The sequence below is a fragment of the Ramlibacter sp. GCM10027632 genome, from assembly GCF_042675325.1.
Classification (GTDB): Bacteria; Pseudomonadota; Gammaproteobacteria; order Burkholderiales; family Burkholderiaceae_C; genus Ramlibacter.
The window spans coordinates 1-108,219 of the sequence record NZ_JBHTGW010000011.1 but is presented as its reverse complement, the minus strand read 5'-3'; the positions used below and the strand labels follow the sequence as shown (position 1 = coordinate 108,219).

The window sequence follows — 108,219 nt, the reverse complement described above, 5'->3', positions numbered from 1 at the left end:
CGGCGGCCTGCAGGTGCGCAGCGCGGACGGCGAGCGCACGGTGCGCGCGCGCGCCGCCACCAGCGCCGCCGGGCTGGGCCCGCAGGACCTGGTGATCGTGCTGGTCAAGTCCTTCCACACGCGCGAGGCCATGGCGGCGGCGCGCGAGCTGGTCGGCGCGGACACGGTGGTGATGTCGCTGCAGAACGGCCTGGGCCACGAGGACATCCTGTCCGAGGTGGTGGGCCGCGACCACGTGGTGGCCGGCAAGACCTATGTGGGCGGCGTGATGCGCGGCCCCGGCTCCATCATCGCCGGCGTCCAGGGCAAGAGAACCCTGATCGGCGAGCTCGACGGCCGCCTCACGCCCCGCGTGCGGGCCATCGGCGAGGCCTTCAACGCTGCCGGCCTGGCCACCACGGTGAGCGACAACATCGTGGGCGTGATCTGGGACAAGCTGCTGGTCAACGTGGCCACCGGCGCGCTCTCGGGCATCACCCGCCTGACCTATGGCCCCCTCTACCAGCTGCCCGGCATCGAGGCCACCGCCATCGCCGCGGTGCAGGAGGCGATCGACGTCGCCCGCGCCTGCGGCGTGGGCCTGTCCACCGCCGACGCCCGGGCCCCGTGGATCCAGGCCGCCGAGGGCCTGCCCGCCGACTTCAAGACCTCGATGCTGCAAAGCCTCGAGAAGGGCTCGGTCACCGAGATCGACTTCATCAACGGCGCCGTCGTCCGCTGGGGCGAACGCTGCGGCGTCCCCACCCCCGTCAACCGCACGCTGGTGGCCTGCATCCAGGGCATCGAGCGCGCGATGGCACTGACCCAGGAGAACCGTCCATGACTTCCGTGAACCGCGCCTTCGTCGAGCATGTGGCGATCCGCGTGCGCGACATCCACTGGCACATCCGCTTCTTCCGCGAGGCGCTGGGCATGGAGATGCGCGAGGTCGACGGCCCCGCCGACAACCCCCGCCAGTACTGGACCCTGGGCGGGCTGCAGTTCATCGCGACGCCCGATTTCCAGGCGCCCCCCTGCAATGACGGCGGCTGGCTCGGCCACCTGGGCGTGATGGTGGACGACCTCGAAGCCGCCATCGCGGCGGTGAAGGCCGCCGGCGCCACCGAGATGCCCCAGGGTTTCAACTGGCTGCAGCTGCCCGACGGCCTCGCCCTGGAGTTGATCCAGGCCGTCCCCGGCAGCGTGGACCTGGCCCTGGCCGTGAAGATGCGCCCCTGATTTCCTGATCCCCGCGGAGCCCCCATGCTGAAGATCCCGAAGATCGAATTCCAGACCCCCGAACGCTACTGGGACGACGCCGCCGAAGGCGACGAGTGCACGAGCCCCACCTACACGGTGACCGAGGCGCGCATCAACGCCTATGCCGAACTCACCGGCGACTTCACCCCGGTCCACATCGACGAGGCCTACGCGAAGACCACGCCCTTCGGCACCCGCGTCGCCCACGGCCTGTTCGGCCTGTCGATCGCCGACGGCCTGAAGACGCAGAGCGAGTACCGCTTCCTGCCCGGCATGTCCCTGGGCTGGACCTGGGACTTCCTGCTGCCGATCAAGATCAATGACACGCTGCACGTGAAGTTCCGCGTGACCGGCCTGCGCGCCAGCAAGAGCCGCCCGGGCTGGGGCATCGTGATCCTGCCCTCGGAGTTGATCAACCAGCACGGCGAGGTGGTCCAGAAGGGCGAGCACCGCCTGATGATCCCGCGCCGCCCCGGAGCCTACTGATGCTGCCCCTGCAACAGCGCCCCCTGGAGGGCATCCGCGTCATCGACTACAGCCACTTCCTGGCCGGCCCCTACGTGGGCCGCTGCCTGGCCGCCCTGGGCGCCGAGGTGATCAAGGTGGAGCGCCCCGGCACCGGCGACGCCGGCCGCCAGCATGCCTGGTTCGTGGGCGACCACAGCGGCTACTTCCTGCAGTTGAACATGGGCAAGAAGGGCCTGTGCGTCAACACCAAGGACCCGCGCGGCCGGGACCTGATGCGCAAGTTGTGCGACAGCGCCGATGTCTTCGTCGAGAACTACCGCCCCGGCGCCCTGGACAAGCTGGGCCTGGGCTACGCCGAGCTGGCCGCGCGCAACCCCGGCCTGGTGTACTGCTCCATCTCGGCCTACGGCCACACCGGGCCCGACTCGCACCGCGCCGGCTTCGGCCTGATCGCCGAGGCCAAGAGCGGCATCATGCAGATGGTGGGCAACCCGGGCGAGACCCCGCCCCTGCTGCGGATCTCGCTGGGCGACATGTACACCGGCATCCATGCGGTGGCCGCGATCAACGCCGCCCTGCTCGGGCGCGTCAAGTCCGGCCGCGGCCAGCACATCGACATGGCGCTGTACGACACCCTGGTGTCCATGCACGAATACGCGATCCAGTGCTACACGCTCTCGGGCGGCAAGGAGGTGCCGGTGCAGACCGGGCACGACATGCCGACCTCCACCCTCTACGGCGTGTTCCGCGCCGCCGACGGCGACCTGGTGATCGCCGCCCAGGTGGACGACGCCTGGAAGCGCTTCGCGCAGCTGGTGGAGTCGCGCGGCGGCCCGGCCGGCTTCGCCGCCGACGCCCGCCTGCACACCACTGCCGGCCGCAACGCGAACCGGCTGGACATCCTGGCGGTGGTCAAGCCCTGGGTCGCTGCCCACCGGGTGGCCGACCTGCTCGCCTGGCTGGACGCGATCGACGTGCCCTGCGCCAAGGTGCAGCGCATCGACGAGGTGGTGGCCGACCCGCAGATCCGCGCGCGCGGCATGATCATCGAGCAGGACCACCCGGCCCTGGGCCGCATCGAGCTGCCGAACCTGCCGTTCCGCTTCTCCGGCTGCGACACCGGCATCGCCCAGGTCGCGCCCGACCTCGGCCAGCACAACGCCGAGATCGCCGCCAGCCTGGGCATCCCGGCCGAGGAGATCGAGGCCATGCAGCGCGATGGCGTGCTGTACTCGAAGGACCTGAAGGAAGCGGCATGACCGACCGCTACGCCGTGATCGGCAACCCGATCGACTTCAGCAAGTCCCCCTTCATCCACGGCGAGTTCGCCCGCTCGCTGGGGCATGACATCGAGTACACCAAGATCCTGGGCCCCCTGGGCGGCTTCAGGGAAACGGTGGACGCCTTCCGCGCCGCCGGCGGGCGCGGCATCAACATCACCGCGCCCTTCAAGCTCGACGCCTTCGCCTACGCCGACGAGCGCTCGCCCAGCGCCGAGCTGGCCGGCGCGGTCAACTGCCTCAAGCTCGACGGCCCGCGTATCCTGGGCGAGAACTTCGACGGCGTGGGCCTGGTGCGCGACGCGGTCCGCAACCTGGGCCAGCCCCTGGCCGGCCGCCGCGTGCTGCTGCTCGGGGCCGGCGGCGCCGCGCGCGGCGCGCTGCTGCCGTTCCTGGCCGAGGCGCCGGCCGCGCTCGTGATCGCCAACCGCGACACGGCCAAGGCCCAGGCCCTGGCCGCCATCGCCGCCCGGCACGCCCCGGCCGGCACCGAGGTGGCCGCCAGCGACTACCCCGGCCTGGAAGGCCAGCGTTTCGACCTGGTGTTCAACGCCACCTCCGCCAGCCTGCGCGCCGAGCTGCCGCCGGTGCCGGCCGGCGTGTTCGAGGGCTGCGCCCTCGCCTACGAGCTGGCCTATGCCAAGGGCCTGACCCCGTTCCTGCGCCTGGCGGCCAATGCCGGCGTGGCGCACTGCGCCGACGGCGTGGGCATGCTCGCCGAGCAGGCGGCCGAGGCCTTCGCCTGGTGGCGCGGCGTGCGGCCGGACACGGCCGCCGTCATCGAGCAACTGCGTGTACCCTTGGCGTGAGCGTCGCTGACGCCGCCGACCTGGCATCCCCACCAACAACCGGAGACATGACATGAAACGCATCTTCCTCAAGACCCTGGTCGCCGCCGCCGCACTAGCCGCCGCCGGCCTGGCCAGCGCCCAGGAGCGCACCCTCAAGATGGGCCTGAACGGCCCCGAGAACCACCCGGCCGCGGCGGGCATGAAGAAGTTCGCCGAGACCGTGGCGGCCAAGACCAACGGCCGCATCAAGGTGAACCTGTTCTTCAACGGCTCCCTGGGCAGCGACCAGGCGGTGGTCTCCTCCGTCAAGGGCGGCACCGTCGAACTGGCGGTGATGAACTCCGGCATCCTGGCCAGCGAGGCCAAGGAACTGGCGATCTTCGACTTCCCCTTCCTGTTCGCCAACGAGAAGGAATCCGACGCCATCGTCGACGGCCCGGTCGGCCGCAAGATGCACGCGCTGCTCGAGCCCAAGGGCATCGTCGGCCTGTCGTACTGGGAGCTGGGCTACCGCCAGATCACCAACAGTAAGCGGCCGATCAACAAGGTGGAGGACATCGAGGGCCTGAAGCTGCGCGTGATCCCCAACCCCATCAACCTCGACTGGGTCAAGGCCCTGGGCGCCAACCCCACGCCGCTGGCCTTCCCCGAGGTCTACGGCGCGCTGGAGCAGAGGGCCATCGACGGCCAGGAGAACCCGATCTCGGTGATCGCCGCCAACAAGTTCTGGGAGGTGCAGAAGCACGTGGCGCTGACCAACCACCAGTACAACCCGCAGTCGGTCATCATGAGCAAGAAGGTGTGGGACAGCCTGAGCCCCGCCGACCGCAAGATCATCGACGACGCGGCCGACGAGGCCACCAAGCTGCAGCGCGAGCAGGCCCGCGCCGCCGTCGCCGCCAACCTGGAGCTGCTGAAGAAAAACGGCATGACCGTGACCCAGCTGCCGCCGGCCGAAGTGGCCAAGCTGCGCGAGAAGCTCAAGCCCGTGATCGCCAAGTACAGCGCCAGCGTGGGCGAGGCCACGGTCAACGAGGTGCAGGCTGAACTGGCCAAGATGCGCCGTTGATCCAGGTGTGAAGCGCAGGCCGCCGAGGCGGCCGCTTCCAGAAGGCGTCCAGCGGGCTTCAGGCCCGCCTCAGCGCCCGCTCCATCGGGGCGGGCGTTTTTCCGCGAAGGCCCTCGGGCCTTCCACCGCATCCTCGCTCGCCAGCATGCGCTCGGCGGCCTCGTAGGTCGCCGCCATCGCGCTGGCCAGGTCCGGCTGGTCGAGGCTTTGCAGCATCACCTGCTTGGAGGCCTGCACCGCCAGCGGCGCGCAGGCCAGGATCTCGTCGGCCAGGGCGAAGGCCGCCTCCATCAGCTGCTCGTGCGGCACCACCTCGTTGACCAGGCTGATGCGCAGCGCCTCCTGGGCGGAGATGTTCGAACCGGTGAGGATCAGGCGCATCGCATCCTTCAGCGGCAGGTCGCGCGCCAGGCGCTGGAGCGCGCCGCCGCCCAGCGCCGCCAGGCCCACCCGCGGCTCGGGGAGGCCGAAGACCGCGCGGTCCGAGGCCACGGCCAGGTCACAGGCCGCGACGATCTCGGCGCCGCCGCCCAGGCACAGGCCGTTGACCGCGGCGATCACCGGCTTGTACAGGTCGGTGCGGGTGGTGATGCCGGCGAAGCCCCCGGGCGGCTTGCGGTGGTCGCCGGTGCGGGCGAGCTCCTTCAGGTCGGTGCCGACGCAGAAGGCGCGGTCGCCGCGCCCGGTGATGATGGCCACGTGCAGGCCGGGGTCGGCCGCATAGAGGTCGAACGCCCGCTGCAGCTCGAAGTGCGCCGCCGGGTGGAGCGCGTTGAGGACCTCGGGGCGGTCCAGCGTGACCGTGAGGACCGCCCCGCGCCGCGCCAGCGTGCAGTGCTCGAAGCCGTCCACGCTCAGCGCGCCGGCTTGAGGATCTCCACCACCTGCGGCTTGCCGTTCACCACCTTGACGATGAAGCTCTCGCGGTCCAGGTCGCCCTTCTGGTCGAACTTCACGTCGAACAGCACGCCGGGGTAGTCCTTCACCGAGATGCTGGCGCCGCGCAGGGCGGCGGCAAAGGCCTTCGGGTCGATCTTGCCGACCTTGTCGAAGACCGCCTTGGCCACGTGCATGCTGGTGTAGCCCTTCATCGCGTTGTGGTCGGCCTTGGCCTTGTACTCGGCGAGGTAGCGCTTGGCGAAGGCCTGCACCGGCGGGTTGGGCGCGTCGGGCGTGAGGCCGACGTGGGCCACCACGCCGTTGGCGGCGTCGCCGGCCAGCTCGATCACCTTGTCGTTGGCCAGTGTGGTCTCGCCAATCACCGGCTTGTTGTAGCCCTGCTTGCGCAGCTCCCGCAGGATGCGCGCCGACTCCTCCTCGTTGCTGTAGACGAACAGCGCATCGGCGTTGGACTGCTTGGCCCGGAGCACCGCCGCCGAGAAGTCGACCTGGGCCACCTCGGTGGAGATGTCGGCGACGACCTGGATGCCGGCGGCCTGCAGGCCCTTGAGGACCATGTCGCGGCCGCCCTTGCCGAAGTCGTTGTTCACGTAGATCACGGCGATGGTCTTGGCCTTCACGATCTCGTGGATGTAGCGCACCACCTTGGGCATGGCCGAGGCCTGGGTGAAGGAGGCGCGGAAGACGTAGGGGTTGCCCTGCTCGGTGATGGCGGCGGCCTCGCCCCCGATCATGTTGGGGATCTCGGCGCGGCGCGTCTCGGCCATGCTCACGAGGATGGAGCCGGAGTAGACCGGGCCCATCAGCAGCGGCACGCCTTCGTCGACGGCCTTGGCGGCGAGGGACTTGGCGACGCCGGGGTTGGTCTGCGTGTCCAGCGCGGTGTAGTTGACGCGCCGGCCCAGGATGCCGCCGGCCGCATTGATCTCGGCCACCGCCAGCTTGATGCCGTTGTTGTAGTTGGTGCCCGCCGTCGCGCCCGAGCCGGAAAGCTCCACGATGCCGGTGATGTTGAGGGCCTGCTGGGCGTGGGCCAGGCCCAGGGCGCCGGCCAGGGTGGCCGTGAGGGCGAACGTGCGCAGTGCGCTTTTCATGGGTTGTCTCCGTGGGATGTTCTCGTGGAGCCCCCCGCCTGGCAGGCGGAGGCGCAAGGAAGATGCTAGGAACACACAGCTACTCAGTAAATCAAGCCCTCGCAATAGCGGCTATTGCGAGGGCTGATAGTGGCCGGATCCGGCCTCAGCAGGGCCGGCCCTGGCGCGCCGCCAGCCAGGCCGGCGCGTCCTGCAGCGCCACGGGGCGCAGGAAGCGGTCCAGCGCGGCCCAGCCCACCGAGGTGGTGAAGGGCTCGGTGGACGAGGGGAAGGGACCGCCATGCTGCTGGCCCGCCGTGACCGCGACGCCGGTGGGGTAGCCCGCGAACAGCACCCGGCCGGCCACCTGCGCGGCGGCGCGCACCAGGGCCTGGTTGTCGGCGGTGGCCTCGTCGGCGCCCCAGATCGTCACGGTGAGCGAGCCGCCCACGGCCTCGAGCACCTCGATGGCCTGGGCCGTGCCGGACACGCGCACCACCAGGGCGGCGGGGCCGAAGACTTCCTCGTGCAGGTGCTCGTCGGCGATGAAGCCGGCGGCGTCGATTTGCGCCAGGAACGGGCGCGGCGGCTGGTCGGCGGCGTCCACTTCGGCCAGGAGCTTCTGCAGCTTGGCGTTGTTGGCCCAGGCGGCGCGGCCGGCCTCGAAGCCATCGCGCATCTGCGCGGTGAGCATGGCGTGGGTCTTGGCGGCCTTGAGCGATTCGACCAGGGCCTGAACGAAGGCGTCGCCGTCGGCGCCCGTGGGCACCACGATGACGCCCGGGCTGGTGCAGAACTGGCCGCAGCCCATGGTGATGGAGCCGGCGAGACCCGCGGCGAGCTCGGCGCCCTTGGCGGCCAGGGCCGAGGGCAGCGCGATCACCGGGTTGATCGAGCCCAGCTCGCCGTAGAACGGGATCGGGCGCTTGCGGGCGCGGGCCGCCTCCTGCAGCGCCAGGCCGCCGCGCACCGAGCCGGTGAAGGCGCCGGCGGCAATCGCCGGGTGCTGGATCAGGCTCACGCCGACTTCGGCGCCGCGGCCGTCGACCATGTCGAAGACGCCGGCGGGCAGGCCCTGGGCCTGGACCACCCCGCGGGCCAGGTCGGCCACGGCATGCGAGAGGCCGCGGTGGCCGCGGTGGGCCTTGACCACCACCGGGCAGCCGGCGGCCAGGGCCGCGGCGGTGTCACCACCCAGCACCGAGAAGGCGAAGGGGAAATTCGAGGCCGCGAACATGGCCACCGGGCCGACCGGCACGCGCACGCGGGCCAGGGCGGGGTGGCCCACCGGCGGGGCGCCGGCGACGGCGGGATCGTCAGTGAAGGCGAAGGCGGCGCCCTGCTCCACCTGCGTGGCGAAGCCGCGCAGCTGGAAGGCGGTGCGATCGAGCTCGCCGTTGAGGCGGCCGGGGCCCAGGTTCGTCTCGGCATCGGCGAGGGCGACGAGGCGCTCGCGGTTCGCTTCCAGCGCCTCGGCCAGGCCGCGCAGCAGCGCGGCGCGGGTGGCGGCGTCGGAGGCGCCGAAGGCGGCGAAGGCCGCTTGCGCGGCGCGGGCGGCGGCGTCGACGTCGGCCGCGGTGCTGTCAATGAAAGTGGTCATCTTGAATGGGGTGGGTGTTCAGCGCACGAGGCACGGGCGCTTGTTGTCGAATTTCCAGCCGGGGATCAGGTACTGCATGGCGATGGCGTCGTCGCGCGCGCCCAGGCCGTGCTGCAGGTAGAGGGCGTGGGCCTTCTCGACCTCGGCCAGGTCGATCTCGATGCCCAGGCCCGGCTTCTTCGGAACCTGCACGTAGCCGCCCTCGATCTTCAGCGGGTCCTTGGTGAGGCGCTGGCCGTCCTGCCAGATCCAGTGCGTGTCGATGGCAGTGACCTTGCCGGGGGCGGCGGCGCCCACGTGCGTGAACATGGCCAGCGAGATGTCGAAGTGGTTGTTGGAGTGCGAGCCCCAGGTCAGGCCCCAGTCGCGGCAGGTCTGGGCCACGCGCACCGAGCCGGCTAGGGTCCAGAAGTGCGGGTCGGCCAGCGGGATGTCGACCGACTGCAGCGCCAGCGAGTGCGCCAGCTGGCGCCAGTCGGTGGCGACCATGTTGGTCGCGGTGGGCAGGCCGGTGGCGCGGCGGAATTCGGCCATGACCTCGCGGCCGGAGAAGCCTTCTTCCGCGCCGCAGGGGTCCTCGGCGTAGGCGACGATGCCGCGCATCCTCTCGCCCAGGCGGATCGCGTCCTTCAGCAGCCAGCCGCCATTGGGATCGAGCGTCACGCGGGCCTGCGGGAATCGCTCGTGCAGCGCGGTCACCGCCTCGACTTCCTCGTCGCCGCGCAGCACGCCGCCCTTGAGCTTGAAGTCCTGGAAGCCGTAGCGGGCCTGGGCCGCCTCGGCCAGGCGCACCACCGCCTCGGGGGTCATGGCGGCCTCGTGGCGCAGGCGGAACCAGTCGTTGTCGGCGCCCGGCTCGCTGTGGTACGGCAGGTCGGTCCTGGTGCGGTCGCCGACGAAGAACAGGTAGCCGAGCATCTGCACGGCCTCGCGCTGCTGGCCCTCGCCGAGCAGCGCCGCCACCGGCACGCCCAGGTGCTGGCCCTGCAGGTCCAGCAGCGCCGATTCGACGGCGGTGACGGCATGGATGGTGGTGCGCAGGTCGAAGGTCTGCAGGCCGCGGCCGCCGGCGTCGCGGTCGGCGAAGCGGGCGCGCATCTCGTTCAGGATGGCCTGCAGGTCGCCGATGGGGCGGCCCTCGACGAGGGGACGCGCGTCCTCCAGCGTCTGGCGGATCTTCTCGCCGCCGGGCACCTCGCCCAGGCCGGTGTGGCCCGCGCTGTCGGTGACGATGACGATGTTGCGAGTGAAAAAGGGCGCATGCGCGCCCGAGAGGTTCAGCAGCATGCCGTCCCGTCCCGCGACGGGGACGACACGCATCTGCTTGACGATGGGAGAGGTCATGGGAATCTCGGCCGGGTTCAGTCGGCGGTGATCTTGCGGGCGGTGATCAGCTTCTGCCAGCGGGCGTATTCGGCGGCCTGGAAGGCGGCGAACTGCTCGGGCGTGTTCAGCACCATCTCGAAGCCCAGGTCCAGCAGGCGCTGGCGCAGGGCCGGCTCGCTGAAGGTAGCGACGATGGCGGCATGCACCCTGGCCTTGACGTCCGCAGGCAGGCCCCTGGGGCCGGCCACGGCCTGCCAGGACTGGACGTTGGCGTCCTTGACGCCCTGCTCCTCGAGCGTGGGCACGTTCGGCAGCAGGGGCGAGCGCTTGGCGCTGGTGATCACCAGCGGGCGCAGCTTGCCGGCCTGGATCTGCGGCATGGCGGTATTGATGTTCATGAACGAGGAATCGACCTGGTTGCCCAGGAGGTCGTTCATCACCGGCCCGCCGCCCTTGTACGGCACGTGGACGCCGGTGGTGCCGGTCTGCTGCCAGAACAGTTCGGCCGTGAGGTGGTCGCTGCTGCCGTTGCCGGAGGACGCGAACGTCATCTTGCCCGGGTTGGCCTTCAGGTGGGCCATCACGTCGGCCATGGACTTCAGCGGCGAGGCCGCGGGCACCACGAGCACGTTGGGCGCCTGGACGACGACCGAGATCGGGTCCAGGTCCTTCAGCGCGTCATAGGGCGCCTTGATCAGGTGCGGGGCGATCACGTAGGGCCCGAGCGAGGCGACCAGCAGGGTGTGGCCGTCGGCGGGCGAGCGGGCCACCTGCGCGGTGCCGATGGTGCCGGTGGCGCCGGCCTTGTTGTCCACGACGACGGTGCCGCCCAGGCGCTCCTGCAGCTTGGGCTGCAGGGTGCGGGCGATCATGTCGGTGGAGCCGCCGGGCGGGAACGGCACCACCAGGGTCACCGTCTTCGAGGGGAAGGCCTGCGCGAAGGCGCTGGCCGCCACACCCAGGCCGAGGGCCAGGGCGGTGAGGCGTTTCGTCAAGGTCATGGCATGTCTCCTGGGGGTGCTTGAGACGGCAGCCCGGTTACTGCGGGCCCAGCTTGGCGATCAGGGCGGCCAGCTGCTCGACTTCGGCGGGCTTGAGGTCCGACAGCGGCGCGCGCACCGGGCCGGCGCTCTTGCCGACGATGGTGGCGCCGGCCTTCACGATGGAGACGGCATAGCCCTCGCCCTTGTTGCGGATCTCCAGGTACGGCAGGAAAAAGTCGTCGATCAGGCGGCTCACGGTGGCCTGGTCGTTGTTCCAGTAGGCGTTGTAGAACGCCATCGCGGTCTTGGGGATGAAGTTGAAGACGGCCGAGGAGTAGGTGGGCACGCCCAGGGCCTTGTAGGCGTTGGCGTAGACCTCGTGCGTGGGCATGCCGCCGATGTAGACGAAGCGGTCGCCCAGGCGCTGGCGGATCTGGACGATGCGCTCGATGTCGCCCAGGCCGTCCTTGAAGCCGATCAGGTTGGGGCAGCGCTCGGCCAGCTTCTCCAGCGAGGAGGCGGTCAGCTTGCAGGCGGCGCGGTTGTAGACGATGACGCCAATGCTCACGCTCTTGCACACCGCTTCGATGTGGGCGACCAGGCCGTCCTGGGTGGCTTCGGTCAGGTAGTGCGGCAGCAGCAGGATGCCGGCCGCGCCATTGCGCTGGGCTTCCTGGGCGTACTTGATCGCCAGGGTGGTGCCGCCGCCGGCGCCGCCGACGATGGGGGTGTGCTGGCCGCAGGTCTCGGCCGCGACCTTGATCACCTGGGAGTACTCGCCCGGCTCCAGGGAGAAGAACTCGCCGGTGCCGCCGGCGGCGAACAGCACGGAGGCGCCATAGGGCATCAGCCACTCCAGGCGCTCCTGGTAGCCGCGGGGGTTGAACTGCAGCTGGGCGTCGAAGTCCGTCAGCGGGAAGGACAGCAGGCCGGAGGACAGGGCTTTCTTGAGTTCGATCGGGATCATGGTCGGGTTACACCGTTGGAAAGAGATAGGACATCGTATCTCTTGATCGCCAACAAGAAATGCGGGTAAACCCTTGATGAGGTTGGGATCAGCCGCCGGCGGCAGCGCGGCGACGGCGCTCGCGGCTGTTGGCCAGGTGCGTGCGCATGGCGGCGCGGGCGGCCTCGGCGTCCTGGCGGGCGATGGCCTCGTAGATGCTCTCGTGCTCGCCGTTGACGCGGCGCAGGTAGTCGCGGCGCTCGGGGGTGAGGGGCTGCTCGGACTCCAGCCGGGCGCGCGGGATCATGGTGCCGCCCAGGGTGGCCATGAGCTCCGCGAAGCGCGGGTTCTGGGTGGCGCGGGCGATCTCCAGGTGGAACTGGAAGTCGGGGCCGACGGCATCGCGCCCCTCCTCCACCGCGGCGGCGAAGGCATCCAGCGCGGAGCGCATGGCGGCCAGCTCGGCCTCGCTGCGGCGCTGCGCCGCCAGGCCGGCGCTCTCGCTCTCGACCGCGATGCGCAGCTCCAGCACCGCGATCACGTCATGCAGGGTGCCGACCTGCTCCGGCAAGATGCGGAAGGTGCTGGCGTCGCCCAGGCCCATGACGAAGGTGCCGATGCCGTGGCGGGTCTCCACCATGCCGGCGGCCTGCAGCCGGGACATGGCCTCGCGCACCACGGTGCGGCTCACGTTGAACTCGGCCATCAGGTCGGCCTCGCGCGGCAGCTTGGCGCCGGAGGCCAGGCGGCCATCGCGGATGCGGTCGCCGAGGGCCTGCACCAGGTCGGCGGTGAGGGAGCGGGGACGGCGGGCGGCGCTCGCGGCGGGGGCGGTCATGCGGCCATTATGTCGCAGGGGTCGTACGATGTCCGTCACGCTGGCGCCAGCCCGGGGCGCCCGCCTCAGTGCCCGGCCAGGTGCGCCCGCGCCATCTCGCGGAACTCGGTGGGCCGGCGCGCGGTGTGCTTCTTGAAGAAGCGGCCGAAGTAGGCCTCGTCGTCGAAGCCCAGTTCGGCGGCGACCTGCTTGATGCTCAGGGTGGAGTACACCAGCTCGCGCTCGGCCTCGTGCACCAGCCGCGCGTTGATCACGTCCAGCGGCGAGAGCCCCAGCGCGTCGCGGCACAGGCGGCCCAGGTGGCCTGCCGTCAACCCCATCTGCCGCGCGTAGTGGTCGACCGAGCGCTGCTGCCGGAACTGCTCGTTCACCAGCTGGCGGAACTGCTCGATCTGCGCCGCCTTGCGTGAGCGCGGGTCGCTGGGCGCGGCCGCCGCGCTCTCGCCGATGCGGGCCACCTGCACGAACAGCGCCGCGAGCAGCGACATGCTGGCCGCCACCTGCCCCGCCGCCGGGTAGCGCGCCTCGCGCTCCAGCGCGTCGAACAGCGGCATCAGCGCCTGCGTCCACGGGCTCTCCGGGTCCACCGGCAGCACGCGCGGCGCGCGCACATGCGCCAGCAACTGCGGCGCGATGGCGGTGGCCAGCGATTCCAGCGGGCGCTGCGGCGCGGTGATCACCGGGCCGTCGATGTCGTTGCGGAAGTGGAAGCCATGCACCGCCCCCGAGGGCACGACGATCAGGCACGGCGGCACGATGGGCCAGCGGCGCCCGTCGATCAGCGCCTCGCCGCCGGCGCTGCCGGTGACGATGTACAGCACCTGCAGCAGGCCCTCGTGCACATGCGGCTGGATCTCCCAGTTGTGCGCGCCGGAGCGCTCCGGGATGCGCTCCAGGTTGACCATCTCGGCCCAGGCCGGAGAGGCCTCGTCAGTGCCGTAGAGGGCGAATCGGGGGACTTTCGTCATGCACGAATTGTCCGGTCCTTCGCCGCGTTTGTCGATTGGCGCGCGGCGGCCCAGCGACGAACATTCGCCCCCACCACAGAGGAGACAGCAGGCATGCAAGCAGGCATCCGCCCCGGGAGCCCCGTCCCCGGCCTGGCCACCAACCACCCGGGTAAACCCGAAGCATCCGGTTCCTGGAGGCCGCAGTGAGCGCCGCCCACTCGCACTGGCTGGGCCTGGCCGGCCGCGCCATCGCGGTGACCGGTGCGGCCTCGGGCATCGGCCTGGCCGTGGCCGGCTCGCTGGCCGATGCCGGCGCCCGGGTGGCCCTGCTCGATCGCGACGCCGAGGGTGCGGAGCGCGCCGCGGCGGCCCTGCGGGCCCGCGGCGCCCAGGCCATCGCGGCGGCCTGCGACGTCGCCAGCGAAGCCGCGGTGGCCGCGGCCGCCGCCCGCGTGCGCCGCGAGTTCGGGCCGGTCACCGGCCTCGTGAACAACGCCGGCATGCTGCTGCCCGGCCCGCTGGAGTCGGTCTCGCTGGAAGACTGGAACCAGGTGCTGGCCGTCAACCTCACCGGCTACCTCCTGTGCAGCCGCGCGTTCGGCCAGGACATGCTGGCCGCCGGCCGCGGCAGCATCGTCCACATCGCCTCCATCTCGGCGCTGCACCCGCAGGCGCGCAGCGGCGCCTACAGCGCCAGCAAGGCCGGCGTGCTCCTGATGAACAAGCAGCTGGCTGCCGAGTGGGGCCCGCGCGGCGTGCGCAGCAACGCGCTCTGCCCCGGAATGATCCGCACCGCACTGTCGGCCGCCTTCTACGAGGTGCCGGGCTTCGAGGCGGCCCGCGCCGCCGTCACCGCCAGCCGCCGCGTGGGCGAGCCGGTGGACATCGCCGAACCCGCCGCCTTCCTCCTCAGCGACCGCGCCGCCTATGTGAACGGCACCGAGCTGGTGGTCGATGGCGGCCTCGACTGCATGTTGATGGACATGGTGCCGCGCCCGGGCTTCAACCAGACCACCCGCGCCGGCCAGCAACCCCAGGAGAAGACGAATGAAGCGACTCGAGTGTGATGTGCTGGTCGCCGGCTCCGGCGCCGGCGGCCTGTCGACGGCCGTGACCGCGCGCAAGGGCGGGCTGGACGTGATCGTGGTGGAGAAGGAGCCGGTCTTCGGCGGCTCCACCGCCTTCAGCGGCGGCGTGCTGTGGATCCCCGGCAACCCGCATTGCGAGGGCGCGAAGAAGGACTCCACCGCCGCCGCGCGCGAGTACCTGCTGAACGAGACCGGCGCCGGCTTCGACGCCCCCGCGGTCGACGCCTTCCTGGCGGCCGCGCCGAAGATGGTGGAATGGTTCGAGCGCGAGACCAGCGTGCAGTTCGTCCCCACCCTCTACCCCGACTACCACCCGAAGGTGCCGGGCGGCGTGGACGTGGGCCGCTCGATCCTGGCCAAGCCCTTCGACATCCGCGCGCTGGGCGAGGACATGAAGCGCCTGCGCCCGCCGCTCAAGACCATCACCTTCATCGGGATGATGTTCAACTCCTCGAACGCGGACCTGAAGCACTTCTTCAACGCCACCAAGTCGCTGACCTCGTTCGTCTACGTGGCCAAGCGCCTGGCGACCCACCTCAAGGAGCTGGCGCTCTATCGGCGCGGCGTCAACGTCACCAGCGGCAACGCGCTGGCAGCGCGCCTGGCCAAGTCGGCCCTGGAGCTGGGCGTCCCGATCTGGACCGACTCGCCGGTCCGCCGCCTCATCGTCGAGCAGGGCGTGGTGCGCGGCGCCGTGGTGCACAGGGACGGCGAGGATGTCCAGGTCTTCGCCCGCCAGGGCGTGGTGCTGGCCTGCGGCGGCTTCCCGCACGACGTGGCGCGCATCGGCCAGGCCTACCCGCACCTGCGGCGCGGCGGCGAGCACCTCTCGCCCGTGCCCACCGGCAACACCGGCGACGGCATCCGCATCGCCGAGGACGCCGGCGCGAAGTTCGAGCTGAAGTACCCCTCCACCTCGGCCTGGATGCCGGTTTCGCGCGTGCCCTACGGCGACGGAAAGTACGGCGTGTTCCCGCACCTGCTGGATCGCTACAAGCCCGGCATCATCGGCGTGACCCGCAAGGGCGTGCGCTTCTGCAACGAGTCCGAGTCGTACCACGACGTGGGCGCGGCCATGATCCAGGCCTGCGCCGCCGAGCGCGAGACCGCGATGTGGCTGGTGTGCGACGCGAAGGCGCTGGCCAAGTACGGGCTGGGCTTCGTCAAGCCCGCGCCGATGCCGGTGGGCCGGTTCCTGCGCAACGGCTACCTGGCCAAGGGCCGCACCCTCGGCGAGCTGGCGAGGAACTGCGGCATCGATGCCGCGGCGCTGGAGCGCACGGTGGCCGAGTACAACGAGGGCGCGGCGCAGGGCGAGGACCGCCAGTTCGGTCGCGGCACCACCGCCTTCAACCGCTACCTGGCCGACCCGGCCAACCAGCCCAATCCCTGCGTGGCGCCGATCACCCAGGGCCCGTTCTACGCGGTCAAGGTGATCATGGGCGACCTGGGCACCTTCGACGGGCTGCGCACCACGCCGCAGGGCGAGGTGCTGTCCACCCGCGGCACGGTGATCGACGGCCTCTACGCGGTGGGCAACGACCGCGCCAGCGTGATGGGGGGCAACTACCCCGCCGCCGGCATCACGCTGGGCCCCAACATGACCTTCGGCTGGATCACCGGCAACCACCTGGTGGCCCGGGCCCGGGGTGAACAGGGGGAGCAACGCCGTGCGGCCTGAACTCCTCCTGGCTGCCGGCGCCAAGCCGCTGGTGGACCACCGCGTCTACACCATCAAGCTGCGCAAGATGGGCGAGTTCATCGAGGTCTTCGACCGGCTCGCCATGCCGATCCTGCTGGAGACCCTGGGCACGCCCCTGGGCTTCTGGACCAGCCTGGTCGGTCCGCAGAATCAGTTCACCCACCTGTGGGGCTATGACAGCCTGGCCGACTACGAGGAGCGCTCGCGGCGCCGTGACGCGCACCCCGACTTCCCGAAATACCTCGCCGCCTCGGCCGACCTGATCCTCGCGCAGGAGACCCGCCTGATCCGCCGCGCCAGCCTGCCCAGCGTGGAGGCGCCGCGATGAGCGTCGCCCTGGTCACCGGCGCCGCCGACGGCATCGGCTGGGCCACCGCGCGCCGGCTGGCGCAGGACTTCGAGCGCGTGGCGCTGCTGGACCTGCGCGCCGACGCCGCGCAGGCCCGCGCCGCCGAGCTCGGCGCCCGGCACCTGGGCCTGGGCTGCGACGTGGCCGACGCCGCCAGCGTGCGGCAGGCCGTCGAGGCCGTGCTCGCGCAGTGCGGGCGCATCGACGCGGTCGTGAACAACGCCGGCATCGGCGAGCAGTCGGCCCCGACCGTGGACCAGGACGTGGCCGCGTTCGACCGCGTGCTCGACGTGCACCTGCGCGGCGCCTTCCTCGTGAGCCAGGCCGCCGCCCGCGTGATGCTGGCGCAGGGCCGCGGCGCCATCGTCAACATCGCCTCCATCGCCGGGCTGGCCGGCATCCCCGGGCGCAACGCCTACGGCGCGGCCAAGGCCGGCGTGGCCGCGATGACGCGCGCCATGGCCTGCGAATGGGCCCGCCGCGGCATCCGCGTCAACGCGGTCGCCCCGGGCTACGTGCGCACCGCGCTGGTGGACCGGCTGGTGAGCGAGGGCCTGCTCGACGCGGCGCGCATCGAGGCGCGCACGCCCCTGGGCCGCATGGCCCGGCCCGAGGAGATCGCCGAGGTGATCGGCTTCCTGGCCTCGGACAAGGCCAGCTTCGTCACCGGCGCCACCTTCACCGCCGACGGCGGCTGGCTGGCACTGGGCGCGGCCGAGGCGGGACCGGGCTGACCGGCCCGGCGACATGAGACAACGAAGGAGACAACCCCCATGTTCATCCACATCTTCAACGGCGTCGTCTACGGCGCGCTGCTGATCATCATGTGCTCGGGCCTGGCCCTGATCTACGGCCTGCGCCGCGTGGTGAATTTCGCCCACGGCTCGCTGTACATGATGGGTGCCTACATCGGCTACTCGGTGGCGATGAAGACCAACTTCTGGGGCGCCCTGGTCATCGCCCCGCTCGTGATGGCCGCCTTCGGCGTGGCCCTGGACCGCTGGGGCTTCCGCCTGCTGCAGGACCGCGACCCGCTGACCGTGGTCCTCGTGACCTTCGGCCTGCTCCTGATCCTGGAGGACTTCGTCCAGAGCTTCTGGGGCAAGGCCAACCTCTCGCTGCCCGCGCCGGCCGCCCTGTCCTCCTCGATCGAGCTGTTCGGCCACCCGGTGCCGGCCTACCGCGTCGCGGTGATCGTGGTGGGCGCGGCGGTGGCCCTGGGCCTGACGCTGTGGCTGCGCCACTCCCGCGCCGGCCTGTTCGTGCGGGCCGCGTCCACCGACCCCACCACCACCGCCATGCAGGGGGTGAACACCGACGCCCTCAGCGCCTTCGTGGTCGGCCTGGGCACCGCGCTGGCGGGCCTGGCCGGCGTGGTGGCCGCGCCCTTCCTGTCGCTGTCGCCCTCGATGAGCGCGGACGTGATCATCGACTCCTTCGTGGTGGTGGTGATCGGCGGCCTGGGCTCGCTGGCCGGCGCGTTCATCGCCGCCATGGTGCTGGGCCTGGTGCAGGCCCTGGGCGCGGTGTGGCTGCCCGACACCTCGGTGCTGCTGCCCTTCGTGCTGATGGTGGCCATCCTGCTGTGGAAGCCCAACGGCTTCGCCGGCAGCCGCACCTGACGACACGCAACGCCTTTCCCGGAGACATTTCCCATGACGACCCGCAACCTGCTCGCCTGCACGGTGGGCGCGCTGGCCATCGGCGCGGCCGCCGCCTTCGGCATCGGCTCCAACACGGTGCTGTCGCTGCTCACGCAGGCGACGATCTTCGCCATCTTCGCCCTCGGCGTCGGCCTGCTGCTCAAACAGAACGGCATGGTCAGCTTCGGCCATGCGCTGTACTACGGCTCGTCCGGCTACATCGTCTCGATCCTGCTGCAGGCCAAGGCGGTGCCCGCCGAGGCCGCCGTGCCGCTGGCCATCCTCGGGCTGACGGCGCTGGCCTTCGTGATCGGCCTGGTGATCGTGCGCGTGCCGGGCGTGGCCTTCGGCATGCTCACCCTCGCGGTGGGCCAGATGGCCTACCTCACCGCCTCGCGCGCCCGGGGCGTGACCGGCGGCGCCGACGGCATGAACGTGGAGTGGCCCGCCACGCTGTTCGGCCTGTCCCTGAACACGCTCACCCAACCCGGCCCGATGCTGATGGTCTGCTGGACGACCCTGGTGCTGCTGACGCTGGGCCTGGCGGTGCTGCTGCGCGCGCGCTTCGGCAGCATCACCGAGGCCGTGCGTGACAACGAGGAGCGCGCCCGCTTCATCAACATCAAGACCCTGGTGCCGCGCGCCGCGGTGTACGCGCTGTCCGCCGGCGTGACCTCGGTGGCCGGCGTGCTCGCCGCCCTGAACACCAGCTTCGTCTCGCCGGAGGCCCTGCACTGGAGCCTGTCGGGCGTGGCGCTGATGATGGTCGTGGTCGGCGGCACGAAGGTGCTGTGGGGCCCGGCCCTCGGCGCCGCCGTCTACTTCCTGGCCAAGGACGTCCTGGGCGACCACGCCCAGCACTGGATGGCCATCTTCGGCACCGCGCTGATCGTGGTGATCGTGTTCGCGCCGCACGGCCTGTCGGGGATCCTGGTGCGCCTGGTCTCCGGCCGCGGCAGCGCCGCCACCCGCCCCGCCGGCCCGCCCAAGGCCCGCGCCGCCCACTGACGCCCCAGGGAGACATCCGCATGACCGACTACGTGTTGCAGACCGAGGACGTGGCCATCCACTACGGTGGCGTGAAGGCCGTCGACGGCGTCGCCCTCACCCTCGCCAAGGGCCAGATCCGCGGCCTCATCGGCCCCAACGGCGCGGGCAAGTCCACCGTCATCGACGCCATCACCGGCCGGCGTCCGCTCACCCGAGGCAAGGTCACCCTGATGGGGGAGGACGTCAGCGCCCTGGGCGTGGTGGACCGCCGCCGCCGCGGGCTCTCGCGCTCCTTCCAGCGCACCTCGATCTTCGGCCAGATGAAGGTGCGCCAGCAGGTCGAGCTCGCCTCCTGGAAGATGGGGACGAAGGACTCCGGCGCCGACGCCGACGACGTGCTCCGGGAGCTCGCGCTCGACACCCTCGGCGACGTGGTCGCCGACGACCTGGGCTACGGCGAGCAGCGCCGCCTGGACCTGGCCCTGGCCCTGGTCGGGCGCCCCGGCGTGCTGCTGCTGGACGAGCCCATGGCCGGCCTCTCGGTCAAGGAGTCGCTGGACCTGGCCCAGCACCTGAAGGCCCTGACCACCCGGCGCAACGTCTCGGTGCTGCTGGTGGAACACGACATGGACGTGGTCTTCGGCATCTCCGACGCCGTCACCGTCTTCGAGCTCGGGCGCGTGATCGCCCAGGGCTCGCCCGCCGAGGTGCGCGCCGACCCGCGCGTGCGCGAGGCCTACCTGGGGAGCGCCGCATGAACACCCTGCTGGAACTGACGAAGGTCGATGCCTTCTATGGCAACGCCCACATCCTCCACGGCCTGGACCTGCGGGTCGACGAGGGCGAGAAGGTGGCCCTGATCGGCCGCAACGGCGTGGGCAAGACCACCGTGGTCAACACCATCCTGGGCATCGCCAGCCTGCGCGGCGGCTCGGTGCGCCTGGGCGGCGACCTGCTGCCCCGCCCGCGCCCCTACATGGCCGCCCAGCACGGCATCGCGGTGGTGCCGCAGGGCCGGCGCATCGTGGCCAACCTGAGCGTGGAGGAGAACCTGCTCCTGGGCGCCGCCGTCGGCCGCAAGGGACCATGGACCGTGCCCGCCATCTACAAGCTGTTCCCGATCCTGCAGGAGCGCGCCCACACCCCGGGCACCGCCCTGTCCGGCGGGCAGCAGCAGATGCTGGCGGTGGGCCGCGCCCTCATGGCCAACCCCGCCCTGATCCTGCTGGACGAACCCACCGAGGGCCTGGCCCCGGTGATCGTCGACCAGCTGGGCGTGATCTTCAACGAGGTGGCGGCGCAGGGCACGGCGCTGCTGCTGATCGAACAGAACATGACCCTGGTCGCGCGCGTCGCGCAGCGCTATTGCGCGATGGCCAAGGGCAGCGTGGTGGCCGAAGGCCGCGTCGCCGAGGACAGCCTCGACGAGCTGCACCAGCACGTGATGGTTTGACCCGGCCGGGTCGCATGCAGTGCCCGGCGCCGCCGGGCTTCCATTGACTGGAGAAGGAGACTGAAGATGTTGAAAGCCAAACTGACCCGCCGCGCCGTGGCCCTCGCCGCCGTGGTCGCCGCCGTTCCCGCCATCGCCCTCGCGCAGGCCCGCGAGCCCGTGCGCGTCGGCCTCATGAGCTCGAAGTCGGGCGTGTTCGCCCAGCAGGGCGAGGAGGTCATTCGCGGCATCCAGTTCGCGATCGACGAGGCGAACGCCAAGGGCGGCGTGGACGGCCGCAGGGTCGAGGTGCAGGTGGCCGACGACGAGGGCACGCCCGAGGCCGGCCGCCGCGTCGCCGAGAAGCTCGCCCGCGACGGCTACAACCTCCTGATCGGGGGCATCCCGTCGACCATCGCCCTGGCCCTGGGCCCGAACCTGGAGCGCTGGGACGCCGCCTATTTCGTGGTGGCCTCCAAGAGCGACAAGATCACCGGGGACAGCTGCCGCGCCCGCATGATCCGCACCAACCACTCCGATGCGATGGACATCGCCATGATCGGCGAGTGGGCCAAGGGCTTCAAGGAGAAGAGCTTCGCCACCCTGGCCGCCGACTATGTCTGGGGCCGCGACTCCGCCGAGTCCTTCGCCAAGGCGGTGAAGGCCCAGGGCAAGGACGTGAAGCTGCAGCTGTACGCGCCGTTGGGCACCAAGGACTTCTCGCCCTACATCGCCCAGCTCAAGGACGCCAAGGTCGAGGCGATCTGGGTGGCCGAGACCGGCCGCGACGCCATCGCCTTCGTCAAGCAGGCCCAGGAATTCGGCCTGATCCCGCAGACCAAGCTGATCGGCCACTCGCTGCTGCAGAACTTCATGATGGACGCCACCGGCCGCTCCCTCGAGGGCACGCCCGGCAACGTGACCTACTCGCCGGACATCGACAACGCCCGCAACAAGGCCTTCGTCGCCGCCTTCCGCGCGAAATTCAACCGCCTGCCCACCGACAACGAAGGCCTGGGCTACAACGGCACGCAGGTGATCTTCGAGGGCGTGAAGCTGGCCAAGAGCGCCAAGCCCGGCGACGTGACCAAGGCCCTCTCGGGCAAGACGGTGGAGACCGTGTTCGGCCCCAGCCAGGTGCGCGCAGCCGACAACCAGATGGTGCTGGCCAACTACGTGGGCCGCGCGAAGATGGTCGACGGCCAGCTGCGCGCGCCGGTGGAGCAGGTCTTCCCGGCCTCGCTGACGCCGGCCGCCTCGCCCGCCTGCAAGCTCTGAGCGGGCCACGCCATGAGAAAGGGCCGCTCGCGCGGCCCTTTGTCTTTGGGGAGGTCGCCTGCCTCAGCGGCGCACCGGCGGCCGGGCGCCACCGGCCGGACCCGGCCCGCGGGGGGGCAGGTGGCGGAACATGATGCGACCCTTGTTCAGGTCGTAGGGGGAGAGTTCGAGCGTCACGTCGTCGCCCGCGATGATGCGGATGCGGTGCTTGCGCATCTTGCCGCCGCTGTAGGCGACGAGCTCGTGCCCGTTCTCGAGGGTCACGCGGTAGCGGGAGTCGGGCAGGACTTCGGCCACGCGGCCGCGCATTTCAATGAGTTCTTCTTTGGCCAAGGGAGCCTTTCTAGCGCGGCGACCAGGCCGCAATGGCGATCCGCCCGCGCGGACCGGCGCAAGCGTGGATCAGGGATGGAAGCGGGGCCGACGCTGCCGGCCGGAGGGTGGCAACCTGCGGGAGTGCCTTGCGAGAAGGCGGCGGGTTGCGGGGAGGTTGCGCTTCGGGTGAAGCTGGCAGTGCTCTCGATTGTACGTGACGGGCCGTCCTCACGGGCGCGTGGGGGCTTGCGGGTATGCTGCGGCCCCATGGACGACTCGCACCAGATCGAGGTACCGCCCTCGTTCACCCAGCTCTACGCCGCGCCCGGCGGCTACAAGCTCACCGAACCCATGGCCGCGGTGCGCGAACGCTACGAACTGTGCGAGGACCTCACCCAGATGCTCACCGAGCAGGCCTCGAACACGCTGCATGCGCTGGGCATCACCGAAATCGACGTGCTGGAGAAGATGGGCCAGGCGCTGGCCGCGCCCGGCTCACCGGTGCAGCCGGCCGAGGCGCGCTGGGTGGTGCGCCGCCTGGCCGAACTCCTGCACTGGGAAGACCCGGGGCCCGGCGCGGCCTGAGCCGCAGGACCGGGACCGGGGCCGCGGGCCGCTTACTTCTTCGCCGCGCGGATCTTGGCCAGTTCGGCCTGGGTCTCGTTCCACAGGTCCATGCCCACGCTGGCGCCGATGGAGGCGTAGACGCGGGTCAGGCCGTTGCGCATGCGGGCCGACTCGGCGGGCGACAGCTCGTTGACCTGCATGCCCTTGGCCTTGAGTTGCGCGGTGGCGGCGGCGGCCTCTTCACGGGTGTCCTTGCGCTCGAAGTCGCGGCTGGCGACGGCGGCGTCCATCAGCACCTTCTTCTCGGCGGCGGAGAGCTGGTCCCACCACTTCTTGGAGACCAGCACGATCCACGGGCTGTAGACGTGGTTGGTCATGGTCAGGTACTTCTGCACCTCGTAGAACTTGGACGACAGGATGGTGTTGACCGGGTTCTCCTGGCCGTCCACCGTGCCCGTCTCCAGCGCGGAGAACAGCTCGGAGAAGGCCATCGGCACGGCGTTCGTGCCCAGGCTCTTGAACGACTCCAGGAACACGTTGTTCTGCATCACGCGCAGCTTGATGCCGTTGAGGTCTTCCAGCTTGTTGATCGGGCGCTTGCTGTTGGTCAGGTTGCGGAAGCCGTTCTCCCAGTACACGAGGCCCACGAGGCCCTTTTCCTGGAGCTTGTCGATCACCTTCTTGCCGATGGGGCCGTCCAGCAGGATGTCGGCTTCCTTGGCGTTGTTCACGAGGAACGGGGTGTCCCACAGGGCCATTTCCTTGGTGATACCCACCAGGGTGGCGGTGGAGCCCACCATCATTTCCTGCGCGCCGCCGATGAGGGCCTGCTGCATCTGGTTGTCGGAGCCGAGGGCGGCGGCGCCGATGGCGCGCACCTTCATCTTGCCGCCCGAGGCCTTCTCGACCTGCTCGGCGAACAGCTTGACGGCGCGGCCCTGGTTGGACTGCTCGTTCAGGCCGTAGCCGAAGCGGATCAGGCGGGGCTTGATGTCCTGGGCCTGGGCCAGGGCGGCGAAGGGAGTGGCCAGCGCCAGGGCGGCGGCCGAGGCGACGAGGGCGCGGCGGAACAGGTTCATGGAAGTCTCCAGGGAGGGAAGTTGACGGGGGAAAGGGTCACCGCATCCACGCCACCGGCGCGGTCACGATCTGGGGGAACAGCACGAAAAGCAGGAGGATCAGCGTGTAGGTGACCAGGAAGGGGTTCACCCCCTTGATCACCTGGTGCATGGACAGCCGGCCGACGCCGGCCACCACGTTCAGCACCGTGCCCACCGGCGGCGTGATCAGGCCGATGGCGCCATTGAGCACGAACATCAGGCCGAAGTAGACCGGGTCGATGCCGGCCTTCACCGCGATGGGCAGCATCACGGGCGCGAAGATCAGGATGGTGGGGGTCAGGTCCAGCGCGGTGCCAATCAGCACCAGCGCCAGCATCATCACCAGCATCAGCAGGCGCGGGCTCTCGATCAGCGGGCCGAGCCAGGCGGTGAGAACGCCGGGCAGGTCGGCCAGCGTGATCATGTAGCTGGCCACCTGTGCGCCGGCGCACAGGAACATGACGATGGCGGTGGTCTTGGCCGCGCGCACCAGCACGTGGCCCAGTTCGGCGACCTTCATCTCGCGGTGGATGAACAGGGCCACGACCAGGGCGTAGAACGCGGCGACCACGGCGGCCTCGGTGGGCGTGAACACGCCGGTCTTCATGCCGCCGATGATGATCAGGGGCATCACCAGGGCCCAGAAGGCCTTGGCCGTCACGCGCAGGCGCTGGGCCATGGGCACCGGCACGCCCTCGGGCAGGTCGATGCGGCGCAGCGTGAGCTTCCAGGCCACGATCAGGCCCGCGCCCATGATCAGCCCCGGCACCACGCCCGAGAGGAACAGCGAGGAGATCGAGGTGTTGGTGGTCACGCCGTAGATCACGAAGGGCATGGACGGCGGGATGATGGGCGCGATGATGCCGCCCGAGGCCACCAGGCCCGCGGAGGTGGCCATGGGATACCCCTGCTGGCGCATCATGGGCAGCAGGATGGTGGCCAGCGCCGCGGTGTCGGCCAGCGCCGAGCCGCTCATGGAGGCCATGAGCACCGCCGCGCCGATGGCGACGAAGCCCAGGCCGCCCTTGATGTGGCCGACCCAGGCCTGGGCCATGTCGATGATGCGGCGGCTGATGCCGCCGGCGTTCATCAGTTCGCCCGCGAGGATGAAGAAGGGCACGGCCAGCAGCGGAAAGCTGTCGACGCCGGCCACCAGGTTCTGGGCGAGCAGCTGGGTGTCCCAGAAGTCCAGTACCCAGGCCATGCCGGCGCCGGTGAGCACCAGCGCCAGGGCCATGTTCAGGCCGATGCCCATGAGGCCGAGCATGCCGGCCACGAAGACGATGAAAGCGAGTCCTTCTGCGCTCATCACGTCACTCCACGTCCATGCCGTGGCCCAGGTCCAGCGGCTCATTCCTGATCAATTCGACCAGCGCCATGACGCCGATGGCGGCGGCGCTGAGGAAGGCCGGCAGCGGCAGCAGCGCCGCGGGGTACTGCAGCACGACCGAGCGGCTGTCCAGGCCCACCACCACCTGCTGCCAGGCGCCCCAGGCGACCAGGCCGGCCGCCAGGATCACCAGCAGGCGGATCACCACGGTGATGCCGGCCATGGCGACGCGGCGCCGACGCAGCAGGCCCACCAGGCTGGTGAAGGCCATGTGCTCGCCGGCCGGGTAGGCGGCGGTCGCGCCGATGAACACCATCCACACGAACAGCAGGCGCGAGAGCTCCTCGCTGGCGGCCACGCCGCTGCCGAAGCCGTAGCGCAGCACCACGTTGACGAAGACGGCCAGGGCCATCACGCCCAGGCAGGCGCCCATGGCGAGGTTCGCCACGCGCTGGACCGGGTGGGCCGGCTTGTTGCCCGCATCGCTCATTGCGTCTCTCCTTGCAGCCAGGCCTTCACGCCGGCCTTGAGTTCGGGCAGCGGCAGCCGCGCGTCCACGCGCAGCACGCCGGGCTCGCCCACGGGGGATTCCAGCGTGGCGAACTGGCTGTCGACCAGGCTGCTGGAGAAGAAGTGCGAACCGGCGCGGGCAGCCACCCGGCGGGCGGCCTCCTCGCGGTCGATGTCGAGGAAGACGAAGCGCAGGCCCGGCGAGGCGAAACGCAGCAGGTCGCGGTACGAGCGCTTGAGGGCGGAACAGGTCAGCACCGTGCCGCCCTCGCCCACCTGCAGCTCGCGGCCCAGGCGCTCCAGCCAGCCGGCGCGGTCGGCGTCGGTCAGGGGGACGCCGCGGGCCATCTTGTCCCGGCTGTCGGCGCTGTGGTGGTCGTCGCCCTCCACCAGGCGCAGGCCCAGGTCGGCCGCCACCGCGGCGCCCAGGCTGGACTTGCCGCAGCCGGCCACGCCCATGAACACGATCGAGGAATCCATCTGGTTATCTTGGATAGCGCTATCCCATCAGGGAAAAAAAGCAGCGAACGCCTTGGCGGTGGACTGTCCACTCCGTCTCCAGGTTCGCTGCCTGCGGTGAAACCCTGTACCCGAGCTTCACGGATAGCGCTATCCTATGCGGTGACGCGCCACCACCAATAAGTAGAAACCCGGATTTCCCCATGCCTCCTGCGCCTTCCCGTTCCCGCGCCACCGGCCGCGTCACCCTGGCCGATGTGGCGACGCTGGCCGGGGTGAGCCCGATGACGGTGTCGCGCGCCCTGAGCGGGGCGCGGGCGGTGGACCCGGCCCTGGTGCAGCGGGTGCGGGAGGCGGCGGCCAAGCTCGGCTACGTGCCGGACCCGGCGGCGCGCGCCCTGGCCTCGCGCCGCAGCAGCCACGTGGCGGTGCTGATCCCGCTGCTGACGAACGCGCTGTTCGTGGACCTGCTGGAGGCGGTGCAGCGCACGCTGCGCCCGGCGGGCTTCCAGACCCTGATCGGCATCACCCACTACGACCCAGCGGAAGAGGAGCAGTTGCTGCGCGAGCAGCTGCTGCACCGGCCGGCGGGCATCCTGGTCACCGGCACGGAACAGGGCGAGGCCTCGCGTGCGCTGCTGGCGAGCAGCGGCGTGCCCTGCGTGCACGTGATGGAGGCGGTGGCGGGGCCCGGCGAGTACACGGTGGGCCTGTCGCAGGAGGCGGCGGGCGCGGCGATGACGCGGCACCTGATCGACCGCGGGCGCCGGCGCATCGCCTTCGGCGGCGCCCAGCTGGACGCGCGGGTGATGCAGCGCATGGCCGGCTGGCGCCGCGAGCTGCAGGCCGCCGGGCTCTACGACCCGACGCTGGAGTGGATGCGGCCGGACCCCTCGTCCATCGACCTGGGCGGGCGCATGTTCGAGCAGATCGTGGCGCAGCGGCCGGCGGTGGACGCGGTCTTCTTCTGCAACGACGACCTGGCCCAGGGCGCGCTGCTGGCGGCGGTGCGCCTGGGGATCGAGGTGCCGCGGCAGGTGGCGGTGGCCGGCTTCAACGACCTCACCGGCAGCGACCAGATGCCGCCGCCGCTGACCACCGTGCGCACGCCCCGCGCCGAGATCGGCGAGGTGGCGGCGAAGATGCTGCTGGCGCTGATGGCGGGGCGGCCGGTGGAGACGCCCTGCGTGGACCTGGGGTTCGAGCTGGTGGTGCGGGCCAGCACCTGAGGCCGGCGCCGGCGTCCTTCCGCCCTTTTTCGCGTCGCCCCTTTCCGGGGCCTCAGGCCACCTCGTGGCCGTTGGCGAGCTCGTACAGCTCGAACCAGGTCTGGCGGTCCATCGGCACCCGCAGCGCCTGCGAGAGGGCGGCGATGCGATGCGGCTGGTTCGACCCCAGGACCGGCAGCACCTGCGCCGGGTGGTGCAGCAGCCAGGCGACGGCCACCGCGGTGGCGTCGGTGCCGGCGGCGCGGGCCAGCGCCTCCAGGCGCGGCGCGAGGCGGGCCGCCGCGGTGCCCGGCGTGGCGGCCTCGGCATGCAGGCGGCCGCCGCCCAGGGGCGACCAGGCCATCACCGGCATGCGGTGCTGCTGCGCGTGCGCCACCTGGCCGTTGGTGAAGGGGGCGGTGTGCAGCAGGCCCAGCTCGATCTGGTTCACCTGCAGGCGGTGCTTCATGCGCGATTGCAGCAGGTCGATGTCCCAGGGCATGAAGTTGGACACGCCCGCGCCGCGCAGCTTGCCCGCGTCGATCAGGCCGTCCAGGCAGGCGCCCAGCTCGGTGGCGTCCATCAGCGGGTCGGGGCGGTGGATCAGGAGCAGGTCGATCACGTCCACGCCGAGGCGGGACAGCGAGCGGTCCACGCTGGCGCGCACGTGCGCCGCGCTGGTGTCGTAGTGCTTCACCCGCGTGCCGGGGCACTGGGCGCTGCGCAGCATGATGTCCGTCTTGGTGACCACCTCGATGCGGTCCTTCAGCGAAGGCCGCAGGCGCAGGGCATCACCGAACAGGCCTTCGCAGGCGTAGTCGCCATAGATGTCGGCATGGTCGAAGGTGGTGATGCCCTGCTCCAGGCAGGCCTCGATGACGCCGGCGACGGCACGCGCCGAGGTGTCGGGTGCCTCGGACAGCCGCCACAGGCCGTAGGCGAGGCGGGAGAGGGACTTGCCGTTGGGGAGGGTGATGCGGCTGGACCTCACAGGGCTTCGGCGATCGCCTTGCCCAGGTCGCTGGTGGTGTCCTTGCCGCCGATGTCCGGCGTGCGCGGCGCGCCGCTCTTGGGATCGAGCACGGTCTCGATGGCCTTGAGCACGGCGTCGTGGGCGTCCTTGTGGCCCAGGAACTCCAGCATCATCGCGCCGCACCAGATCTGGCCGATCGGGTTGGCAATGCCCTTGCCCGCGATGTCGGGCGCGGAGCCGTGCACCGGCTCGAACAGCGACGGGTACTTGCGGTCCGGGTTCAGGTTGGCGCTGGGCGCGATGCCGATGGTGCCGGTGCAGGCCGGGCCCAGGTCGCTCAGGATGTCGCCGAACAGGTTGCTGGCCACCACCACGTCGAAGAAGTCCGGGCGCTGCACGAAGTGCGCGGTGAGGATGTCGATGTGGAACTTGTCGAGGGTGAGGCCGGGGTACGCCTTGGCCATCTCGGCGACGCGCTCGTCCCAGTACGGCATGGTGATGGCAATGCCGTTGCTCTTGGTGGCGCTGGTCAGGTGCTTCTTGGGACGCGACTGCGCCAGCTCGAAGGCGAACTTGAGCACGCGGTCCACGCCGATGCGGGACATCACGGTCTCCTGCATCACGATCTCGCGCTCGGTGCCCTGGAACATGCGCCCGCCGATGGACGAATACTCGCCCTCGGTGTTCTCGCGCACGATGTACATGTCGATCTCGCCGGGCTCGCGGCGGCTGCCGTCCTTGCGCACCACCGGGGCGACGATGCCGGGCATCAGGCGCGCCGGGCGCAGGTTCACGTACTGGTCGAACTCGCGGCGGAACAGCAGCAGCGAGCCCCACAGCGAGACGTGGTCGGCAATCTTCTCGGGCCAGCCCACCGCGCCGAAGTAGATGGCGTCATGGCCGCCGATCTGGTCCTTCCAGTCGTCGGGCAGCATCTTGCCGTGCTTCTCGCAGTAGTCCCAGCTGGAAAAGCCGAAGTGGTCGAACTGCAGGTCGATGCCGAACTTGCTCGCGGCCGCCTCCATCACGCGCACGCCCTCGGGCATCACTTCCTTGCCGATGCCGTCTCCGGCGATCACGGCGATGCGTTTCTTGCTCATCTCCCTAGCTCCTTGAAAATCAGTCGGGGTTGTCAATCGGTTCGAATCACGACCGGGCGATGCGCCCGGTCAGCGGGTATTGCGGGTCGTTGTAGCCGTAGGTCGAGGCATAGCCGGGCGGCACCAGGGCATCGACCACGGCCTCGTCCTCGGCGGTCAGGCGCACGTCGAGCGCCTGCAGGTAGTCGGTCCACTGCGCCAGGGTGCGCGGACCGCCGATCACGCCGTTGATGCGGCGGTTGTTCAACACCCAGGCGATGGCGAAGTGGGTCGGGCTCAGCCCGCGCGCGCTGGCGTGGTCCTTGAGCTTCTGGGCGACCACCATCGACTCGGGGCGGAACTCGGTCTGCAGGATGCGGCGGTCGCCGCGCGCGGCGCGCGAGCCCTCGGGCGGCGGCGCGTCGGGCAGGTACTTGCCGGAAAGCACGCCGCGCGCCAGCGGGCTGTAGGCCACCACGCCCAGGCCGTAGTGGTCGCACGCGGGCAGCAGCTCGGCCTCGATGCCGCGGGTGACCGCGCTGTACGGCGGCTGGCACACGATCGGCTGCGGGATGCCCATGCGCCGCGCGGTCTCCACCACGCGGGCGATGCGCCAGCCGCGGAAGTTGGACAGGCCGTAGTAGCGGATCTTGCCCAGCTCGATCAGGCGCGCGAAGGCCGAGAGGGTCTCCTCCAGCGGCGTCTCCTCGTCGTCGCGGTGCATGTAGTAGACATCGATCCAGTCGGTGCCCAGGCGGCGCAGGCTGTTGTCCGCCTCCTGCATCAGCCAGCGCCGCGACAGGCCGCGGTCGTTCGGTTCGGCGCTCATGGGGTTGGCGACCTTGGTGGCCAGCACCCAGCGGTGGCGGTCCTGCGCGATCAGCCGGCCCGTGATGCGCTCGGACTCGCCGCCGGCGTAGTTGTCGGAGGTGTCGATGGCGTTCAGGCCGGCGGCGCGCGTGGCCGCGACGATCTCGCGGGCCTGCGCCTCGTCGGTCTGGTCGCCGAACATCATCGCCCCCAGCCAGAGCCGGGGCACGCGCAGGCCGCTGTGGCCCAGGGTGTGGAAATCAGGCATCCGGTCGATCACTCCACGGTGAGCTTGATCTGCTTGACCAGGGACTCGAAGGCGTCGAGCTCGGACTTGATCTGGGCCGCCATCTGGGCCGGCGTGTTGCCCACCGGCTCGGAGCCCATGTCCAGCAGCTGCTTGCGCACTTCGGGGTTGTTGATGATCTTCACGATCTCGGCATTGAGCTTGTCGACGATGGGTTGCGGCGTTCCCGCGGGCGCGAGGATACCGAACCAGGTGCCCACGTCGAAGCCGGGCAGCACGGTCTCGGACAGCGCGGGCACGTCGGGCAGGGCCGAGGAGCGCTTGGCGGTGGTCACGGCCAGGGCGCGGGTCTTGCCGCCCTTGACCTGGGGCAGCGCCGAGGTGACGGTGTCGAACATGACCTGCACCTGGCCGCCGACGAGGTCGGCCACCGCGGGGCCGCTGCCCTTGTACGGCACGTGGACGATGTCGGTGCCCGAGCGCAGCTTGAACATCTCGCCAATCAGGTGGTGCGCGGTGCCGGCGCCGGCGGAGCCGTAATTGAGCTTGCCGGGCTGGGCCTTGGCCAGGGCCACCAGCTCCTGGATGGTCTTGGCCGGCACGTTGGCGTTGACCACCACCGCGTTGGGCACCATGGCCACCACGGTGACCGGCGCGAAGTCGCGGCCGAAGTGGTAACTGAGCTTGGAATAGACGTTCTGCGCGATGGTGTGGTGGGCCGCGCCCATGAGGAGCGTGTAGCCGTCGGCCGGGGCCTTGGCCACCATCTCGGCGCCCAGCGTGGCGCCGGCGCCGGCGCGGTTCTCCACCACCACGGGCTGGCCCCAGGCGGTGGTCAGGCGCTGGCCCACCAGGCGGGCGAGCACGTCGGTGGTGCCGCCGGGGGCGAAGGGCACGATCAGGCGGATCGGCTTGCTCGGGTAGGCCTGCGCCTGCGCGAAGGCCGGCACGCTGGCGAGGGCCGCGAGGCCCAGGGCGAAGGAACGTACGAAAGCTTTCATCTCGGTCTCCTCGTGTCGTGCGGGTGCGGCCCGCCTGCTGGTTGCGTATTGTGGGTGCGTTCGATCCGGGCGAAGCCCCTGCCCGTGTCGCCTGCGCGATCCGCGCCGGGCCTCAGAGGATGCGCTCGCCGTACTTGCGGATCGCCGCCTCGGACAGCGTGAGCCCCAGGCCCGGCTGCTCCTTGAGCTTCATCTTGCCGTTGGCGATCTTCGGCGCGTCCTCGAACAGCTCGGCCTGCAGCGGGTCGCGCTCGGGGTCGGTGAAGGCCTCGACGATCAGCCCCGCGGGGCTGGAGGCCACCAGGTGGGCGTGGATGAAGCAGTCGTGGTGCGGCGCCACCTGCACGTGATTGAGCTCGCACAGGCCGGTGAGCTTGCGGCCCTCGGTGAAGCCGCCCATCATCGTGCAGTCGAACTGCAGGATCTGGATCGCCTGCTCCTCCAGCATGGCGCGGCAGCCGTAGCTGGTGATCTCGCTCTCGCCGCCCGACAGGGGGATGCGGGTCTTCTGCGCCAGCAGCTTGAGGCCTCGGCGGTCGTCCTCCCAGCGAATCGGCTCCTCCAGCCAGCGCGGGTTCAGCGCCTCCAGGCGCTGCGCCGCGTCGATCGCGGTGCGCAGGTCCCAGGCGCGGTTGGGGTCCACCATGAAGTCGGCGTCGGGCCCGATCACCTCGCGCATGACGGCCATGCGCTCCACGTCCTGCGGCACGGGGATGCCGCCGGCCTTGGCCTTGAAGCCGGTGTGGCCCTGTTCCACCAGCATCTGCATCTCGTCGCGCAGCTCGGCGTTGTCCTTGCCCTCGCGGTAGTAGCCGCAGGTGACATAGGCCGGCACCTCGTCGCGGTAGCCGCCGAACAGGCGGAACAGCGGCAGGCCGGCGGCCTTGCCCACGATGTCCCAGCAGGCGATGTCGACCGCGGCGCTGATGCGGACCAGGGCCTCGCGGGACCAGCCCTTCTCATTGGCCACCTTGCTCGTGGTCAGGCCGAACAGCTTCTGGTACAGGCGCTCGGGCGCGAGCGCGTCCTCGCCCACGATCTGCTCGGCGAGGCCGCCCTTCCAGGCCTTGATCGCGAAATCGATCGGGGTGTAGCTGGTGGCCAGGCCGAAGCCCTCGATCCCCTCGTCGGTGTGGAGGCGCACCAGGATCTCGTTGGCCGTGGGCACGATGAAATGGCTGGTCCAGTGGGGGCGGGCCTGCGGCGGGGCGCGCAGGGCGAACACTTCGAGGCGGGTGATCTTCATGGGAATGCCTGTCTCCTGTCTCCTTCGGCGGCGACCACTGTAGGCAGTGCCGCGCCCCGGCACCATTCGCCTGTGGCGAAGGCTGCATTCGCGCGGGACGAACCCCCGGGCCGGTTAGAGTCTGCGGCTTCGACATACGGCAATCGAACCGACCGGAGACAACCCCCATGAAGACCTATCGCATCGCCACCATCCCCGGAGACGGCATCGGCAAGGAAGTGATCCCCGCAGGCGTGGAGGTCATGCGCGCGCTGGCCACGGCCTCGGGCAGCTTCGCCTTCGAGTTCGAGGATTTCGACTGGGGCGGCGACTACTACCGCGCGCACGGCCGCATGATGCCGGACGACGGCCTGGAGGCCCTCAAGGGCAAGGACGCCATCCTGTTCGGCTCCGCCGGCGACCCGCACATTCCGGACCACATCACGCTGTGGGGCCTGCGCCTGAAGATCTGCCAGGGCTTCGACCAGTACGCCAACGTGCGGCCCACCCGCATCCTCCCCGGCATCGACGCGCCCCTCAAGCGCTGCGGCCCGAAGGACCTGGACTGGGTCATCGTGCGCGAGAACTCCGAGGGCGAGTACGCCGGCGTCGGCGGCCGCGTGCACCAGGGCCACCCGATCGAGGCGGCGACCGATGTCTCCATCATGACCCGCGCCGGCGTGGAACGGATCATGCGCTTCGCCTTCAGGCTGGCGCAGTCGCGCCCGCGCAAGCTGCTGACGGTGGTCACCAAGAGCAACGCCCAGCGCCACGCCATGGTGATGTGGGACGAGATCGCGGTGCAGGTGGCGAAGGAGTTCCCCGACGTCAAGTGGGACAAGGAGCTGGTCGACGCCGCCACCGCGCGCATGGTGAACCGCCCCGCCACGCTGGACACCATCGTCGCCACCAACCTGCACGCCGACATCCTGAGCGACCTGGCCGCGGCGCTGGCGGGCAGCCTGGGCATCGCGCCCACCGGCAACATCGACCCCGAGCGCCGCTACCCCTCGATGTTCGAGCCGATCCACGGCTCGGCCTTCGACATCATGGGCCAGGGCCTGGCCAACCCGGTGGGCACCTTCTGGTCGGTGGTGATGCTGCTGGAGCACCTGGGCGAGAACGCCGCGGCCCGGCGCCTGATGCAGGCCATCGAGGCCATCACCGCCAACCCGGCGCTGCACACAGGCGACCTGGGCGGCAAGGCGAAGACGGTGGATGTGACCCGCGCGGTGTGCGCGGCGCTGGCGGGCTGAAGGGCCTGGCCTGCCCTGGCCGCCACGCCTTGGCGTGGCGCCCGGGCCGCATCGCTCAGGCCGGCTGCGCGCAGACGTCGCGCAGGGTCTTCACCACCAGGTCCTGCACCTCGATCACGCCGGCGACGAGGCGGCGCTCGCGCTCGCCGGCGAACTCGCTGACCTTCGCGCGGAACTTGCCGACATCGCCGAACAGTCCCGGATCCAGCACCCGCATGAGATAGCCGCGAACCTCCAGCGGCACGCGCGAGTCGACCTGGCCCGCCAGCATGCCAGGCAGCTGGATCGACGACCCCGAGCCCCGGTGGCCGCCTACAAGGTGCCGCGCCGGGTGAAGTTCGTGCGCATGGACGACGTGCCGCAGACCGCCACGCGCAAGGTGCACCGGCTGAAGCTGCACACCCTGTTCGAGGCGTGACCGCCGCCCCTCACTCCAGCGCCTGGTCGAACAGCGCCTTCTGCCGCGCCTCGATCGCGCGGACCTGGTCCTCGGTGCGCTGGAGGCGGTGTCGCGCGAACAGCGGCGCGCGATAAAACCAGGACCAGAACCATGGCTACCTAAATCGCCAGACAGTGCGATTGATAAACCGAAAGATCCAACCCCCAAGGCAATGCCGCGCCAAGGAAAGCCCAAGCCAATTTACATTTCGATACAAATCTCGCAGCGTACGCTTGACTTTCCCTGTTTGACATCATTCCGCGTTCGAGGAGACCGTTTGTGCGCAGCACAAGTTTGATTTCGATAGTCCTTTCGTTGATGCTGTCGGCTTGCGGGGGCGGCGGTGGCGGCAGCACCACCAACGTCACTGCGTCGACCGCGGCTGGCAGCACGAGCGGAAGCGGTGATACGCCTGCCGCACCGGCACCGGCACCGGCACCGACACCGACACCGACAGTTCAACCGACCAAAGCTGCGAGCCTCAGTCTGAGTTCATACGAGAACAAGATGGCGGCGATTAATTCAATCGGCCCCCTATCGCTCACCGACACATTCGGATCCGCCCTTGGGAATAGTTTTCTCCATTCAAATTCACTGGCCTACGGGGATTTTTTTGGCGACGGAAACTATGCACTGGTCGCCCACTCGTTCGAGTACGACTGGACAGCCGCAACCGCCGACAAAAAAGGTCATATCTATTTCTACAGGCAGGCAAATGGAAAATGGATTGACAACACCAGCGCCTTGATCGACGACACGTCAGGCTGTCTGCATCCGAGAAAGGCAGTGGTCGCCGACTTCAACCAGGACGGGCGCCCCGACGTATTTTTCGCATGTACCGGGATTGATCAACCGCCCTTCAGTGGCGAGCCCAGCCTGCTGCTCCTGAGCAACAAGGCGGGGAAATTCACCAAACACTTTTATCAATCGAAGAGCCCGAATTACACCCATGGAGCGTCTGCCGCCGACATCAACGGCGATGGCTACCCTGACCTCGTCATCACGGACCATGGCACTTACGACGGGCGGGGCGGCATTGGCTTCTACATCAACAACCGGGATGGCACATTCACCTTCACCAATTCGCTGATTCCGGGCATCGACCTCAGGAAAACAGCCTACACCGCGGAACTCATCAAATTCCCCGGGAGGAATGCCTACGATCTTTTCCTATCTGGCCACAGCAGCGATCCTCAATACAATCAAAACCCCCAGATCGTCATCAATGATGGAACGGGCAAATTTTCCAGTTCCGTATCCTTCCCGAGTGTTCCGGGCTACGGCCTTGCCCTGGACGTGATTCATCACAACGGCCATGCCTATTTGCTCAGGACGATTGACACGAATCCCGACTTCTACAGGGCAGTCGTGATACAGAAGGTCAAGTATCCGGAAATGACCAGCAGCGAAGTCATCTACACGCATACGGGCTCCTTCCCCAAGGCAAACTCGACCTGGGTCAACTGGATTGGCGTGTGGAACGGGAAGATCGTGGCACCTGATGCGGACTACGGACTGAGCATCAGCCCGTGAATATCGCTTCGAGGATGCTGCGGGCCAATGACTTCGCCACTCAAACACGAAGTCATTTGCCCGATTTCCGATGGCGGGCATTGAAAGCAACGGCAGTCAGCGCGGGATCGAGCTCTGATGCTTTTGTCGCCGTGTTCGGCAACTCCAGCACCCTCGCCCCGTAACGGGCAGACAGGTTGAACTTCCCGTCACTTTGGGTCGACCGCCACGGCTTGACCCGGCTCGGGACCTCCACGCTGCGGCGTTGCCCGGATTCGTCAGTGACAGCCTGGCATCAAGCAAGCTGTTGATTTGCGAGATTTTCCTGGTAGGGCGTACAGGACTTGAACCTGTGACCAAGGGATTATGAGTCCCCTGCTCTGACCAACTGAGCTAACGCCCCCCGCCCGCGATTCTAGGTGGCCGGCGTGCCCGTGATGACCTTCGCCAGCGATGCCGCCTTCACCCTGGCCTTGTGCGCGTACATCTCGTGGTCGGCATGCACCAGCAGGGCGTCGGCGTCGGCGCCGTGGTCGGGGTAGACCGCCAGCCCGATGCTGGCACCGATGCGGATGGACAGCTCGCCCACCGCCATCGGCGCCTCGAGCGCCTGGTGGATGCGCCCGGCCAGGTGCGCCAGCGACGCATCGTCGGCGAGGTCCTCCATCACCACGACGAACTCGTCGCCGCCGATGCGCGCCGGGAAGTCGCTGCCACGCACGCAGCCCTTGAGCCGGCCGGCCACGGCCTGCAGCACCTGGTCGCCGACGGCATGGCCGTGGCGGTCGTTCACCGGCTTGAAGCCGTCCAGGTCCATGTACAGGATGCCCACCCGCCCGCCCCGCGCCGCCGCGGCAGCCAGCACGGTGGCCATGTGCGCCATCAGCGCGTGGCGGCTGTGGAGCCCGGTGAGCGAGTCGTGCATGGCGATGAATTCGGCCTCCTCCCGCCGGCGCGCCTGCGTCCGCATGCGGCGCACCAGCCCGACGACAGCGAGCGTGACCAGCCACAGCAGCCCCGTACTGACCAGCGCGTTGAAACGCGTTTCCTCGACGACCCGGTCCACCGGCCCGATCACCGCCGCGCGGCTCAGGCCCACCTGCACCACGATCGGGTAGGCCGCCAGCCGCTGCCAGTGGAAGATCCGCTCCGCGCCATCGATCCGCGACACCCCGTTGAAGGAGCCTTGGGCCGCCGCCCCCGGCCGCAGGCTGGGCCACGACGGGTCGGCCTTCTGGCCCAGCGCGGCCTCCTGGGCGACGTTGCGCGCCAGGTACTCGCCGGATGTGCGAAGCACCGTCAGCGTGTCGGCCGACTCCAGCGTCACCCGCGCCAGGGCGTCGTGCACGTAGGCCGGGGAGATCGACAGGACCAGCACTCCCTCGAACCGGCCGTTGCGCCGGATCGCGCGGCTGAACTGGACGCTCCACTGGCGGGACACCCGCCCCAGCACCGGCCGGCTGATGAACAGGGCATCGCCTTCGCCCTCGGCATGCACGCGGAAATGCTCTCGGTCACCAAGGAAGGTGCGCTCGCCCGACCCGAGGTTCGAATAGGCGAGGTAGCCGTCGGCGCCGATCACCGCCACCTGCAGCACGGACGACGGCGGCAGGTGCTCGATCGCCTGGCGCATGCAGGCCTCCATGTCCTTGAGAGGGCGCGGCAGGCAGAGGTCCACCACCTCGCGGGATGTCGCGTCGGCCCCGAGCAGCAGGATGTTGACCATCTCCGCGACGGCGCTGGCCACCTGCGCCGCCCGCCGCTGCGCCTGCGAGAGCGTTTCCTCGCGCAGCCGCGAGGTGGCGCTGGAGGCCTGCCACCACAGCAGGCCGGTCACCATGATCAGAATGACCAGGATGGCCAGGATCACGGTCCTGGACTCGCTCCAATGCGTTCCTGGTCGGGCGCGGTTCACTTGTTGTGGCTCAGTGCATTGCTCACGAGCTTGGAGGTGATGTCCACGATCTGGATCATGCGGTCGTAGGGCATGCGCGTGGGGCCGATGACGCCCAGCGTGCCCACCACCTGGCCGTCCACCTCGTAGGGCGCGCTCACCACCGAGAGTTCCTCGAACGGCACCACCTGGCTCTCGCCGCCGATGAAGATGCGCACGCCCTCGGCCTGGCTGGAGATGTCCAGCAGGCGCATCAGCTGCGTCTTCTGCTCGAACAGCTCGAAGGCGCGGCGCAGGTGCGTCATGTCGCTGGAGAAGTCGCTCACGGACAGCAGGTTGCGCTCGCCCGAGATCACCACCTCCTCGCGCGCCTCGTTCAGCGCCTCGGAGCTGGCCTCCACCGCAGTCTGCATCAGCTGCGCGATCTCGCCGCGCAGGGTGTCGACCTCGCCCTTGAGGCGCTCGCGCACCTGCTCGATGGCCAGGCCGGCGTAGTTGGCGTTGAGGAAGTTGGCCGCCTCCACCAGCTGCTGCTGGGTGTAGTCGGACTCGGTGAAGACCACCCGGTTCTGCACGTCGCCGTCGGGCGAGACGATGATGACCAGGTAGCGGCGCTCGGACAGGCGCAGGAATTCGATGTGGCGGAACACCGAGGTGCGCCGCGGCGCCATGACCACGCCCACGAAGTGCGAGAGGTTGGACAGCAGGTGCGCCGCGTTGGCGATCACGCGTTGCGGCTGGTCCGGCGCCAGGCTCGGAGTGGCCGCGGGCGACAGCTGGTCACGCTGCACCGTGAGCATGGTGTCGACGAAGAGGCGGTAGCCGCGCGCGGTGGGGATGCGGCCCGCCGAGGTGTGCGGGCTGGCAATGAGCCCGAGCCCCTCGAGGTCGGACATCACGTTGCGGATGGTGGCGGGAGACAGCTCCAGCCCCGAGGCCCGCGACAGGGTGCGCGAGCCCACGGGTTGCCCGTCGGCGATGTATCGCTCGACCAGGGCTTTCAACAACAACTTGGCGCGGTCATCGAGCATCATCGGCGTATGGGCACAGATTTTAATGATGTAATTTGTGAATGAGTTCCCAATTCCGCCATGTCGGACTGATCGGTAAATACCCTGCTGCGGTCACCGGCAGCGGGGCCGGCCCCATCCGCGCCGCCCTGGAGGATATCGCCCACTACCTGGCGGCCCAGGGCTGCGAGGTGGCGATCGAGCGGGACACCGCGTTGCACGCCGGCATCACCAGCTACCCGTCGCTCGACGTGGACGCCATCGGCCGCCAGTGCGACCTGGCCCTGGTGGTGGGCGGCGACGGCACGATGCTGGGCATCGGCCGGCAGCTCGCCGAGTACAACCTGCCCCTGATCGGCATCAACCAGGGCCGTCTGGGCTTCATCACCGACATCGCCCTCGACGGCTACCGCAAGGTGCTCGCGCCGATGCTGCGCGGCGAGTACGAGGAGGACCGCCGCAGCCTGATGCACGCGCGCGTGATCCGGGAGGGCAGCTGCGTGTTCGACGCGCGCGCGCTGAACGACGTGGTGGTCAATCGCGGCGGCACCTCCGGCATGGTGGAACTGCGCGTGGAGGTGGATGGCCATTTCGTGGCCAACCAGCGCGCCGACGGCCTGATCGTGGCCTCGCCCACCGGCTCCACCGCCTACGCGCTGTCCGCCGGCGGGCCGCTGCTGCACCCGGCCAACCCAGGCTGGGTGCTGGTGCCGATCGCCCCGCACACGCTGTCGAACCGGCCGATCGTGCTGGCCGACGCCGGCGAGATCGCCATCGAGGTGGTCGCCGGCCGCGACGCCAGCGCCAATTTCGACATGCAGTCACTCGCCACCCTGATGCACGGCGACCGCATCACCGTGCGCCGCTCGCAGTACCAGGCCCGCTTCCTGCACCCGCGCGGCTGGAGCTACTTCGACACGCTGCGCCGGAAACTGCACTGGAACGAAGGCGGTTCATGAGCCTGAGACGCATCGCGCTGCGCGACTTCGTCATCGTCCGGGAGCTGGAGCTCGACCTGTCGTCGGGCTTCTCGGTGCTCACGGGCGAGACCGGCGCCGGCAAGTCCATCCTGGTCGACGCCCTCCAGCTGGCGCTGGGCGCCCGCGCCGACGCCGGCGTGGTGCGCGAGGGCGCAGCCCGCGCCGACATCAGCGCCGAGTTCGACTCGCCCGCGGCCCTCGCCGCCTGGCTGGAAGAAGCCGGCTTCGAGAACGGCGAGGCCCTGCTGCTTCGCCGCAGCATCGACGCCCAGGGCAAGAGCCGCGCCTGGATCAACGGCAGCCCCGCCACCGCCACGCAGCTGCGCGAGGCCGGCGAGCGCCTGGTCGACATCCATGGCCAGCATGCCTGGCAAAGCCTGACCCGGCCCGAGGCCGTGCGCGGCCTGCTCGATGGCTATGCCGGCCTCGACACCGGCCGCATGGCCGCCCTGTGGCAGGCCTGGCGCGCCGCGCAGAAGACGCTGGCCGAGGCCCGCGCCGCGCAGGAGTCGCTGCAGCGTGAGCGCGAGCGCCTGTCCTGGCAGATCGCCGAGGTGGACAAGCTCGCTCCCGGCGCCCACGAGTGGGACGAACTCAACGCCTCGCACACCCGCCTGGCCCACGCCCAGGCCCTGCTGGACGCCGCGCAGTCCGCGCTCGACGCGCTCGAGGGGGACGACGGCGGCGCCACCGGCCCGCTCGCCCGCGCCCAGTCCGCGCTGGCCCACCAGGAGCACCTGGAGCCCGAGTTCCAGGGCATCGCCGAGGTCATCGCCTCCGGCCTCGCCCAGGTGGAGGACGCCGCCCACTCGCTGCACGCCTACCTGCGCAAGACCGAGCTCGACCCCGATCGCCTCGCCGAACTCGACGAGCGCCTGTCGCTGTGGATGTCGCTGGCGCGCCGCTACAAGCGCACGCCCGAGGAACTGCCCGCCGCGCTCGCTGCGTGGAAGGAGGAGCTCGCCCGGCTCGATGCCGCCGCCGACCTGCAGTCTCTGGAAGCCGCCGAGGCCCGCGCGCAGCAGGCCTGGCAGGCCGAGGCCAAGGCGATCTCCAAGGCCCGCGCCAAGGCGGCGCCGCAGCTGGCCCTGGCCATCACCCAGGCCATGCAGGGCCTGGGCATGCAGGGCGGCCGCTTCGAGGTGGCCCTGGAGAAGCTCGCGCAGCCCGCCCAGCACGGGCTGGAGGACGTGGCCTTCCTGGTCGCCGGCCATGCCGGCAGCACGCCGCGCCCGGTGGGCAAGGTGGCCTCGGGCGGCGAGCTCTCGCGCATCGCGCTGGCCATCGCCGTCACCACCAGCCAGCTGGGGGATGCGCAGACCCTGATCTTCGACGAGGTCGACTCCGGCGTCGGCGGCGCGGTCGCCGAGACCGTGGGCCGCCTGATGAAGCAGCTCGGTCGGGACCGCCAGGTGCTGGCCGTGACGCACCTGCCCCAGGTCGCCGCCTGCGCCGACCACCACCTGGTCGTGGCCAAGCGCGCCGACGCCGCAGGCACCGCCAGCAGCGTCGCACCCGTCACCGGCGAGCAGCGCGTCGCCGAGGTGGCCCGCATGCTGGGCGGCGAGCGCCTGTCCGGCACCACCCTCGCCCATGCCAAGGAGATGCTGGGCGCCTCCGCGTCCCGCTGAACGACGAGCGATCGCCATGAAGCTGGACCTGGTCCTCATCACCGGCATGTCCGGCTCCGGCAAGTCGGTGGCCCTGCGCGCCCTGGAGGATGCGGGCTACTACTGCGTCGACAATCTGCCGCCGGAGCTGCTGCTGTCCTTCGTCGACCTGGAGCAGCGGATCCAGGCGCGGCGCGTGGCCATCGCGATGGACGTGCGCAGCGCGCAGTCCCTGCCCCTGGTGCCGGCCGACCTGCGCGAGCTGCGCCAGCGCGGCGTGCACGTGCGCTCGCTGTTCCTGGACTCCACCACCGACACCCTGGTGCGGCGCTTCTCCGAAACGCGCCGCCGCCATCCGCTGTCGGCGCTGAGCGACGAGCAGGCCGACCTGCAGCGCGCCCTCGTGGAAGCCATCGAGCTGGAGCGCGAGCTGCTCGCCGACCTGCGCGAGCAGGCCCATGTGATCGACACCAGCGTGATCCGGCCCGCGCAGCTGCAGGCCCAGGTCAAGTCGCTGCTGTCGGCGCCGAGCAGCCAGCTCACACTGGTCTTCGAATCGTTCGCGTTCAAGCGCGGCATCCCGGTGGACGCCGACTACGTCTTCGACGTGCGCATGCTGCCCAACCCCCACTACGAGCCCGAACTGCGGGACCTCACCGGCCGCGACCAGCCGGTGGCCGATTTCCTCGTGGCGCAGGAGGAAGTGGCGCACATGCTCGCCCACATCGAGGGCTTCCTGGACACCTGGCTGCCGCCGCTGGCACGCGACCACCGCAGCTACGTCACCGTGGCGATCGGCTGCACCGGCGGACAGCACCGCTCGGTGTACCTGGTGGAGCGCCTGGCGGCCTCCTTCGCACGCCGCTGGACCACGGTGCGCCGGCACCGCGAGCTCGAAGCGCGCTGAGGGCGCGCCGGCCGGCGCGGCGCGCGCTGTCGCCGCCGGCCGCTACGCCTGTTCCAGCAGCTTTCGGATCGGCGCCGGCAGCCCCAGCCCCGGCCACTCCCCCGCCCCGAACCAGCCGCCCTCGACCGCCGGCGCGTCGGCGTCGAGCTGCGCCACCACCGGGTGCAGGTGCAGGTCCTTGTGCGTGAGGACGTGGACGAAGGGCTCCAGCGGCTCGAGCCGCTCCAGGGGAACCTGCGGCAGGACGCTTTCCAGGGCCTGCGCCGAGTCGAACACGGGCAGGCAGTACAGCCCGGCCCACACGCCGGTCTGCGGCCGCTTCTCCAGCCACACCGCGCCGTCGCCGCGCCGCGCCTGCAGCAGCCACAGCGACTGCGCCGTGCGTTTGAGCTTGCGCTTGCGCACCGGGTAGCGCTCGGGCTCGCCCGCGCGCTGCGCGGCGCAGGTCCCGTGCACCGGGCACAGCAGGCAACTGGGCGAGCGCGCCTGGCAGACCGTGGCGCCCAGGTCCATCAGGCCCTGGGTGTAGGCCGGCATGTCCTCGCCGCGCTCGGGCACCAGGCCCTGCGCCAGGTCCCACAGCCGCCGCTCGCTCGCGGCCGAGGCCAGGTCCTCGCCGAAGGCCAGCACCCGCGTGAGCACGCGCTTGACGTTGCCGTCGAGGATGGCGACGCGCTCGCCGAAGCAGAAGGAGGCGATGGCCGCGGCCGTCGACCGGCCGATGCCGGGCAGCGTCTGCAGCACCTGCGCGCTGCGCGGGAATTCACCGCCATGCGCGTCGACCACCTGCTGCGCGCAGCGGTGCAGGTTGCGGGCACGGCTGTAGTAGCCCAGGCCGCTCCAGAGGGCGAGCACCTCGTCCTGCGGCGCGGCGGCCAGCGCGGCGACGTCGGGGAAGCGCTCGAGGAATCGCTGGTAGTAGCCCAGCACCGTGGCCACCTGCGTCTGCTGCAGCATGATCTCCGACAGCCAGACGCGGTACGGGTCGCGCGTGGCCTGCCAGGGCAGGCCGCTGCGGCCATGGCCCGCCTGCCAGCGGACGATGCGGCCGGCGAAATCCTCGGGCCGCGGGGTCATGCGATCTTCTGGAGCGCCTCGCCGGGCACCGGCGCGCACAGGTCGCCCAGCTCCTCGCCGAAGGCCTCGAGCCGCTGTGTCAGCGCCTGCGCCACCGCCTCCTGCGCCTCGAGCTGCGCGATGCGCTCGTCGAGCGTGGCGGCGGCCTGCTGGACCCGCTCCACGCCCTCGATGCGCCGGCTGAAGTTGCGTCGCCGCTCGCGCAGCTGCGCGTCGAGCTGCGAGGCGGCGGACTTGTTCCACAACTCCACCTCGCCGAGCGCCGACTCGTAGAGTTCGCGCAGCCGGCTGGTGAGCGCGCGCACCAGCCGCTCGACGAAGTCCGGCCGCGCCAGCTTGAGGATGTGGCCCAGGCCCAGGTACTGCTGGTGGCTGCGTTCCACCGCGTCCAGGCTCTCGAGGAAGGGGCGGAAGTCCGGCATCGGCGGCGGCTGCAGGCTGAAGCCGTGCTCCGCGTTCAGCTGCCGGAACGAGACGGCGAGCATCGACTGGATCTCCGCCGCCGCCGACTGCGCGCGGCCCAGGCCGGCGCGCAGGTGGCCGAAGGTGCGGTCGTAGGCCTTGCGCACGCCCAGCTTGATCCCGGGCTGGCGCAGCGTGGCCGTGAGTTCGGCCATCTCGCTGCGCAGGGCGTCGGAGCCGAGCATGTCCATCAGCTCGCGCAGCAGCTTCATGTGCACCGAGCGCACCGCCTGGATGCGCGAGCCGCTGTCGTCGAAGTCGGACTGTTCCTGGGTGATGCGGGCGCGCAGGTGGCGGATCACCGCGAGGTTCTTGCCCCGCAGCCCGCGCAGCTCCATCAGCTGCTCGGCGAGCTCGCGCCGGCGCTGCGACAGCGCGCGCGCCGCCTCGGCCCGCAGCTCGCCGATGCCGGCATGCACCGCCTCGCGCAGGATCTGCTGGCGCTTGCCGAGCAGGCCATGGGCCAGCGCCAGCTCCAGCTCGGGCAGGTGGCTGTCCACGAGCAGGCCGGTGTCGTTCTGGATCTTGGCGACCAGGCCCTTCTGCGCGGAAACCGGCAGCACCTGGTCCAGCGGCAGGTCCAGCACCTCGGCGCAGGTCTGGCGCTGGCGGTCGATCTGGTCCTGCACCTCCTGCGGCGTGCGCAGCGGGTCCCAGAGCGTGTCGATCTTGTTCAGGACCACGAGGCGGGCATGCGATTGCTCGGGCGCCACGCCCAGGTGCTCGCGCCAGATGGCGAGGTCGGAGCGGGTGACGCCGGTGTCGGCCGCGAGGATGAAGACCACCGCCTGCGCCTGCGGCAGCAGGCTCACGGTGAGTTCGGGCTCGGCGCCAATAGCGTTCAGGCCCGGCGTGTCCAGGATCACCAGCCCCTGCTTGAGGAGGGGATGCGGCAGGTTCACCAGCGCATGGCGCCAGCGCGGGATCTCGACCTCGCCGCCCTCGAGCAGGCGGGGGTTGTCCTCGGGAGAGTCGTCATGCCACAGGCCCAGGGCCCGGGCCTCGTCGACGCTGGCGCGGCGCACCTCGGCGACGCGCTCCATGGCGTGCGCGAGGCGGGCCGGGTCGCGGATGTCCAGGTCGGCCGTCTCCCAGGCGCCCGCATGCTGACGCCACTCGGCCAGCGAGGTCGGCTCCAGCCGGGTCTCGATCGGCAGCAGGCGCAGGCCGGGGGCCTGCTCGCCGTCCCAGCCCAGCTCGGTGGGGCACATGGTGGTGCGCCCCGCGCTGGCGGGCATGATGCGGCGGCCGTGGCCGGGGAAGAAGATCGCGTTGATCAACTCCGACTTGCCGCGCGAGAACTCGGCGACGAAGGCCACCATGACCTTGTCCTCGCGCACCTGGGCCTGCAGCCGGCGCAGGCGCTCGTCCAGCGCCGGGTCGAGCAGTTCGTGGTCGCGCAGCCACCCACCCAACTGCTCCAGGCGCTGGGTGATGTCGCGGCGCCAGGCGGCGTGCAGGTCGAAGTGGTCGGAAAACAAAGGTGTCACTTGGGCGGCACTATAAAGTCGGCCGCAGCCCGGCTCAAGCCGGAAAGAGGCGCCACCGCAACGCTTGCGGCGATGGATTTAATCCCAAAGCACTATTTCTGACATCCCGGGCACCAGTAGGTCGCCCGCTGCCCCTGCACCAGCCGGCGCACCGGCGCGCCGCAGACGCGGCAGGGCTCGCCGGCCCGGTCGTAGACCATGGCCTCCAGCTGGAAGTAGCCGGACTCGCCATAGGCATTGGAGAAGTCGCGCAACGTGCTGCCGCCCTTGGCGACCGCCCGCGCCAGCACGTCGCGCACCGCGGCATGCAGCCGGGTGGCACGCTCGAGGCTGATGCGCGAGGCCTTCGTGGTCGGCCGGATGCCCGCCAGGAACAGCGCCTCCGACGCATAGATGTTGCCCACGCCCACCACCAGGTCGCCCGCCAGCAGCACCTGCTTGACCGGCGCGTTGCGCAGGCGCAGGCCGGTGTGGAAGACGCGGGGGTCGAAGTCGTCCCCCAGGGGCTCGACGCCGAGCCGGCCCAGGAGCTTGGTGGCCTCGGGCGAGGCCTCGCCGGGGGCATAGACCACCGCGCCGAAACGGCGCGGGTCGTTGAGGCGCAGCACCCCGTGCGTGGTCACCAGGTCGAAGTGGTCGTGGGGACCGGGCGCGGGCTGGGTGGGCGCGAAGCCCAGGCTGCCGGACATGCCCAGATGCAGCAGCAGCAGGCCCTCGTCGAGGTCCAGCAGCAGGTACTTGCCGCGCCGGCGCACGCCGAGCACGCTGCGGCCCGCCAGCGCCGCGGGGTCGAGGCCCAGGGGCCAGCGCAGGGGCTTGCCCAGGCGCGCCGAGACGATGCGGGCGCCGGCGATGCGGTCCGCGAAACTGCGGCGGGTGACTTCGACTTCGGGCAGCTCGGGCATGGGAATGAACGCGCGCATTATGATGGCCCGCATGATGTCGTTCCCCCGCGCCGGCCGCCACGCGCCCCGTGTGCTGGCACTCGCGCTGGCCTGGGCCCAGGCCGCCCTGGCCCAGGCGCCCGCGCCCGCTGCGGCGCCCCCGGCCGCTTCATCCGCCTCCGCGCCGAAGCCCGCCCCGCAGCCCTCCGCCCTCACCGCCGAACTGTTCTACCAGCTGCTGGTCGGCGAGCTGAACGCGCGCGGCGACGACCCGGGCGCCGGCTTCTCGCTGCTGCTCGACGCGGCCCGCAAGACCCAGGACCCCACCCTGTACCAGCGCGCGGTGGAGATCGCGCTGCAGGCCCGCGCGGGCGAGTCCGCGCTGCAGGCCGCCCGCGCCTGGAAGCAGGCCCACCCCGCCTCGCGCGATGCCAACCGCTTCGTCCTGCAGATCCTGCTGGCGCTCAATCGCGTGGGCGACACGCTGGAGCCCCTGCGCACCGAGGTCGCGCTGGCGCCGGTGATCGAGCGCAGCGTGGCCATTTCCATGCTGCCGCGCCTGTATGCCCGCGCCGGCGACAAGCGCCAGGCCGCCGCCGTGGTCGAACAGGCCCTGGCCGATGCCCTCGCGCGCCCCGACACCGCCACCGCCGCCTGGACGGCCGTGGGCCGCATGCGCCTGGCCGCCGGCGACGGCGCCGGCGCGCTCGAGGCGGCCCGCCGCGGACAGGCCGCCGGGCCCACCGCGGAAGGGCCGGTGCTGCTGGCCCTGGAGCTGATGGAGTCGCGCCAGGCCCAGGCCGAGACCCTGGTGCGCCGCTACCTCGACGGCGCCGCGCCGTTGCCGGAAGTGCGCATGGCCTATGCCCGCGCGCTGCTGGACCTGCAGCGCCAGGCCGATGCCCGCGAGCAGCTGCGCACCGTGACCACCCAGCGCCCCGAGGTCGCCGAGGCCTGGCTGATGCAGGGCGTGCTGCAGGCCCAGGGGCAGCAGCACGAGGCCGCCGAGGCCTCCCTCAAGCGCTACCTGGAGCTGTCCCGCGCGCAGGCCGAGGCCGGCACCCGGGAGGAACGCAATCGCGGGCTGGCCCAGGCCTACCTGAATCTCGCGCAGATCGCCGAGAAGCGCGGCGACCTGGCCCAGGCGAACGCCTGGCTGGACCGCATCCAGAGCCCGCAGGACCTGGTGGCCACGCAGAACCGGCGCGCCTCGATCCTGGCCCGCCAGGGGCGCATGGACGAAGCCCGCCGCCTCCTGCGCGAGCTGCCCGAACGCAGCCCCGAGGACGCCCGCACCAAGCTGATGGCGGAGGCCCAGCTGCTGCGCGACCACCGGCAGTTCCAGGCCGCGTACGACCTGCTCGGCGAGGCCGCCGCGCGTGGCCCCGCCGACGTCGACCTGCTGTACGAACAGGCCCTGGTCGCCGAGAAGCTGGGGCGCTTCGCCGACATGGAGCGCCTGCTGCGGCAGGCCATCGCGCGCAAGCCCGACTTCCACCATGCCCTCAACGCCCTGGGCTACTCCTTCGCGGAGCGCGGCATCCGGCTTCAGGAAGCCCGTGAGCTGATACGCAAGGCGCTGGACCTGTCGCCCGGCGACCCCTTCATCATCGACAGCCTGGCCTGGGTCGAATTCCGTATGGGCAACAAGGCCGAGGCCCAGCGCCTGCTCGAGCAGGCCTACAGGGAACGGCCCGACGCCGAGATCGCGGCCCACCTCGGCGAGGTGCTCTGGAGCCTGGGCCTGCGCGAACGCGCGCAGGCGATCTGGCGCGAGGGCCTGCTGCTCAATCGCGAGAACGAGACGCTGCAGGAAACCCTCAAGCGCCTGCGCGTGCGCCCGTGACCTCGCGCCGCGCCCTCCTGATCGCCGCCCTCGGCGGACCGGCCGGCGCGCTGCTGGCCGGCTGCGCGGCGCCGCCGCGCGCGGCCGCCGGCGGCCCGCGCTGGAGCGGCCGCCTCGCCCTGCAGGTCGAGGGCGACGCGGCACGCTCCTTCACCGCCGGCTTCGACCTGCGCGGCTCGCCCGCCGCGGGCGCGCTGTCCCTGTTCACCCCCGTGGGCGGCACGGCGGCCCTGATCGAGTGGTCGGCCGCGGGGGCGCGCCTGCAGGCCCCGGGCCAGCCTGACCGGCAGGCCGCCTCGCTCGACGACCTGGTGGCCCAGGCCACCGGCTCCCCGCTGCCGGTGGCCGCCCTGTTCGACTGGCTCGCCGGCCGCCCCGCCGCCGCCTCGGGCTGGCAGGCCGACCTGTCGCAACGCGCCCAGGGCCGGCTGCGCGCGCGGCGGCTCACGCCCCCGGCGGCCGACCTGCGCCTGGTCCTCGAAGAAGAACAACAGCCATGAAGACCCTGTACGACGTGCCGGCCCCGGCCAAGCTGAACCTGTTCCTGCACGTGACCGGGCGGCGCGCCGACGGCTACCACCTGCTGCAGTCGGTGTTCATGCTGGTGGACTGGCACGACACCCTGCACTTCGAGCGCCGCGAGGGCGGCGCCCTTTCGCGCGAGGACCTCGGCCCGGCCCTGCCCGACGACGACCTGTGCCTGCGCGCGGCGCGCGCGCTGCAGCAGGCCACCGGCTGCAGCCAGGGCGCGCACATCGCGATCGACAAGCGCCTGCCCGCGCAGGCCGGCATGGGCGGCGGCTCCTCGGACGCCGCCACCTGCCTGCTCGCCCTGAACCGGCTGTGGGGCCTGGGGCTGCGCGGGCGCGAGCTCGAGGCCATCGGACTGAAACTGGGCGCGGACGTGCCGTTCTTCCTGCGCGGGCGCAACGCCTGGGTCGAGGGCATCGGCGAGCAGATCACCCCGATCGAGCTCCCGCCGGCCCGCTTCCTGGTGGTCAAGCCGGACCAGGGATTGGACACCTCCAAAATCTTTTTGCATCCGCAGCTGAACAGATCAACAAAGCCTGCTATACTTGCGGGCTTCGCTGCTGACCCTTATGACTTCGGTCATAACGACCTGCAGCCGGTTGCCCAGGGGCTGTGCCCCGGCGTCACGCAAGCCCTGGAGTGGCTGCGGTCGCAAGGCCTCGAGGCCAGGATGACCGGTTCGGGTAGCGCGGTGTTTGCACGATTGCCGGAGGGCCAGACGCCTTCCAATCCTCCGGCGGCGTGGCAGGTTCGGGTCTGCGCGAATTTGGATGTCCATCCCTTGCTGGGGTGGGCAGCCAGCGACGATTGATCGGTGGGTGGCTATCTAGCCATCAACCTGTGTAGGGGAGTCGCCAAGTTGGTTAAGGCACCGGATTTTGATTCCGGCATGCGAGGGTTCGAGTCCTTCCTCCCCTGCCAAATACTCTGAGTATGGCGCGGCCGCCGGCCGCGACGCTCAACGTACAGGCACTCAAAACTCCATTCGCTGGCTCCGACATGCAGGCTGCTCCCACCCCCGATTTCATGGTTTTCACGGGCAATGCCAACCCGGGTCTGGCGTCCGAGATCGCCAGCCACCTCGGCATCACCCTGGGCGCCGCCTCCGTCGGCCGCTTCTCCGACGGTGAAGTGACCGTCGAGGTCAACACCAACGTCCGCGCCCGCGACGTCTTCGTGGTCCAGTCCACCTGCGCCCCCACGAACGAGAACCTGATGGAGCTGCTGATCATGGTCGACGCGCTCAAGCGCGCCTCGGCCGAACGCATCAGCGCCGTGATCCCCTACTTCGGCTACGCCCGCCAGGACCGCCGCCCGCGCTCGTCGCGCGTGCCGATCTCGGCCAAGGTCGTCGCCAACCTGCTGCAGACCGTGGGCGTCTCGCGCGTGCTGACGATGGATCTGCACGCCGACCAGATCCAGGGCTTCTTCGACATCCCGGTGGACAACATCTACGCGTCCCCCGTGCTGCTGTCGGACCTGCGCCAGAAGAACTACCCCGACCTGATCGTGGTCAGCCCGGACGTTGGCGGCGTGGTGCGCGCCCGCGCCCTGGCCAAGCAGCTGGGCACCGACCTGGCCATCATCGACAAGCGCCGCCCCAAGGCCAACGTCTCCGAGGTGATGCACGTGATCGGCGACATCGAGGGCCGCAACTGCGTGATCATGGACGACATGATCGACACCGCCGGCACCCTGGTGAAGGCGGCCGAGGTGCTCAAGGAGCGCGGCGCCAAGAGCGTGTACGCCTACTGCACGCACCCGATCTTCTCGGGCCCGGCCATCGAGCGCATCTCCAAGGGCGAGGCCCTGGACGAAGTCGTCGTGACCAACACCATCCCGCTGTCCGACGCCGCCAAGGCGTGCAGCAAGATCCGCCAGCTCTCCGTGGCACCGCTGATCGCGCAGACGATCTCGCGCATTGCCCGAGGCGAGTCGGTCATGAGCCTGTTCTCGGAGTAAGTCCCTTACTTCGAGGCTTTCCCGGCCTCCCGTGAGGGAGGCCTTTTGCAACCCGGGTCACACTGGTCGCGGTGGACCCAAGATGGAGTCAACTATGAAATTCGTCGCTTTCGAGCGCGCCAAGCAGGGTACGGGTGCGAGCCGCCGTCTGCGCATCGCCGGCAAGACGCCCGGCATCGTCTACGGTGGCGAGGGCCAGCCGCAACTGGTCGAGATCGACCACAACGCCCTGTGGCACGCCCTGAAGAAGGAAGCCTTCCACTCCTCCATCCTCGAGATGGAACTGGGCGGCGCCACCACCAAGGTCCTGCTGCGTGACGTGCAGTACCACCCCTTCAAGCAGCTGGTGCTGCACGTGGACTTCCAGAAGGTCGACGCCAAGACCAAGCTGCACATGAAGGTGCCGGTCCACTACGTGAAGGCCGAGGAGTCCCAGGCCGTCAAGTTCGAGCACTGCGTGGTGAACCACGTCATCTCCGAGCTGGAAATCGCCTGCCTGCCCGCCGACCTGCCCGAGTTCATCGAGGTCGACCTGTCCGGCCTGAAGAAGGGCATGTCCCTGCACCTGGACGACATCCAGCTGCCCAAGGGCGTGACCGCCGTCACCCACGGCAAGAAGAACCCGGCGCTGATCTCGCTGGTGTCCACCGTCGTCGAGGAAGCCCCGGCCGCCGAAGCCGCTCCCGCAGCCGACGCCAAGCCGGCCAAGGGCAAGAAGTAATCCTTCGCCCCCGGCATGCACAAGGGCCCGCTCGCGCGGGCCCTTGTCGTTTGGGGCCGCCGCCGGCGCGGCCCGCATCTCGTTTCTAATACCGCACCATGATCAAGCTGTTCGTCGGCCTGGGCAACCCGGGCACCGAGTACGAGGCCACGCGCCACAACGCCGGCTTCTGGTGGATCGACGCCATGGCGCGCGACCTCAAGCTGAACCTCGTGCCCGAGCGCAGCTACCACGGCCTGGTGGCGCGCGCCAGCGTGCACGGCCACACCCTGTGGCTGCTGGAGCCGCAGACCTACATGAACCTCTCGGGCAAGTCGGTGGCGGCGCTGGCGCGCTTCTACAAGATCACGCCGCAGGAGATCCTGGTGGTGCACGACGAGCTCGACGTGCCGCCCGGCCAGGCCAAGCTGAAGTTCGGCGGCGGCCACGGCGGCCACAACGGCCTGCGGGACATCCACGCGCAGCTGGGCACCCCGGACTACTGGCGCCTGCGCCTGGGCATCGGCCATCCGGGCGTGAAGGCCGAGGTGGTGAACTGGGTGCTGAAGAAGCCCGCGCCGGACCAGCGCGAGGCGATCGAGGCCTGCGTCGACCGCACGCTCAAGGCCGTGCCGGCGCTGATCGCGGGCGAGATGGAGAAGGCCACGCTGCTGGTGCACACGCACAAGGCGCCGCGGCCGAAGCCGCCGCGGCCCGAAACGCCCGCGCCCTCCCCGGCCGGCACGCCGGGCGCCGCCTCAGGCTGACGGAGATCCCTTGCCCGGGACCGCCGCCGCGGCGGCGGTCAGGCGCTGGTACTTGCGCCAGAGGGTGTCGCGGTCCTCGACATGCTCGGGATTGACCGGGATGCACTCCACCGGGCAGACCTGCACGCACTGCGGCTCGTCGAAGTGGCCCACGCACTCGGTGCACTTGGCCGGGTCGATCTGGTAGATCTCGGGCCCGAGGAAGATCGCCTCGTTGGGGCACTCGGGCTCGCACACGTCGCAGTTGATGCACTCGTCGGTGATCATCAGGGCCATGTGCAGTTCCTCCGGTTCATGAGCCCGTGATTATCCCCCGCCGGCATGCCCCCGCCGGCGTGAGGCACATGAGCCGCAGGGCCGGCGGCAGGCCCCGCGGTCACCCCTTGAGGGCGCGCACCTTCTCCATCAGCCGCGCCTGGATCGCGGGCGAAACGAACTTGTCGACCTCACCGCCGAGCGTGGCGATCTCGCGCACCAGGGTGCTGGAGATGAACTGGTACTTGTCGCCGGGCGTGAGGAAGACGGTCTCCACGTCGGGCATGAGGTGGCGGTTCATGCCGGCGAGCTGGAATTCGTAATCGAAGTCGGTGACCGCGCGCAGGCCGCGCACCATGGCCTTGCCGTTGTGGGCGACGACGAAGTCGCGCACCAGGCCGCTGAAGCTCTCCACCGAGACCTGCGGCCAGGGACTGACGGCCTCGCGCGCCATCGCCAGCCGCTCCTCGAGCGTGAACAGGGTCTTCTTGTGGTGGCCCGCGGCGACGGCGACGATGACCTTGTCGAACAGTTGCGCCGTGCGGCGGATCACGTCCTCATGGCCCAGGGTCATGGGGTCGAACGTGCCGGGGTAGACGGCGATCACGGGTTTGGCCATGGGGGTGTCTCCTGCGTGAAGCGAAATCAGGGGGCCGGTGCCTCGTCGGCCCGCCGCACCAGGTGGGCGTGGACCGCGCCGGCCTTGAGGTGGCGCTCGACCCGCAGGCCGAAGGGCGCCAGGGCCGCGTCGTCCCAGGCCGAGGGCGACTCCAGGTACAGCCAGCCGCCGGCGCGCAGGGCGGGAGCGGCGGCGGCCAGGGCCTTGTCGTAGAGGCCGGCATCGAAGGGGGGGTCGAGCAGCACCAGGTCGCAGCGGCCGGCGCCCAGGCGCTGCAGCACGCTGATGGCGTTGCCCCGCTCCACGGTGACGACGCCGGCGGCGCCCTCGAGCCGCTGGACCAGGGCCCGCAGGGCATCGACCTGGGCCGCCTCCTGCTCCACGAGCAGCACCTTGGCCGCGCCGCGCGAGGCGGCCTCCAGGCCGAGCGCGCCGGTGCCGGCGAAGGCATCGACCACCTCCCAGCCGCCGAGGTCCTGGCCGAGCCAGTTGAACAGGGTCTCGCGCACGCGGTCGGGCGTGGGCCGCAGGCCGGGGCGGTCGGCCACGGGCAGCTTGGTGCGTTTCCACTGGCCGCCGATGATGCGCACCTCGTGCGGCGCCCGGCGGGAAGGAGAGGGAGCAGGCATGGGCCGAGAGCTTAAGCGCAAACCAGGGGGCCCAAAAAAAACGCGGCCGAAGCCGCGTGTGGAGTCTGCCTCTTCTCTCTTTCTCTCTTCTGCTCCCTTACTCTCTTTCGGTGCGTGACAGCACAGGCCCGGATTGTGTCGGGCCGCGCGGATCGAACAACAACAGAAGCTGTCGGCCCCGACCGGCGGAACGGGCCGGCCCCCTGGAGGCTCAGCGTGTGGAGGATTGCACGACGGGCGCGCCGCCGACGATCACGGTGACCATGCGGTCAGGCTGCAGCTTGCGCTGGAAGGCGGCGCGCACGTCGGCCACGGTGACGGCCTCGACACGGCGGGTCCAGGTCTGCAGGTAGTCCAGCGGCAGGTCGTACCAGGCCATCGCCGAGACGTTGTCCAGCAGCTTGCGGTTGCTGTCGATGCGCAGGGCGAAGCCGCCGACCAGGTTGTCCTTGGCCGCCTGCAGCTCGGCGGCCGTGGGGCCGTCGGCGACGAAGCGGGCCACCACGTCGCGCGCCACCTGCACCGCCTGCTGGGCCTGGTCCGGCCGGGTCTGCAGGCCGACGAAGAAGGCGCCCGCGTGCAGGCCCGGCGAGAAGCTGCTGTAGACGCTGTAGGACAGCCCGCGCTTCTCGCGCACCTCGGTCGACAGGCGCGAGACGAAGCCGCCGCCGCCGAGGATGTAGTTGCCCACCAGCATGGGGAAGGCGTCGGGGTCGCTGCGCTTGTAGCCCGGCTGGCCCATGAAGACATGGGCCTGGGCCGAGTCGAAGGGGATGTCGCGCCGCACCGGCGCGGCCAGGGGCGCGACCTCGGGCACGGCGGGCAGCGCCTGGCAGGCGCCGGCCTCCGAGGGCGCGGGCAGGCGCGCCAGCAGCGCGCCGGCCAGGCGGTCGGCCTGCTCGCGCGAGACCGCGCCGACGATGGTGATGCGAGCCTGGCAGGCCTGCACGTGGCGCGCGTGGAAGGCGCGCATGTCGTCGACCGAGACCGTGGCGAGGGACTCCTCCGTCGTCTCGCCGCCATAGGGATGGCTGCCGAACACCGCGGGCATGAAGGCCCGGCCCGCCACGGTGGCCGGCCGCGTGAGCGACTCGCGCAGCGAGGCGACGGTGCGTGCGCGGTCACGCTCCCACACCGCGGCCGGGAACGAAGGCTCGCCGATCTGGCGCGCGGCCAGCGCCACGGCCCGCGCGAGCAGGTCGGGGTCGGTCAGCGAACGGATGAAGAAACTCATGCGGTCGCCGCCGGCCTCGGCGTCGAAGCTGGCGCCGAGGTCGGCCCAGGCCTCGCCGAGGCGGTTCTCGTCCATCGCGGCGTCGAAGGGCGACGGCGGCTGCTCCGCGCCGCGGCGCGGGTCGCGCGCGGCCAGCCCCTTCTCAAGCAGGTTGGCGGTGAAGTTGGCCAGGGCGGGCTTGCCCGCGGGGTCGCGGCGGGTGCCGGCGTCGAAATCGAGCTGGATGTCGACCATCGGCAGGACGCGGCTCTCCACGAGGTAGATGCGCGCGCCGCCGGGCTGGGTCCAGTGCTGGATCGGCAGCATCGCGAAGGCGAGCGCGGGTCCGCACAGGGCCGTGGCGGCGAGCAGGAGGCGCAGGGCGCGGGTCATTGCGGTCACGGGGCGGTTTCCTCGGGCGTTCAATGGCGCAGGCCGGACGGCGCCGTGCGGGGGCGGCTGGCCGCGCCCTCGCGCGGCATCGGGCGCAGGTAGCCCACGGTGAGCTGGTCGTCGCCGAAGTAGCGCGCGGCCACCGACTGCACCTGGGCCGCCGTGACCTCACGCAGGCGGCGGATCAACTGCTCGTTGGCATCCAGGGGCAGGCCCAGCGTCCAGTAGATGCCCAGCTCGCGGGCCTGGCCGAAGATGGAGTCGAGCTTGTAGACCTCGGCCGAGATCCAGCGGGTCTTGACCCGCTGCAGCTCGGCCTCGGTCACGCCGTCGCGGGCGATGCGCGCGACCTGCTCGCGCAGCGCCGCCTCGACCTGCTCCGGGGTCTTGCCGGTGGCCGGCACGCCGGTGAGCGCGAAGACCTGCGGGCCGCGGCCCCACAGGCCGTTGCTCGCGCCGACGCTGTCGGCGACGCGATCCGGGCCCTGCGTGAGGGCGCGGTCCAGGCGCGCGCCGGGGTAGCCGTCGAGGATGCCGGCCAGCACCGTCAGGGCGATGGCGTCGTCATGCGCCGCGCCCGCTTCCAGCGAGGCCAGCTTCGGCACCTTGTACTGCATGGCCACGAAGGCCTGGTCCGCCGGCACCCGGACCTCGACGCGGCGCAGGCCGGCCTGCGGCGGCTCCGCCAGCGGCTTGCGCGCGGGCACCGGGCCAGCGGGGATGCGGCCGTAATGCCGTTCAGCCATGCGCAGCACCTGCGCCGGGTCGACGTCACCGACCACCACCACCGCGGCGTTGGCCGGCACGTACCAGCGGTGGTAGAACGCGCGCACCTCCTCGGGCGTGAGCGCCTCGAGGTCCGTCATCCAGCCGATGATGGGACGGCGGTAAGGCGACACCGTCCACACCGCGGCATTCATCACCTCGAAGAAGCGGCTGCGGGGTTGGTCCTCCACGCGCAAGCGGCGCTCCTCCTTGACGACCTCGAGCTCGCGGCGGAATTCGTCGTCGGGCCACTGGTTGTTGGCGAAGCGGTCGGCCTCCAGGCGCATCACCTCCTCGAGCTTTGCCACCGGGATCTGCTCGTGGTAGCCGGTCACGTCACGCGTGGTGAAGGCGTTGTCGCGGCCGCCCAGGGCGGCGATGCGGCGCGAGTACTCGCCGGGCTTGAGCGAGCGCGTGCCCTTGAACAGCATGTGCTCCAGCACGTGGGCGATGCCGCTGGCGCCGTCCACCTCGTCGATGGAGCCCACGCGCACCCACAGCATGTGGATCGCGGTGGGTGCGCGCCGGTCGGGCTTGACCACCAGGGTCATGCCGTTGGACAGCGTGAAGCGGGAGATGGGGACAGGAGCCTCGGCAGGCGGCGCGGTGGACGCAGGGGCCGGGCCGATGAAACCCAGCGAGAGGCTACAGGCGAGGAGCAGGCGCTTGAGGAGCGGTTTCATAGAATCCTGAGAGTTCTCCAAGCTTATCGATGTTCAGTTTCTTCCGGAAAAAACCCCCGGCGCCGGTACCCGCGCCAGAAGCCTCGGCTGTCGCATCCGCGACGCCCGCGCCCGCGGCCGTGCCTTCCGCGCCGGCCCCCGGGGCCGCGCCCGCACCTGCAGCTGCCGCCGCGCCTGGGCCCGCGCCGTCCGGGGTCGCCCCCGCACCCGGGCCCGGCCCGACACCTGGCCTGGAGGCCACCCCGGCGGCGGCAGCCCCGGCGCCCGCCGCGACTGATGCACCGGCGGCCCCCGTCGTCCCTGCCGGCGGCAGCCTGATCGGCAGCGCGCTGGTGCGCGCCATGGACCTGCCCGCCCCGGCGGCGGCGCCCGCGGCGCCCGCGGCGCCGGTAGCCGCGGCGCGCCAGGGCTGGTTCAGCCGCCTGAGCGCCGGCCTGCGCAAGACCGGCTCCAGCCTGACCCAGGTCTTCACCGGCGGCCAGATCGACGACACCCTGTACGAGGAGCTCGAGACCGCCCTGCTGCTGGCGGACACCGGCGTGCAGGCCACCGAGTGGCTGCTCGCCGAGGTCAAGCGCAAGGTCGCCTCGACCGGCGCGACGCGCCCGGTGCAGGTCAAGAACATCCTGGCCGACGTGCTCGCGCAGCTGCTCACGCCGCTGCAGAAACCGCTGGTGATCGGCGAGCAGCAGCCCACCGTGATCATGGTCGCCGGCGTCAACGGCGCGGGCAAGACCACCTCCATCGGCAAGCTCACCAAGCACCTCGCCGACGAGGGCGCCTCGGTGCTGCTGGCGGCGGCCGACACCTTCCGCGCCGCGGCGCGCGAGCAGCTGGCGATCTGGGCCGACCGCAACACGGTGGAGATCGTGAGCCAGGCCGGCGGCGACCCGGCGGCGGTGAGCTTCGACGCGGTGAGCGCGGGCCGGGCGCGCGGCAAGGACGTGGTCCTGGTCGACACCGCCGGGCGCCTGCCGACGCAGCTGCACCTCATGGAGGAACTGAAGAAGATCAAGCGCGTCGTGCAGAAGGCGGATGCCACCGCCCCCCACGAGGTGCTGCTGGTCATCGACGGCAACACCGGCCAGAACGCGCTCGCCCAGGTCAAGGCCTTCGACGCCGCGCTGGGCCTCACCGGCCTGGTGGTGACCAAGCTCGACGGCACTGCCAAGGGCGGCGTGCTCGCCGCCATCGCACAGTGGGGCGCGGGCCGCGCCGGCGGCCCGGTGCCGGTGTACTTCATCGGCGTGGGCGAGAAGCTCGAGGACCTCGAGACCTTCAGCGCCCGCGAGTTCGCCTCCGCCCTCCTCGGGCAGGACTGAGCGCCGCGCGGCGCCGGCCCGCACCGGGCTGGCGCGCGCCCCTTGGGGCGCAGCGACGCACACGCAGCGACGCACGCTGCGGGCCGGGAGGTCCTCAGCGCGAGAGCGCCTGGCGCGCCAGGTAGCTGAGGGCGTCGACCAGCAGGACCTGCACCAGCATGGCCGCCAGCACCGAGGCGGTCTCGGCCATCTGGAACAGGCCCAGGTGGAAGGCCAGCATCTGGCCCAGGCCGCCCGCGCCGACCACGCCCAGGACGGCGGCGGCGCGGATGTTGTTCTCCCAGCGATACAGCGTGTAGCTCAGAAGCTGCGGCAGCACCTGCGGCAGGGTGGCGTACAGCAGCACCCGGCCCTCGGGCACGCCGCGCACGCGCAGCGCGAAGGCCGGCCCCCCGGGCGCGTTCTCGATGGCCTCGGCGAACAGGCGCCCCAGCACGCCGGCGGTGTGCAGCGCCAGGGCCAGCGTGCCCGCCATCGGGCCGAGGCCGGCGGCCACCAGCAGCAGCGCCGCCCACATCAGCTCGGGCACGCTGCGCAGCGCATTCAGCAGCAGGCGGCTGGCGCCGCGCCAGCGCGCCGGGTCGTCAGCATGGGTGCGGCTGGCGGGCAGGGCCAGCAACAGGCCGCCCGCGACGGCGAGCAGCGTGCCGACGATGGACATCGCCAGCGTCTCCAGCGTGGCCGGCAGCAGCCTGGCGAGGAAGCGCGGCTCGAGGCTGGGCGTGAGCAGCTCGCCGAGGAAGCGGCCCATGCGCCGCATCGCGTCGGCGGAGAGGAACTTCGCCCACTGCAGGTCCAGCGACCAGAAGCTGGCGACGACCAGCGCCACGAGGCCCAGCATGAACCAGCAGGCCTTGCAGCGCGCGTCGAACAGCGGCGGCGGCAGCCGCCAGGTCTCGTTGGCGGCGCGCGGCAGCGGGGGCCTGACCGGGTCCGTCATCCCAGCACCCGCCGCAGGAAGGACGAGAGGCGGTCGGTCAGCGCCACCAGGGCGACGAAGACCCCCAGCAGCGTGGCCACCTCGGAGCCGTTGAACATCTTCATCGAGTTGTCCATCTGCTGCCCCAGCCCGCCCGCGCCGACGAAGCCGAGGACCGCGGAGGAGCGGATCGCGCACTCCCACCGGTAGACCGTGTAGCTCGTGAGCTCCGCGGCGTTCTGCGGCAGCAGGCCGTAAAAGAAAGCCTGCAGGCGGCCGGCGCCGTTGCGAAGCAGGGCGGTGGCCGCCTGCGCCTCGCCGCTCTCCAGGATCTCGCCATAGACCTTGCCCAGCATGCCGCCGTAGGTCAGCGCGATGGCGAACACGCCGGCGGTGGGCCCCAGGCCCACCACGCGCACGAACACCAGGGCCCAGATCAGTTCGGGAACGCTGCGCAGGATGACCAGCACCGCGCGCACGCACCAGCGCGCCAGCGCCGGCCCGGCGGCCATGCGGCCGGCCAGCGCGGAGACTGACAGCGTGCGCACCGACAGCAGCGACAGCGGGATCGCCAGCGCCAGCCCCAGCACCAGGCCGGCGGTGGCGATGGCCACGGTGCGCCAGGTCTCGCGCACCACCAGGGCGAGGAACTCGCCGTCCACGCGCGGCGGGAAGAAGTCGGCGAGGAAGCGCAGCGCGGGGCGCAGGCTGTCCTCGGACAGCAGGGTCCAGGGCTTGAACTCGGCCAGCACCAGCAGCGGCCACAAGACCACCCCGGCCGCGAGCAGCAGGGCCAGGCGCCCGCGCCAGGCGGGGTCGCGGCGCGCGGGCGAGAGGGCCAGGCGGGTCGCGGCCCCGGGGGGGCGCGAGCCGGCGCGGGACGGTCCGGCGCTCATGGCCTCACCGGCACTGCATCACCACCGGCGCGGGACCGGCCGGGGGCGGCGGCTCGTGCGGCGGCGCGGGGTGCTCGAGCTCGTCGAGGTGGTGGGCGTACAGCGCCCGCAGGCGCGCGGGCGTGACCTCGGCGCTGGGCAGGTCGAACTGCAGGCGGCCGTCGGCCAGGCCCAGGATGCGCGGGAAGCTGCGCAGCGCCATCGGCACGTCGTGCAGGGTGCACACCAGGGTGGCGCCCTGCTCGCGCGCCGCGCCGGTGAGCGTGGCCATGGCCTGCGCGGCGCGCGCCGGGTCCAGCGCCGACAGCGGCTCGTCCACCAGCAGCAGCCGCGGGTGCGCCACCAGGGCGCGGGCCAGGCCCACGCGCTGGCGCTCGCCGCCGGAGAGGCGGTCGACCCGCGCGAACAGCTTGTCGTCGAGGTCGAAGGCCGCGAGCGCGGCCTCGGCTTCGGGAATGGCCGTGGGGTAGAACAGGCTGCGCAGGCTGTGCCACAGCCCGATGCGGGGCAGGCGGCCGGCCAGCACCGCGGTCACCACGCGCTGGCGCGGCGGCAGCGGCGGCACCTGGGGCGCGAGGAACAGCGCGCCGCGCAGCCGGCGCAGGTCGCCCGCGGGCAGCGACCAGGGGTCGCGCCCGTCCAGGCGCAGCGTGCCCGAGGCCGGCCGCAGCGCGCAGGCCAGGGCGTGAAGCAACGAGGTCTTGCCCGCGCCCGAGGGGCCGATCACGGCCAGCTGCTCGCCCGGCTCGACGCGCAGCGCCAGCGGGTGCAGCGCGGGCGCCGCGCCGCGCGCGGCGCCGGGGTGGCGCACCGACAGGGCGTCGAGCTCGAGGCGCACGCGCGGCTTACTTCAGCAGGCCGGCGTTGCGGGCCGCGGCCTCGATGCCCTTGTAGTTCTCGGCCCTGGTGGCCACGAACTTCGTCGCGCGCTGCAGCTCGAGGATGTCCCTGCCCTCGGGCGTGGCACGGGACAGGTCGAGGAAGGCCCGGGCCAGCTTCTCGCGCTGGGCGGCGGGCATGTCGGCGTGGACCGTCCAGTTGTAGTCGTAGTACGGCGGCGTGGTGTGGAACACGCGCACCTTGGCCGGGGCGACCTTCTTGTCGGCGACCAGCTTCTCCCAGACCGAGATGTTCAGCGCGCCGGCGTCGACCTTGCCCGAGGCCACGGCGGCCACGGTGGCGTCGTGCGCGCCGGAATAGGCGACGCGCTTGAGGTCCTTCTCCGGGTCCACGCCGCCGGCCAGCAGGAAGCTGCGCGGCATCAGGTGGCCGGAGGTGGACGACTGCGAGCCGAAGCTCAGGGTCTTGCCCTTGAGGTCGGCCAGCGCCTTGATCCTGTCGTCGGTGGTGATGAAGACCGAGCGGAACTTCTCGTCCTCCTCGCGCTGCACCAGCGGGACGACCTTGCCGCCCGAGCGGTGCAGGGCCTGCACGAAAGTGAAGCCGCCGTACCAGGCCATGTCGACCTGCTGGTTGGCCAGCGCCTCGACCGCGGCGGCGTAGTCGGTGACGGGGGTGTATTCGACCTTCATGCCCAGTCGCTGCTCGAGGTACTTGACCAGGGGCGCGGCCTTGCGGGCCAGCTCGGTGGGCGACTCGTCGGGGATGGCGGTGATGCGGAAGGTGCGGGCCTGCGCGAAGGCCGGCGAGGACAGGCCGGCTGCGGCCAGGCATGCGGCGGCCAGGACGGCGCGCCGTTGGATCGTGGACATGGGTTTCTCCGTGGATACCGGGTGTGTGAAGGCGCCCGGAAGCCGCTATTAGAACCGATGCCGGGAACACGGCATCGCGCGGTCCGGCGCGGTCCGGCGCGGTCCGGCGCGGTCCGGCGCGGTCCGGCGAGGGCGGCGCGCGGGCGCATGCCGGGAGCGCCTGGCGCGAGCGCGTATAAACGCCCGGTGCCACGCCCCTCCATCGCCCTCGTCAGCCCCGCCCTCGAAGATGCCAACAACGGCAACTGGCGCACCGCCAAGCGCTGGCGCCAGCTGCTCGCGCGCACGCACAACGTGCGCATCCTCACCCACTGGCCCGACGAACACGCCGAGCGCGACGTCGCCCTGCTGGCCCTGCACGCGCGGCGCTCGTCCGCGGCGATCCGCGCCTGGGACAAGGCCCGCGGCCCGCAGGGCCTGGCCGTCGTCCTCACCGGCACGGACCTGTACCACGACATCTTCAGCGACCGCCGCGCCAAGCAGTCGCTGGAGTCCGCGCAGCGCCTGGTGGTGCTGCAGGAGCAGGGCCTGCAGGCCCTGCCGCCGCCGGTGCGCGCCAAGGCCCGCGTGATCTACCAGTCCGCCCCGGCCAGCGCGCCCAAGGCGAAATCGCCGCGCCTGCTGCGGGCGGTGATGGTGGGCCACATGCGCTCGGTCAAGAGCCCGCAGACGCTGATGCAGGCAGCGCGCCAGCTCGAGGGCCGCAACGACATCCGCATCGACCACATCGGCGAGGCGCTCGATCCGGAGTGGGCCGAAGCCGCCATCCGCACCGAGGTGGACGTGCCCACCTACCGCTGGCTCGGCGGGCTCTCGCACGCGCGCGCCCGCCTGGCGATCGCCCGCGCCCATGTGCTGGTGATCACCAGCGCCATGGAGGGCGGCGCCCATGTGGTGCTCGAGGCGGTGCGCAGCGGCACGCCGGTGCTGGCCTCGCGGGTGGGCGGCAACGTCGGCATGCTCGGCGCCGACTACGCCGGCTACTTCCCGCATGACGATGCGGCCCGCCTGGCCGCCCTGCTGCGCGAATGCCGCGACACCCAGGCGGACCCGGCCGGCCTGCTGGCCCGCCTGCGCGGACAATGTGCACTTCGCGCGCCGCTGTTCGAGCCCGAGGCCGAGCGCGCCGCCCTGCTCCAACTCCTCCAGGACCTCCAGGATCCCGCCACACCATGAACGCCACGACCCCGCCCACCGAACCGCGCCTGACCTCCCTCTCGCATGGCGGCGGCTGCGGCTGCAAGATCGCCCCGGGCGTGCTCTCCGAGATCCTCAAGGGCACCGGCGGCATGCCGCTGCCCCCCGAACTGCTGGTGGGCATCGAGACCGCAGACGACGCCGCCGTCTACCAGCTCAATGACGACCAGGCGCTGATCGCCACCACCGACTTCTTCATGCCCATCGTCGACGACCCGTTCGACTTCGGGCGCATCGCCGCGACCAACGCCATCTCCGACGTCTACGCCATGGGCGGCCGCCCGATCATGGCGCTGGCCCTGGTGGGCATGCCGGTGAGCGTGCTGTCCACCGCCACCATCGGCCGCATCCTGGAGGGCGGCCAGTCGGTGTGCCGCGCCGCCGGCATCCCGATCGCGGGCGGCCACACCATCGACTCGGTCGAGCCGATCTACGGCCTGGTGGCCCTGGGCCTGGTGCACCCCAAGCAGGTCAAGCGCAACGCCGACGCCCGCGCCGGCGACCGGCTGGTCCTGGGCAAGCCCCTGGGCGTGGGCGTGCTGTCCGCCGCCCTGAAGAAGGAGCAGCTCGACGCCGCCGGCTACGCCCGCATGATCGAGACCACCACCCGCCTGAACACCCCCGGCCCCGAGCTGGCGGCCCTGCCCGGCGTGCATGCGCTCACCGACGTCACCGGCTTCGGCCTGGCCGGCCACGCGCTGGAGCTGGCGCGCGGCGCCGGCGTCGGCATCACGCTGGACTGGGCGAAGGTGCCGGTGCTGCCCGGGGTGGAGGCGCTGGCGCGCGCCGGCTTCGTCACCGGGGCGTCGGGCCGCAACTGGGCGGGCTATGGCACCGAGGTCGGCCTGCCGGCCGGCTTCGATCCCGCCCACCAGGCCCTGCTGTCCGACCCGCAGACCAGCGGCGGCCTGCTGGTCTCGTGCGAGCCGGGCGCGGTGGACGCCGTGCTGGCCACCTTCCGACGCCACGGCTTCGACGCCGCCGCGGTGGTGGGCGAGGTCACGCCGGCGGGTTCGGAACCGCGCCTGCAGGTGCGCTGACCTCCCCGCGCACCCATTCGGCATAGGCCGCGCCGGCCTCCATCGCCTGCCACAGGACCTGGGGCAGGTCGTACGGGTGGTGGTCGGCCAGGAAGGCCTCCACCGCCAGCCGCAGCCCCGGCAGGGTCTTGGCCGTGAGCCGCCACTCCGGGTCGGCCTGGACCGTCCCCTGCCAGCGGTAATGGGAGACCAGCCCCGCCTCCACCTGCACGCAGGCGGCCAGGCGGGCGGCCAGCAGGCCCTGGGCGAGGCGGCCGGCGTCGGCCTCGCTGGCGACGGTGGTGGTCAGGCTCAGGATGCAGGTGTCGGGCGTCATGGCGTAGGGAACTCGGCTGTTAGCACTCTATCGAATCGAGTGCTAACATTCCAGAAGCTTACGAGAAAGGACCTTCCCGAATGTCCACCGCCCTCACCCTGCCCCGCACCGGCCTGGCCACGGCCAACGCCTGGTCCATGGTCCCGTCGCTGGGCAACCTCGACGCCTACATCTCCGCGGTCAACCGCCTGCCCATGCTCACCCCGGAAGAGGAGCAGGACTACGCCCGCAAGCTGCGCGACCAGAACGACCTGGAAGCCGCCGGGAAGCTGGTGCTGTCGCACCTGCGGCTGGTGGTGTCGGTCTCGCGCAAGTACCTGGGCTACGGCCTGCCCCATGGCGACCTGATCCAGGAAGGCAACATCGGCCTGATGAAGGCCGTCAAGCGCTTCGACCCGGACCAGGGCGTGCGCCTGGTCTCCTACGCCCTGCACTGGATCAAGGCCGAGATCCACGAGTACATCCTAAAGAACTGGCGCATGGTCAAGGTGGCGACCACCAAGGCCCAGCGCAAGCTGTTCTTCAACCTGCGCTCCATGAAGCAGGGCTTCAAGGACGAGGCCGACGCCCCGACCCACCGCGAGACGCTGACCGACGCGCAGATCGACGTCATGGCCCGCGAGCTGAACGTCAAGCGTGAAGAGGTCATGGAGATGGAAACCCGCATGGCCGGCGGCGACGTGATGCTCGACCCTGCGCCCGGCGACGACGGCGAGGACGCCTTCGGCCCCATCGCCTACCTGACCGACGCCAGCCACGAGCCCACCGCGGTGATCGAGTCGCGCCAGCGTGACCAGCTGGCCAGCGACGGCATCGCCGCCGCGCTCGAGGAACTGGACCCGCGCAGCCGCCGGATCGTCGAGGAGCGCTGGCTCAAGGTGAATGACGACGGCTCCGGCGGCATGACCCTGCACGAGCTGGCCGCCGAGTACGGCGTGTCCGCCGAGCGGATCCGCCAGATCGAGGCCGCCGCGATGAAGAAGATGAAGAAGGCGCTGGCCGCCTACGCCTGACCCGGCGTCGCGTCGGCCCCACAAGCCCCCGAAGCCCGGCATGCCGGGCTTTTTCATGCGCGTCCGTTGGGAAACAATCGGCCGGGTGAAAACCATCCGACGCATTCCGTACACCTTGGTACTCGGCGTGGCGCCCGCGGCCACCGCCTGGGCCCAGGCCGCGGCCGTCGCGCCCACCTCGGGAGACCTCGCCGCCGGGGCCTACTTCGGCATGATCGGCCTGCTGGTCGCGGCCTCGGCCGGCCATGCGGTCGCCGAGCGTGACCGCAACTTCGCCGCCTTCGCCGCCTACCTGCTGCTGCTGGGGCTGGCCCAGGCGGTGTCGCTGGGCGTCGCCAGCCGCCACCTCTGGCCTGGCGAGCCCGACTGGGACGCGCTGGCCCACCGCATCAGCCCCGGGACGGCCGCCGCCGCCGGCCTCTGGCTGGTGAAGGTGGTCACCGAGCCGGCGCGCTTCTCGCGGGCCCTGAACCTGGCCTGCTGGAGCTTCCTGGCGGCGCTGCTCTCCGCCGTGGCGATGCACGCCTTCGTCGATACGGCGGCCAGCCAGGCGCTGGTGAACCACCTGGTCGCCGGCGCCCTGCTGGTGGGCGCCGGGCTGATCGTGCTGGCCTGGCGCAAGGGACGCGACGCCGCCACCGGCTGGATCGCCGTGGGCTTCCTGCCCGGGGCCGGGATGGCCGCCCTCTCGCTCGCGCAGGAAATGGGCTGGGTGGGGCGGGACGTCGGCCCGGGCCACTGGGGCCTGGGCGTCGGCACGGCGATGCAGATGCCGGTGCTGTACTACGCCCTGAGCCGCCGCGCCGCGCGCCGCCGCCACACCGGGCAGCGCGCCGCCGAGCTGCACCACACCGACGCCCTGACCGGCCTGCAGGACCGCGGTACCCTGGTCAGCCGCCTGGACGACGCCCTCGCGCGCGCCCGCAACCTGCACCATGCCTGCGCGGTGCTGGGCGTGCGGCTGTCCAACCACGAGGCGCTGGTCGAGGAGCTCGGCCGCGAGGCCGCCAACCGCGCGCTGGTGGTGGCCGCCTCCATCCTGCGGCGCGCCGCAGCCGACATCGACGTGGCGGCCCGCACCGGCGAGCGCGACTTCGCCCTGCTGATCGAAGGCCCCACCACCGGCCCTGCGGCCCTGGCCCGGGCGCAGCAGGTGGTGGCCCAGGGCCTGCAGGAGGCGCGGGCCCTGCCGCGCGCCACCACGCTGAAGTTCCACGTCGCCGTGGCGCTGCTGCCCGACCACGAGCTCGACGCGCGCCGCTGCCTGAAGTGGATGGACGAGGCCTGCGACGCCATGCGCGCCGACCCGCGCCGCGCCATCCGCGCCATCAATTTCTGACGCGCCTTCGCGCGTTAGCATCTTCCCAAGGAGATCTGCCCATGAACCGCCCCGACCTGTCCCGCCGCCAGTGGCTGGCGCTGTCCCTCGCCGCCGCCGGCGGCCCCGTGCTCGCACAGCCGGCCGCGCCCCGCAGCGCCCGCCCGGCAGCGTCCGCGGCGGCGACCCCGTCCTGGCCGAGCCGCCCGGTGCACCTGATCGTGGGCTTCCCCGCCGGGTCCTCGCCCGACCTCACCGCGCGCACCCTGGCCGAGCCGCTGTCCAAGGCCCTGGGCCAGCCGGTGGTGGTGGAGAACCGCGTCGGCGCCGGCGGCAACATCGCCGCGGACGCGGTGGCCAAGGCCACCGACGGCCACACGCTGGGCCTGATGATCAACGGCAACATGACCATCGCCAAGCTGCTCAACCCGGCGGTGCCCTACGACCCGCTCAAGGATTTCGCGCCGATCAGCCTGATCGGTACCGCCCCCCTGCTGCTCACCGCGCCGGCCGGCGCGCCGGGCGCCAGCGGCACCGAGTTCTTCCTGGCCGCGCGCAACGCCGGCAACAAGTGGAGCTACGGCTCGCCGGGCGTGGGCACGGTGTCCCACATCGGCATGGAGCTGCTGAAGTCGCGCACCGGCATCGCGCCGGTGCATGTGCCCTACCCCGGCAACCCGCAGGTCATCACCGCGATGATCAGCGGCCAGCTCCAGCTCGCGCTGCTGCCGCCGGGCCTGGCCCTGCCGCACATCCGCTCGGGCCGGCTGCGCGCCATCGGGGTGACCTCCACCGGCCGCAGCTCGCTGGTGCCCGAATTCCCCAGCCTCGACGAGCAGGGCATCACGCGCGGCCTGCAGCTCGAGGTGTGGAACGGCGTGGCCGCGCCGTCCTCGATGCCGCGCCCGGTCATCGCGCGACTGTCGGCCCTGATCAGCGAGATCACCCGATCGGCCGACGTGCGCCAGAAGCTGTTCCAGCAGGGCTGGCAGGTGGCCGGCACCTCGTCCGAGGGCCTGGCCAACCGCATCAAGACCGACACCGCGCTGCTCGGCGGCGTGATCGCGATGCGGGGCATCAAGGCGGAGTGAGCCGGCCCGGGGCCCGGCGCAGGGCCAGGCTCCGGCTCCGGCTCCGGCTCCGGCTTCGGCTTCGGCTCAGGACTTGAGCAGCAGCTTCAGGTCCTCGGCCAGCACCTTGGGCCCGGTGCCCGGGCGCACGTACAGCCGCAGGCGCCCCTGGGTGTCGTACACCAGGTGGGCCGCCGAGTGGTCCATGGTGTAGGCGCCCGGCGCCTTGCCCTCGACCTTCTTGTAGTAGACCTTGAAGTCCTTGGCCACTTCCTCGAGCTGGGCCGGCGTGCCGCGCAGGGCGAGGAAGGCGGGGTCGAAGTTGGCCATGTAGGCCTTGAGCACCTCGGGGGTGTCGCGCTCGGGGTCCACGGTGACGAACAGGCCCTGCAGCTTGTCGCCGTCCGGGCCGAGCTGGCGCTTGACCTCGGCCAGGTCGGTCAGCGTCGTGGGGCAGACGTCCGGGCACTGCGTGTAGCCGAAGAACAGCACCACCAGCTTGCCGCGGAAGTCCTGCAGGGTGCGCGGCTGGCCGTCGTGGTCGGTGAGGGCGAAGTCCTTGGCGTAGTCGGCGCCGGTGACGTCCACCGAGTGGAAGGGCGGCTTCGACTGGCCGCAGGCGGACAGGAAGGCGGCGGCGGCCAGCGAGGCCAGGGCGAAGCGGCGGTTCATGGCTTCAGGCGGGTCAGGCGATGTAGTGGTCGACGAGCAGCGCCGCGAACAGCGCGCTCAGGTGGATCAGGGAAAAGCGGAAGGTCTTGCGGGCCAGCGCGTCGGAGTAGGCGCGCCACAGGCGCCAGCCGTACCAGCAGAAACCGGCGCTCAGCACGACGGCGGCCACCAGGTACAGCCAGCCGCTCATGCCCGCCGCGAAGGGCAGCAGGCAGGCCGCGAACAGCACGAAGGTGTAGAGCAGGATCTGCAGCCGGGTGAATTCGTTCCCGTGCGTGACCGGCAGCATCGGCAGGCCGGACTTGCGGTAGTCCTCCACGCGGTACAGGGCCAGGGCCCAGAAGTGCGGGGGCGTCCACAGGAAGATGATCAGGAACAGGATCAGCGCCTGCGGGCTGACCTCGCCCGTCATCGCGGCCCAGCCCAGCACCGGCGGCATCGCGCCCGAGGCGCCGCCGATCACGATGTTCTGCGGGGTCAGGGGCTTGAGGATCACCGTGTAGACGATGGCGTAGCCGACGAAGGTGGCGAAGGTCAGCCACATGGTCAGCGGGTTCACCGCGACCCACAGCAGCCAGGAGCCCAGCGCGCACAGCACGGTGGCGAACACCAGGGTCTGCGTGTCGGACAGCTCGCCCTTGGCGGTCGGGCGCCAGGCGGTGCGCTTCATCTTGGCATCGATGCTCTTCTCGACCAGGCAGTTGAAGGCCGCGGCGGCGCCGGCGACCAGCCAGATGCCCACCGAGGCGATGGCGCCGCGCTCCACCGCCTCCCAGGTCGGCACGCCGGGCACGGCCAGCACCATGCCGATGACGGCGCAGAAGACGATCAGCTGGACGACGCGGGGCTTGGTGAGCGCGTAGAACTGGGACAGACGATTCATGGGCGCGCTCCCTGCGCGGCGAGCGCGGAAGGCGCGCGTTGGTTGTCTCGGGCCCGGCACGAGGCCAGGGTCCAGGTGAAGGCCACCACCAGGGCGGCGGCGCCCCCGGTGTGGCTGACGGCGGCCACGAGCGGCCAGTCCATCACGACGTTGCTCAGGCCGGTGAGGAATTGCCAGCCGGCCAGCGCCAGCAGCACGCGGCCCTGCCGGGCGAGCCCCACGCGCATGAGCCGCAGGCCCAGCACCACGAGGACCGCGAGCAGCGCATAGGCCATGAGCCGGTGGGCGTAGTGGATGGCGGTGAGCGCTGCGAAGGTGATGTGCTCGCCGGCGGCGGTCAGGCCCAGCGGGCGCCACAGCTCGAAGCCCTGGGCGAAGTCCATCGGCGGCCACCAGCTGCCCTGGCAGCGGGGGAACTCGGCGCAGGCGAGCACCGCGTAGTTGGTGCTGACCCAGCCGCCCAGGGCGACCTGCAGCCACAGCAGGACCAGGCCGGCGACCAGCCCGCCGCGCAGGCCCGGCGTGACCGGGCGCGGCGCGAGGCTGCCATGGGCCTGTGCATAGCCCATGGCCTGCCGGCACAGCAGCGCCAGCAGCAGCAGGCCCCCGAGCAGGTGCAGGGTGACGATGGCCGGCTGCAGCTTCAGGGTCACCGTGAGCGCGCCGAAGGCGCCCTGCACGCAGACCCAGGCCAGCGTGAGCAGCGGCCAGCCCGGATGGACCGGCAGCTCGCGCCGGCGCAGCCAGCTGGCGACGGCCAGCGTGAGGATCAGGACACCCACGCCGGTGGCCAGGTAGCGGTGGATCATCTCGATCCAGGCCTTGGTGTGCGTGACCGGGCCGGTGGGCATGGCCGCCTGGGCCTGGCTGATCTCCTTGTGCGCGCCCAGCGGGGTGAACTCGCCGTAGCAGCCGGGCCAGTCGGGACAGCCCAGGCCGGAGTCGGTCAGGCGGGTGAAGGCGCCGAACAGCACCAGGTCGAAGGTGAGGAAGAGGGTCAGCGCCGTGAGCGCCGCGAGGCGCCGCGCCAGCGGCTTCTTGCGGTTTCGCAGCCACACCCAGGCCAGCGGCCCGAGGGCGATCGCGATGCCCAGGAGCATCACGCGCACGACCGGGGTGAGGTCGTACAGGGGAACGCCGGCCTCGCTCACTTGCGCCCCGCCTCGTCCCAGCCCGCGGAGGCGCGCATCAGGCGCTCCAGGTCCCGCTTGGCCTTGGCGGCCGCCTCGCGGTCCATGCCCGCGGGGAAGCGCATCATCCAGTTGCCCATGGGGTCGACCACGTAGAGGTGGTCGGCCAGCGCCTGGCCCGGCGCGGGCGCCAGCCACTGGCGCAGCTGCTGGCCGTCCACGCGCAGCACCGTGGACTCGCGCAGCCCGGGCTTGAGCGCCTCGGGCACGGGCGCCATGTCGTCGATGAGCCAGACGCGGTCCAGGCGGTCCTTGTCCTTGCCCAGGATCTCGCGCAGCTGGCGCTGCAGGTACAGGTGGTTCTCGCAGGCCGGGCCGCACTGGCCGCTGGAGACGCTGACCAGCAGCCACTGGCCCTTCAGCGACGGCAGCGGCACCGGCGCGCCGTCCAGCGTGATCGCGGTGAGCGCGGGCAGCGGGCGCTGCGGCTCGACCAGCTCGCCGAAGTTGCGGCGGCCCTCCGGGCGGATCACGTAGTAGGTGAAGTACGAGGCGATGACGGGCGCGGCGCACACCGCCAGCACCGCCAGCATCTTCCAGCGGCCCGAGCGGGTGCGGCGCGCGTCGTCCTGCGCGGCCTCGCCCGGAACGGGCAGGGAGTGCACGGACATCTGCAGCGGCTCGTCGAGGAGGCCTTGGCGGGCGTGGCCGGCGTCAGTGCCGGCGTCGGCGTCGGGGAGCGATGAATTGGAACCAGACATAGAGGACGAGGATGAGGCTGCACAGCCCCCACCACTGGAAGGCGTAGCCGTAGTTCTTGTCGGCGCCGCTGGCCGGCACCGGCCAGTCACGCAGCAGGCCCTCGGAAGGAGCGCCGGTCTGCTGCACGGACCCGCCCACCAGGGGCAGGCCGGTTTCTGCGCGGAACGCGGCCAGGTCGAGATTTTGCCGGATGGGGCCGGCGGCCGCGCCGTCGAACTCGTACAGCCTCGCCGGCGCCGGGGCGATGCGGCCGGTGAGCGTGACCTCGCCGCCCGGCGTGTCCACCGGCGGCAGCCGGGCGCGGTCGACGAAGTTGCGCGGGGCCCAGCCCCGCTGGACCAGCACCACCGCCTCGCTGCCGGCCAGGCGCAGCGGGGTGACCACGTAGAAGCCGGGCCGGCCCTGCATCTGGCGGTTGTCCAGGTAGACGGTGTGCTGCGCGAGCCACTGTCCGCGCAGCGTCACGGCGCGATGCAGCAGGTCGGCCGAGCCGTCCTGCGACAGCAGCACGCCGGGCTCCAGCGGCGGCAGCGCCTGCCGCGATTCGGTGGCGGCCTGCAGCGCCAGCTTCTGCTGCGCGCGGCCCCACTGCCACAGGCCGAGCGAGAAGGTGGCGGCCAGGCCGGCGGCCGCGGCCAGGGCCACCAGCCAGAAGCGCAGGGTCTTCAGATCGGGCACCGGATAATCGCCTCCATGAAAGTCTTCCTCGTCATCGCGGCCTTCGTGGCCATCCTCGGCAGCCTGGGCAGCGCCCTGTACTTCATGATGCGCGGTCGCGAGGGCGAGGAAGGCCAGGCCAAGGGCCGGCACATGGCCCGCGCCCTGGCGTTCCGTGTGGGCTTTTCCATCCTGCTGTTCGTCTGCATCCTGCTGGCCTGGAAATTCGGCTACATCCGACCCACGGGCATCCCCGCCGGCGCCTGAGCCGCCGCTCCCGCCAATGCACAAGGGCCGCGAATGCGGCCCTTGGCATGGTTGGCGTTGGCGGAACCGTCGCCGATTACATCCAGTAGACGAGGATGTACAGGCCCAGCCACACCACGTCCACGAAGTGCCAGTACCAGGCGGCGCCTTCGAAGCCGAAGTGGCGCTCGGCGGTGAAGTGGCCCTTCTGCAGGCGCAGGGTGATGAACAGCAGCATCAGCATGCCGACGAACACGTGGAAGCCGTGGAAACCGGTCAGCAGGAAGAAGGTGGAGCCGTAGGCACCGGACGTGAGCTTGAGGTTCAGGTCGGCGTAGGCATGGGCGTACTCGTAGCCCTGCACGAACAGGAAGACGATGCCCAGGATGACGGTGGCCCACATCCAGGTGATGGTCTTGGAGCGGTTGCCCACCTGCAGCGCGTGGTGCGCGATGGTCAGGGTGACGCCGGAGGACAGCAGCAGCGCGGTGTTGATCGTCGGCAGCCAGAACGGGGTCATGGTCTGGAACGGCTCGACGATGCCGGCCGGCGAGGCGGTCACGCCGGGGGCGACGCTGGGCCAGACGGCCTTGAAGTCGGGCCACACCAGGCTGTTCTCGAGGCCGCCCAGGGCGGGCACCGAGTGCGAGCGCATCCACCACAGGGCGGTGAAGAAGGCGCCGAAGAACATCACCTCGGAGAAGATGAACCAGCTCATGCTCCAGCGGTAGGAGATGTCGATCTTGCGGCTGTACTGGCCGTGCTCGCTCTCGCCGATGGCGTCGCGGAACCACTGGAACAGGATCACGGCGAACCAGGCCAGGCCGAAGAACAGGGACCACTTGCCCCACTCGACGCCGTTGATCCACTGGCCCGCGCCCAGGATGACGAAGAACAGGCCGAAGGCGGCGAACGCCGGATGGCGCGACGGCTGGGGCACGTAGTAGTACGGCGTCGTGCCGGGTGCGCTGGAACTCATGTCTTCTACTCCTGGTTTCCGAAACTCTTGTATCTGTCGAATCTGTCGAATCACTTCACGACCCAGTGGACCAGGCCGATCAGGCCGCCCACGAACACGGCGACGGCCACCAGGGCCACCGCGATGACGTGGAACGGGTTGAGCCTGCCCATGTCCTGCTGGTAATCGCTGTTCTTGCGGATGCCCAGGAACGCCCAGGCGACGGCCTTGGCGGACTGGAGCATCGAGCCTTTGCGTTGGTGCGCGGGCGTGTTCATGGCCTCGGCGTCGCTCACGAGCGCGGCTCCTGCGAGCCCAGGGCGGCCGTCGGGGCGGCGGGCGTCTTGGCGCCGACCTCGAAGAAGGTGTACGAGAGCGTGATGGTGGTCACGTCCTTCGACAGCTTGGGGTCGATGACGAAGGCCACCGGCCACTGCTTCTTCTCGCCCGGCTCCAGCGTGTACTGGTTGAAGCAGAAGCACTCCAGCTTGTTGAAGTGCGCTGCCGCCTGCTTGGGCGCATAGCTCGGGATCGCCTGGGCCGCCATGCGGCGGTCCTGGACATTCTGGAACTCGTACATCACGGTGGTCAGCTCGCCCGGGTGCACCTGCACCGAGCGCTGGGCCGGCTTGAACTGCCAGGGGCCGCGCACGTTGGCGTCGAACTCGACGGTGATGGTGCGGCTGGTGTCGACCTGGGTGTTCGCCGGCGCCTTGGACACGCCGGGCACCTGGCGCTCGCCGATGGCGAGGATGTTGATGCCCAGCGCCTCGCACACGTGCTTGTAGATCGGCACGAGCGCGTAGCCGAAGGCGAACATGCCGACCGCCACGACGGCCAGCTTGCCCACCATGCGGACGTTTTCGCGCGCGCTGCTCACGGTGCTTCCAGCGTTCTCTCAGCGTCCCAGCAGGAACATCTTGACCATGAAGCCGACGAAGAACGCCGCGGCGATCGAGGCCAGGATCAGCGCCATGCGCAGGTTGGCTTTCTTGCTGTCGTCGCGGTTGGCGGACACGGTCGTCTCCATGGCGTTCAGGTCAGGCCCCGGCGATCAGCCGATCACCTTGGTGGCGGTGGCGTCCAGCTTGGGCGGGTTCTCGAAGGTGTGGAAGGGAGCCGGCGACGGCACTTCCCACTCCAGGCCCTCGGCGCCCTTGCCGTCGGCGTCGTTCCACGGACGCTGCGGGGCGGGCTTGCCCTTGCCCTGCATCACCGGCAGGACCACGAAGAAGAAGAAGTACACCTGGGCGAAGCCGAAGAAGAAGGCACCCACGGAGGCCACGGCGTTGAAGTCCGCGAACTGCATCGGGTAGTCGGCGTAGCGGCGGGGCATGCCGGCCAGGCCCAGGAAGTGCATCGGGAAGAAGGTGACGTTGAAGGAGATCAGCGACCACCAGAAGTGGATCTTGCCGCGGGTCTCGTTGTACATCACGCCGGTCCACTTGGGGGCCCAGTAGTAGAAGCCGGCGAACAGGGCGTACAGCGAGCCGGCCACCAGCACGTAGTGGAAGTGGGCCACGACGTAGTAGGTGTCCTGCAGCAGCAGGTCGATCGGGGCCATGGCCAGGATCAGGCCGGTGAAACCGCCCATCGTGAACACGAAGATGAAGCCCACAGCGAACAGCATCGGGGTCTCGAAGGTCATCGAGCCCTGCCACATGGTGGCGATCCAGTTGAAGATCTTCACGGCGGTCGGCACGGCGATCAGCATCGTGGCGTACATGAAGAACAGCTGGCCGGTCACGGGCATGCCGGTCGTGAACATGTGGTGGGCCCACACGATGAACGACAGGATGGCGATCGACGAGGTGGCGTACACCATGGAGGCGTAGCCGAACAGCTTCTTGCGCGCGAAGGCGGGCACGACCTGGCTGATGATGCCGAAGGCCGGCAGGATCATGATGTACACCTCGGGGTGACCGAAGAACCAGAAGATGTGCTGGTACATGACCGGGTCACCGCCGGCGGCGGGGTTGAAGAAGCTGGTGCCCAGGTGGCGGTCGGTCAGCGTCATGGTGATCGCGCCGGCCAGCACGGGCATCACGGCGATCAGCAGGTAGGCGGTGATCAGCCAGGTCCAGCAGAACATCGGCATCTTGAACAGCGTCATGCCGGGGGCGCGCATGTTCAGGATGGTCACGATGATGTTGATCGAGCCCATGATCGACGAGGCGCCCAGGATGTGCATCGCGAAGATGCCCATGTCCATGGAGGGGCCCATCTGCAGGGTCAGCGGCGCGTACAGCGTCCAGCCGGCGGCGGGGGCGCCACCGGGCACGAAGAACGAGGCGGCCAGCAGGATACCCGCGGGAATCATCAGCCAGAAGCTGAAGTTGTTCATGCGGGCGAACGCCATGTCGGAGGCGCCGATCTGCAGCGGGATCATCCAGTTCGCGAAGCCCACGAAGGCCGGCATGATCGCGCCGAACACCATGATCAGGCCGTGCATGGTGGTGAGCTGGTTGAACAGCTCGGGGTTCACGACCTGCAGGCCGGGCTGGAACAGCTCGGCACGGATGCCCAGGGCGAGCACGCCGCCGAACATCAGCATGAAGAACGAGAACAGCAGGTACAGGGTACCGATGTCCTTGTGGTTGGTCGCGTAGACCCAGCGACGCCAGCCGTGCGGGTGGTCGTGCGCGTGGTCGTCATGACCGTGCGCGTGGTGGTCGAGTACAGCACTCATCTTGGATACCTCTATGAATTACTTGCTGCGCTGGGCCAGCACGTCGGCGGGCTGCACCACTTGGCCGGTCTTGTTGGACCAGCTGTTCTTGGTGTAGGTGATGACGGCGGCGATGTCGGTGTCCGACAGCTGCTTCCAGGCCGGCATGCCCTGGCCGATACCCTTGAGCAGCGCGGTGATCTGCTTGTTCTTGTCGGCGTCCAGCACGATGGTCGAGCCGTCGAGGGCCTTGATCGGGCCGGCGCCCTTGCCGTTGGCCTGGTGGCAGGCGGCACAGTTGGCGGCGTAGACCTTCTCGCCACGGGCGGACAGGGCCGGCAGTTCCCAGACCTTGTTCGGGTCATCGGCCTTGGCGGCCATCTTCTTCTGCTCGGCGACGACCCAGGCGGCGTAGTCCTTGTCGGACAGCACCTTCACGTGGATCGGCATGTAGGCGTGCTCCTTGCCGCACAGCTCGTAGCAGTGGCCGTAGAAGTCGCCGGTCTTCTCGGCGCGGAACCAGGTGTCGCGCACGAAGCCCGGGATGGCATCCTGCTTGACGCCGAAGGCCGGCACGCCCCAGGCGTGGATCACGTCATTGGCGGTGGTGATGATGCGGACCTTCTTGCCCACGGGGACGACCAGGGGGTTGTCGACCTTGAGCAGGTAGTCGTTCGGCGCGCCGGCGACCTTGCCGGAGTCGGACAGTTCGCGCTGGGCGGTGTCCAGGGCCGAGAGGAAGGAGATGCCGGCGCCTTCGCCGTTGAGGTAGTCGTAGCCCCACTTCCACTGGTAGCCGGTGGCCTTGATGGTCAGGTCGGCGTTGGAGGTGTCCTTGGCGGCCACCAGGACCTTGGTCGCCGGCAGGGCCATCAGGATCACGATGACGAAGGGGATGATGGTCCAGATCACTTCCACGGTCACGGACTCGTGGAAGCTGGCGGGCTTGGCGCCCTGCGAGCGGCGGTGCTTGAACACCGAATAGAACATGACCGCGAAGACGGCGATGAAGATCACCACGCAGGTGATCAGCATGAACCAGTGGAGCCAGGCCTGCTCCGAGGCGATGCGCGTGGCAGCGGTGTGGAGATTCAGTTGGCGGACGGCCGGACCGCCCGGCAGGTCGTCGACCGCCAGGGCGCCGGAAGCGGCGCCCGCGGCGATCAGCATCGCTGCCGCCTTCTGGGTAATGCTCTTCATCGTTTTCACTTCGTATCTACCTCAATGACAATCCGGCCGGCCTCGCGCGCCCTCAGGCAGGCGCGCGCAAGGCCATTCTGATCTCCTGGGCCAGCGCCGGGCGCAACTCGGGGCGCACGAAGCGCCCCACCTGCACCGACCGGCCCCGGCCCGAAACCTCGATCAGCGAGCGCTGGTCCGACTGCGGCTCCACGCGAACCCAGTCGCGATGGAATTCGGCGCGCTCGAGGCGGCCCGCAGTCTCCAGCTCGACCACCAGGTTCGGCCCCTGCAGTCGGATGCGCTCGCCATCGGTGGCGTGACGCGCATAGACCAGCAGTGCCACCCCCACGGCCGCCAGCTCCAACCAGGCCAGCGGCAGGATCAGGGTGGCGCCTTGCAGCCAGAACATGAACGCGATGCCCAGGGACAGGACGCACAGCGAGGCGTAGACCCAGCCCAGTTGGGCGGGTGTCACCGAGCAGTTGCGTCGCAGGGCCCACTCGATGCAGGGACCCCGGACCGTGGCAAAACGAAACACCGGCATGAACGATGGTCGCTCACAAGATCAGCGCGGGATTGTAGCGCGCACGCACATCCCTCCAGAGCGCACCGGATGCGCACATCCTGCCCGCAAGCAGGGACACCCCGGTTGACCTACAGCAATTCGTCCTCATGCGGGAGCACCCGTACAACAAATCAGGGAAAGTCAGGAGCCCTTCCTGTCGACTCCGAGCAACATCCGCATGTCCTTCAGGGACACGGCGCTCTGCGCGTCCAGCCGCACGCGGGGCGCCGGCTTCACCGCGTGGCCATAAATGACCTCGAAGGTCAGGGCCAGGCGGCCGTCGGGGCCGGCCAGGCCCTCGGCCAGGGCCGCCTCCAGGCGCTGGCGCCAGGCCCGCCCCCGCAGGCCGGGGAAGCGCCCGGGGTGCAGGTTGGCGCCGAGCTCGCGCAGTTCGGCCAGCAGGGCCGCGGGCGAGGCCCAGGTCAGGGTGATGCGCTCCATGTCCATCACCGGCTCGGCGAAGCCGGCATGCACCAGCATGTCGCCCCAGTCGTGCATGTCGGTGAACTCGGGGCCGGCCGGCGGCCAGCCCAGGCGGGCGTACAGGGCGCGCAGCTCGCGCAGGGTGTCGGGCCCGAAGGCCGAGAACATCAGGAAGCCGTCCACCGCCAGGGCACGGTGCCAGCGGCCGATCAGGCCCATCGGGTCGGCCGACAGGTGCAGGGCCATGTTGGCCCACAGCATCTGCGCCTCGCCGTCGGCGGGGCGGTCGGCCACCTGCAGGCGCGAGCCGCCCAGGCGCTTCCACCACGGCGGAGCCAGCGCGCGCGCGGCCGCCGAGGCCTGCGCCGGACCGGGCTCGACCGCGACGCAGCGGGCCTGCGGATACCGCCTGGCCAGCAGGGCGTGGGCCTGCAGCCCGCCGCGCACCGGCCCCCAGTGCACCCAGGCGGACGGCTGCAGCCGGATCCACTCGAGCCGCTCCTCCATGCGCCGGGCCACCTCTTCGTGCAGCCAGGGCGATTGCGCCGGGGCGCGACGTTCCCAGCGCGCGGCGGCGACGGGGTCGAGGGTGGGCGGGCGTTCGGACACGTCAGGGGCGGGCATGCAGGGCGCGCCAGTATATTGAGCGCCATGTTCCGAGCCTGGATCCAGGGATTGGCGCAGGCCGTGCCGGCGCGCTGCGAGGTGTGCCGAAGCTGGCCCGCGCAGCCGGTGTGCGGCGCCTGCGCGCTGCGCTTCGCCGCGCCCGTGCCGCGTTGCGGGCGCTGCGCGCTGCCCGTGGCGGCCGGCGTGGCCGCGTGCGGCGCCTGCCTGGGCGCGCCCGCCGCCCTCGATGGCTGCGTCGCGGCCCTGCCCTATGCCTACCCCTGGGACGGGCTGGTCGCGCGCTTCAAGTTCCGCGGCGAGCCGGGCTGGGCCGCGGCCTTCGCCGCGATGCTGCGCGAAGCCCCCGGCGCCCGCGCCCTGCTGCGCGCGGCCGACCGCCTGCTGCCGATGCCACTGGCGCCGGCGCGCCTGGCCGAGCGCGGCTACAACCAGGCCCTGGAACTGGCCCGCCGGCTGGCCCCGCCGGGCCGCCTCGACGCGCGCAGCCTGCTGCGCGTGCGCGAGACCCCGCCGCAGGCCACCCTGGACCGCGAGGCGCGCCGGCGCAACATGGCCCGGGCCTTCGCGGTCGAGCCGGGGCGCGCCGCGTCGCTCGCCGGCCGCCACCTGCTGCTGGTGGACGACGTGATGACCTCCGGCGCCTCGCTGGCCGCGGCCGCCGCGGCCCTGCGCCAGGCCGGCGCTGGCCGCGTGAGCGCCCTGGTGCTGGCCCGCACCGACGACCTCTGACCCCCACGGCCTTCCGCCTTCCGCCTCCCGCCTTTCCGCTTTCCTGCCTTCCCGCCATGTTCAACATCGTCCTCGTCGAGCCCGAGATCCCGCCCAACACGGGCAACGTGATCCGGCTGTCCGCCAACACCGGCTGCGCCCTGCACCTGGTGGAGCCCCTGGGCTTCTCCATGGACGACAAGCTCCTGCTGCGGGCCGGCCTCGACTACCACGAGTGGGCCGACGTGCGCCGCCATGCCGACTGGGCCGCCTTCCTGGCGGCCATGCAGCCCGACCCGCAGCGGATGTTCGCCCTCACCACCCGCGGCACCCGGCAGGTGCACGACGTGGCCTTCCAGCCCGGCGACTGGCTGGTGTTCGGCTCCGAATCGCGCGGGCTGGCGCCGGCGCTGCGCGAGTCGTTCGCGCCGGCGCAGCGGCTGAAGCTGCCGATGCGCGAGGGCCAGCGCAGCCTGAACCTGTCGAACGCGGTGGCGGTGACGGTGTTCGAGGCCTGGCGACAGCACGGCTTCGCCGGCGGCGTGCCGGCCGCGGACGCCCCGCCGCCCGCCCCGGGAATCCGATGACAAACGCTAGGCAAATGCCCTAAAGGGGCGGCCCGGCGGCATGGTGTCATGCAGACTGCCATGACACCCGCCACCGCCATGACCGCTCCCCGACCCCTGAACGTGCTGCTCGTCGAGGACGACCCGATCCACCAGGTGGTGAGCCGCCGGCTGCTCGAGCAGCTCGGCGCGCACGTGGACCTCGCGCCCGACGGCCTGCAGGCGCTGGCCGCCGCCACCCGCACGGCCTACGACCTCGTGTTCATGGACATCCAGATGCCGGTCATGGACGGCGTCAGGGCCACCCGCGCGCTGCGCCACGCGGGCCTGGACAAGCTGCCCGTGATCGCCATGACCTCCCAGGCCTCGGCCGCCGACCAGCGCGTGTACGCGCAGGCCGGCCTCAACGACCTGGTGCCCAAGCCGGTCGACGCGCGCCGCCTCGCCGACACCCTGGAGCGCTGGCGCCCCGCGCGCCAGGCCCAGGCGGCCGAGGAGCCGCTGCCGCCGCTGACGCCCCACCTCGACGCCCTGCCCCAGGGCATTCCCGGCCTCGACGTGGCCGGCGCAGTGCAGCGCCTGCTGGGGAACACCGCCCTGTACCGGGAGATGCTGCAACGCTATGCGGACAGCCAGGAGCGCGTGCCCGGCCTGGTGCGCGCGGCGCTCGACGCCGGCGACCGGGAGCTCGCCTGCCGCGAGGTCCACACCGCCCGCAGCCTGGCCGCCACGGTCGGCGCCCTGCGGGTGTGGGCCGAGGCCCAGTCACTGGAGCGCTGCCTGCGCGACGACGCGCCGGAGACGGAGTGGAAGCCGGTGCTCACGCGGCTGGAAAAGCAGCTGCACCTGCTGCTGGGGGCGCTGCGCGCGCAACTCGAGATGCAGCCGCAGGCGGCCTGAAGCCGGCCGCCTCGCCCCCTCGGCAGCAGGCCGGCGGCGCCCGTCGCCGCGACCGGGTCGCTCCCTATCCGCGGACCGCGCGCAGGTCCAGCCGCAGGTCGGTGAGCCCGTCGGCCGGGCCGTTGCCCACCTCGAACCCCAGCGCCATCGCCAGCCGCGCCATGCGCGCGTTGTCGCCCTGGCACTGCCCCACCAGCTCGCCGGTGCCCCGCGCCCGCAGGTAGTCCACCATCCGCGCGAGCAGCGCCCGGCCCAGGCCCCGGCCCTGCCAGTCGCCCGCGACCTGGATCGCGAACTCGGCCTGCCGGTTGTCCGGGTCGCACACCGCGCGCACCTCGGCCACCATGCGCCCGCCCTGCGGGCCCTCGGCCAGGGCGATGAAGGTCATCTCGCGGTCGTAGTCGATCTGCGAGAAGCGCGCCAGCTCGGAGGCCGGCACCTCGCGCCGCGCGGTGAAGAAGCGCAGGCGCATGTCGCCCGGCGAGGCCTCGGCGTAGAAATCGCGCAGGCGTTCGCCGTCCTCGGGGCGGATCGGCCGCACCCGCAGCGCGGCGCCGTCGAGCCGCAGCGTGTCCTCGAGATGCTGCGGGTAGGGGGTGATCGCCAGGGGCGCCACCGGCTCGCCGGGAAGGTGCACGCGGATGCGGGCGTCCACCGCCAGCACGCCCTGGGCGTCCACCAGCAGCGGATTGATGTCGAGTTCGGCCAGCGCCGGATGGTCGCAGGCCAGCTGCGAGACCTGGAGCAGCGTGCGCAGCACGCCCTCGCGGTCGCTGGCGGCGCGGCCCCGGTGCGCCGCCAGCAGCGGCTCCAGGCCGGTGCGCGCCAGCAGCTCCTGCGCCAGGTTCGCGTTCAGCGGCGGCAGGGCCACTGCATGCTGCGCGCGCAGCTCCACCTCCACCCCGCCGGCGCCGCACAGGAGCACCGGCCCGAACACCGCGTCGGCGGCGACGCCCACGATCAGCTCGCGCGCCAGCGGGCGTTCCACCATCGCCTGCACCGTGAAGCCGTCGATGCGCGCCTGCGGCAGCAGCGCCAGCACACGCTGGCGCATCGCGCGCGCCGCCTCGAACACCTCCTGCGGGCTGCGCAGCCCCAGCACCACGCCGCCCACGTCCGACTTGTGCAGCACCTGCGGCGAGCGGATCTTCAGCGCCACCGGGAAGCCGACCTGCCCGGCCAGCGCGGCGGCCTCGTCCTCGTCACGCGCGGCGCGGGTGGGCGTGACCGGGATGCCGTAGGCCGCCAGCACCTCGCTGGCCTCCACCGCGTCGAGCCAGCGCCGCCCCTCGGCGCGGGCGGCCTCGAGCAGGGCTGCGGCGCGCTCGCGGTCGGGGCACGCCGCGGAGGATTGCGCGGGGCACAGCTGCGTGAGCAGCCGCTGGCTGCGCGCGTGCCGCACCTGCTGCAGCCAGGCGGCGGTGGCGCGCTCGGGCGTGCCGTAGCAGGGGATGCCGCCGGCCGCATACAGCGCCCGGGCCGGCTCGACCACCTGCCCGCCGATCCAGCCCGCCAGCACCGGCTTGCGCGCCTCGCGCAGCAGGGGCAGCGTGGCCACCGCGATGTCGGGCGCCGGCACCAGGGCGGTGGGCGCGTGCATGAACAGCACGCCGTCGGCCTCGGGCGCGTTGAGCAGGATGCGCAGGGCGTCCTCGTAACGCTGCGTCGGCGCGTCGCCGATGATGTCCACCGGGTTGCCGCGCGACCAGGTGCCGGGCAGGCAGGCGTCGAGCGCGGCGACGGTGGCGTCGGACAGCGTTGCCAGCGCGCCGCCGCCCAGCACCAGGGCGTCGGTGGCGAGCACGCCGCAGCCGCCGCCGTTGGTGACGATGGCCAGGCGCTCGCCGCGCAGCGGGCGCCGGTGCGCCAGCGTCTCGGCGGCGTCGAACAGCGCCTCCAGCGTGTCCACCCGCAGCATGCCGGCGCGGTGCACCGCGGCCTCGAACACCGCGTCGCTGCCGGCCAGGGCGCCGGTGTGCGAGGCGGCGGCCTTGGCGCCGTCGGGCACGCGGCCGGACTTGACCACCAGCACCGGCTTGTTGCGCGCCGCCGCGCGCGCGGCGGACATGAACTTGCGCGCGTGCTTGACCGACTCCACGTACATCAGGATCGACTGGGTGTGCGGGTCGGTGGCCAGGTAGTCGAGCACGTCGCCGAAGTCGACGTCGGCGCTGTCGCCCAGCGAGATGAAGTGCGAGAAGCCGATGCCGCGCGGCGAGGCCCAGTCCAGCATGGCCGTGGCCAGCGCGCCGGACTGCGTGACGAAGGCGATCGATCCGGCCTGCGCCTGCGAGGGCGCGAAGCTGGCGTTCAGCCCCGCGCCGGGCACCAGCAGGCCGATGCAGTTGGGGCCGAGGATGCGAAGCAGGTGGGGGCGCGCCGCGTCGAGCATGGCCTGCTCCAGGGTCGGCCCGCCGGCCTCGGCCGCATGCTTGAGGCCGGCGCTCAGGACCACCGCGGCGCGCGTGCCGCGCCGCCCCAGCTGCGCGATGAGGCCCGGCACGGTGGGCGCGGGCGTGCAGATCACGGCGAGGTCGGGCACGCCGGGCAGGTCGTCGACATCGCGCCAGGCGCGCACGCCGCCCACGCGGTCGTGCCGCGCATTGACCGGCCACACCGGTCCGGCGAAGCCGCCCTGCAGCACATTGCGAAGCACGACGGCGCCGACGCTGCCGGGTCGGTCGGAGGCGCCGATCACGGCGACGGCGCGGGGCTGGAACAGGGCCTCGAGGTGGCGGATGCTCATGCAACTTTCCTTGGTGGGCGCCGGGGCAGTCTAGCGGGCCGCGCCCGGGGCCCGTTGCGGTGCGTCAAGCGTCCGCCTCCCCGATCTGGCCTACAGTCAGGCATCGAACGCGCTCCATCCCGCATGACCGAGACCTCACCCGCCCCCCACCGGCTGCGCCTGCGCCGCATGGGCATCGACACCTACCAGGAGCCGGTGCTGTACACGCACCGCGACTGCCCCGTCTGCCTGTCGGAGGGCTTCGAGGCGCAGTCCCGCGTGGAGCTGCGCCTGAACGGCCACGCCATCGTGGCGACCCTCAACGTGGTCGAGAGCGACCTGGTCTCGCCCGGCGAGGCCGGCCTGTCCGAGGCGGCCTGGCGGCTGCTCGGGGCGCGCGAGGGCGACGAGGTCGCGGTGCGCCACCCGCCGCCGCTGGAGTCGCTGGGCCATGTGCGCGCCAAGGTCTACGGCCGGCGCCTGACCGACTCGGCGATCGAGTCCGTGATCCGCGACGTCGCCGCCGGCCGCTACTCCGACCTGCAGCTGGCCGCCTTCGTCACCGCCTGCGCCGGCGAGCGCCTGGACATGGGCGAGACGGTGGCCCTCACCCGCGCCATGATCAACGTGGGCGACCGGCTCGACTGGGGCGAGGGCCTGGTGATGGACAAGCACTGCGTGGGCGGCCTGCCGGGCAACCGGACCACCATGCTCATCGTGCCCATCGTCACCGCCTGCGGCCTGCGCATGCCCAAGACGTCGTCACGCGCGATCACCTCGCCCGCCGGCACCGCCGACACCATGGAGATGCTCGCGCCGGTGGACCTGGACGTGCCGGCCATGCGCCGCGTCGTCGAGCGCACCGGCGGCTGCGTGGTCTGGGGCGGGTCGGTGCGGCTGTCGCCCGCGGACGACGTGCTGATTCGCGTCGAGCGACCGCTGGACCTGGACAGCCAGGGCCAGCTGGTGGCCTCGGTGCTGTCCAAGAAGGCCGCGGCCGGCTCCACCCACGTGCTGATCGACATTCCGGTGGGCCCGACCGCCAAGGTGCGCAGCGCCGAGGCGGCGCGCATCCTGGGCGACCAGCTGCGGCAGGTCGGCGAGGAGGTCGGCCTGCATGTGCGCGTGGTCGAGACCGACGGCCTCGCCCCGGTGGGCCGCGGCATCGGCCCGGCGCTGGAGGCGCGCGACGTGCTGGCCGTGCTGCAGCGGCAGCCCGAGGCGCCGTCGGACCTGGCGCACCGCGCGCTGTTCCTGGCCGGCCAGGTGCTGGAGTTCGGCGGCGCCGCCGCGCCGGGCCACGGCCCCGCGCTGGCGCGGCAGGTGCTGGCCGACGGCCGCGCCTGGAGCAAGTTCCAGGAGATCTGCGAGGCCCAGGGCGGCCTGCGCGAGCCCGTGCTGGCGCCGCTGCGCAAGGACATCGTGGCCCTGCGCAGCGGGCGCGTGGTGGGCATCGACAACCGCCGCCTGGCCCGCATCGCCAAGCTGGCCGGCGCGCCCAAGGTGCCCTGCGCCGGCATCGACCTGCTGGTCCACGTGGGCGACTTCGTCGAGCGCGGCGAGCCGCTGTTCACGCTGCACGCCGGCTCGCCCGGCGCCCTGGCCTATGCGGCGGACTACGCCGAGTCCCAGCCCACCACCGTGCATGTGACCGAGGATGCCTGAGTCCGTCCCCCCGCCCCTGATCCTGAGCCTGCCGGGCAACGAGGCCCTGGCCGCCGGCCTGGCGCAGGCGCTGGCCTGCGAGCACGCGCCGCTGCATGTGCACCGCTTCCCCGACGGCGAGACCCTGGTGCGCCTCGAGCCGCCGGTGGCGGGCCGCGCGGTGGTGCTGGCCTGCACGCTGGACCATCCCGACGACAAGGCCCTGGGCCTGCTGTTCGCGGCCGACGCCGCGCGCGAGCTGGGCGCCACCCGTGTGGGCCTGGTCGCGCCCTACCTGGCCTACATGCGCCAGGACCACCGCTTCCATCCGGGCGACGCCATCACCTCGCGCAGCTTCGCGCGGATGCTGTCGGCCTCGCTGGACTTCCTCGTCACGGTGGACCCGCACCTGCACCGATGGCACAGCCTGGACCAGATCTACACCCTGCGCTCGCAGGTGGTGCCGGCTGCCCCCGCGATCGCAGCCTGGCTGCGCGAGCAGGTGGCGCGGCCGCTGCTGGTCGGCCCCGACGAGGAAAGCGCGCAGTGGGTGGCCGAGGTCGCGCGCCTGGCCGGCGCCCCGCACCTGGTGATGACGAAGACCCGCCGAGGCGACCGTGACGTCAGCGTGGTGCTGCAGCCGCCCGCCGGCGCCGCCGGCCGCACGCCGGTGCTGGTGGACGACATCATCTCCACCGGCCACACCCTGATGGCCGCGGCGCAGGCGCTGCGCGAGGCGGGCCTGGCGGCGCCGGTGTGCGTGGGCGTGCATGCGCTGTTCGACGAGGCGGCCCACGCGCGCATGCTGGCGTCGGGCATCGCCCGCGTGGCCACCTGCGACAGCATCGCCCACGCCACCAACGCGATCGCGCTGGCGCCGGGGCTCGCCGACGCCCTGCGCGCGTTCACCGCGGCCTGAGGCCTGCGGACGAGGGCCGGGCGCTGCGCGCGCCGGGCCGGGCCGGTCAGGCCAGGAACCCGTCCCACACCAGCTTGGCGCCGGTCAGCGCCATGCCGAGGTAGATCAGGCGGTAGAACAGCACCGGGTCGATGCGGTGCGCGATGCGCACGCCGATCCACACGCCCAGGGGCGCCAGCGGCAGCAGCGCCAGCGAGGTGAGCATGTTGCGGGTGTCCAGCAGCCCGAGCCAAGCATAGGGCACCCACTTGCTCAGGTTCATCACGAAGAAGAAGACGGCCATGGTCGCGGTGAACACCACCGGCTGCAGGCGCATCGGGATCACGTAGGCGTTGATCGGGGGGCCGCCGGCATGGGCCACGAAGCTGGTGAAGCCCGAGGTGGCCGTGAGGAGGATGCCGGCCCAGCGCGGCGGCGCCACGCTGTCCGCGCGCGGCGGGAACAGCAGGCGCTGGGCGAGGAAGGCCAGCGTGCACACGCCCACGATGCCGGAGACCAGGTGCGAGTCCAGGTACTTGAACAGGACCGCGCCGACCGTGATGCCTCCCAGCCCCCAGGGCAGCATGAAGCGCAGCAGGCGCCAGTCGTAGTGGCCCCGGTAGGCGTGCAGGCCGAGGAGGTCCATCACCAGCAGCAGCGGCATGAAGATGGCGGCGGCCTGGGGCACCGGCACGGCCAGCGCCATCATCGGCACGGCCAGCGAGCCGAAGCCGGCGCCGAAGCCGCTCTTGCTGATGCCCAGGAGGAGGGTCGCGGGGATCGCGACGAGGAAGAAGAAGGGGTCGGTGATCATGGGCCAGGGCGCATGCTACCCTCCCGCGCATGTTCAATCCCTCCCAGGAAGACGTGCGCCGCTTCTTCTGCGGCGTGCACGCCAAGGCCCGGGCCGGCCAGCCCATGGACGCCCTCGAGACCCTGGCCAGCCAGTGGCTCGCCGAGCACCCCGAGTACGCCAACGACCTCGCCGATGCCGACGCCGCGGTCCAGCGCACCTACGACGGCGGCGACGGCCGCACCAATCCCTTCCTGCACCTGTCCATGCACCTGTCGATCAGCGAGCAGTGCTCGATCGACCAGCCCCGCGGCATCCGCCAGGCCGTGGAGCTGCTCGCCGCGCGCCGAGACTCGCTGCACGACGCCCACCACGAGGCCATGGACTGCCTGGGCCAGATGCTCTGGGAAAGCCAGCGCGCCGGCCGGCCGCCGGACGGGCAGGCCTACATCGACTGCGTGCAGCGGCGAGCGACCCAGCGCTAGGGTGTGTCATCGGACTCCCCCCTCCCCCCAGCCCCACGGAAACAAAAAAGCCCCGCACTGCGGGGCTTTTTCCTGGGAGCCGGGGCGCTTCAGCGGAAGCGGCTCTGCGGCTGGACCTGCATCTCGCCCTCGAGCGAGCCGATGTAGGAGGACAGGGCCTTGAGTTCGGCGTTGGTGAACTGCTTGGCGATGCCGGCCATGACGCCGTTGGTGCGGCCCACGACGTTGTTCGGCTCGCCCTTGTAGGACTTCAGGGCGACGAACAGGTAGTCGCTGTGCTGGCCGGCGATCTTCGGGTAGCTGGGATCGATCGGCTTGGAGAAGTTGGCGCCGTGGCAGGAGGCGCAGGCGGCCTTCTGCAGCAGGGCGGCGACCTGGGCGTTCGGCTCCTTGGAGGGCTTCTCGGCCACCGCGGGCTTGGCCTGCTTCTCGTAGTAGGCACCGATCTCGGCCATGTCCTGCTCGGACAGGCCGGCGGCGATGCCGCGCATGGTGGGGTGCTTGCGCTCGCCGTTCTTGTAGGCGTTGAGCGCGGCGACGATGTACTTGGCGTTCTGGCCCGAGATCATCGGCACGCGGTGCACTTCAGGGAAGCTGGACTGGTAGCCAGGGATCGCATGGCAGCCGATGCACATGGCCACCTTGGATTCGATGGTCTTCGCGCCACCGGCCGCGGGGGCGGAAGCGGGCGCCTGGGCGGACGCGATGCTGGTCACGGAAGCGACAGCCAGGGCGAGCAACGAGCGGAGCAACTTGGTCATTTTGCGAAGACAATCGTCGAAACAACCCGCGATTATATGGCGCGGCCCAGGCCGCCCGTTCCGTACTTACGCCATGAAGTTCCAAGGCTCCCAGAACTACGTCGCCACCCAGGACCTGATGCTCGCGGTCAACGCCGCGATCACCCTCAAGCGCCCGCTGCTGGTCAAGGGCGAGCCTGGCACCGGCAAGACGATGCTGGCCGAGGAGGTCGCCCAGGCCCTGGACATGCCGCTGCTGCAGTGGCACATCAAGTCCACCACCAAGGCCCAGCAGGGACTCTACGAGTACGACGCGGTGAGTCGCCTGCGCGACTCCCAGCTCGGCGAGGCGCGCGTCAAGGACATCCAGAACTACATCGTCAAGGGCGTGCTCTGGCAGGCCTTCACCTCGGACCAGCCGGTCGCCCTCCTGATCGACGAGATCGACAAGGCCGACATCGAATTCCCCAACGACCTGCTGCGCGAGCTCGATCGCATGGAGTTCTGGTGCTACGAGACCCGCGAGCTGGTCAAGGCCAAGCACCGGCCGCTGGTGTTCATCACCTCCAACAACGAGAAGGAGCTGCCTGACGCCTTCCTGCGCCGCTGCTTCTTCCACTACATCAAGTTCCCCGACGCCGACACCATGCGGCAGATCGTCGGCGTGCACTTCCCCGGGCTGAAGCAGGAGCTGCTGTCCTCCGCGATGAAGACCTTCTACGAGGTGCGCAACCTCCCCGGCCTCAAGAAGAAGCCCAGCACCTCCGAGCTGCTGGACTGGCTCAAGCTGCTGGTCGCCGAGGACATCCCGCTGGAGGCCCTGCAAAGCCAGGACGACAAGGTGGCCGTGCCGCCGCTGGTGGGCGCGCTGCTGAAGAACGAGCAGGATGTGACCCTGTTCGAGAAGCTGGTGTTCATGCAGCGCAACAACCGCTGAAAGGAGCTGCGCCATGCATCCCCTGCTGGTCGAAGGCCTGTCCGACGCGGTCGGATTCGTGGGTGGCGCCCTGGCGGGCTACTGGGTCGCGATGCTGCTCGGCGTCGACCCGCTGGCCCAGGGCTATGACGCGGTGTCCGTGACCGGCATCGCCCTGGTGGGCCTGGGCGGCGGCATCGGCCTGCACCTGGCGCGTCGCTGGCGCCGGGCACGCGGGAGGAAAGACCCGTCATGAAGGCCCCGGCGCCGCTCGTGCTCGAGGCGCCGCGCCTGCGGCTGGAGCCGCTGCAGCCCGCCCACGCGGCGGACCTCGAGGCCGCGGCGCGCGACGGCGAGCTGTGGAAGATCCGCGTCACCTCGGTGCCCGGGCCCGGCGAGGCCCCGGCCTACGTGGCCACCGCGCTGGCCGGCCAGGCCGCCGGCCACATGCTGCCCTTCGTGGTGCGCGAGGCCGCAGGCGGGCGCATCGTCGGCACCACCCGCTACCACGACATCGTGCCCGCCATCGGGCGGCTGGAGATCGGCTACACCTGGTACGCCCGCAGCGTGCAGCGCACCCATGTGAACACCACCGCCAAGCTGCTGCTGCTCACGCACGCCTTCGAGGCGCTGGGCGCGAAGCTGGTGGGCTGGCGCACCGACAACTACAACTTCGCCAGCCAGCGCGCCATCGAGCGCCTGGGCGCGAGGAAGGACGGCGTGCTGCGCCACCACGCGCCGCGCCGCGACGGCACGGTGCGCGACACCGTGATGTACAGCCTCAGCGCCGGCGAGTGGCCCGAGGTGAAGGCCCACCTGCACCACCTGCTGGCGCGCCACGGGGAGGCCGCCCCATGCTGATCGACTTCTTCTACACCCTGCGCAGCGTGAAGCTCCCGGTCTCGGTGAAGGAATTCCTCACCCTGCTGGAGGCGCTGCAGGCCGGCGTGGTCGGCCCCGCCAGCCAGGACCGCTGGTCCATCGACGACTTCTACCACCTGGCCCGCACCACGCTGGTGAAGGACGAGAAGCACTACGACAAGTTCGACCGCGCCTTCAGCGCCTACTTCAAGGGCGTGGAGCTGATCGCCGACTTCACCCAGGACGTGCCGCTGGAGTGGCTGCGCAAGAACCTGGAGCTGGACCTCTCCCCCGAGGAGAAGGCGAAGATCGAGAAGATGGGGTGGGACGAGCTCATGGAGACGCTGAAGAAGCGTTTCGAGGAGCAGAAGCACCGGCACGAGGGCGGCAACCGCATGATCGGCACTGGCGGCACCTCGCCCTTCGGCGCCTTCGGCTACAACCCGCAGGGCATCCGCATCGGCCAGGACAAGGGGCGCAACCGCAGCGCGGTGAAGGTCTGGGACCAGCGCGCCTACAAGGACTACGACGACTCCCAGGAGCTGGGCACGCGCAACATCAAGGTGGCCCTGCGCCGCCTGCGCAAGTTCGCCCGCGAGGGCGCGGCCGAGGAACTGGACCTGGACGACACGATCCGCTCCACCGCCGCCAACGCCGGCTGGCTCGACATCAAGCTGGTGCCGGAGCGGCACAACAACGTGAAGGTGCTGCTGCTGATGGACGTGGGCGGCACGATGGACGAACACATCCACCGTGTCGAGGAGATGTTCTCGGCGGCGAAGGCCGAGTTCAAGCACCTGGAGTTCTACTACTTCCACAACTGCGTCTACGACTTCATGTGGAAGAACAACAAGCGCCGCTTCGCGGAGAAGTTCCCGACGCGGGACATCATCCGCAAGTACAACCGCGACTACAAGCTCGTCTTCGTGGGCGATGCGACCATGAGCCCCTACGAGATCCTGCAGCCGGGCGGCAGCGTCGAATACAACAACGAGGAGCCGGGCGCGGCCTGGATCCAGCGCCTGACCGAGGCCTTCCCCAAGTTCGCCTGGATCAACCCCGAGCCGCAGGGCGTGTGGCAGTACCGCCAGAGCATTTCCATCATCCAGCAGCTGATGAACCAGCGGATGTTCCCGCTGACCGTCAAGGGGCTGGAGGAGGCGATGCGGCTGCTGTCCAAGTAGGCCGGCCGCCGCACCGCCCGCGGGTCACAGCACCTGCGTCTCCAGCAGTTCCACCGGGTCGCCGTAGCGCGCGGCCATCTCCACCACCTGCGGATCACGCAGCGCGCACAGGAAGCCCTGGTCGATCAGGAGGTTGTCGCCGGCCTTCACGGTGGCGTCCAGCGTGACCAGGTCCACGTGGACCGGCGGCTCCTCCCAGTCGGGCATGGTGCGGCGGATGTAGTCGGCCGGCTTGACCAGGTCGATGCCGAAATGCAGCGCGCCCGGCGCGTTGGAGCCGGCGGGGTAGATGGTGTGGCGCGGCGCCTTGGGGTTGAAGCCGCAGCCGCCGCCCTCGATCATGCGGCCGCCCACCAGCATCTCGCGCAGGATGCGCGCCTCCTCGGACTCGCCCGTGACATGCGAGACGTACTCGCCCTCGAAGTGCACGCCGATGCGCTCGGCGAAGGGCCTGGCGAAGCCCACCGCCCACTGCGGGTACAGCACGCCCGACATCTTCGTGGGCACGGACAGGTCGTTCTTCACCGCGTTGTGGTCCCACAGGTTGGGGCCGTGCGAGGCGAGGTAGTGCACGTAGCAGCCGTCCTCGTCGGCGCCCATGCGGCCGCGCCAGCGGTTGGTCGAGAGCATGTTCTCGCGCATCTCGGGCGTGAAGTGGATGCGGAAGTCGCTGCCGCGCGCATCGGTGAAGTGCAGGTCGAAGGGCACGCCCTTCGGGTAGCGCGACGCGGTGGCGCGGGTGATCTCGCCCACCAGGTCGATCGGGAAGCGCGCCTGCGGCGTGTGCAGCAGGTCCAGGTTGCGGAAGTAGGTGATCTTGACCCAGCGCTGGCCCTGCCTGCGCAGGCCGATGAAGAACGGGTCGATGATGGAGCAGAACCAGGTCGACACCACGAAGGTGGCCTTGGCCACCAGGGCCTTGGCCTCCTCGGGCACCTGCTCCACCCGCGAGCTCGGCTCCATGTAGACGCGCACCGTGGCGCCGCGCGCCTTGGCCAGGCCGGTCACGGCGTCGATCACGCGCGGGTCCAGCAGCGGGTCGGCCAGCACCAGCACGCGGTCGCCCGGGCGGAAGGCGAAGGTGCGGGTGAAGTTGTCCATCGCCGCGAAGAAATGCTTGGTCTCGGTGATGGCCGGGGCCAGGGGCAGCGGCAGGCCGGCGTAGCGGGCGTCGTGGGCGTCGTGGGAAGAAACGGTCATGGCGTCGGTCCTCAATCGAGTTGCGCGCCGGCGCGCTTGACGGCGCCGCCCCAGCGCTCCATCTCGCTGGCGACGAAGCGGGCCAGCTCCTCGGGCGAGGTGGGCGCCGGCTCGCTCGCACGGCTCATGAGCGCGGCCCGCAGCTCGGGGTCGGCCAGCGACTTGCGCACGGCGGCGTTGAGCTTGTCGATGACGGGGCGCGGCGTGCGCGCGGGCACGAACAGCGCGTCCCAGGCGCTCACGTCGAAGCCCGGCACGCCGGACTCGGCCACGGTGGGCAGCTCGGGAAAGCTCTCCAGCCGCTGCCCCGTGCTCACCGCCAGGCCCTTGATGCGGCCGCTGCGCACCTGCGGGCCGGTGTTGGGGACCACGTCGATCATGAAGTCCACCCGGCCGCCGAGCAGGTCGGTCATGGCCGGCGCGCCGCCCTTGTACGGCACGTGCTGCACGTCGATGTTGGCCTGCGCCTTCAGCATCTCCCCGGCGAGGTGCGAGGTGGTGCCGTTGCCGGCGGAGGCGAAGTTCAGCTTGCCCGGTTCCTTGCGCGCCAGCTGCAGCAGCTCGCCCATCGAGTTCACCGGCAGCCCCGGGCGGATCGCCACGATGGCGCCGATGCGGCTGAAGCGGCTCACCGGCTCGAAGTCCTTGCGCGGGTCGAAGCCGGGGTTCTTGTACAGCGCGTGGTTGATCGCGTGCGTGCCGTTGGTGCCGTAGAACAGCGTGTAGCCGTCGGGCGTGGCGCGGGCCGCGGCCACTGCACCCACGTTGCCGCCGGCCCCGGCCACGTTCTCGACCACCAGGGGCTGGCCCAGTTCGCGGGCCACGCGTGTCATGACCAGCCGCGCCAGGGTGTCGCCGCCCCCCCCGGGCGGGAAGGGAACGACCAGCCGGATCGGCTTGTTCGGGTAGTCGGCGGCCGGGGCCTGGGCCCAGGCCCCGGTCATGGCCAGCGAGGCCAGGGCGAGCGCCGCGACACGGCGCCGTCGGGAAAAGGTCATTTGTCTCTCTCCTTGGCTTTCTGCATGCAATCTTTGATGGATTTCGCCATAAATCCTTCGAAGACTAATTATTGCATGCATAAAAGGACCCCCGACTAGAATCCCCGCCCATGGCCAAGCAAATCCACTCCGTCGCCAGCGAGCTGAGGCGGCGCATCGTGTCCGGGCACTACGCCGCGGGCGAGCGCCTGCTGGAGCTGGCCTTGTCCGCCGAGCTCGGCGCCTCGCGCACGCCGATCCGGCTGGCCTTCGAGGAGCTGGAGAAGGAGGGCCTGCTGGAGCGTCTGCCGACGCGGGGCTTCCGGGTGCGGGCCTTCGACCCGCGCGACATCGCCGACGCGATCGACGTGCGCGGCGCACTCGAAGGCATGGCCGCCCGGCTGGTGGCCGAGCGCCCCGAGCGCGGCGCGGTGCTGGCCTCGCTGCGCGAATGCGTGGCCGAGGGGCGCGCCCTGCTCGAGGCCGCCCGGGCCCGGGGCCTGGCGCTCGATGGCCCGGCCTGGATCGCGATGAATGCCCGCTTCCACGCCGTGCTGGTCGAGGCGGCGGACAACCGCGCGCTGGTGTCGGCCCTGGAGCATGTGGCGCGGCGGCCGCTGGCGGGGGCGGCGGCCCTGAGCCTGCACGGCATTGCGCCGCAGCTGGAGTTCCGCTTCATCGAGCGCGCGCAGCGGGACCACGAGGACCTCCTCGCCGCGCTCGAGGCCGGCCAGGGCGCGCGGGCCGAGTCGCTGATGCGCGAGCACGCCTTCCGCAGCCGCGAGAACAAGCGGGCCCTGCTCACGGGCGAGGCGTCGGCGAGCGCCCCGGCGGCCCCTACAATCGGCTCCAGCCGCCGCCGTAGTTCAATGGATAGAACGAGCGCCTCCTAAGCGCTAGATACAGGTTCGATTCCTGTCGGGGGCGCCAGGCTGCCGGCTCCGGCGACCTCTGCTTCCCCTCCCCCCCTCTCCCCCCCTCTCCCCCTCTCTCTCCCCCCTCGCCTCGAAGCCCATTCCCAGGCGGGCGCAAGCCATCGTGAATGGCGCCGGAATTGGCCGGCCATCCAAACGCAAGTCCTTGTCCTCCAAGGATTTTCGGCATGAACCTCAAATTCTCGAAAACATGCCGAAAGACACGGCATGCTTGAACGCTCGGCTGACGCGACGCGGCAATACATCGATGCGGTCGCTGCGTTCGAAGCCTTCGAGGAGGCGCTGAAGGAGGCGGAGCAGGTTCGCGGCAGCACGTACTGGCACAAGGGGCCGGCCACAGGGCCTGGCACCGACTACCGGGTTCGCACCAGTCCCTCGGGCACAGGAGCGGCTCGATGCGCCGGAGGGAGCGGCCTTCAATCCATCTTCAGGTTCGCGTCCTTCACCACCTTCTGCCAGCGGGCGAAGTCGGCGCGGATCTGCGCCGCGAACTCGTCGGGCTTGTTGCCCACCGGCTCGAAGCCGCCGCGCACGTACTTCTCGCGGATCTCGGGCAGCTGCAGCACCGCGTTCACCTCGCGCTGGATGCGGTCGATGATGGGGCGCGGCGTCTTCGCCGGGGCCAGCAGGCCGTACCAGGAGCTGACCTCGAAGCCGGCCAGGCCGGACTCGGCGAAAGTCGGCACGTCGGGCAGCACCGTCGAACGCTTCGCGCTGGAGACACCGATCGCCTTGAGGCGGCCGTCCTTGAGGAAGCCCGCGATGGTGGGCACGACGGTGTAGATCAGGGGGATCTGGCCGCCCGCCACGTCGGTCACCGCCTGGCCGCCGCCCTTGTACGGCACATGCCGCAGCTGCGCGCCCGAGCGGATCGCCAGCAGCTCGCCGGCCAGGTGAGTGGTGGTGGCCGCGCCGGAGGAGCCGAAGCCCAGGCCGCCCTGCTTCTTCGAGTACTCGACCAGCTCCGCGAGGTTCTTCGCCGGCACCGACTGGTGGGCCGCGAGGATCAGCGTCGCGTCGTTCAGCTTGGTGATCGGCGCGAAGTCCACCTGGGCGTCGAAGGGCGCCTTGATCAGGTGCGGGGCGACGACCAGGGACCCGTCGAACCCCATGAGCAGGGTGTAGCCATCGGGCGCGGCGGCGGCCACGGCCTGCGCGCCGATGTAGCCGGAGGCGCCCGGGCGGTTCTCGATCACCACCGCCTGGCCCAGGCGCTCGCCGAGCTTCTCGCTGATGTTGCGGACCACCGCATCGCCGCCGCCGCCCGGGGCGAAGGGCACGATGATCTTCACCGGCCGCTGCGGCCAGTTGTCCTGGGCCAGGGCCACCGCGGCGGCGCCGGCCAGCGCCAGGCCGGCCACCAGTTTCGCGAGCAGGAAGGGAATCCTCATGACGATGTCTCCGTTGTCTTTGTCGTTGTCGTTGGCGCCGCGGGGACGGGTCAGCGGTCCCAGACCTCGTCGGGCACCGGCAGGCCGGCGAGGTCGGCCATCGTGACCGGGCCGTCGGGGGCCGCGCCATGGCTCTCGAGCATCAACATCACCTGCCGCGTGTGCTGCGCGGCGTGCCAGGCGGTGCGCTCCAGCACGTCGTGCATGGGGCGCTGGCCGTAGTAGGTCGGCACGGTGAAATCCAGCGCCGGGTCTTTCGCCTGCTGCTGCGCCCACCAGGCCAGCACGCGATCGCGCACCTGCTCGCCCCAGGCGGCGATGTCTTCGGCGGTCCAGTCGTCCGGCGGCACGTCGTTGAAGCCCTCGAATTTCAGCTCGATGCCTTGGGCCGCCTGCAGGCCCATCTCGGCGACGCGGAAGATGTGGAAGGTGGTGCCTGCCGGCGTGCGGTTGCGGTCGCGGAACACCACGTGCAACTGCGCGGGCGTGAACTGGCGGGTGTAGCGGATGGTCGCATTGAGCACCATCTCCAGCTTGGCGACCAGCTGCGCCGGCGGCAGCGGGTCCATCAGCTTGGTCTTGAGGTCCAGGAACTTGATGACGTCGTTGAAGGACTGGCACAGGGTGTACTTGCCGCCCAGCGCCACGACCGGCACGCTGCGCGCGCCCAGCGCCGCCAGTTCCGCCATGCCGGCGGGGTTGTTGTGGACGTTGATCGACTCGAACTCGATCCCCTGCTTGGCCAGGAATTCCTTGGTGCGCAGGCACGAGGAACACCCCGGCTGCCAGAACACCTTGATGCGGGCCGACGACGTGACGGCTGGGTCCATGCCTTGTCTCTCCTCTGTTTTCTGGATGCCACGATTCTGTGAAGGTGCGCACCCGCGGGAAAGCAGTGGTTGGCGATGCCGCCATCGCCAACCGCGAGGGCGGTCGCAGGGGCGGCACAATCGACGCCCATGCAGCGGCTGGATCCGGTTTCCCTGAAGCTTTTCGTGCGCGTGATCGAGGCGGGCACCATCGCCGCGGCCGCCGACAGCGAGCACATCGCCGCGGCCGCGGTCAGCAAGCGCCTGGCGGAGATCGAGGCCCACCTCGGCACGCAGCTGCTGGTGCGCACCAACAAGGGCGTGGAGCCCACCGCCGCCGGCCTCGCCCTGCAGGCGCTGGCGCGGCGCGCGCTGCACGAGCTGGACCAGATCCCGGTGCAGATGCAGGGCTACGCCAGCGGCGTGCGCGGGCTGGTGCGGGTGTGCGCCAGCATGTCCGCCATCACCCAGTTCCTGCCCGCCGACATCCGCAGCTTCCGCGACCAGTACCCCGGGGTACAGGTGCAGCTGGAGGAGCGCACCAGCACGCGGGTGACGCGGCTGGTGGCCGACAACGCCGCCGACCTCGGCATCTACAACAGCGCCCCGCACGACCCCGCGCTGGCCACCCTGCCCTACCACCGCGACCGGCTGGTCGTGTGCGCGCCGCGCCCCCACCCGCTGGCGGCCCGGGCCTCGGTGCGCTTCGAGGACATCGCCGCCGAGGAGATCATCGGCATGCACACCGGCAGCGCCATCGGCGGCCTGCTGTCGCGGGCCGCGGGGGCGATCGAGCGGCCGCTGCGCATGCGCATGCAGGTCACCAGCTTCGACGCGCTGTGCATGATGGTCCACAACCGGCTGGGGGTGGGGGTGCTGCCCGATACGGTGGCTCGCCGCAATGCCGTCACCCTGGACATCGCCGTCGTGCCGCTGGAGGACGCCTGGGCCCGCCGCGAGTTCACCATCGCCATGCGGCAGGACGAATCCACCCTGCTGGCCGCGCGCCTGCTCGCCAGCCACTTGCAGGCCCGGGCGGCCGCGACCGGCCCGGCCGCGGGCTGACGCAGCGGGACGCGCCGGCGTTCAGGCCGGCGGCTCGGACGAGATCGCCAGGGCGGGAATGCCCCGCGCCTCGTACACCGTGCTGCCCATGAAGCGCGAGAGCGCCGCGGCCACGCCGAGCACGGCGTCGCGCACCGCGGGACCCGGCGGGTCCGCGAGGTGCTGGATGGAGCCCACCACGCTCACGATGGCCACGAGTTCGTCGGGCCCGCGCAGCACGGGGGCCGACAGCACGTTGATGCCGATCAGGGTCTCGTTGGGCGCGGTCTCGTAGAGGTTTTCGCGGATGGCGGCCAGGCGCTTGTCCAGGCGGGTGTGCCAGGCGGCGTCGACCTTCTCACCGGCCAGCCCCGGCAGGTGCAGGCGCAGGATCTCATCGAACTGCGCGCGCGAGGCATAGGCCAGCGCCACCCGCCCCTGCGCCGACTTGAGCGGCAGCGGCTTGTTCCCGGGCTTGACCGAGATGCTCACGAAGCCCTCGTTGGCCACCGAGTCCACCACCAGCGGCGTGCCGTTGATGGGGACGGCCAGCATCGCGCCCAGGTGGGTGCGGCTGCTCAGGTACTTGAGGTAGGGCGCCGCGACCTGGCGGATGTTCGATTCCAGGCTGGCCTTCTCACCCAGCTGGAACAGCTTCCAGCCCAGGGCGTACTTGTCGCTCACCTGGTTCTGCGTGACATAGCCGAAGTGCTTGAGGGAGACCAGGTTGCGGTGGATGCGGGACTTGCCCTCGCCCAGCGCCTGGGCCACCTCGGTCACGCCCAGGGGCACCGAGGAGGCGGCGAGCAGGTCGAGGATGCGGGTGACGAGTTCGACGGATTCGAGCACCGACACGGAGGCCGCTCCCGAATCCTGCTGTTCTGCCTCTCCACCCTTGTCCTGCATCAAAGTCCCACCAGAGTCGCCGCGTTGGTCGAGGTCATTTTACGGACCTCCGCCTCGGTGTAGCCCAGGTCCAGGCAGGTCTCGATCACGTTCTTGAAGCCGTCCACCAGGCCGGGGTTGCCGACCTGGCCGAGGTCCGAGCCGAGGATGGTCTTGTCCACCGTGCCGGCCTGGATCATCGCGTCCAGGTCCTGCGGGTCGTAGAACTTGAACTTCGAGCCCGGGATGAACATGCACATGGAGTGCTCCACGTACACGCCCATGCCGACCAGGCGCTGGATGTCTTCCAGCGTGGCGTCGATCACGTAGGTGGGGTGGTTGCACAGGAGGCGCTGGATGCCGCGCTTCTTGGCCTCCTCGAACAGCGGCCAGATCTCGTCGATGTGCAGGTGGCCCGACGACAGCACCGCGTCGGCCTCGGCGACCAGATCCAGGATCGGCAGCACCTCGGGCAGCAGCTTGCCCTTGCCGTCGGTGACCACCAGCGGCGTGGGCTCGATCATCACCTTCTTGGTCTGCGGAAACTTGTCCTTGAACTGCTCGTCCTTCTTGTGGTGGTCGAGGTGGTTCTTCGACGAGAAGGTGGGCATCCACACCACCTTGGCGCCGAGCTTGAGGCCGTGTTCCACCGCGTACAGGTTGAGGCCGCCGGTGGTGTTGTTCAGGGGCACGCCCGAGAGCAGCGTGACCTTCAGGTGGGAGAACTGCTTGTTCAACATCTCCGTCACCGGGGTGGCGGAGTAGTAGTGGTCCTTGATCAGGAGCGCGCGCACGCCGGCTTTGGAGGCCTCCTGCATGGCCTCGTAGTGGTCGAAGTAGCGCGGCATGACCGAGGGGCCGCTGTGGCAATGCAGGTCGACGGCGCCCTGCACGAGGCGGGCGGACAGGCCCGGGTCGGTCTGGCGCCAGAGGGATTCGGGGCGGTTCATGGGGCGGCTCACTCTCTCGGCGTTTCAGCGGAATTCGTTCTTCTGGTACTCGACCAGGTGCTTGTAGTCGTCGCGGATGGGGGAGAAGATGTCCAGGTTCAGGGCCACCTCGTCGCCCACCGGCTCCACGTAGTGCATCGTGTGCGGCGGCACGCGGACCATGCAGCCCGGCGTCATGCGGAACACCTCGTCGCCCACGTGGTAGTCCATCACGCCCTGCACGCAGATGGCGACCTGCTCGAAGTCGTGCTTGTGCGGGCGCACCTCGATGCGCGGCTGGATCCAGTTCATCACCATGATGAAGTTCTCGCCGCGGTAGCCGCAGCGCTCGATGCCCTCGCGCACGAACTCGCGCGGCAGGGTGTTCCAGTCAAACATTTGCGTGATGCTCATTGCTATCCACTCCTTTATTGGCGGTGCAGCTGCGTGAACTGCGCCATCACCTGCGACGCCTGGCGGGCCAGGAAGGCCTGGTCCGAGGCGACGATGAAAAAGCTCAGGCCCTGGTCGACCCAGCGCGCGGTCTCGGCCACGTCGGTCACGAAGATGCCCAGCGGCTTGCCATGGCGTCGGCAGGCCTCGGCCACTTTGTCCACGGCCTGCACCACCGGCTCGGCGTGGATGTCGGTGCACCCCAGCGAGACCGCCAGGTCGGCGCGCCCGATCAGGTAGCCGGCCACGCCTTCCAGGGCCGCCAGCGCCTCGATGTGTTCGATCGCCTCGGCGTCCTCGATCTGGAAGACGCAGGCCACCTCGGCGTCGGCGCGGCGGATGTGGTCGGCCATGCCGACCTGGCCGTAGCCGCCGGCGCGCGGCGAGTTGGAGAAGCCGCGGCTGCCGCCCACGTAGCGGGCCTTCTTCAGGTCCTCGGCCACGCCCTCGGGGGTGCGGGCATGGGGCACCAGCAGGCCGGTGGCGCCCATGTCCAGGCACTGCAGGAAGGTGCCGGCCTGGGTGTCGGGCACGCGCACCAGGGCGGGCACGCCCTGGGCGCGGGCGGCGAGCAGGCACAGGTCCAGCGCGTCGGGGCTGAAGGGCGCGTGTTCGGCGTCGATCACCACGAAGTCCATGCCCGCGCCGCACAGCACCTCCATGCTCTGGTGGCTGGCGGTCTTCACGAAGGTGCCGGCGAGCCGGTCACCCCGTGCGATCCGCGACTTCAGGGAGTCAGTCAAGCTTCACACCCAGCTGCTTGATGCGGTTGCCCGCGGCGACCTTGTCCTGCTTCAGGAAGGCCTCGAACTGCTTGGGCGTGTCGGCGATCACGGCATAGCCGTACGGGTCCACGTTCTTCTCGGCGAACTTCCTGTCGTTCAGCACCTTGGTCAGGTCGCGGTGCAGCTTGTCGACCACGTCGGCCGGCGTGCCGGCGGGGGCGGCGATGGCCAGGTACAGGTTGGAGACCACGTTCGGGTAGCCCTGCTCGGCGTAGGTGGGCACGTCGGGCAGCGCCTTGGCGCGCTGCTTGCCGGCGATGGCCAGCACCTTCACCTTGCCCGAGGGCAGCTGGGCCATCGCGGCGCTGGCACCGGCGATCAGGGCGTCGATGTTGCCGCCCAGCAGGTCCTGCATGGCGGGGGCGATGCCCTTGTACGGCACGTGGTTCATCTTGAAGCCGGCTTCCTGCTTCAGGCTTTCCATGGCCAGGTGGGTGGTGCCGCCGGCGCCTGCGGAGCCGTAGTTGTGCTTCTCGCCCTCGCGCTTCATCAGGGCCACGAAGTCCTTCAGCGTCTTGACCGGCAGGTCGGCGCGCACGATCAGGACCATGTTGAACTCCACCGCGCGGGTGACCGGCACCAGGTCCTTGTCGGCGTTGTAGGGGAGCTTGGAATACAGGAAGGCGTTCTGCGTGAACAGCGCGTCGCTGCCCAGGATCAGGGTGTAGCCGTCGGCGGGCGACTGCACCAGCGCGCTGGCGGCCACGATCTCGTTGGCGCCGGCGCGGTTGTCGATCACCAGGTTCTGGCCCCAGAGCTTGCCCAGTTCCTCGGACAGGCCGCGCGCGAAGTTGTCGACCGGCGCGCCCGCCGGGTAGGGCACCAGCAGCTTCACGGGCTTGGTGGGGAAGGCCTGCGCCTGGGCCACGGCCATGCAGGCCGACAGTGCGACGCCCATCAGCGCGCGGATCCAGTGGGTCAATTTCATCTCCTGCTCCTTCGGGTGATCTGTTCCGATTAATGGAACGGATTCTCGATGAAAGGAACAGAAAAAGGACAAGGGTTAACCCTTAGTCATCCGCTGGCGAGGCGCGCCGTGGTCGAATACCGGGCTCGCCCGCCCCCGACCCCATGACCCTGCCGCTGCCCCCCACGCTCCCTTCCGTCGACGCCGTGATCTTCGATGCCGACGGCACCCTGGTCGACAGCGAGACGCCCGGCCTGGAGGTGCTGCATGCGCATGCCTTGGCGCTGGGCGTGCGCTTCGAACCCGGCGAAGGGGTGGAGACCTGGCGCGGCCGGCCCATGCCCGACGCGCTGGCGGAGCTGGCCCGCCGCCTCGGCCGGCCGCTACCCGCCGACTTCGAAGCCGTGATGCGCGCCGCCATGGCCGACCGCTTCCGCGAGGGCCTGCTGGCCATGCCGGGCGCGCAGGCGCTGCTGGAGGCGCTGCAGGCGCAGCACACGCCCTTTTGCGTGGCCACCAACGGGCCGCGACCCAAGGTCGAATTGACGCTGTCGCTGACCGGCCTGCGTGGCTACTTCGGCGAGCACGTGTACTGCGCCTACGAGGTGGGCCTGTTCAAGCCGGACCCGGGCCTGTTCCTGGCCGCGGCGCAGGCGCTGGGGGCGCAGCCCGCGCGCTGCGTGGTGGTGGAGGACAGCCCGCCCGGCATCGCCGCCGGCCTGGCCGCGGGCATGCGGGTGTACGCGCTGCGCTCGCCGATGGTGGAGGCGCTGCAGGCGCACCCGCGGCTGCGGGTGGTGGAGGGGCTGGAGGACCTGCGGCGCGAGCCGTGGATGGCCACGCGCTGACACGCTAGGGTGTGTCATCGGATCGACGGGCAGGGAGATGGCCGTGTCGGGACGGGCGCGAAATGCACTCTGGCGACCTCGAGGCTGCCTACAACATGGGGGCTTGTCGCCCATCATATTAAAGGCTGCATATCATATGGAGCCTGATTCACCCCCTGTTAAAGGCACCGTCCAACATGGCGACCGAAGAAGAGGCCATCACGCCGCAGGCACGAGCGGGCCGCTACATCCGCCAGCCGACCGGCTACCGTGCGTTCATGCCGGCCCCCTTGCCGCCGCAGCCGCCGCTGAACCTGGGGGGCGAGATCGCGGCCTTGTTGTCCACGGCCGACCGGGCACTCGGTCGCCTCGATGGATCGGTCCTGACGCTTCCGAATCCCGATCAGTTCGTCTTCATGTACGTGCGCAAGGAAGCCGTGCTTTCAAGCCAGATTGAGGGCACGCAGAGCTCCTTGCAGGACCTGCTTTCTGCCGAAGCACAGTTGTTCGATCTCGGGTTGCCTCGTGACGTGGACGAGGTCCTGAACTATGTCCGGGCGATGAACCATGGCCTGGCTCGCTTGGCCGAGCTGCCGGTGTCGGTGCGCCTGATTCGCGAGATTCATGCCCAGCTGATGCAAGGCGTGCGAGGAGGCCAGCTGCAACCGGGCGAACTGCGCACCAGCCAGAACTGGATCGGCCCGGCGGGCTGCACCCTGGCCACAGCGTCCTTTGTCCCGCCGCCGCATCACGAAGTGCCGCAAGCCCTGGGCGACCTCGAGCGGTTTCTCCACACCACCGACACCCTGCCGCCGCTGATCAAGATCGCGCTGGCCCATGTGCAGTTCGAGACGATCCACCCCTTCCTGGATGGCAACGGCCGTGTGGGACGACTGCTCATCACCTTCTTGTTGACCGAGTGCGGCGTGCTGCACAAGCCCGTGCTGTACCTGTCGCACTATTTCAAGCAGCATCGCCAAGCCTATTACGACCACCTGCAGGCCGTGCGTGAACGCGGCGACTGGGAGGGGTGGCTGGCGTTCTTCCTGCGCGGTGTCATCGCGGTGGCCGGGGAAGCCGCAGGCACCGCGCGGCACATCCTTCAGCTACGTGAACAGCACCGCGCGACGATCACCGAGCACCTGGGCCGCGTGGCAGGCAATGGCCACCGGGTGCTGGAGTCCCTGTTCGATCGGCCCATCGTGTCGGTGGCCGACGTGCAGCAGCAGACGACGACCACCTTCGCTGCGGCCAACACCTTGGTGGCGCGCCTGGTGGAACAGGGCATCTTGCAGGAGATGACGGGCTACGCCCGCAACCGGCGATTCCGGTACGCGCCCTACATCGCCCTGTTCAATGACACGCATCCGGCCTCTCCTGCCGCAGGATCATCGACTGATCGCGCGCCCTGAATGGTCGGTACGCATCTCGATCAATGCGCCTCGGCCCACTCCCCGCCGTCGCGCGCCACCAGCGCCGAGGCGGCGGCCGGGCCCCAGCTGCCCGCGGCGTAGGGCTTGGGCGCCTCGCCGGCCTGCTGCCAGCCCTCGAGGATCGGGTCGGCCCAGCGCCACGCGGCCTCCAGTTCGTCGCGGCGCATGAAGTGGGTCAGGCGGCCCTTGATCACGTCGATCAGGAGGCGCTCGTAGGCCTCGGCGCGCCGCTGCGTGAAGGCCGACTGCAGGTCCAGGTTCAGGTACACCGGGCGCATCTTCATGCCCGAGCCCGGCTCCTTGGCCATCATTTGCAGCTTGATCGACTCCTCCGGCTGCAGCGTGATCACCAGCCGGTTCGGGTGAGCCGCGGCCGGCTGGTCGGCGAAGACCGAGAAGGCCGGCGGCGCGAACTCGATGATGATCTCCGAGTGCCGCCGCGCCATGCGCTTGCCGGTGCGCAGGTAGAAGGGCACGCCGGCCCAGCGCGGGTTGTCCACGTAGGCGCGCAGGGCCACGAAGGTCTCGGTCTGGCTGTCGGCCGGCACGCCCGCCTCCTGCAGGTAGCCGGGCACGTCCTGCCCCGCCACGGAACCCGCCACGTACTGGCCCCGCACCGTCTCGCGCTGCAGGTCGGCCGGGCCGATGCGGCGCAGCGAGCGCAGCACCTTGAGCTTCTCGTCGCGCACGTCGTCCGGGTCCAGCGAGATCGACTGCTCCATCGCCACGATGCAAAGCAGCTGCAGCAGGTGGTTCTGCACCATGTCCCGCATGGCGCCGGTGTGGTCGTAGAAGCCGGCGCGCGTGCCCACGCCCACCGTCTCGGCCACCGTGATCTGCACGCTCCTGATGAAGGGCGCGCGCCACAGCGGCTCGAACATCGCGTTGCCGAAACGCAGCACCATCAGGTTCTGCACCGTCTCCTTGCCCAGGTAGTGGTCGATGCGGTAGATCTGGCGCTCGTCGAAGTGGCGCGCCACCGACTCGTTGATCGCCTGCGCCGAGGGCAGGTCGTGGCCCAGCGGCTTTTCCAGCACCACCCGGGCGGCGGCGTCGACCAGGCCGGCCGCGTCCAGGTGGCCGGCGATGGCGGTGAACAGGCTGGGCGCGGTGGCCAGGTAGAAGATGCGGGTGGCGCCCTCGCGGCAGGCGGCCTTCAGGCGCGCATAGCCCTCGGGCTGGCTGGCATCCAGCGGGACGAAGTCCAGCCGCTGGAGGAACTGGGCCCAGGCCTGCGGCTGCAGCGCCCCGGCCTCGACGCAGGCGCGCGCCTTCTCGTCGACGAAGGCCTGGTACTGCTCGCGGGTCCAGGCGTGGCGGCCCACGCCGAGGATGCGGCAGGCGCCGTCGAGGCGGCCATGCAGGTCGGCCATGTACAGCGCGGGCAGCAGCTTGCGCCAGGACAGGTCGCCGGCGCCGCCGAAGATGACGATGTCGTGGGCGGACATGGGCGTGGGGGTGGGGATGGCAGTCATGGAGGCAAAGGGGTCGGGGCGGGTCAGTCGAGGGCGGCGCGCAGTTCGGCCCGCGTGGGCGGCTGGCAGCCCTTGCGGGTGCAGTTGAGGGCGGCGGCGGTCATGGCGCGGCGCAGGGTGGCGTCCACGCGGGCGGCGGCGTCGCCGCCTTCGGCCCAGTCGGCCAGGCAGCTGCCCCAGAAGGTGTCGCCGGCGCCCACGGTGTCGACCACGGCCACGGCGGGCGCGGGGGCGGCGGCCTCGCGGCCCTCCACCCACAGGCTCGCGCCCTGGCCGCCGAAGGTCAGCGCCACGCGGCGGTTGGCGGGCGCGGCGAAGCGCTCGCGCACGGCGGCGGCCGTGGCCGGCGATGCATCGGAGAAGCCCAGGAAATGCAGGTCCTCGTCGCTGGCCTTGACCCAGTCGGCCAGGGCCACGGCCTGCATCACCGCGGCGCGGTAGGCGGCGGCATCGCCGGCCAGGCGCGGGCGCAGGTTCACGTCCAGGCTCACCGTCCAGCCCAGGTCGCGCGCGCCGCGCATCACGGCCAGCGCCTTGTCGCTTTCGGGCGGCACCAGCATCAGCGAGCCGGTGTGCAGCACGCCCACCGGCAGCGCGCGCAGCTGCGCCAGCAGGGCGCCGGGCTGCCAGTCGCGGTCGGCCACGCCCTCGCGGTAGAAGCCGTAGGCGGGCTGGCCGCCGGCGCCGAGGGTCACCACGGCCAGCGCCGTGGGGCAGGCGCTGGGCGCCCGCAGCACCTGCACGCCGTCGGCTTCGGCCTGCGCGCGCAGGCGCTGGCCGAAGCTGTCGCTGGAGAAGGGCGAGAGGTAGCCGGCCGGCGCGCCCTGGCGCGCCACCGCGCGGGCAAGGTTGAAGGGGCTGCCCCCCATCAGGGGCAGCAGGGTGCCATCGGGCTGGGTGAGGCAGTCCATCAGGGCTTCACCGAGCACCAGGGTGGAGAGCATGCGAGGGTCCTTGGAGGCAGGGCGCGCCGCGGCGGGCGCGCGGGATTTGTCAGGAGGCAGCGATCACCGGCGCGGTCGAGCCGCGCAGCACCAGCGAGGTGGGCAGCACGCGCGACTCCACCGGCTCGCCCGCCAGCAGGGCGAGCATGCACTCCACCATCGCGATGCCGGCCTGGTCGATCGGCTGCTTGATGGTGGTCAGCGGCGGGTCGCCGTGCGAGGCGGCCTCGACGTCGTCGTAGCCGACCACGCTCACGCCCTGGGGCACGCTGAAGCCCTGGCCGCGCAGCAGGCCGATGGCCGTCATCGCGATCAGGTCGGAGGTGGCGAATACCGCGTCGAACGGCACGCCGCGCGCGAGCCAGGCCTGCATCTCGGCGCGGGCCTGTTCGGCGGTGAAGGGCGCGGGAATGTGCAGCGCCGGGTCGGGCTCCAGGCCGGCGGCGCGCAGCGCCTCGGCGTAACCCTGGTGGCGCAGCGCCACCTCGGGCAGCTGGGTGTCGCCCATGAAGGCGATGCGCCGGCGGCCCCGCGAGAGCAGGTGCTGGGTGGCGAGGCGGCCGCCCGAGATGTTGTCGCCGCCGACGGAGCAATAGAACTGCCGGGGCAGCTGCGCGCCCCAGACCACCAGCGGCACCTGGCGCATGGCCAGGGCGTTGAGCTGGTCGTGGTGGCCCCACTGGCCGATCACCATCACGCCGGCGGCGCGGCCGCTGTCGTAGAGGGCGGCCATGCCGTCGAGGTGCTCGGCATCGACGCGCGAGACCAGCATGTCGTAGCCGCGGTCGGTGAGCGCGTCGGCCAGCGAACCCAGCATGCCCAGGAAGAAGGGGTCGGAGATGTGCTGGCGGGTGCGGCTGTCGAACGGGATCACCATGCCGATGGTGCGGTTCTCGCCCAGGCGCAGGTTCTTCGCGCCGAGGTTGACCGTGTAGTTCAGCGCCTTGGCCAGCTCGCCCACGCGCTGGCGCGTCTCCTCGTTGATCAGGGGACTGCCGTTGAGGGCGCGCGAGACGGTGGACGTCGACACCCCCGCCAGGCGGGCGATGTCGGCCATCTGGACGCGGCGGCTGCCGCGCGGGGAGGGTCGACTGGCTGTCATCGGGTCGGGGCGATCTGCCATGGGCTTCGCCGATTCTGGCATCAACGCTCCTGGACCCGCAGCAGCCAGAGGCTGGCGAGTTCGACGGCCGAGGGATCGCCCTGGACCGCCTGGAAGGCGGCGCGGGCCTGCGGCACCTGGCCGGCCTTGAACAGGCTGATGGCGTGGTGCAGCCGCAGCTCGGCCTCGCGGCGGTTGCCGCCCGCGGCCAGCGCGCGCGCGTAGGCCGCGTTCGCGCGGGCCCACTGCTGCCGGGAAGCCAGCACCTCGGCCAGTTCGGCCTGCGCCGTCGGGTCCGCCTCGGCTTTCTCCAGGGCGGGCAGGCCCTTGTCGTCCTCGGCGGCGCGGCGCGCGGCTTCGGCACGCAGGCGCTGGTGGCTGGCGGCCTCGGCGCCGGTGCCCAGCACCTTGCTGGCAAAACCGGCGTCGAGCACGCGCAGGGCCTGCGCGGGCAGGCCGGCCTTCAGGGCCAGGCCGGCCATGTAGGCGATGTCGTCGGCCTCGTCGAGGCCGCCCACCTCCTCGAGCAGGCGGTAGACGTCCAGCTCCAGGCGCGGGTTGAAGTCCGGCAGGTTGCGCACGCGCGAGAGCAGGTCGCCCCAGTAGTCCGGGGTCGGGAAGCGGGCCACCAGCTGCTTGAGGGCGCGGTAGTAGCCGGCGTCGTCCTTCAGCTGGCGGTAGCTCGCGGCCATCACGCGCAGCTCGCGCTCCGAGGGCGCGGGCACCGCACCGCCCGCGGCGACCAGGTCCTCCACCGCCTTGGCGGCGGCGGCATGCTGGCCCTGCAGGGACAGGGCCTGGAGCATGGCCAGGCGCACGCTGGGGTGGGTGCCGCCGGCGGCCAGGTAGCCCTGGGCAGCACGCACCAGGCGCGGGTAGTCCTTCAGGCGCGTGGCCACGTCCACCTGCGCCTGCAGGAAGCTGGCGCGCTCGGCGGCGGGCAGCGAGGCGTTCGAACCGAGGAATTCCAGCGCCGGCAAGGCCACGTCGTCCTGCCTGGCGGTGAGGGCCGCGACCGCGACCATCCGCTCGACCCACACGCGCTCGGCGGGCGTCAGGCCCGCGACGTCGCGCGCCTGGCGCGCCAGCGCCAGCGCCTCGGCGGGCTGGTTGTTCTTCAGGGCCTCCTGGGCTGCGGCCAGCGGCCTGGCCAGCTCGGCGCGCAGCGCGGCCTGCGGGGCCGGCTGCGCCTGCGCACCGCACCAGAAGGACGCGAGCACCACGCCCAGGGCCAGGGGGCGCAGCAGCCAGCGTCGGTGTCGAATCGTCATGGGGCAACCCTCAAAAAAAACCGACTCGGGCGAGTCGGCAAATACGGACCTTGGAGAGAAAACCTGTCAATCGTGTTCAGTTGACGAACTGCTCGGTGCCCACGATGCCCAGCTTGTTGAGGCCATTGCGCTGGGCCGAGGCGAGCACGCCGGCGGTGGCCTCGTACTTCGCCTTGGGGTGCGAGCGAATGTGCAGCTCGGGC

At 70.9% G+C, this 108,219-nt stretch carries 112 protein-coding genes and 3 tRNA genes (1 of these 115 only partly in view); 51 read left to right on the top strand and 64 right to left on the bottom strand.

The window, feature by feature from the left end; translation table 11 throughout:
* The 6 genes in view from ACFQZY_RS16400 to ACFQZY_RS16375 are tightly spaced (at most 52 nt apart) and all read left to right on the top strand, a layout consistent with a single transcriptional unit that may run on beyond the window.
* Positions 1–823 carry the 3' portion of a ketopantoate reductase family protein gene (locus tag ACFQZY_RS16400; RefSeq protein ID WP_377417773.1) on the top strand. Its footprint begins 122 nt before the window's first position, so 823 of the gene's 945 nt are visible here — the last part of the coding sequence; the start codon falls outside the window, past its left edge; the stop codon is at positions 821–823.
* The gene (locus tag ACFQZY_RS16395) at positions 820–1,218 is read left to right on the top strand and encodes a VOC family protein (RefSeq protein ID WP_377417771.1); all 399 of its coding nucleotides are present in this window, start codon (positions 820–822) and stop codon (positions 1,216–1,218) included. Before ACFQZY_RS16400 ends, ACFQZY_RS16395 begins: the two co-directional genes overlap by 4 nt.
* A 24-nt stretch (positions 1,219–1,242) precedes the next feature.
* Positions 1,243–1,725, top strand: coding sequence for a MaoC family dehydratase (locus ACFQZY_RS16390; protein WP_377417769.1), 483 nt, complete (start codon positions 1,243–1,245; stop codon positions 1,723–1,725).
* A gap of 8 nt (positions 1,726–1,733) precedes the next feature.
* Positions 1,734–2,966: a CaiB/BaiF CoA transferase family protein gene (locus tag ACFQZY_RS16385; protein ID WP_377417866.1), complete on the top strand. Its 1,233-nt coding sequence runs from the start codon at positions 1,734–1,736 to the stop codon at positions 2,964–2,966.
* Entirely contained in the window at positions 2,963–3,796 is an 834-nt protein-coding gene (gene aroE / locus ACFQZY_RS16380; protein ID WP_377417767.1) for a shikimate dehydrogenase, read from the top strand. Before ACFQZY_RS16385 ends, aroE begins: the two co-directional genes overlap by 4 nt.
* 52 nt (positions 3,797–3,848) lie before the next feature.
* Positions 3,849–4,847, top strand: a complete 999-nt coding sequence (locus ACFQZY_RS16375) for a TRAP transporter substrate-binding protein (RefSeq protein ID WP_377417765.1) — start codon at positions 3,849–3,851, stop codon at positions 4,845–4,847.
* 69 nt (positions 4,848–4,916) lie between these two features.
* Here the strand turns inward: ACFQZY_RS16375 and ACFQZY_RS16370 are convergent, their stop codons facing one another.
* The 8 genes from ACFQZY_RS16370 to ACFQZY_RS16335 all read right to left on the bottom strand — a co-directional run bounded on the left by ACFQZY_RS16370 (position 4,917) and on the right by ACFQZY_RS16335 (position 13,481).
* The gene (locus ACFQZY_RS16370) at positions 4,917–5,699 is read right to left on the bottom strand and encodes an enoyl-CoA hydratase-related protein (protein ID WP_377417763.1); all 783 of its coding nucleotides are present in this window, start codon (positions 5,697–5,699) and stop codon (positions 4,917–4,919) included.
* Positions 5,700–5,701: 2 nt separating this feature from the next.
* On the bottom strand, positions 5,702–6,841 hold the full coding sequence (locus ACFQZY_RS16365; protein WP_377417761.1) for an ABC transporter substrate-binding protein: 1,140 nt from the start codon (positions 6,839–6,841) through the stop codon (positions 5,702–5,704).
* A 145-nt stretch (positions 6,842–6,986) separates the two neighbouring features.
* Positions 6,987–8,420: an aldehyde dehydrogenase (NADP(+)) gene (locus tag ACFQZY_RS16360; RefSeq protein ID WP_377417759.1), complete on the bottom strand. Its 1,434-nt coding sequence runs from the start codon at positions 8,418–8,420 to the stop codon at positions 6,987–6,989.
* 18 nt (positions 8,421–8,438) lie between these two features.
* Positions 8,439–9,764 (bottom strand): glucarate dehydratase, encoded by a 1,326-nt coding sequence (gene gudD, locus ACFQZY_RS16355; RefSeq protein ID WP_377417757.1) that lies wholly within the window; start codon positions 9,762–9,764, stop codon positions 8,439–8,441.
* Between the two features lie 17 nt (positions 9,765–9,781).
* Complete coding sequence (locus ACFQZY_RS16350; protein ID WP_377417755.1) at positions 9,782–10,747, bottom strand: Bug family tripartite tricarboxylate transporter substrate binding protein; 966 nt, start codon at positions 10,745–10,747, stop codon at positions 9,782–9,784.
* A gap of 37 nt (positions 10,748–10,784) precedes the next feature.
* Complete coding sequence (kdgD, locus tag ACFQZY_RS16345) at positions 10,785–11,696, bottom strand: 5-dehydro-4-deoxyglucarate dehydratase (protein ID WP_377417753.1); 912 nt, start codon at positions 11,694–11,696, stop codon at positions 10,785–10,787.
* Positions 11,697–11,784: 88 nt separating this feature from the next.
* Complete coding sequence (locus tag ACFQZY_RS16340; RefSeq protein ID WP_377417751.1) at positions 11,785–12,513, bottom strand: FadR/GntR family transcriptional regulator; 729 nt, start codon at positions 12,511–12,513, stop codon at positions 11,785–11,787.
* A gap of 65 nt (positions 12,514–12,578) precedes the next feature.
* The gene (locus tag ACFQZY_RS16335) at positions 12,579–13,481 is read right to left on the bottom strand and encodes a helix-turn-helix domain-containing protein (RefSeq protein ID WP_377417749.1); all 903 of its coding nucleotides are present in this window, start codon (positions 13,479–13,481) and stop codon (positions 12,579–12,581) included.
* Between the two features lie 185 nt (positions 13,482–13,666).
* Between ACFQZY_RS16335 and ACFQZY_RS16330 the strand changes: the two genes are divergently transcribed.
* The 9 genes from ACFQZY_RS16330 (at position 13,667) to ACFQZY_RS16290 (ending at position 21,945) form a co-directional block, all read left to right on the top strand.
* Positions 13,667–14,530 carry an SDR family NAD(P)-dependent oxidoreductase gene (locus ACFQZY_RS16330; protein WP_377417747.1) on the top strand — a complete coding sequence of 288 codons (864 nt, stop codon included), beginning with the start codon at positions 13,667–13,669 and terminating at the stop codon, positions 14,528–14,530.
* Complete coding sequence (locus ACFQZY_RS16325; RefSeq protein ID WP_377417745.1) at positions 14,511–16,232, top strand: FAD-dependent oxidoreductase; 1,722 nt, start codon at positions 14,511–14,513, stop codon at positions 16,230–16,232. The genes ACFQZY_RS16330 and ACFQZY_RS16325 overlap by 20 nt, the downstream gene beginning before the upstream one ends.
* Before the next feature lie 67 nt (positions 16,233–16,299).
* Positions 16,300–16,581, top strand: coding sequence for an NIPSNAP family protein (locus tag ACFQZY_RS16320; protein WP_377417864.1), 282 nt, complete (start codon positions 16,300–16,302; stop codon positions 16,579–16,581).
* The gene (locus tag ACFQZY_RS16315; RefSeq protein WP_377417743.1) at positions 16,578–17,336 is read left to right on the top strand and encodes an SDR family NAD(P)-dependent oxidoreductase; all 759 of its coding nucleotides are present in this window, start codon (positions 16,578–16,580) and stop codon (positions 17,334–17,336) included. The genes ACFQZY_RS16320 and ACFQZY_RS16315 overlap by 4 nt, the downstream gene beginning before the upstream one ends.
* A 39-nt stretch (positions 17,337–17,375) precedes the next feature.
* Entirely contained in the window at positions 17,376–18,224 is an 849-nt protein-coding gene (locus tag ACFQZY_RS16310) for a branched-chain amino acid ABC transporter permease (protein WP_377417741.1), read from the top strand.
* A gap of 33 nt (positions 18,225–18,257) precedes the next feature.
* Positions 18,258–19,253 carry a branched-chain amino acid ABC transporter permease gene (locus ACFQZY_RS16305; RefSeq protein WP_377417739.1) on the top strand — a complete coding sequence of 332 codons (996 nt, stop codon included), beginning with the start codon at positions 18,258–18,260 and terminating at the stop codon, positions 19,251–19,253.
* 20 nt (positions 19,254–19,273) lie between these two features.
* A complete protein-coding gene (locus ACFQZY_RS16300; protein WP_377417737.1) occupies positions 19,274–19,993 on the top strand; it encodes an ABC transporter ATP-binding protein in 720 nt (239 codons plus the stop codon).
* Positions 19,990–20,688, top strand: a complete 699-nt coding sequence (locus tag ACFQZY_RS16295) for an ABC transporter ATP-binding protein (RefSeq protein ID WP_377417735.1) — start codon at positions 19,990–19,992, stop codon at positions 20,686–20,688. The genes ACFQZY_RS16300 and ACFQZY_RS16295 overlap by 4 nt, the downstream gene beginning before the upstream one ends.
* Positions 20,689–20,754: 66 nt before the next feature.
* Positions 20,755–21,945: an ABC transporter substrate-binding protein gene (locus ACFQZY_RS16290; RefSeq protein WP_377417733.1), complete on the top strand. Its 1,191-nt coding sequence runs from the start codon at positions 20,755–20,757 to the stop codon at positions 21,943–21,945.
* 63 nt (positions 21,946–22,008) lie between these two features.
* Here ACFQZY_RS16290 and infA read toward each other — a convergent pair whose 3' ends face one another.
* Positions 22,009–22,278 carry a translation initiation factor IF-1 gene (gene infA / locus ACFQZY_RS16285; protein ID WP_377417731.1) on the bottom strand — a complete coding sequence of 90 codons (270 nt, stop codon included), beginning with the start codon at positions 22,276–22,278 and terminating at the stop codon, positions 22,009–22,011.
* A gap of 249 nt (positions 22,279–22,527) precedes the next feature.
* Here infA and ACFQZY_RS16280 point away from each other — a divergent pair, with 249 nt between their 5' ends.
* The gene (locus ACFQZY_RS16280; RefSeq protein WP_377417729.1) at positions 22,528–22,845 is read left to right on the top strand and encodes an ATPase with chaperone activity; all 318 of its coding nucleotides are present in this window, start codon (positions 22,528–22,530) and stop codon (positions 22,843–22,845) included.
* 32 nt (positions 22,846–22,877) lie between these two features.
* Here ACFQZY_RS16280 and ACFQZY_RS16275 read toward each other — a convergent pair whose 3' ends face one another.
* From ACFQZY_RS16275 to ACFQZY_RS16260, 4 genes are read right to left on the bottom strand one after another with little or no spacing between them, the layout of a single operon-like run.
* Positions 22,878–23,906, bottom strand: coding sequence for a TRAP transporter substrate-binding protein (locus ACFQZY_RS16275; protein ID WP_377417727.1), 1,029 nt, complete (start codon positions 23,904–23,906; stop codon positions 22,878–22,880).
* Between the two features lie 37 nt (positions 23,907–23,943).
* On the bottom strand, positions 23,944–25,236 hold the full coding sequence (locus ACFQZY_RS16270; RefSeq protein ID WP_377417725.1) for a TRAP transporter large permease: 1,293 nt from the start codon (positions 25,234–25,236) through the stop codon (positions 23,944–23,946).
* Between the two features lie 4 nt (positions 25,237–25,240).
* Positions 25,241–25,747: a TRAP transporter small permease gene (locus ACFQZY_RS16265; protein WP_377417723.1), complete on the bottom strand. Its 507-nt coding sequence runs from the start codon at positions 25,745–25,747 to the stop codon at positions 25,241–25,243.
* A complete protein-coding gene (locus tag ACFQZY_RS16260) occupies positions 25,744–26,247 on the bottom strand; it encodes a gluconokinase (protein ID WP_377417721.1) in 504 nt (167 codons plus the stop codon). Before ACFQZY_RS16260 ends, ACFQZY_RS16265 begins: the two co-directional genes overlap by 4 nt.
* Before the next feature lie 182 nt (positions 26,248–26,429).
* Here ACFQZY_RS16260 and ACFQZY_RS16255 point away from each other — a divergent pair, with 182 nt between their 5' ends.
* Positions 26,430–27,455, top strand: coding sequence for a LacI family DNA-binding transcriptional regulator (locus ACFQZY_RS16255; protein WP_377417719.1), 1,026 nt, complete (start codon positions 26,430–26,432; stop codon positions 27,453–27,455).
* Positions 27,456–27,507: 52 nt separating this feature from the next.
* Here ACFQZY_RS16255 and ACFQZY_RS16250 read toward each other — a convergent pair whose 3' ends face one another.
* The 5 genes from ACFQZY_RS16250 to ACFQZY_RS16230 all read right to left on the bottom strand — a co-directional run bounded on the left by ACFQZY_RS16250 (position 27,508) and on the right by ACFQZY_RS16230 (position 32,790).
* Entirely contained in the window at positions 27,508–28,425 is a 918-nt protein-coding gene (locus tag ACFQZY_RS16250; RefSeq protein ID WP_377417717.1) for an aldo/keto reductase family oxidoreductase, read from the bottom strand.
* On the bottom strand, positions 28,422–29,507 hold the full coding sequence (locus ACFQZY_RS16245; RefSeq protein ID WP_377417715.1) for a tartrate dehydrogenase: 1,086 nt from the start codon (positions 29,505–29,507) through the stop codon (positions 28,422–28,424). The genes ACFQZY_RS16250 and ACFQZY_RS16245 overlap by 4 nt, the downstream gene beginning before the upstream one ends.
* A gap of 46 nt (positions 29,508–29,553) precedes the next feature.
* Positions 29,554–30,564, bottom strand: coding sequence for an aldo/keto reductase (locus tag ACFQZY_RS16240; protein ID WP_377417713.1), 1,011 nt, complete (start codon positions 30,562–30,564; stop codon positions 29,554–29,556).
* Between the two features lie 8 nt (positions 30,565–30,572).
* Positions 30,573–31,544: a tripartite tricarboxylate transporter substrate binding protein gene (locus ACFQZY_RS16235; protein ID WP_377417711.1), complete on the bottom strand. Its 972-nt coding sequence runs from the start codon at positions 31,542–31,544 to the stop codon at positions 30,573–30,575.
* Between the two features lie 112 nt (positions 31,545–31,656).
* The gene (locus ACFQZY_RS16230; protein WP_377417709.1) at positions 31,657–32,790 is read right to left on the bottom strand and encodes a mandelate racemase/muconate lactonizing enzyme family protein; all 1,134 of its coding nucleotides are present in this window, start codon (positions 32,788–32,790) and stop codon (positions 31,657–31,659) included.
* Positions 32,791–32,957: 167 nt separating this feature from the next.
* Here ACFQZY_RS16230 and ACFQZY_RS16225 point away from each other — a divergent pair, with 167 nt between their 5' ends.
* Positions 32,958–34,025: a tartrate dehydrogenase gene (locus ACFQZY_RS16225; protein WP_377417707.1), complete on the top strand. Its 1,068-nt coding sequence runs from the start codon at positions 32,958–32,960 to the stop codon at positions 34,023–34,025.
* Between the two features lie 55 nt (positions 34,026–34,080).
* Here the strand turns inward: ACFQZY_RS16225 and ACFQZY_RS16220 are convergent, their stop codons facing one another.
* Positions 34,081–34,296: a hypothetical protein gene (locus ACFQZY_RS16220; RefSeq protein WP_377417705.1), complete on the bottom strand. Its 216-nt coding sequence runs from the start codon at positions 34,294–34,296 to the stop codon at positions 34,081–34,083.
* Between the two features lie 447 nt (positions 34,297–34,743).
* On the opposite strand from ACFQZY_RS16220, the gene ACFQZY_RS16215 reads away from it, so the two are divergent.
* Positions 34,744–35,997 (top strand): FG-GAP repeat domain-containing protein, encoded by a 1,254-nt coding sequence (locus ACFQZY_RS16215; protein ID WP_377417703.1) that lies wholly within the window; start codon positions 34,744–34,746, stop codon positions 35,995–35,997.
* A 305-nt stretch (positions 35,998–36,302) separates the two neighbouring features.
* On the opposite strand, the gene ACFQZY_RS16210 is transcribed toward ACFQZY_RS16215, so the two are convergent.
* The 3 genes from ACFQZY_RS16210 to hrcA all read right to left on the bottom strand — a co-directional run bounded on the left by ACFQZY_RS16210 (position 36,303) and on the right by hrcA (position 38,901).
* Positions 36,303–36,379, bottom strand: a tRNA-Ile gene (locus ACFQZY_RS16210).
* A gap of 12 nt (positions 36,380–36,391) precedes the next feature.
* A complete protein-coding gene (locus tag ACFQZY_RS16205; RefSeq protein WP_377417701.1) occupies positions 36,392–37,846 on the bottom strand; it encodes a diguanylate cyclase domain-containing protein in 1,455 nt (484 codons plus the stop codon).
* Between the two features lie 41 nt (positions 37,847–37,887).
* Positions 37,888–38,901 (bottom strand): heat-inducible transcriptional repressor HrcA, encoded by a 1,014-nt coding sequence (gene hrcA / locus ACFQZY_RS16200; protein ID WP_377417862.1) that lies wholly within the window; start codon positions 38,899–38,901, stop codon positions 37,888–37,890.
* A 41-nt stretch (positions 38,902–38,942) separates the two neighbouring features.
* Between hrcA and ACFQZY_RS16195 the strand changes: the two genes are divergently transcribed.
* From ACFQZY_RS16195 to rapZ, 3 genes are read left to right on the top strand one after another with little or no spacing between them, the layout of a single operon-like run.
* On the top strand, positions 38,943–39,839 hold the full coding sequence (locus ACFQZY_RS16195; protein ID WP_377417699.1) for an NAD kinase: 897 nt from the start codon (positions 38,943–38,945) through the stop codon (positions 39,837–39,839).
* The gene (recN, locus tag ACFQZY_RS16190) at positions 39,836–41,491 is read left to right on the top strand and encodes a DNA repair protein RecN (RefSeq protein ID WP_377417697.1); all 1,656 of its coding nucleotides are present in this window, start codon (positions 39,836–39,838) and stop codon (positions 41,489–41,491) included. The genes ACFQZY_RS16195 and recN overlap by 4 nt, the downstream gene beginning before the upstream one ends.
* A 16-nt stretch (positions 41,492–41,507) precedes the next feature.
* Positions 41,508–42,377, top strand: coding sequence for an RNase adapter RapZ (gene rapZ, locus ACFQZY_RS16185; RefSeq protein WP_377417695.1), 870 nt, complete (start codon positions 41,508–41,510; stop codon positions 42,375–42,377).
* A 42-nt stretch (positions 42,378–42,419) separates the two neighbouring features.
* Here the strand turns inward: rapZ and mutY are convergent, their stop codons facing one another.
* The 3 genes from mutY to mutM form a co-directional block, all read right to left on the bottom strand.
* Complete coding sequence (gene mutY / locus ACFQZY_RS16180) at positions 42,420–43,454, bottom strand: A/G-specific adenine glycosylase (RefSeq protein WP_377417693.1); 1,035 nt, start codon at positions 43,452–43,454, stop codon at positions 42,420–42,422.
* A complete protein-coding gene (locus ACFQZY_RS16175; RefSeq protein WP_377417691.1) occupies positions 43,451–45,406 on the bottom strand; it encodes a dynamin family protein in 1,956 nt (651 codons plus the stop codon). Before ACFQZY_RS16175 ends, mutY begins: the two co-directional genes overlap by 4 nt.
* Before the next feature lie 92 nt (positions 45,407–45,498).
* Positions 45,499–46,311: a bifunctional DNA-formamidopyrimidine glycosylase/DNA-(apurinic or apyrimidinic site) lyase gene (mutM, locus tag ACFQZY_RS16170; protein WP_377417860.1), complete on the bottom strand. Its 813-nt coding sequence runs from the start codon at positions 46,309–46,311 to the stop codon at positions 45,499–45,501.
* Positions 46,312–46,342: 31 nt separating this feature from the next.
* On the opposite strand from mutM, the gene ACFQZY_RS16165 reads away from it, so the two are divergent.
* From ACFQZY_RS16165 to pth, 7 genes are all read left to right on the top strand, one after another.
* Complete coding sequence (locus ACFQZY_RS16165) at positions 46,343–48,136, top strand: tetratricopeptide repeat protein (protein WP_377417689.1); 1,794 nt, start codon at positions 46,343–46,345, stop codon at positions 48,134–48,136.
* A complete protein-coding gene (locus ACFQZY_RS16160; RefSeq protein WP_377417687.1) occupies positions 48,133–48,636 on the top strand; it encodes a lipoprotein insertase outer membrane protein LolB in 504 nt (167 codons plus the stop codon). Before ACFQZY_RS16165 ends, ACFQZY_RS16160 begins: the two co-directional genes overlap by 4 nt.
* Positions 48,633–49,478, top strand: coding sequence for a 4-(cytidine 5'-diphospho)-2-C-methyl-D-erythritol kinase (gene ispE, locus ACFQZY_RS16155; protein WP_377417685.1), 846 nt, complete (start codon positions 48,633–48,635; stop codon positions 49,476–49,478). The genes ACFQZY_RS16160 and ispE overlap by 4 nt, the downstream gene beginning before the upstream one ends.
* Positions 49,479–49,511: 33 nt before the next feature.
* Positions 49,512–49,588: transfer RNA gene (locus ACFQZY_RS16150), tRNA-Gln, on the top strand.
* A gap of 78 nt (positions 49,589–49,666) precedes the next feature.
* Positions 49,667–50,629, top strand: coding sequence for a ribose-phosphate pyrophosphokinase (locus tag ACFQZY_RS16145; RefSeq protein WP_377417683.1), 963 nt, complete (start codon positions 49,667–49,669; stop codon positions 50,627–50,629).
* A gap of 94 nt (positions 50,630–50,723) precedes the next feature.
* Positions 50,724–51,350, top strand: a complete 627-nt coding sequence (locus tag ACFQZY_RS16140) for a 50S ribosomal protein L25/general stress protein Ctc (RefSeq protein ID WP_377417681.1) — start codon at positions 50,724–50,726, stop codon at positions 51,348–51,350.
* 98 nt (positions 51,351–51,448) lie between these two features.
* Positions 51,449–52,096 (top strand): aminoacyl-tRNA hydrolase, encoded by a 648-nt coding sequence (pth, locus tag ACFQZY_RS16135; RefSeq protein WP_377417679.1) that lies wholly within the window; start codon positions 51,449–51,451, stop codon positions 52,094–52,096.
* Here the strand turns inward: pth and ACFQZY_RS16130 are convergent.
* From ACFQZY_RS16130 to ACFQZY_RS16110, 5 genes are all read right to left on the bottom strand, one after another.
* The gene (locus ACFQZY_RS16130) at positions 52,088–52,372 is read right to left on the bottom strand and encodes a YfhL family 4Fe-4S dicluster ferredoxin (protein ID WP_377417677.1); all 285 of its coding nucleotides are present in this window, start codon (positions 52,370–52,372) and stop codon (positions 52,088–52,090) included. The genes pth and ACFQZY_RS16130 overlap by 9 nt on opposite strands.
* 100 nt (positions 52,373–52,472) lie before the next feature.
* On the bottom strand, positions 52,473–52,970 hold the full coding sequence (gene coaD / locus ACFQZY_RS16125) for a pantetheine-phosphate adenylyltransferase (RefSeq protein ID WP_377417675.1): 498 nt from the start codon (positions 52,968–52,970) through the stop codon (positions 52,473–52,475).
* A 26-nt stretch (positions 52,971–52,996) separates the two neighbouring features.
* Positions 52,997–53,599, bottom strand: coding sequence for a 16S rRNA (guanine(966)-N(2))-methyltransferase RsmD (rsmD, locus tag ACFQZY_RS16120; RefSeq protein WP_377417673.1), 603 nt, complete (start codon positions 53,597–53,599; stop codon positions 52,997–52,999).
* A 211-nt stretch (positions 53,600–53,810) separates the two neighbouring features.
* The gene (locus ACFQZY_RS16115; RefSeq protein WP_377417858.1) at positions 53,811–55,205 is read right to left on the bottom strand and encodes a M16 family metallopeptidase; all 1,395 of its coding nucleotides are present in this window, start codon (positions 55,203–55,205) and stop codon (positions 53,811–53,813) included.
* A 29-nt stretch (positions 55,206–55,234) separates the two neighbouring features.
* Positions 55,235–56,653 carry a M16 family metallopeptidase gene (locus tag ACFQZY_RS16110; RefSeq protein ID WP_377417671.1) on the bottom strand — a complete coding sequence of 473 codons (1,419 nt, stop codon included), beginning with the start codon at positions 56,651–56,653 and terminating at the stop codon, positions 55,235–55,237.
* A 29-nt stretch (positions 56,654–56,682) separates the two neighbouring features.
* On the opposite strand from ACFQZY_RS16110, the gene ftsY reads away from it, so the two are divergent.
* Positions 56,683–57,975: a signal recognition particle-docking protein FtsY gene (gene ftsY, locus ACFQZY_RS16105; RefSeq protein ID WP_377417669.1), complete on the top strand. Its 1,293-nt coding sequence runs from the start codon at positions 56,683–56,685 to the stop codon at positions 57,973–57,975.
* Between the two features lie 94 nt (positions 57,976–58,069).
* Here the strand turns inward: ftsY and phnE are convergent, their stop codons facing one another.
* The 4 genes from phnE to ACFQZY_RS16085 are packed head-to-tail and all read right to left on the bottom strand — an operon-like array spanning position 58,070 to position 61,502.
* Positions 58,070–58,915 (bottom strand): phosphonate ABC transporter, permease protein PhnE, encoded by an 846-nt coding sequence (gene phnE / locus ACFQZY_RS16100; protein ID WP_377417667.1) that lies wholly within the window; start codon positions 58,913–58,915, stop codon positions 58,070–58,072.
* Complete coding sequence (locus ACFQZY_RS16095; RefSeq protein WP_377417665.1) at positions 58,912–59,790, bottom strand: PhnE/PtxC family ABC transporter permease; 879 nt, start codon at positions 59,788–59,790, stop codon at positions 58,912–58,914. Before ACFQZY_RS16095 ends, phnE begins: the two co-directional genes overlap by 4 nt.
* A gap of 4 nt (positions 59,791–59,794) precedes the next feature.
* The gene (locus ACFQZY_RS16090) at positions 59,795–60,628 is read right to left on the bottom strand and encodes a phosphonate ABC transporter ATP-binding protein (RefSeq protein WP_377417663.1); all 834 of its coding nucleotides are present in this window, start codon (positions 60,626–60,628) and stop codon (positions 59,795–59,797) included.
* A gap of 7 nt (positions 60,629–60,635) precedes the next feature.
* Positions 60,636–61,502: a putative selenate ABC transporter substrate-binding protein gene (locus ACFQZY_RS16085; RefSeq protein WP_377417661.1), complete on the bottom strand. Its 867-nt coding sequence runs from the start codon at positions 61,500–61,502 to the stop codon at positions 60,636–60,638.
* A 186-nt stretch (positions 61,503–61,688) separates the two neighbouring features.
* Here ACFQZY_RS16085 and senB point away from each other — a divergent pair, with 186 nt between their 5' ends.
* Both senB and selD read left to right on the top strand, forming a co-directional pair.
* Positions 61,689–62,678 (top strand): selenoneine biosynthesis selenosugar synthase SenB, encoded by a 990-nt coding sequence (senB, locus tag ACFQZY_RS16080; protein WP_377417659.1) that lies wholly within the window; start codon positions 61,689–61,691, stop codon positions 62,676–62,678.
* Entirely contained in the window at positions 62,675–63,739 is a 1,065-nt protein-coding gene (gene selD / locus ACFQZY_RS16075; RefSeq protein ID WP_377417657.1) for a selenide, water dikinase SelD, read from the top strand. The genes senB and selD overlap by 4 nt, the downstream gene beginning before the upstream one ends.
* Here selD and cutA read toward each other — a convergent pair.
* Entirely contained in the window at positions 63,699–64,055 is a 357-nt protein-coding gene (gene cutA, locus ACFQZY_RS16070) for a divalent-cation tolerance protein CutA (protein ID WP_377417655.1), read from the bottom strand. The genes selD and cutA overlap by 41 nt on opposite strands.
* A gap of 80 nt (positions 64,056–64,135) precedes the next feature.
* Here cutA and rpoH point away from each other — a divergent pair, with 80 nt between their 5' ends.
* From rpoH to ACFQZY_RS16055, 3 genes are all read left to right on the top strand, one after another.
* On the top strand, positions 64,136–65,068 hold the full coding sequence (rpoH, locus tag ACFQZY_RS16065) for an RNA polymerase sigma factor RpoH (RefSeq protein WP_377417653.1): 933 nt from the start codon (positions 64,136–64,138) through the stop codon (positions 65,066–65,068).
* An 85-nt stretch (positions 65,069–65,153) separates the two neighbouring features.
* Positions 65,154–66,407 carry a 7TM diverse intracellular signaling domain-containing protein gene (locus ACFQZY_RS16060; RefSeq protein ID WP_377417651.1) on the top strand — a complete coding sequence of 418 codons (1,254 nt, stop codon included), beginning with the start codon at positions 65,154–65,156 and terminating at the stop codon, positions 66,405–66,407.
* Between the two features lie 41 nt (positions 66,408–66,448).
* Complete coding sequence (locus tag ACFQZY_RS16055; RefSeq protein ID WP_377417649.1) at positions 66,449–67,477, top strand: Bug family tripartite tricarboxylate transporter substrate binding protein; 1,029 nt, start codon at positions 66,449–66,451, stop codon at positions 67,475–67,477.
* A 66-nt stretch (positions 67,478–67,543) separates the two neighbouring features.
* On the opposite strand, the gene ACFQZY_RS16050 is transcribed toward ACFQZY_RS16055, so the two are convergent.
* Genes ACFQZY_RS16050 through ACFQZY_RS16030 form a run of 5 tightly spaced genes read right to left on the bottom strand, consistent with a single transcriptional unit; the run spans position 67,544 to position 71,581 of the window.
* Entirely contained in the window at positions 67,544–68,128 is a 585-nt protein-coding gene (locus tag ACFQZY_RS16050; protein WP_377417647.1) for an SCO family protein, read from the bottom strand.
* Between the two features lie 13 nt (positions 68,129–68,141).
* A complete protein-coding gene (gene cyoE, locus ACFQZY_RS16045; protein WP_377417645.1) occupies positions 68,142–69,011 on the bottom strand; it encodes a heme o synthase in 870 nt (289 codons plus the stop codon).
* A complete protein-coding gene (locus ACFQZY_RS16040; protein ID WP_377417856.1) occupies positions 69,008–70,111 on the bottom strand; it encodes a heme A synthase in 1,104 nt (367 codons plus the stop codon). The genes cyoE and ACFQZY_RS16040 overlap by 4 nt, the downstream gene beginning before the upstream one ends.
* Before the next feature lie 47 nt (positions 70,112–70,158).
* Positions 70,159–70,902: an SCO family protein gene (locus ACFQZY_RS16035; RefSeq protein WP_377417643.1), complete on the bottom strand. Its 744-nt coding sequence runs from the start codon at positions 70,900–70,902 to the stop codon at positions 70,159–70,161.
* Positions 70,856–71,581: an SURF1 family protein gene (locus ACFQZY_RS16030; protein WP_377417641.1), complete on the bottom strand. Its 726-nt coding sequence runs from the start codon at positions 71,579–71,581 to the stop codon at positions 70,856–70,858. The genes ACFQZY_RS16035 and ACFQZY_RS16030 overlap by 47 nt, the downstream gene beginning before the upstream one ends.
* 15 nt (positions 71,582–71,596) lie before the next feature.
* On the opposite strand from ACFQZY_RS16030, the gene ACFQZY_RS16025 reads away from it, so the two are divergent.
* On the top strand, positions 71,597–71,827 hold the full coding sequence (locus ACFQZY_RS16025; protein WP_377417639.1) for a twin transmembrane helix small protein: 231 nt from the start codon (positions 71,597–71,599) through the stop codon (positions 71,825–71,827).
* A gap of 76 nt (positions 71,828–71,903) precedes the next feature.
* Here ACFQZY_RS16025 and ACFQZY_RS16020 read toward each other — a convergent pair whose 3' ends face one another.
* The 8 genes from ACFQZY_RS16020 to ACFQZY_RS15985 all read right to left on the bottom strand — a co-directional run bounded on the left by ACFQZY_RS16020 (position 71,904) and on the right by ACFQZY_RS15985 (position 78,226).
* Positions 71,904–72,785 carry a cytochrome c oxidase subunit 3 gene (locus ACFQZY_RS16020; protein WP_377417637.1) on the bottom strand — a complete coding sequence of 294 codons (882 nt, stop codon included), beginning with the start codon at positions 72,783–72,785 and terminating at the stop codon, positions 71,904–71,906.
* 50 nt (positions 72,786–72,835) lie between these two features.
* Positions 72,836–73,042, bottom strand: a complete 207-nt coding sequence (locus tag ACFQZY_RS16015) for a DUF2970 domain-containing protein (RefSeq protein ID WP_377417854.1) — start codon at positions 73,040–73,042, stop codon at positions 72,836–72,838.
* A gap of 14 nt (positions 73,043–73,056) precedes the next feature.
* On the bottom strand, positions 73,057–73,644 hold the full coding sequence (locus ACFQZY_RS16010) for a cytochrome c oxidase assembly protein (protein WP_377417635.1): 588 nt from the start codon (positions 73,642–73,644) through the stop codon (positions 73,057–73,059).
* Between the two features lie 18 nt (positions 73,645–73,662).
* Positions 73,663–73,794, bottom strand: a complete 132-nt coding sequence (locus tag ACFQZY_RS16005; protein WP_377417633.1) for a cytochrome oxidase small assembly protein — start codon at positions 73,792–73,794, stop codon at positions 73,663–73,665.
* Between the two features lie 24 nt (positions 73,795–73,818).
* Positions 73,819–75,453 (bottom strand): cytochrome c oxidase subunit I, encoded by a 1,635-nt coding sequence (gene ctaD / locus ACFQZY_RS16000; protein WP_377417631.1) that lies wholly within the window; start codon positions 75,451–75,453, stop codon positions 73,819–73,821.
* A gap of 18 nt (positions 75,454–75,471) precedes the next feature.
* Complete coding sequence (coxB, locus tag ACFQZY_RS15995) at positions 75,472–76,632, bottom strand: cytochrome c oxidase subunit II (RefSeq protein ID WP_377417629.1); 1,161 nt, start codon at positions 76,630–76,632, stop codon at positions 75,472–75,474.
* A 52-nt stretch (positions 76,633–76,684) separates the two neighbouring features.
* Positions 76,685–77,158 (bottom strand): DUF2244 domain-containing protein, encoded by a 474-nt coding sequence (locus tag ACFQZY_RS15990; RefSeq protein WP_377417627.1) that lies wholly within the window; start codon positions 77,156–77,158, stop codon positions 76,685–76,687.
* Positions 77,159–77,320: 162 nt separating this feature from the next.
* Complete coding sequence (locus ACFQZY_RS15985; protein ID WP_377417625.1) at positions 77,321–78,226, bottom strand: biotin synthase; 906 nt, start codon at positions 78,224–78,226, stop codon at positions 77,321–77,323.
* A 27-nt stretch (positions 78,227–78,253) separates the two neighbouring features.
* Between ACFQZY_RS15985 and ACFQZY_RS15980 the strand changes: the two genes are divergently transcribed.
* The 3 genes from ACFQZY_RS15980 to ACFQZY_RS15970 all read left to right on the top strand — a co-directional run bounded on the left by ACFQZY_RS15980 (position 78,254) and on the right by ACFQZY_RS15970 (position 80,403).
* Positions 78,254–78,958 carry a ComF family protein gene (locus ACFQZY_RS15980; protein ID WP_377417623.1) on the top strand — a complete coding sequence of 235 codons (705 nt, stop codon included), beginning with the start codon at positions 78,254–78,256 and terminating at the stop codon, positions 78,956–78,958.
* A gap of 56 nt (positions 78,959–79,014) precedes the next feature.
* A complete protein-coding gene (locus tag ACFQZY_RS15975; protein ID WP_377417621.1) occupies positions 79,015–79,524 on the top strand; it encodes a tRNA (cytidine(34)-2'-O)-methyltransferase in 510 nt (169 codons plus the stop codon).
* 78 nt (positions 79,525–79,602) lie between these two features.
* Positions 79,603–80,403, top strand: coding sequence for a response regulator (locus ACFQZY_RS15970; protein WP_377417619.1), 801 nt, complete (start codon positions 79,603–79,605; stop codon positions 80,401–80,403).
* Between the two features lie 64 nt (positions 80,404–80,467).
* Here the strand turns inward: ACFQZY_RS15970 and ACFQZY_RS15965 are convergent, their stop codons facing one another.
* Entirely contained in the window at positions 80,468–83,149 is a 2,682-nt protein-coding gene (locus ACFQZY_RS15965) for a GNAT family N-acetyltransferase (protein ID WP_377417617.1), read from the bottom strand.
* 123 nt (positions 83,150–83,272) lie between these two features.
* Between ACFQZY_RS15965 and ACFQZY_RS15960 the strand changes: the two genes are divergently transcribed.
* Both ACFQZY_RS15960 and ACFQZY_RS15955 read left to right on the top strand, forming a co-directional pair.
* A complete protein-coding gene (locus tag ACFQZY_RS15960) occupies positions 83,273–84,793 on the top strand; it encodes a thymidine phosphorylase family protein (RefSeq protein ID WP_377417615.1) in 1,521 nt (506 codons plus the stop codon).
* Positions 84,786–85,691: a ribose-phosphate pyrophosphokinase gene (locus ACFQZY_RS15955; protein WP_377417613.1), complete on the top strand. Its 906-nt coding sequence runs from the start codon at positions 84,786–84,788 to the stop codon at positions 85,689–85,691. Before ACFQZY_RS15960 ends, ACFQZY_RS15955 begins: the two co-directional genes overlap by 8 nt.
* 46 nt (positions 85,692–85,737) lie before the next feature.
* Here the strand turns inward: ACFQZY_RS15955 and ACFQZY_RS15950 are convergent, their stop codons facing one another.
* A complete protein-coding gene (locus tag ACFQZY_RS15950) occupies positions 85,738–86,484 on the bottom strand; it encodes a sulfite exporter TauE/SafE family protein (RefSeq protein WP_377417611.1) in 747 nt (248 codons plus the stop codon).
* A gap of 29 nt (positions 86,485–86,513) precedes the next feature.
* Here ACFQZY_RS15950 and ACFQZY_RS15945 point away from each other — a divergent pair, with 29 nt between their 5' ends.
* Complete coding sequence (locus ACFQZY_RS15945) at positions 86,514–86,948, top strand: DUF1841 family protein (RefSeq protein WP_377417609.1); 435 nt, start codon at positions 86,514–86,516, stop codon at positions 86,946–86,948.
* A gap of 89 nt (positions 86,949–87,037) precedes the next feature.
* Here the strand turns inward: ACFQZY_RS15945 and ACFQZY_RS15940 are convergent, their stop codons facing one another.
* Positions 87,038–87,709, bottom strand: coding sequence for a c-type cytochrome (locus ACFQZY_RS15940; RefSeq protein ID WP_377417607.1), 672 nt, complete (start codon positions 87,707–87,709; stop codon positions 87,038–87,040).
* A 73-nt stretch (positions 87,710–87,782) separates the two neighbouring features.
* On the opposite strand from ACFQZY_RS15940, the gene ACFQZY_RS15935 reads away from it, so the two are divergent.
* The 4 genes from ACFQZY_RS15935 to ACFQZY_RS15920 are packed head-to-tail and all read left to right on the top strand — an operon-like array spanning position 87,783 to position 90,649.
* Positions 87,783–88,625 carry an AAA family ATPase gene (locus ACFQZY_RS15935; protein WP_377417605.1) on the top strand — a complete coding sequence of 281 codons (843 nt, stop codon included), beginning with the start codon at positions 87,783–87,785 and terminating at the stop codon, positions 88,623–88,625.
* Positions 88,626–88,638: 13 nt separating this feature from the next.
* A complete protein-coding gene (locus ACFQZY_RS15930; protein ID WP_377417603.1) occupies positions 88,639–88,860 on the top strand; it encodes a hypothetical protein in 222 nt (73 codons plus the stop codon).
* A complete protein-coding gene (locus ACFQZY_RS15925; RefSeq protein WP_377417601.1) occupies positions 88,857–89,465 on the top strand; it encodes a GNAT family N-acetyltransferase in 609 nt (202 codons plus the stop codon). Before ACFQZY_RS15930 ends, ACFQZY_RS15925 begins: the two co-directional genes overlap by 4 nt.
* Positions 89,459–90,649, top strand: coding sequence for a VWA domain-containing protein (locus ACFQZY_RS15920; protein WP_377417599.1), 1,191 nt, complete (start codon positions 89,459–89,461; stop codon positions 90,647–90,649). Before ACFQZY_RS15925 ends, ACFQZY_RS15920 begins: the two co-directional genes overlap by 7 nt.
* A gap of 24 nt (positions 90,650–90,673) precedes the next feature.
* On the opposite strand, the gene ACFQZY_RS15915 is transcribed toward ACFQZY_RS15920, so the two are convergent.
* Together ACFQZY_RS15915 and ACFQZY_RS15910 are read right to left on the bottom strand one after the other, a co-directional pair.
* Positions 90,674–91,849, bottom strand: coding sequence for a hypothetical protein (locus ACFQZY_RS15915; RefSeq protein WP_377417597.1), 1,176 nt, complete (start codon positions 91,847–91,849; stop codon positions 90,674–90,676).
* A gap of 11 nt (positions 91,850–91,860) precedes the next feature.
* Complete coding sequence (locus tag ACFQZY_RS15910; protein WP_377417595.1) at positions 91,861–92,847, bottom strand: Bug family tripartite tricarboxylate transporter substrate binding protein; 987 nt, start codon at positions 92,845–92,847, stop codon at positions 91,861–91,863.
* Positions 92,848–92,957: 110 nt separating this feature from the next.
* On the opposite strand from ACFQZY_RS15910, the gene ACFQZY_RS15905 reads away from it, so the two are divergent.
* The gene (locus ACFQZY_RS15905) at positions 92,958–93,719 is read left to right on the top strand and encodes a GntR family transcriptional regulator (protein WP_377417852.1); all 762 of its coding nucleotides are present in this window, start codon (positions 92,958–92,960) and stop codon (positions 93,717–93,719) included.
* Positions 93,682–93,756, top strand: a tRNA-Arg gene (locus ACFQZY_RS15900). The genes ACFQZY_RS15905 and ACFQZY_RS15900 overlap by 38 nt, the downstream gene beginning before the upstream one ends.
* A gap of 421 nt (positions 93,757–94,177) precedes the next feature.
* Here the strand turns inward: ACFQZY_RS15900 and ACFQZY_RS15895 are convergent.
* Together ACFQZY_RS15895 and ACFQZY_RS15890 are read right to left on the bottom strand one after the other, a co-directional pair.
* Complete coding sequence (locus tag ACFQZY_RS15895) at positions 94,178–95,152, bottom strand: Bug family tripartite tricarboxylate transporter substrate binding protein (RefSeq protein WP_377417593.1); 975 nt, start codon at positions 95,150–95,152, stop codon at positions 94,178–94,180.
* 50 nt (positions 95,153–95,202) lie between these two features.
* Positions 95,203–95,982, bottom strand: coding sequence for a glutaredoxin domain-containing protein (locus tag ACFQZY_RS15890; protein ID WP_377417591.1), 780 nt, complete (start codon positions 95,980–95,982; stop codon positions 95,203–95,205).
* Between the two features lie 129 nt (positions 95,983–96,111).
* Here ACFQZY_RS15890 and ACFQZY_RS15885 point away from each other — a divergent pair, with 129 nt between their 5' ends.
* Positions 96,112–97,026, top strand: coding sequence for a LysR family transcriptional regulator (locus tag ACFQZY_RS15885; RefSeq protein WP_377417589.1), 915 nt, complete (start codon positions 96,112–96,114; stop codon positions 97,024–97,026).
* A gap of 21 nt (positions 97,027–97,047) precedes the next feature.
* On the opposite strand, the gene ACFQZY_RS15880 is transcribed toward ACFQZY_RS15885, so the two are convergent.
* Genes ACFQZY_RS15880 through ACFQZY_RS15860 form a run of 5 tightly spaced genes read right to left on the bottom strand, consistent with a single transcriptional unit; the run spans position 97,048 to position 100,985 of the window.
* A complete protein-coding gene (locus tag ACFQZY_RS15880) occupies positions 97,048–97,860 on the bottom strand; it encodes an IclR family transcriptional regulator (RefSeq protein WP_377417587.1) in 813 nt (270 codons plus the stop codon).
* Positions 97,861–97,910: 50 nt separating this feature from the next.
* Positions 97,911–98,840: a DUF6282 family protein gene (locus ACFQZY_RS15875; RefSeq protein ID WP_377417585.1), complete on the bottom strand. Its 930-nt coding sequence runs from the start codon at positions 98,838–98,840 to the stop codon at positions 97,911–97,913.
* Positions 98,841–98,864: 24 nt separating this feature from the next.
* Entirely contained in the window at positions 98,865–99,233 is a 369-nt protein-coding gene (locus tag ACFQZY_RS15870; protein ID WP_377417583.1) for a cupin domain-containing protein, read from the bottom strand.
* Between the two features lie 14 nt (positions 99,234–99,247).
* Positions 99,248–100,015, bottom strand: coding sequence for an HpcH/HpaI aldolase/citrate lyase family protein (locus ACFQZY_RS15865; RefSeq protein ID WP_377417581.1), 768 nt, complete (start codon positions 100,013–100,015; stop codon positions 99,248–99,250).
* Positions 100,008–100,985: a Bug family tripartite tricarboxylate transporter substrate binding protein gene (locus tag ACFQZY_RS15860; RefSeq protein WP_377417579.1), complete on the bottom strand. Its 978-nt coding sequence runs from the start codon at positions 100,983–100,985 to the stop codon at positions 100,008–100,010. The genes ACFQZY_RS15865 and ACFQZY_RS15860 overlap by 8 nt, the downstream gene beginning before the upstream one ends.
* A gap of 143 nt (positions 100,986–101,128) precedes the next feature.
* Here ACFQZY_RS15860 and ACFQZY_RS15855 point away from each other — a divergent pair, with 143 nt between their 5' ends.
* Complete coding sequence (locus ACFQZY_RS15855; RefSeq protein ID WP_377417577.1) at positions 101,129–101,812, top strand: HAD family hydrolase; 684 nt, start codon at positions 101,129–101,131, stop codon at positions 101,810–101,812.
* Between the two features lie 176 nt (positions 101,813–101,988).
* A complete protein-coding gene (locus ACFQZY_RS15850) occupies positions 101,989–103,203 on the top strand; it encodes a Fic family protein (RefSeq protein WP_377417575.1) in 1,215 nt (404 codons plus the stop codon).
* A 20-nt stretch (positions 103,204–103,223) separates the two neighbouring features.
* Here the strand turns inward: ACFQZY_RS15850 and zwf are convergent, their stop codons facing one another.
* The 4 genes from zwf to ACFQZY_RS15830 are packed head-to-tail and all read right to left on the bottom strand — an operon-like array spanning position 103,224 to position 108,016.
* Positions 103,224–104,699: a glucose-6-phosphate dehydrogenase gene (zwf, locus tag ACFQZY_RS15845; RefSeq protein WP_377417573.1), complete on the bottom strand. Its 1,476-nt coding sequence runs from the start codon at positions 104,697–104,699 to the stop codon at positions 103,224–103,226.
* Between the two features lie 23 nt (positions 104,700–104,722).
* On the bottom strand, positions 104,723–105,643 hold the full coding sequence (locus tag ACFQZY_RS15840) for a PfkB family carbohydrate kinase (protein WP_377417571.1): 921 nt from the start codon (positions 105,641–105,643) through the stop codon (positions 104,723–104,725).
* A gap of 49 nt (positions 105,644–105,692) precedes the next feature.
* The gene (locus tag ACFQZY_RS15835) at positions 105,693–106,745 is read right to left on the bottom strand and encodes a LacI family DNA-binding transcriptional regulator (RefSeq protein WP_377417569.1); all 1,053 of its coding nucleotides are present in this window, start codon (positions 106,743–106,745) and stop codon (positions 105,693–105,695) included.
* Positions 106,746–106,786: 41 nt separating this feature from the next.
* Entirely contained in the window at positions 106,787–108,016 is a 1,230-nt protein-coding gene (locus tag ACFQZY_RS15830; protein WP_377417567.1) for a hypothetical protein, read from the bottom strand.
* Positions 108,017–108,219 lie beyond the last annotated feature (203 nt).

Excerpts from the sequence above, each read along its gene's own strand:
- ACFQZY_RS16395 (WP_377417771.1), top strand. The coding sequence starts at position 820 with ATGACTTCCGTGAACCGCGCCTTCGTCGAGCATGTGGCGATCCGCGTG.
- ACFQZY_RS16390 (WP_377417769.1), top strand. The coding sequence starts at position 1,243 with ATGCTGAAGATCCCGAAGATCGAATTCCAGACCCCCGAACGCTACTGG.
- aroE (WP_377417767.1), top strand. The coding sequence starts at position 2,963 with ATGACCGACCGCTACGCCGTGATCGGCAACCCGATCGACTTCAGCAAG.
- ACFQZY_RS16375 (WP_377417765.1), top strand. The coding sequence starts at position 3,849 with ATGAAACGCATCTTCCTCAAGACCCTGGTCGCCGCCGCCGCACTAGCC.
- ACFQZY_RS16365 (WP_377417761.1), bottom strand. The coding sequence starts at position 6,841 with ATGAAAAGCGCACTGCGCACGTTCGCCCTCACGGCCACCCTGGCCGGC.
- ACFQZY_RS16360 (WP_377417759.1), bottom strand. The coding sequence starts at position 8,420 with ATGACCACTTTCATTGACAGCACCGCGGCCGACGTCGACGCCGCCGCC.
- gudD (WP_377417757.1), bottom strand. The coding sequence starts at position 9,764 with ATGACCTCTCCCATCGTCAAGCAGATGCGTGTCGTCCCCGTCGCGGGA.
- ACFQZY_RS16350 (WP_377417755.1), bottom strand. The coding sequence starts at position 10,747 with ATGACCTTGACGAAACGCCTCACCGCCCTGGCCCTCGGCCTGGGTGTG.
- kdgD (WP_377417753.1), bottom strand. The coding sequence starts at position 11,696 with ATGATCCCGATCGAACTCAAGAAAGCCCTGTCCTCCGGCCTGCTGTCC.
- ACFQZY_RS16340 (WP_377417751.1), bottom strand. The coding sequence starts at position 12,513 with ATGACCGCCCCCGCCGCGAGCGCCGCCCGCCGTCCCCGCTCCCTCACC.
- ACFQZY_RS16335 (WP_377417749.1), bottom strand. The coding sequence starts at position 13,481 with ATGACGAAAGTCCCCCGATTCGCCCTCTACGGCACTGACGAGGCCTCT.
- ACFQZY_RS16325 (WP_377417745.1), top strand. The coding sequence starts at position 14,511 with ATGAAGCGACTCGAGTGTGATGTGCTGGTCGCCGGCTCCGGCGCCGGC.
- ACFQZY_RS16320 (WP_377417864.1), top strand. The coding sequence starts at position 16,300 with ATGGGCGAGTTCATCGAGGTCTTCGACCGGCTCGCCATGCCGATCCTG.
- ACFQZY_RS16315 (WP_377417743.1), top strand. The coding sequence starts at position 16,578 with ATGAGCGTCGCCCTGGTCACCGGCGCCGCCGACGGCATCGGCTGGGCC.
- ACFQZY_RS16310 (WP_377417741.1), top strand. The coding sequence starts at position 17,376 with ATGTTCATCCACATCTTCAACGGCGTCGTCTACGGCGCGCTGCTGATC.
- ACFQZY_RS16305 (WP_377417739.1), top strand. The coding sequence starts at position 18,258 with ATGACGACCCGCAACCTGCTCGCCTGCACGGTGGGCGCGCTGGCCATC.
- ACFQZY_RS16300 (WP_377417737.1), top strand. The coding sequence starts at position 19,274 with ATGACCGACTACGTGTTGCAGACCGAGGACGTGGCCATCCACTACGGT.
- ACFQZY_RS16295 (WP_377417735.1), top strand. The coding sequence starts at position 19,990 with ATGAACACCCTGCTGGAACTGACGAAGGTCGATGCCTTCTATGGCAAC.
- ACFQZY_RS16290 (WP_377417733.1), top strand. The coding sequence starts at position 20,755 with ATGTTGAAAGCCAAACTGACCCGCCGCGCCGTGGCCCTCGCCGCCGTG.
- ACFQZY_RS16280 (WP_377417729.1), top strand. The coding sequence starts at position 22,528 with ATGGACGACTCGCACCAGATCGAGGTACCGCCCTCGTTCACCCAGCTC.
- ACFQZY_RS16275 (WP_377417727.1), bottom strand. The coding sequence starts at position 23,906 with ATGAACCTGTTCCGCCGCGCCCTCGTCGCCTCGGCCGCCGCCCTGGCG.
- ACFQZY_RS16270 (WP_377417725.1), bottom strand. The coding sequence starts at position 25,236 with ATGAGCGCAGAAGGACTCGCTTTCATCGTCTTCGTGGCCGGCATGCTC.
- ACFQZY_RS16265 (WP_377417723.1), bottom strand. The coding sequence starts at position 25,747 with ATGAGCGATGCGGGCAACAAGCCGGCCCACCCGGTCCAGCGCGTGGCG.
- ACFQZY_RS16260 (WP_377417721.1), bottom strand. The coding sequence starts at position 26,247 with ATGGATTCCTCGATCGTGTTCATGGGCGTGGCCGGCTGCGGCAAGTCC.
- ACFQZY_RS16255 (WP_377417719.1), top strand. The coding sequence starts at position 26,430 with ATGCCTCCTGCGCCTTCCCGTTCCCGCGCCACCGGCCGCGTCACCCTG.
- ACFQZY_RS16245 (WP_377417715.1), bottom strand. The coding sequence starts at position 29,507 with ATGAGCAAGAAACGCATCGCCGTGATCGCCGGAGACGGCATCGGCAAG.
- ACFQZY_RS16240 (WP_377417713.1), bottom strand. The coding sequence starts at position 30,564 with ATGCCTGATTTCCACACCCTGGGCCACAGCGGCCTGCGCGTGCCCCGG.
- ACFQZY_RS16235 (WP_377417711.1), bottom strand. The coding sequence starts at position 31,544 with ATGAAAGCTTTCGTACGTTCCTTCGCCCTGGGCCTCGCGGCCCTCGCC.
- ACFQZY_RS16230 (WP_377417709.1), bottom strand. The coding sequence starts at position 32,790 with ATGAAGATCACCCGCCTCGAAGTGTTCGCCCTGCGCGCCCCGCCGCAG.
- ACFQZY_RS16225 (WP_377417707.1), top strand. The coding sequence starts at position 32,958 with ATGAAGACCTATCGCATCGCCACCATCCCCGGAGACGGCATCGGCAAG.
- ACFQZY_RS16220 (WP_377417705.1), bottom strand. The coding sequence starts at position 34,296 with ATGCTGGCGGGCCAGGTCGACTCGCGCGTGCCGCTGGAGGTTCGCGGC.
- hrcA (WP_377417862.1), bottom strand. The coding sequence starts at position 38,901 with ATGCTCGATGACCGCGCCAAGTTGTTGTTGAAAGCCCTGGTCGAGCGA.
- ACFQZY_RS16195 (WP_377417699.1), top strand. The coding sequence starts at position 38,943 with ATGAGTTCCCAATTCCGCCATGTCGGACTGATCGGTAAATACCCTGCT.
- recN (WP_377417697.1), top strand. The coding sequence starts at position 39,836 with ATGAGCCTGAGACGCATCGCGCTGCGCGACTTCGTCATCGTCCGGGAG.
- rapZ (WP_377417695.1), top strand. The coding sequence starts at position 41,508 with ATGAAGCTGGACCTGGTCCTCATCACCGGCATGTCCGGCTCCGGCAAG.
- mutY (WP_377417693.1), bottom strand. The coding sequence starts at position 43,454 with ATGACCCCGCGGCCCGAGGATTTCGCCGGCCGCATCGTCCGCTGGCAG.
- mutM (WP_377417860.1), bottom strand. The coding sequence starts at position 46,311 with ATGCCCGAGCTGCCCGAAGTCGAAGTCACCCGCCGCAGTTTCGCGGAC.
- ACFQZY_RS16165 (WP_377417689.1), top strand. The coding sequence starts at position 46,343 with ATGATGTCGTTCCCCCGCGCCGGCCGCCACGCGCCCCGTGTGCTGGCA.
- ispE (WP_377417685.1), top strand. The coding sequence starts at position 48,633 with ATGAAGACCCTGTACGACGTGCCGGCCCCGGCCAAGCTGAACCTGTTC.
- ACFQZY_RS16145 (WP_377417683.1), top strand. The coding sequence starts at position 49,667 with ATGCAGGCTGCTCCCACCCCCGATTTCATGGTTTTCACGGGCAATGCC.
- ACFQZY_RS16140 (WP_377417681.1), top strand. The coding sequence starts at position 50,724 with ATGAAATTCGTCGCTTTCGAGCGCGCCAAGCAGGGTACGGGTGCGAGC.
- pth (WP_377417679.1), top strand. The coding sequence starts at position 51,449 with ATGATCAAGCTGTTCGTCGGCCTGGGCAACCCGGGCACCGAGTACGAG.
- ACFQZY_RS16130 (WP_377417677.1), bottom strand. The coding sequence starts at position 52,372 with ATGGCCCTGATGATCACCGACGAGTGCATCAACTGCGACGTGTGCGAG.
- coaD (WP_377417675.1), bottom strand. The coding sequence starts at position 52,970 with ATGGCCAAACCCGTGATCGCCGTCTACCCCGGCACGTTCGACCCCATG.
- rsmD (WP_377417673.1), bottom strand. The coding sequence starts at position 53,599 with ATGCCTGCTCCCTCTCCTTCCCGCCGGGCGCCGCACGAGGTGCGCATC.
- ACFQZY_RS16115 (WP_377417858.1), bottom strand. The coding sequence starts at position 55,205 with ATGACCCGCGCCCTGCGCCTCCTGCTCGCCGCCACGGCCCTGTGCGGA.
- ACFQZY_RS16110 (WP_377417671.1), bottom strand. The coding sequence starts at position 56,653 with ATGAAACCGCTCCTCAAGCGCCTGCTCCTCGCCTGTAGCCTCTCGCTG.
- ftsY (WP_377417669.1), top strand. The coding sequence starts at position 56,683 with ATGTTCAGTTTCTTCCGGAAAAAACCCCCGGCGCCGGTACCCGCGCCA.
- phnE (WP_377417667.1), bottom strand. The coding sequence starts at position 58,915 with ATGACGGACCCGGTCAGGCCCCCGCTGCCGCGCGCCGCCAACGAGACC.
- ACFQZY_RS16095 (WP_377417665.1), bottom strand. The coding sequence starts at position 59,790 with ATGAGCGCCGGACCGTCCCGCGCCGGCTCGCGCCCCCCCGGGGCCGCG.
- ACFQZY_RS16085 (WP_377417661.1), bottom strand. The coding sequence starts at position 61,502 with ATGTCCACGATCCAACGGCGCGCCGTCCTGGCCGCCGCATGCCTGGCC.
- selD (WP_377417657.1), top strand. The coding sequence starts at position 62,675 with ATGAACGCCACGACCCCGCCCACCGAACCGCGCCTGACCTCCCTCTCG.
- cutA (WP_377417655.1), bottom strand. The coding sequence starts at position 64,055 with ATGACGCCCGACACCTGCATCCTGAGCCTGACCACCACCGTCGCCAGC.
- rpoH (WP_377417653.1), top strand. The coding sequence starts at position 64,136 with ATGTCCACCGCCCTCACCCTGCCCCGCACCGGCCTGGCCACGGCCAAC.
- ACFQZY_RS16055 (WP_377417649.1), top strand. The coding sequence starts at position 66,449 with ATGAACCGCCCCGACCTGTCCCGCCGCCAGTGGCTGGCGCTGTCCCTC.
- ACFQZY_RS16050 (WP_377417647.1), bottom strand. The coding sequence starts at position 68,128 with ATGAACCGCCGCTTCGCCCTGGCCTCGCTGGCCGCCGCCGCCTTCCTG.
- cyoE (WP_377417645.1), bottom strand. The coding sequence starts at position 69,011 with ATGAATCGTCTGTCCCAGTTCTACGCGCTCACCAAGCCCCGCGTCGTC.
- ACFQZY_RS16040 (WP_377417856.1), bottom strand. The coding sequence starts at position 70,111 with ATGCTCCTGGGCATCGCGATCGCCCTCGGGCCGCTGGCCTGGGTGTGG.
- ACFQZY_RS16035 (WP_377417643.1), bottom strand. The coding sequence starts at position 70,902 with ATGTCTGGTTCCAATTCATCGCTCCCCGACGCCGACGCCGGCACTGAC.
- ACFQZY_RS16025 (WP_377417639.1), top strand. The coding sequence starts at position 71,597 with ATGAAAGTCTTCCTCGTCATCGCGGCCTTCGTGGCCATCCTCGGCAGC.
- ACFQZY_RS16020 (WP_377417637.1), bottom strand. The coding sequence starts at position 72,785 with ATGAGTTCCAGCGCACCCGGCACGACGCCGTACTACTACGTGCCCCAG.
- ACFQZY_RS16015 (WP_377417854.1), bottom strand. The coding sequence starts at position 73,042 with ATGAACACGCCCGCGCACCAACGCAAAGGCTCGATGCTCCAGTCCGCC.
- ACFQZY_RS16005 (WP_377417633.1), bottom strand. The coding sequence starts at position 73,794 with ATGGAGACGACCGTGTCCGCCAACCGCGACGACAGCAAGAAAGCCAAC.
- ctaD (WP_377417631.1), bottom strand. The coding sequence starts at position 75,453 with ATGAGTGCTGTACTCGACCACCACGCGCACGGTCATGACGACCACGCG.
- coxB (WP_377417629.1), bottom strand. The coding sequence starts at position 76,632 with ATGAAGAGCATTACCCAGAAGGCGGCAGCGATGCTGATCGCCGCGGGC.
- ACFQZY_RS15990 (WP_377417627.1), bottom strand. The coding sequence starts at position 77,158 with ATGCCGGTGTTTCGTTTTGCCACGGTCCGGGGTCCCTGCATCGAGTGG.
- ACFQZY_RS15985 (WP_377417625.1), bottom strand. The coding sequence starts at position 78,226 with ATGCCCGCCCCTGACGTGTCCGAACGCCCGCCCACCCTCGACCCCGTC.
- ACFQZY_RS15980 (WP_377417623.1), top strand. The coding sequence starts at position 78,254 with ATGTTCCGAGCCTGGATCCAGGGATTGGCGCAGGCCGTGCCGGCGCGC.
- ACFQZY_RS15975 (WP_377417621.1), top strand. The coding sequence starts at position 79,015 with ATGTTCAACATCGTCCTCGTCGAGCCCGAGATCCCGCCCAACACGGGC.
- ACFQZY_RS15970 (WP_377417619.1), top strand. The coding sequence starts at position 79,603 with ATGACCGCTCCCCGACCCCTGAACGTGCTGCTCGTCGAGGACGACCCG.
- ACFQZY_RS15965 (WP_377417617.1), bottom strand. The coding sequence starts at position 83,149 with ATGAGCATCCGCCACCTCGAGGCCCTGTTCCAGCCCCGCGCCGTCGCC.
- ACFQZY_RS15960 (WP_377417615.1), top strand. The coding sequence starts at position 83,273 with ATGACCGAGACCTCACCCGCCCCCCACCGGCTGCGCCTGCGCCGCATG.
- ACFQZY_RS15955 (WP_377417613.1), top strand. The coding sequence starts at position 84,786 with ATGCCTGAGTCCGTCCCCCCGCCCCTGATCCTGAGCCTGCCGGGCAAC.
- ACFQZY_RS15950 (WP_377417611.1), bottom strand. The coding sequence starts at position 86,484 with ATGATCACCGACCCCTTCTTCTTCCTCGTCGCGATCCCCGCGACCCTC.
- ACFQZY_RS15945 (WP_377417609.1), top strand. The coding sequence starts at position 86,514 with ATGTTCAATCCCTCCCAGGAAGACGTGCGCCGCTTCTTCTGCGGCGTG.
- ACFQZY_RS15940 (WP_377417607.1), bottom strand. The coding sequence starts at position 87,709 with ATGACCAAGTTGCTCCGCTCGTTGCTCGCCCTGGCTGTCGCTTCCGTG.
- ACFQZY_RS15935 (WP_377417605.1), top strand. The coding sequence starts at position 87,783 with ATGAAGTTCCAAGGCTCCCAGAACTACGTCGCCACCCAGGACCTGATG.
- ACFQZY_RS15930 (WP_377417603.1), top strand. The coding sequence starts at position 88,639 with ATGCATCCCCTGCTGGTCGAAGGCCTGTCCGACGCGGTCGGATTCGTG.
- ACFQZY_RS15925 (WP_377417601.1), top strand. The coding sequence starts at position 88,857 with ATGAAGGCCCCGGCGCCGCTCGTGCTCGAGGCGCCGCGCCTGCGGCTG.
- ACFQZY_RS15920 (WP_377417599.1), top strand. The coding sequence starts at position 89,459 with ATGCTGATCGACTTCTTCTACACCCTGCGCAGCGTGAAGCTCCCGGTC.
- ACFQZY_RS15915 (WP_377417597.1), bottom strand. The coding sequence starts at position 91,849 with ATGACCGTTTCTTCCCACGACGCCCACGACGCCCGCTACGCCGGCCTG.
- ACFQZY_RS15910 (WP_377417595.1), bottom strand. The coding sequence starts at position 92,847 with ATGACCTTTTCCCGACGGCGCCGTGTCGCGGCGCTCGCCCTGGCCTCG.
- ACFQZY_RS15905 (WP_377417852.1), top strand. The coding sequence starts at position 92,958 with ATGGCCAAGCAAATCCACTCCGTCGCCAGCGAGCTGAGGCGGCGCATC.
- ACFQZY_RS15895 (WP_377417593.1), bottom strand. The coding sequence starts at position 95,152 with ATGAGGATTCCCTTCCTGCTCGCGAAACTGGTGGCCGGCCTGGCGCTG.
- ACFQZY_RS15890 (WP_377417591.1), bottom strand. The coding sequence starts at position 95,982 with ATGGACCCAGCCGTCACGTCGTCGGCCCGCATCAAGGTGTTCTGGCAG.
- ACFQZY_RS15885 (WP_377417589.1), top strand. The coding sequence starts at position 96,112 with ATGCAGCGGCTGGATCCGGTTTCCCTGAAGCTTTTCGTGCGCGTGATC.
- ACFQZY_RS15875 (WP_377417585.1), bottom strand. The coding sequence starts at position 98,840 with ATGAACCGCCCCGAATCCCTCTGGCGCCAGACCGACCCGGGCCTGTCC.
- ACFQZY_RS15870 (WP_377417583.1), bottom strand. The coding sequence starts at position 99,233 with ATGAGCATCACGCAAATGTTTGACTGGAACACCCTGCCGCGCGAGTTC.
- ACFQZY_RS15860 (WP_377417579.1), bottom strand. The coding sequence starts at position 100,985 with ATGAAATTGACCCACTGGATCCGCGCGCTGATGGGCGTCGCACTGTCG.
- ACFQZY_RS15855 (WP_377417577.1), top strand. The coding sequence starts at position 101,129 with ATGACCCTGCCGCTGCCCCCCACGCTCCCTTCCGTCGACGCCGTGATC.
- ACFQZY_RS15850 (WP_377417575.1), top strand. The coding sequence starts at position 101,989 with ATGGCGACCGAAGAAGAGGCCATCACGCCGCAGGCACGAGCGGGCCGC.
- zwf (WP_377417573.1), bottom strand. The coding sequence starts at position 104,699 with ATGACTGCCATCCCCACCCCCACGCCCATGTCCGCCCACGACATCGTC.
- ACFQZY_RS15840 (WP_377417571.1), bottom strand. The coding sequence starts at position 105,643 with ATGCTCTCCACCCTGGTGCTCGGTGAAGCCCTGATGGACTGCCTCACC.
- ACFQZY_RS15835 (WP_377417569.1), bottom strand. The coding sequence starts at position 106,745 with ATGACAGCCAGTCGACCCTCCCCGCGCGGCAGCCGCCGCGTCCAGATG.
- ACFQZY_RS15830 (WP_377417567.1), bottom strand. The coding sequence starts at position 108,016 with ATGACGATTCGACACCGACGCTGGCTGCTGCGCCCCCTGGCCCTGGGC.